Annotated in this window: 94 protein-coding genes and 1 riboswitch (2 of these 95 cut by a window edge); of the genes, 57 read left to right on the forward strand and 37 right to left on the reverse strand. The window is 72.7% G+C overall.

The window, feature by feature from the left end:
- On the reverse strand, positions 1–212 hold the start of the coding sequence (gene pta, locus IE182_RS12595) for a phosphate acetyltransferase (protein ID WP_190109855.1). Its footprint begins 1,885 nt before the window's first position; 212 of the gene's 2,097 nt are visible here — the first part of the coding sequence; its start codon is at positions 210–212; its stop codon lies off the left edge, out of view.
- 221 nt (positions 213–433) lie between these two features.
- On the opposite strand from pta, the gene IE182_RS12600 reads away from it, so the two are divergent.
- Positions 434–1,459, forward strand: coding sequence for an ATP-dependent 6-phosphofructokinase (locus IE182_RS12600; protein ID WP_190109856.1), 1,026 nt, complete (start codon positions 434–436; stop codon positions 1,457–1,459).
- Between the two features lie 129 nt (positions 1,460–1,588).
- On the opposite strand, the gene IE182_RS12605 is transcribed toward IE182_RS12600, so the two are convergent.
- Together IE182_RS12605 and IE182_RS12610 are read right to left on the reverse strand one after the other, a co-directional pair.
- On the reverse strand, positions 1,589–4,129 hold the full coding sequence (locus IE182_RS12605; RefSeq protein WP_190109857.1) for an ABC transporter permease: 2,541 nt from the start codon (positions 4,127–4,129) through the stop codon (positions 1,589–1,591).
- Between the two features lie 50 nt (positions 4,130–4,179).
- Positions 4,180–4,995: an ABC transporter ATP-binding protein gene (locus IE182_RS12610; protein WP_190109858.1), complete on the reverse strand. Its 816-nt coding sequence runs from the start codon at positions 4,993–4,995 to the stop codon at positions 4,180–4,182.
- 242 nt (positions 4,996–5,237) lie between these two features.
- Here IE182_RS12610 and IE182_RS12615 point away from each other — a divergent pair, with 242 nt between their 5' ends.
- Entirely contained in the window at positions 5,238–5,522 is a 285-nt protein-coding gene (locus IE182_RS12615; RefSeq protein WP_190109859.1) for a hypothetical protein, read from the forward strand.
- Positions 5,519–5,914, forward strand: coding sequence for a PIN domain-containing protein (locus IE182_RS12620; RefSeq protein ID WP_190109860.1), 396 nt, complete (start codon positions 5,519–5,521; stop codon positions 5,912–5,914). Before IE182_RS12615 ends, IE182_RS12620 begins: the two co-directional genes overlap by 4 nt.
- Positions 5,915–5,923: 9 nt before the next feature.
- On the opposite strand, the gene IE182_RS12625 is transcribed toward IE182_RS12620, so the two are convergent.
- The 4 genes from IE182_RS12625 to IE182_RS12640 all read right to left on the reverse strand — a co-directional run bounded on the left by IE182_RS12625 (position 5,924) and on the right by IE182_RS12640 (position 8,624).
- On the reverse strand, positions 5,924–6,760 hold the full coding sequence (locus IE182_RS12625; protein WP_190109861.1) for a carbohydrate ABC transporter permease: 837 nt from the start codon (positions 6,758–6,760) through the stop codon (positions 5,924–5,926).
- A gap of 230 nt (positions 6,761–6,990) precedes the next feature.
- Positions 6,991–7,434: a hypothetical protein gene (locus IE182_RS12630; RefSeq protein WP_190109862.1), complete on the reverse strand. Its 444-nt coding sequence runs from the start codon at positions 7,432–7,434 to the stop codon at positions 6,991–6,993.
- Between the two features lie 312 nt (positions 7,435–7,746).
- Complete coding sequence (locus IE182_RS12635; RefSeq protein ID WP_190109863.1) at positions 7,747–8,169, reverse strand: CBS domain-containing protein; 423 nt, start codon at positions 8,167–8,169, stop codon at positions 7,747–7,749.
- A gap of 38 nt (positions 8,170–8,207) precedes the next feature.
- Positions 8,208–8,624, reverse strand: a complete 417-nt coding sequence (locus tag IE182_RS12640; protein WP_190109864.1) for a CBS domain-containing protein — start codon at positions 8,622–8,624, stop codon at positions 8,208–8,210.
- A 202-nt stretch (positions 8,625–8,826) separates the two neighbouring features.
- On the opposite strand from IE182_RS12640, the gene IE182_RS12645 reads away from it, so the two are divergent.
- Positions 8,827–9,633, forward strand: coding sequence for a VOC family protein (locus tag IE182_RS12645; RefSeq protein WP_190109865.1), 807 nt, complete (start codon positions 8,827–8,829; stop codon positions 9,631–9,633).
- Positions 9,634–9,664: 31 nt separating this feature from the next.
- Here the strand turns inward: IE182_RS12645 and IE182_RS12650 are convergent, their stop codons facing one another.
- On the reverse strand, positions 9,665–9,841 hold the full coding sequence (locus IE182_RS12650) for a DUF397 domain-containing protein (RefSeq protein ID WP_190109866.1): 177 nt from the start codon (positions 9,839–9,841) through the stop codon (positions 9,665–9,667).
- Positions 9,842–9,850: 9 nt separating this feature from the next.
- Positions 9,851–10,009, reverse strand: coding sequence for a Scr1 family TA system antitoxin-like transcriptional regulator (locus IE182_RS32765; protein WP_373303552.1), 159 nt, complete (start codon positions 10,007–10,009; stop codon positions 9,851–9,853).
- Positions 10,010–10,050: 41 nt separating this feature from the next.
- Here IE182_RS32765 and IE182_RS12655 point away from each other — a divergent pair, with 41 nt between their 5' ends.
- Positions 10,051–10,281, forward strand: coding sequence for an ATP-binding protein (locus tag IE182_RS12655; protein WP_190109867.1), 231 nt, complete (start codon positions 10,051–10,053; stop codon positions 10,279–10,281).
- Between the two features lie 14 nt (positions 10,282–10,295).
- Here the strand turns inward: IE182_RS12655 and IE182_RS12660 are convergent, their stop codons facing one another.
- A complete protein-coding gene (locus tag IE182_RS12660) occupies positions 10,296–11,348 on the reverse strand; it encodes a carbohydrate ABC transporter permease (RefSeq protein WP_229844761.1) in 1,053 nt (350 codons plus the stop codon).
- Entirely contained in the window at positions 11,345–12,730 is a 1,386-nt protein-coding gene (locus IE182_RS12665; protein ID WP_190109868.1) for an extracellular solute-binding protein, read from the reverse strand. Before IE182_RS12665 ends, IE182_RS12660 begins: the two co-directional genes overlap by 4 nt.
- Before the next feature lie 46 nt (positions 12,731–12,776).
- On the opposite strand from IE182_RS12665, the gene IE182_RS12670 reads away from it, so the two are divergent.
- The gene (locus IE182_RS12670; protein WP_190109869.1) at positions 12,777–12,917 is read left to right on the forward strand and encodes a hypothetical protein; all 141 of its coding nucleotides are present in this window, start codon (positions 12,777–12,779) and stop codon (positions 12,915–12,917) included.
- On the opposite strand, the gene IE182_RS12675 is transcribed toward IE182_RS12670, so the two are convergent.
- Both IE182_RS12675 and IE182_RS12680 read right to left on the reverse strand, forming a co-directional pair.
- The gene (locus IE182_RS12675; RefSeq protein ID WP_190109870.1) at positions 12,904–13,623 is read right to left on the reverse strand and encodes a response regulator; all 720 of its coding nucleotides are present in this window, start codon (positions 13,621–13,623) and stop codon (positions 12,904–12,906) included. The genes IE182_RS12670 and IE182_RS12675 overlap by 14 nt on opposite strands.
- Positions 13,620–15,299, reverse strand: coding sequence for a sensor histidine kinase (locus tag IE182_RS12680; protein WP_190109871.1), 1,680 nt, complete (start codon positions 15,297–15,299; stop codon positions 13,620–13,622). Before IE182_RS12680 ends, IE182_RS12675 begins: the two co-directional genes overlap by 4 nt.
- 165 nt (positions 15,300–15,464) lie before the next feature.
- Between IE182_RS12680 and IE182_RS12685 the strand changes: the two genes are divergently transcribed.
- The 7 genes from IE182_RS12685 (at position 15,465) to IE182_RS12715 (ending at position 30,002) form a co-directional block, all read left to right on the forward strand.
- The gene (locus tag IE182_RS12685) at positions 15,465–16,847 is read left to right on the forward strand and encodes a cation:dicarboxylate symporter family transporter (protein WP_229844762.1); all 1,383 of its coding nucleotides are present in this window, start codon (positions 15,465–15,467) and stop codon (positions 16,845–16,847) included.
- A 513-nt stretch (positions 16,848–17,360) separates the two neighbouring features.
- Positions 17,361–19,661, forward strand: coding sequence for a vWA domain-containing protein (locus IE182_RS12690; protein ID WP_190109872.1), 2,301 nt, complete (start codon positions 17,361–17,363; stop codon positions 19,659–19,661).
- Positions 19,662–19,767: 106 nt separating this feature from the next.
- A complete protein-coding gene (locus IE182_RS12695; protein WP_190109873.1) occupies positions 19,768–23,262 on the forward strand; it encodes a tubulin-like doman-containing protein in 3,495 nt (1,164 codons plus the stop codon).
- Complete coding sequence (locus IE182_RS12700; RefSeq protein WP_190109874.1) at positions 23,259–25,703, forward strand: hypothetical protein; 2,445 nt, start codon at positions 23,259–23,261, stop codon at positions 25,701–25,703. The genes IE182_RS12695 and IE182_RS12700 overlap by 4 nt, the downstream gene beginning before the upstream one ends.
- Before the next feature lie 58 nt (positions 25,704–25,761).
- Positions 25,762–26,847, forward strand: coding sequence for a protein kinase family protein (locus IE182_RS12705; RefSeq protein ID WP_190109875.1), 1,086 nt, complete (start codon positions 25,762–25,764; stop codon positions 26,845–26,847).
- Positions 26,844–27,950, forward strand: coding sequence for a hypothetical protein (locus tag IE182_RS12710; protein ID WP_190109876.1), 1,107 nt, complete (start codon positions 26,844–26,846; stop codon positions 27,948–27,950). Before IE182_RS12705 ends, IE182_RS12710 begins: the two co-directional genes overlap by 4 nt.
- A 6-nt stretch (positions 27,951–27,956) precedes the next feature.
- Positions 27,957–30,002, forward strand: coding sequence for a hypothetical protein (locus IE182_RS12715; RefSeq protein WP_190109877.1), 2,046 nt, complete (start codon positions 27,957–27,959; stop codon positions 30,000–30,002).
- Positions 30,003–30,058: 56 nt separating this feature from the next.
- Here IE182_RS12715 and glgB read toward each other — a convergent pair whose 3' ends face one another.
- The 5 genes from glgB to IE182_RS12740 all read right to left on the reverse strand — a co-directional run bounded on the left by glgB (position 30,059) and on the right by IE182_RS12740 (position 39,507).
- Complete coding sequence (glgB, locus tag IE182_RS12720) at positions 30,059–32,425, reverse strand: 1,4-alpha-glucan branching enzyme (RefSeq protein WP_229844763.1); 2,367 nt, start codon at positions 32,423–32,425, stop codon at positions 30,059–30,061.
- An 82-nt stretch (positions 32,426–32,507) separates the two neighbouring features.
- A complete protein-coding gene (locus IE182_RS12725) occupies positions 32,508–34,040 on the reverse strand; it encodes a maltokinase N-terminal cap-like domain-containing protein (RefSeq protein WP_190109878.1) in 1,533 nt (510 codons plus the stop codon).
- A gap of 330 nt (positions 34,041–34,370) precedes the next feature.
- On the reverse strand, positions 34,371–36,101 hold the full coding sequence (treS, locus tag IE182_RS12730; protein WP_190109879.1) for a maltose alpha-D-glucosyltransferase: 1,731 nt from the start codon (positions 36,099–36,101) through the stop codon (positions 34,371–34,373).
- Entirely contained in the window at positions 36,098–38,092 is a 1,995-nt protein-coding gene (locus tag IE182_RS12735) for an alpha-1,4-glucan--maltose-1-phosphate maltosyltransferase (RefSeq protein WP_190109880.1), read from the reverse strand. Before IE182_RS12735 ends, treS begins: the two co-directional genes overlap by 4 nt.
- A gap of 488 nt (positions 38,093–38,580) precedes the next feature.
- Positions 38,581–39,507 carry a helix-turn-helix domain-containing protein gene (locus IE182_RS12740; protein WP_190109881.1) on the reverse strand — a complete coding sequence of 309 codons (927 nt, stop codon included), beginning with the start codon at positions 39,505–39,507 and terminating at the stop codon, positions 38,581–38,583.
- Between the two features lie 109 nt (positions 39,508–39,616).
- On the opposite strand from IE182_RS12740, the gene glgP reads away from it, so the two are divergent.
- A complete protein-coding gene (glgP, locus tag IE182_RS12745) occupies positions 39,617–42,244 on the forward strand; it encodes an alpha-glucan family phosphorylase (RefSeq protein ID WP_190109882.1) in 2,628 nt (875 codons plus the stop codon).
- 118 nt (positions 42,245–42,362) lie between these two features.
- Here glgP and IE182_RS12750 read toward each other — a convergent pair whose 3' ends face one another.
- Positions 42,363–44,648 (reverse strand): M4 family metallopeptidase, encoded by a 2,286-nt coding sequence (locus tag IE182_RS12750; RefSeq protein WP_190109883.1) that lies wholly within the window; start codon positions 44,646–44,648, stop codon positions 42,363–42,365.
- Between the two features lie 452 nt (positions 44,649–45,100).
- Positions 45,101–47,467 carry a glycogen debranching protein GlgX gene (gene glgX / locus IE182_RS12755; protein ID WP_190109884.1) on the reverse strand — a complete coding sequence of 789 codons (2,367 nt, stop codon included), beginning with the start codon at positions 47,465–47,467 and terminating at the stop codon, positions 45,101–45,103.
- 183 nt (positions 47,468–47,650) lie between these two features.
- Between glgX and IE182_RS12760 the strand changes: the two genes are divergently transcribed.
- The 6 genes from IE182_RS12760 (at position 47,651) to IE182_RS12785 (ending at position 53,054) form a co-directional block, all read left to right on the forward strand.
- Complete coding sequence (locus IE182_RS12760) at positions 47,651–48,862, forward strand: L,D-transpeptidase (RefSeq protein ID WP_190109885.1); 1,212 nt, start codon at positions 47,651–47,653, stop codon at positions 48,860–48,862.
- A gap of 242 nt (positions 48,863–49,104) precedes the next feature.
- Positions 49,105–50,334 carry a L,D-transpeptidase gene (locus tag IE182_RS12765; RefSeq protein ID WP_229844764.1) on the forward strand — a complete coding sequence of 410 codons (1,230 nt, stop codon included), beginning with the start codon at positions 49,105–49,107 and terminating at the stop codon, positions 50,332–50,334.
- Positions 50,335–50,428: 94 nt separating this feature from the next.
- Positions 50,429–51,196, forward strand: coding sequence for an enoyl-CoA hydratase/isomerase family protein (locus tag IE182_RS12770; RefSeq protein WP_190109886.1), 768 nt, complete (start codon positions 50,429–50,431; stop codon positions 51,194–51,196).
- Positions 51,197–51,473: 277 nt separating this feature from the next.
- Positions 51,474–51,977 (forward strand): ATP-binding protein, encoded by a 504-nt coding sequence (locus IE182_RS12775; protein WP_190109887.1) that lies wholly within the window; start codon positions 51,474–51,476, stop codon positions 51,975–51,977.
- 283 nt (positions 51,978–52,260) lie between these two features.
- Complete coding sequence (locus IE182_RS12780; protein WP_229844767.1) at positions 52,261–52,803, forward strand: N-acetylmuramoyl-L-alanine amidase; 543 nt, start codon at positions 52,261–52,263, stop codon at positions 52,801–52,803.
- 38 nt (positions 52,804–52,841) lie between these two features.
- Positions 52,842–53,054, forward strand: coding sequence for an EF-hand domain-containing protein (locus IE182_RS12785; protein ID WP_190109889.1), 213 nt, complete (start codon positions 52,842–52,844; stop codon positions 53,052–53,054).
- 29 nt (positions 53,055–53,083) lie between these two features.
- Here IE182_RS12785 and IE182_RS12790 read toward each other — a convergent pair whose 3' ends face one another.
- From IE182_RS12790 to gcvT, 5 genes are all read right to left on the reverse strand, one after another.
- Positions 53,084–53,395 (reverse strand): hypothetical protein, encoded by a 312-nt coding sequence (locus tag IE182_RS12790; protein ID WP_190109890.1) that lies wholly within the window; start codon positions 53,393–53,395, stop codon positions 53,084–53,086.
- A 90-nt stretch (positions 53,396–53,485) separates the two neighbouring features.
- Entirely contained in the window at positions 53,486–54,868 is a 1,383-nt protein-coding gene (locus tag IE182_RS12795; protein WP_190109891.1) for an L-serine ammonia-lyase, read from the reverse strand.
- A gap of 253 nt (positions 54,869–55,121) precedes the next feature.
- Positions 55,122–56,384 (reverse strand): serine hydroxymethyltransferase, encoded by a 1,263-nt coding sequence (gene glyA, locus IE182_RS12800; protein ID WP_190109892.1) that lies wholly within the window; start codon positions 56,382–56,384, stop codon positions 55,122–55,124.
- Between the two features lie 34 nt (positions 56,385–56,418).
- Complete coding sequence (gene gcvH / locus IE182_RS12805; RefSeq protein WP_190109893.1) at positions 56,419–56,799, reverse strand: glycine cleavage system protein GcvH; 381 nt, start codon at positions 56,797–56,799, stop codon at positions 56,419–56,421.
- Between the two features lie 88 nt (positions 56,800–56,887).
- Entirely contained in the window at positions 56,888–58,003 is a 1,116-nt protein-coding gene (gcvT, locus tag IE182_RS12810; RefSeq protein ID WP_190109894.1) for a glycine cleavage system aminomethyltransferase GcvT, read from the reverse strand.
- A 146-nt stretch (positions 58,004–58,149) separates the two neighbouring features.
- A riboswitch (glycine riboswitch) is annotated at positions 58,150–58,247 on the reverse strand.
- 159 nt (positions 58,248–58,406) lie between these two features.
- On the opposite strand from gcvT, the gene IE182_RS12815 reads away from it, so the two are divergent.
- The 10 genes from IE182_RS12815 to IE182_RS12860 all read left to right on the forward strand — a co-directional run bounded on the left by IE182_RS12815 (position 58,407) and on the right by IE182_RS12860 (position 69,742).
- The gene (locus IE182_RS12815) at positions 58,407–59,045 is read left to right on the forward strand and encodes an AAA family ATPase (RefSeq protein WP_373303548.1); all 639 of its coding nucleotides are present in this window, start codon (positions 58,407–58,409) and stop codon (positions 59,043–59,045) included.
- 139 nt (positions 59,046–59,184) lie between these two features.
- The gene (locus tag IE182_RS12820; protein ID WP_190109896.1) at positions 59,185–59,967 is read left to right on the forward strand and encodes an enhanced serine sensitivity protein SseB; all 783 of its coding nucleotides are present in this window, start codon (positions 59,185–59,187) and stop codon (positions 59,965–59,967) included.
- Positions 59,968–60,039: 72 nt separating this feature from the next.
- Entirely contained in the window at positions 60,040–60,834 is a 795-nt protein-coding gene (locus IE182_RS12825) for an enhanced serine sensitivity protein SseB C-terminal domain-containing protein (protein ID WP_229844768.1), read from the forward strand.
- Between the two features lie 380 nt (positions 60,835–61,214).
- Positions 61,215–62,213: an ABC transporter permease gene (locus IE182_RS12830; protein ID WP_190109897.1), complete on the forward strand. Its 999-nt coding sequence runs from the start codon at positions 61,215–61,217 to the stop codon at positions 62,211–62,213.
- Positions 62,214–62,326: 113 nt separating this feature from the next.
- On the forward strand, positions 62,327–64,105 hold the full coding sequence (locus IE182_RS12835; protein WP_190110047.1) for an ABC transporter substrate-binding protein: 1,779 nt from the start codon (positions 62,327–62,329) through the stop codon (positions 64,103–64,105).
- 122 nt (positions 64,106–64,227) lie between these two features.
- Positions 64,228–65,226 (forward strand): ABC transporter permease, encoded by a 999-nt coding sequence (locus IE182_RS12840; protein WP_190109898.1) that lies wholly within the window; start codon positions 64,228–64,230, stop codon positions 65,224–65,226.
- Positions 65,223–66,305, forward strand: a complete 1,083-nt coding sequence (locus IE182_RS12845) for an ABC transporter ATP-binding protein (protein ID WP_190109899.1) — start codon at positions 65,223–65,225, stop codon at positions 66,303–66,305. The genes IE182_RS12840 and IE182_RS12845 overlap by 4 nt, the downstream gene beginning before the upstream one ends.
- 11 nt (positions 66,306–66,316) lie before the next feature.
- Complete coding sequence (locus IE182_RS12850) at positions 66,317–67,360, forward strand: ABC transporter ATP-binding protein (RefSeq protein WP_190109900.1); 1,044 nt, start codon at positions 66,317–66,319, stop codon at positions 67,358–67,360.
- 126 nt (positions 67,361–67,486) lie between these two features.
- Positions 67,487–69,034 (forward strand): M1 family metallopeptidase, encoded by a 1,548-nt coding sequence (locus IE182_RS12855; protein ID WP_190109901.1) that lies wholly within the window; start codon positions 67,487–67,489, stop codon positions 69,032–69,034.
- Between the two features lie 39 nt (positions 69,035–69,073).
- Positions 69,074–69,742, forward strand: a complete 669-nt coding sequence (locus tag IE182_RS12860) for a trimeric intracellular cation channel family protein (protein WP_190109902.1) — start codon at positions 69,074–69,076, stop codon at positions 69,740–69,742.
- Between the two features lie 67 nt (positions 69,743–69,809).
- Here the strand turns inward: IE182_RS12860 and IE182_RS12865 are convergent, their stop codons facing one another.
- On the reverse strand, positions 69,810–70,391 hold the full coding sequence (locus tag IE182_RS12865; RefSeq protein ID WP_190109903.1) for a TIGR03086 family metal-binding protein: 582 nt from the start codon (positions 70,389–70,391) through the stop codon (positions 69,810–69,812).
- Positions 70,392–70,568: 177 nt separating this feature from the next.
- Here IE182_RS12865 and IE182_RS12870 point away from each other — a divergent pair, with 177 nt between their 5' ends.
- The 3 genes from IE182_RS12870 (at position 70,569) to mnmA (ending at position 74,013) form a co-directional block, all read left to right on the forward strand.
- Positions 70,569–71,537, forward strand: a complete 969-nt coding sequence (locus IE182_RS12870; protein WP_190109904.1) for a helix-turn-helix transcriptional regulator — start codon at positions 70,569–70,571, stop codon at positions 71,535–71,537.
- Between the two features lie 52 nt (positions 71,538–71,589).
- Positions 71,590–72,759 carry a cysteine desulfurase family protein gene (locus IE182_RS12875; protein ID WP_190109905.1) on the forward strand — a complete coding sequence of 390 codons (1,170 nt, stop codon included), beginning with the start codon at positions 71,590–71,592 and terminating at the stop codon, positions 72,757–72,759.
- Between the two features lie 105 nt (positions 72,760–72,864).
- Positions 72,865–74,013: a tRNA 2-thiouridine(34) synthase MnmA gene (mnmA, locus tag IE182_RS12880; RefSeq protein WP_190109906.1), complete on the forward strand. Its 1,149-nt coding sequence runs from the start codon at positions 72,865–72,867 to the stop codon at positions 74,011–74,013.
- Between the two features lie 58 nt (positions 74,014–74,071).
- On the opposite strand, the gene IE182_RS12885 is transcribed toward mnmA, so the two are convergent.
- Together IE182_RS12885 and IE182_RS12890 are read right to left on the reverse strand one after the other, a co-directional pair.
- Positions 74,072–74,692, reverse strand: coding sequence for a hypothetical protein (locus tag IE182_RS12885; RefSeq protein ID WP_190109907.1), 621 nt, complete (start codon positions 74,690–74,692; stop codon positions 74,072–74,074).
- A gap of 212 nt (positions 74,693–74,904) precedes the next feature.
- Positions 74,905–75,360: a hypothetical protein gene (locus IE182_RS12890; protein ID WP_190109908.1), complete on the reverse strand. Its 456-nt coding sequence runs from the start codon at positions 75,358–75,360 to the stop codon at positions 74,905–74,907.
- A 236-nt stretch (positions 75,361–75,596) separates the two neighbouring features.
- Here IE182_RS12890 and IE182_RS12895 point away from each other — a divergent pair, with 236 nt between their 5' ends.
- The 11 genes from IE182_RS12895 to IE182_RS12945 all read left to right on the forward strand — a co-directional run bounded on the left by IE182_RS12895 (position 75,597) and on the right by IE182_RS12945 (position 89,459).
- Entirely contained in the window at positions 75,597–76,136 is a 540-nt protein-coding gene (locus IE182_RS12895; RefSeq protein ID WP_190109909.1) for an LOG family protein, read from the forward strand.
- Between the two features lie 14 nt (positions 76,137–76,150).
- Entirely contained in the window at positions 76,151–76,849 is a 699-nt protein-coding gene (locus IE182_RS12900) for an SDR family oxidoreductase (protein WP_190109910.1), read from the forward strand.
- A 31-nt stretch (positions 76,850–76,880) separates the two neighbouring features.
- A complete protein-coding gene (locus tag IE182_RS12905; protein WP_190109911.1) occupies positions 76,881–77,909 on the forward strand; it encodes a methionine synthase in 1,029 nt (342 codons plus the stop codon).
- 8 nt (positions 77,910–77,917) lie between these two features.
- On the forward strand, positions 77,918–80,173 hold the full coding sequence (gene ligA / locus IE182_RS12910) for an NAD-dependent DNA ligase LigA (protein WP_190109912.1): 2,256 nt from the start codon (positions 77,918–77,920) through the stop codon (positions 80,171–80,173).
- Between the two features lie 173 nt (positions 80,174–80,346).
- Complete coding sequence (locus IE182_RS12915) at positions 80,347–82,452, forward strand: putative bifunctional diguanylate cyclase/phosphodiesterase (protein ID WP_190109913.1); 2,106 nt, start codon at positions 80,347–80,349, stop codon at positions 82,450–82,452.
- Between the two features lie 168 nt (positions 82,453–82,620).
- Positions 82,621–82,917 (forward strand): Asp-tRNA(Asn)/Glu-tRNA(Gln) amidotransferase subunit GatC, encoded by a 297-nt coding sequence (gene gatC, locus IE182_RS12920; protein ID WP_190109914.1) that lies wholly within the window; start codon positions 82,621–82,623, stop codon positions 82,915–82,917.
- 4 nt (positions 82,918–82,921) lie between these two features.
- Positions 82,922–84,415, forward strand: coding sequence for an Asp-tRNA(Asn)/Glu-tRNA(Gln) amidotransferase subunit GatA (gene gatA / locus IE182_RS12925; RefSeq protein ID WP_190109915.1), 1,494 nt, complete (start codon positions 82,922–82,924; stop codon positions 84,413–84,415).
- Positions 84,412–84,666: a hypothetical protein gene (locus IE182_RS12930; protein ID WP_190109916.1), complete on the forward strand. Its 255-nt coding sequence runs from the start codon at positions 84,412–84,414 to the stop codon at positions 84,664–84,666. Before gatA ends, IE182_RS12930 begins: the two co-directional genes overlap by 4 nt.
- Before the next feature lie 25 nt (positions 84,667–84,691).
- Positions 84,692–86,200, forward strand: a complete 1,509-nt coding sequence (gene gatB, locus IE182_RS12935) for an Asp-tRNA(Asn)/Glu-tRNA(Gln) amidotransferase subunit GatB (RefSeq protein ID WP_190109917.1) — start codon at positions 84,692–84,694, stop codon at positions 86,198–86,200.
- A 216-nt stretch (positions 86,201–86,416) separates the two neighbouring features.
- Complete coding sequence (locus tag IE182_RS12940) at positions 86,417–87,007, forward strand: AMIN-like domain-containing (lipo)protein (RefSeq protein ID WP_190109918.1); 591 nt, start codon at positions 86,417–86,419, stop codon at positions 87,005–87,007.
- Between the two features lie 214 nt (positions 87,008–87,221).
- Positions 87,222–89,459 carry an MMPL family transporter gene (locus IE182_RS12945; RefSeq protein WP_190109919.1) on the forward strand — a complete coding sequence of 746 codons (2,238 nt, stop codon included), beginning with the start codon at positions 87,222–87,224 and terminating at the stop codon, positions 89,457–89,459.
- 41 nt (positions 89,460–89,500) lie between these two features.
- Here IE182_RS12945 and IE182_RS12950 read toward each other — a convergent pair whose 3' ends face one another.
- The 3 genes from IE182_RS12950 to IE182_RS12960 form a co-directional block, all read right to left on the reverse strand.
- Positions 89,501–89,665 carry a DUF6191 domain-containing protein gene (locus IE182_RS12950; RefSeq protein ID WP_190109920.1) on the reverse strand — a complete coding sequence of 55 codons (165 nt, stop codon included), beginning with the start codon at positions 89,663–89,665 and terminating at the stop codon, positions 89,501–89,503.
- A 16-nt stretch (positions 89,666–89,681) separates the two neighbouring features.
- Positions 89,682–90,815 (reverse strand): PQQ-dependent sugar dehydrogenase, encoded by a 1,134-nt coding sequence (locus IE182_RS12955; RefSeq protein ID WP_190109921.1) that lies wholly within the window; start codon positions 90,813–90,815, stop codon positions 89,682–89,684.
- Between the two features lie 153 nt (positions 90,816–90,968).
- Positions 90,969–91,979, reverse strand: a complete 1,011-nt coding sequence (locus IE182_RS12960; RefSeq protein WP_190109922.1) for an aldo/keto reductase — start codon at positions 91,977–91,979, stop codon at positions 90,969–90,971.
- A 74-nt stretch (positions 91,980–92,053) separates the two neighbouring features.
- On the opposite strand from IE182_RS12960, the gene IE182_RS12965 reads away from it, so the two are divergent.
- The 6 genes from IE182_RS12965 (at position 92,054) to serA (ending at position 101,861) form a co-directional block, all read left to right on the forward strand.
- Positions 92,054–93,016, forward strand: a complete 963-nt coding sequence (locus IE182_RS12965; RefSeq protein WP_190109923.1) for a 2-hydroxyacid dehydrogenase — start codon at positions 92,054–92,056, stop codon at positions 93,014–93,016.
- Between the two features lie 186 nt (positions 93,017–93,202).
- Positions 93,203–96,196 carry a putative bifunctional diguanylate cyclase/phosphodiesterase gene (locus IE182_RS12970; RefSeq protein ID WP_190109924.1) on the forward strand — a complete coding sequence of 998 codons (2,994 nt, stop codon included), beginning with the start codon at positions 93,203–93,205 and terminating at the stop codon, positions 96,194–96,196.
- Positions 96,197–96,427: 231 nt separating this feature from the next.
- Complete coding sequence (locus tag IE182_RS12975) at positions 96,428–98,296, forward strand: acetolactate synthase large subunit (protein ID WP_190109925.1); 1,869 nt, start codon at positions 96,428–96,430, stop codon at positions 98,294–98,296.
- Positions 98,297–98,336: 40 nt separating this feature from the next.
- Positions 98,337–98,861 carry an acetolactate synthase small subunit gene (ilvN, locus tag IE182_RS12980; protein ID WP_189451234.1) on the forward strand — a complete coding sequence of 175 codons (525 nt, stop codon included), beginning with the start codon at positions 98,337–98,339 and terminating at the stop codon, positions 98,859–98,861.
- 119 nt (positions 98,862–98,980) lie between these two features.
- Positions 98,981–99,982 carry a ketol-acid reductoisomerase gene (gene ilvC / locus IE182_RS12985; protein WP_190109926.1) on the forward strand — a complete coding sequence of 334 codons (1,002 nt, stop codon included), beginning with the start codon at positions 98,981–98,983 and terminating at the stop codon, positions 99,980–99,982.
- A 274-nt stretch (positions 99,983–100,256) separates the two neighbouring features.
- On the forward strand, positions 100,257–101,861 hold the full coding sequence (gene serA / locus IE182_RS12990) for a phosphoglycerate dehydrogenase (protein WP_190109927.1): 1,605 nt from the start codon (positions 100,257–100,259) through the stop codon (positions 101,859–101,861).
- Between the two features lie 63 nt (positions 101,862–101,924).
- Here the strand turns inward: serA and IE182_RS12995 are convergent, their stop codons facing one another.
- Positions 101,925–103,496: an MFS transporter gene (locus tag IE182_RS12995; RefSeq protein ID WP_190109928.1), complete on the reverse strand. Its 1,572-nt coding sequence runs from the start codon at positions 103,494–103,496 to the stop codon at positions 101,925–101,927.
- A gap of 95 nt (positions 103,497–103,591) precedes the next feature.
- On the opposite strand from IE182_RS12995, the gene IE182_RS13000 reads away from it, so the two are divergent.
- From IE182_RS13000 to IE182_RS13010, 3 genes are all read left to right on the forward strand, one after another.
- Positions 103,592–104,188, forward strand: coding sequence for a TetR/AcrR family transcriptional regulator (locus IE182_RS13000; protein WP_190109929.1), 597 nt, complete (start codon positions 103,592–103,594; stop codon positions 104,186–104,188).
- 85 nt (positions 104,189–104,273) lie between these two features.
- Positions 104,274–105,500, forward strand: coding sequence for a cytochrome P450 (locus IE182_RS13005; RefSeq protein ID WP_190109930.1), 1,227 nt, complete (start codon positions 104,274–104,276; stop codon positions 105,498–105,500).
- Between the two features lie 20 nt (positions 105,501–105,520).
- Positions 105,521–105,712, forward strand: coding sequence for a ferredoxin (locus IE182_RS13010; protein ID WP_190109931.1), 192 nt, complete (start codon positions 105,521–105,523; stop codon positions 105,710–105,712).
- 24 nt (positions 105,713–105,736) lie between these two features.
- Here IE182_RS13010 and IE182_RS13015 read toward each other — a convergent pair whose 3' ends face one another.
- A complete protein-coding gene (locus IE182_RS13015) occupies positions 105,737–106,984 on the reverse strand; it encodes a PucR family transcriptional regulator (RefSeq protein ID WP_190109932.1) in 1,248 nt (415 codons plus the stop codon).
- Positions 106,985–107,162: 178 nt separating this feature from the next.
- Between IE182_RS13015 and IE182_RS13020 the strand changes: the two genes are divergently transcribed.
- Complete coding sequence (locus tag IE182_RS13020; RefSeq protein WP_190109933.1) at positions 107,163–108,089, forward strand: proline dehydrogenase family protein; 927 nt, start codon at positions 107,163–107,165, stop codon at positions 108,087–108,089.
- Between the two features lie 44 nt (positions 108,090–108,133).
- Entirely contained in the window at positions 108,134–109,765 is a 1,632-nt protein-coding gene (gene pruA / locus IE182_RS13025; protein ID WP_190109934.1) for an L-glutamate gamma-semialdehyde dehydrogenase, read from the forward strand.
- Positions 109,766–109,880: 115 nt separating this feature from the next.
- Here the strand turns inward: pruA and IE182_RS13030 are convergent, their stop codons facing one another.
- From IE182_RS13030 to IE182_RS13040, 3 genes are all read right to left on the reverse strand, one after another.
- Complete coding sequence (locus tag IE182_RS13030; RefSeq protein ID WP_373303549.1) at positions 109,881–111,062, reverse strand: lysophospholipid acyltransferase family protein; 1,182 nt, start codon at positions 111,060–111,062, stop codon at positions 109,881–109,883.
- A gap of 533 nt (positions 111,063–111,595) precedes the next feature.
- Positions 111,596–112,462, reverse strand: a complete 867-nt coding sequence (locus IE182_RS13035; RefSeq protein WP_190109936.1) for a phosphatidate cytidylyltransferase — start codon at positions 112,460–112,462, stop codon at positions 111,596–111,598.
- Positions 112,459–113,055 (reverse strand): CDP-alcohol phosphatidyltransferase family protein, encoded by a 597-nt coding sequence (locus tag IE182_RS13040; protein ID WP_190109937.1) that lies wholly within the window; start codon positions 113,053–113,055, stop codon positions 112,459–112,461. The genes IE182_RS13035 and IE182_RS13040 overlap by 4 nt, the downstream gene beginning before the upstream one ends.
- Before the next feature lie 353 nt (positions 113,056–113,408).
- On the opposite strand from IE182_RS13040, the gene IE182_RS13045 reads away from it, so the two are divergent.
- Entirely contained in the window at positions 113,409–113,552 is a 144-nt protein-coding gene (locus IE182_RS13045) for a hypothetical protein (protein WP_190109938.1), read from the forward strand.
- On the opposite strand, the gene IE182_RS13050 is transcribed toward IE182_RS13045, so the two are convergent.
- Entirely contained in the window at positions 113,546–115,171 is a 1,626-nt protein-coding gene (locus IE182_RS13050) for a purple acid phosphatase family protein (RefSeq protein ID WP_190109939.1), read from the reverse strand. The two genes, IE182_RS13045 and IE182_RS13050, sit on opposite strands and share 7 nt — an antisense overlap.
- Before the next feature lie 130 nt (positions 115,172–115,301).
- Here IE182_RS13050 and IE182_RS13055 point away from each other — a divergent pair, with 130 nt between their 5' ends.
- On the forward strand, positions 115,302–115,343 hold the 5' portion of the coding sequence (locus IE182_RS13055) for a 3-isopropylmalate dehydrogenase (RefSeq protein ID WP_190109940.1). It continues 1,038 nt past the right edge of the window; the window shows 42 of its 1,080 coding nt (coding positions 1–42); it begins with the start codon at positions 115,302–115,304; the stop codon falls past the right edge of the window.

Raw genomic sequence — 115,343 nt, forward strand, 5'->3', positions numbered from 1 at the left:
TAGGTCAGGCCGACGACGCTCTCCGCGGACTGCACCAGCCGGTAGCGGGAGCGCAGCAGGTCGACGAGGCGGTCGGGTCCGTCGCCGTGGAAGAGGGGGCGGAACACGCCCACCTTCTCCACGTGGCGGGTGAGGAGCTCCATGACTCCCAGCTCGATGACCTGGCGCCCGTCGCCCCGGTCGGTCCCGGTCACGTACACGCTGCGCGTCACGCGTGCTCTCCTTGATGCCCTAGTGCTTCGCCGAGTGTTCTTCGGACGGTTCTTCGGAAGAAATTAGACCCGTTAAGGTGGCCTTGCCCTCTTGACAATACCTGCGACCGTGGATAAGGCGCGCGTCAAGGGGGTGATGGCGGAGTGCCGCACTACCGCCCGGCCCGTGAAAGAATCGGTCCGGCTCACAGGTACCAGTAGCGAGCAGGAGACACAGCACGATGCGCATCGGAGTCCTCACCGCGGGCGGAGACTGCCCTGGCCTGAACGCTGTCATCCGTTCGGTGGTACACCGGGCGCTTGTCGGCCACGGCGACGAGGTCATCGGCTTCGAGGACGGCTTCAAGGGGCTGCTCGAAGGCCGCCACCGCAAGCTCGACCTGGACGCCGTCAGCGGCATCCTGGCCCGCGGCGGCACCATCCTCGGCTCGTCCCGCCTGGAGCGCGCCCGGCTGCGCGAGGCGTGCGAGAGCTCCAAGGAGCTCGCCCGCGACCTCGGCATCGACGTGCTGATCCCGATCGGCGGCGAGGGGACGCTCACCGCGTCCAAGATGCTCTCCGACGCGGGCCTGCCCGTCGTCGGCGTCCCCAAGACCATCGACAACGACATCTCCTCCACGGACCGCACCTTCGGTTTCGACACCGCCGTGGGCGTCGCCACGGAGGCCATCGACCGCCTCAAGACCACCGCCGAGTCCCACCAGCGGGTGATGGTCGTCGAGGTCATGGGCCGCCACGCCGGCTGGATCGCCCTGGAGTCCGGCATGGCCGGCGGTGCCCACGGCATCTGCCTGCCCGAGCGCGCCTTCGACCCGGCCGACCTGGTGAAGATGGTGGAGGAGCGCTTCGCCCGCGGCAAGAAGTTCGCCGTCATCTGCGTCGCCGAGGGTGCGCACCCCGCCGAGGGGACCATGGACTACGCCAAGGGCGCCATAGACCAGTTCGGCCACGAGCGCTTCGCCGGCATCGGCACCAAGCTCGCCGGCGAGCTGGAGCGCCGCCTGGGCAAGGAGGCCCGCCCGGTCATCCTCGGCCACGTGCAGCGCGGCGGCACGCCGACCGCGTACGACCGCGTCCTCGCCACCCGCTTCGGCTGGCACGCGGTCGAGGCCGCCCACCGCGGCGACTTCGGCAAGATGACCGCGCTGAAGGGCACCGACATCACGATGGTGCCGCTGGCCGACGCGGTGACCGAGCTCAAGCGCGTCCCGGAGAACCGGATGAACGAGGCGGAGTCGGTCTTCTAGTCCGCATCTCCTGGGGAGAGCGGCGAAACCCCTCCACGGGAGCGACGAAATCCCTCGCGTCAGTGACGAAAGGGCGGTGGGTCCACGGGACCCACCGCCCTTTCGCGTACGCGCCCCACGGGGCGGGGCTCACTGCGCCCCGATCGCCTCCAGCGTGTCGAGCTTCGCCGCCCGGCGGGCCGGCCAGAGAGCGGCCAGCACGCCGACCGCGAGGGCCAGCAGCAGGAACACCGTGATCCGGCCCCACGGCACGACCATCTGGTACTGCGGGAAGGACGAGCGCAGCAGGTGCCCGCCGGACCAGGCGAGGAAGACACCGGCCCCGACGCCCAGCACCGCGCCGAACATCGCGATCATCACGGACTCCAGCCGGACCATCCGCTTGACCTCGCGCCGGTCCAGGCCGATCGCGCGCAGCATCCCGATCTCCCGGGTCCGCTCGAAGACCGACATGGCCAGGGTGTTGACGACACCGATGACGGCGATGACGACGGCCATGCCCAGCAGCCCGTACATCAGGTAGAGGATGTCGTCGATGTTCCCGGCGTCGGCGCGGCGCAGGTCGTCCTGGCTCTGGACCTTCACGAGCGGGTTGCCGCCGAGCGTCTCCTTGATCTTGGCGGGCAGGTCCTTCGCCCGGCCCGGGGCGGCCTTCAGCAGCACCTGGTCGTCGCGCACCTTGTCCATGTGCGGGTCCACGAGGGCGGGGGCGGTAAGGACCGAGGACAGCACGTCGTTGTCCCGGTAGACGGCGACGACGCGCGGGGCGGCCTTCCTGCCGTCGTAGAAGGACATCGGCAGGGTGGCACCGGCCTTCAGGCCCCGGTCCTTCGCGAACGTCTCGGAGACCGCGACGGCGGAGGTGCCGCGGACGTCGGACAGCGAGCCGCCGACCATGCGGACGTGCGCCACCTCGGCGATGGCCGCGACGTCCGTGGCGAGGGCGAGCGAGGGGTGGCCGTCCGTCTGGAAGCCGGTCGTGCGCAGCCCGACGGCCGCGTCGACGCCGGGCTGCCCGGCGAGCGTCCTGGCGATCTCGGGGGAGAGGCCCCGGTAGCTGGACGAGCTGACCTTGTAGTCGGCGGTCAGGTCCTGCGGGCCCATTTTGTCCATGCCCCGGTCCGCCGAGACGGCGGCCACGGTCAGGCCGGTGATCAGGGTGAGGCCGATCATCAGGGCGGACGCGGTGGCGGCGGTGCGGCGTGGGTTGCGCAGCGCGTTCTGACGGGCGAGCTTGCCGCTGACGCCGGAGAGCCGGATGGCGAGCCGTCCGAAGAGATGGACGAACGGGCGGGAGAGCAGCGGGGCCAGGACGATCACGCCGGCGAGGGTGAGCACCGAGCCCGCCATGGCGTACTGCAGGCCGCTGCTGTTCTTGAACGTCGTGACGTACAGCATGGTCGCCACGCCGAGGCCGGTGAGCGCTGCGCCGAGGGAGTTGCGCAGCACCAGGCCGCGGGGGGCCGGCGCCTGGTCGATCGCGGCCAGCGCCTCGACCGGGGCGATCCGCGCGGCCTTGCGGGAGGGCAGCCACGCGGCGAGCACGGTCACCACGACGCCGACTCCGAGGGCGGTCAGCACGGCCGTCGGCTCGACGACCAGCGGCCCGTCCGGCAGGCTCGCGCCGGTCGCGTTGAGCACCGAGCGCAGGCCGGTGGCCACGCCCAGGCCCAGGACGAAGCCGGCGGCGGAGGCGGCCAGGCCCAGCAGGCCCGCCTCGATCAGCACCGAGCGCACGACCTGGCGGCGCGAGGCGCCCACGGCCCGCAGCAGCGCGATCTCCCGGCTGCGCTGGGCGATGAGCATGGTGAAGGTGTTGGCGATGATGAAGACGCCGACGAAGAGGGAGATGCCGGCGAAGACCAGGAGCGTCTTGCGGATCGAGCTCGTCTGCTCGTCGATCATCCTGGACTCCGTGGCCGCGAGCTGCTTGCCGCTCTGGGCCTCGAAGGACTGCGGCAGCACCCGGCGGACCTCGGCGGTCAGCTTCCGCTGGTCGGTGCCGGGGGTCGCGGAGACGACGAGCTCGCTGAACTCGCCGGGCTTGCCGAAGAGCTTCTGCGCGGTCGCGGTGTCGAACAGGGCGAGGCTGCCGCCCGCGCTGACGCGCGGGTCGTCGGTCCTGGCGATGCCGACGAGCTTCTTGGTCATGACCGGGCCGTCGACGGCGAGCCGGACGGTGCCGCCGACCTCGGCGCCCGTCTTCCCCGCCGTTCCGGCGTCCAGGACGATCTCGCCCTCGGCGGCGGGGCCCCGGCCCTTGACGATCGGGTAGCGGCTGTCCTTGCCGTTCGGGCCGGGCACGTAGTTGGCGCCGGTGCTGCCCCACTCGCTGCCGGCGGGGTTGTTCCGCTTGTCCGCGATCACGGCCGCGCCGCTGACGGACGGGCGGACGGCGGCCACGCCGGGCAGGGCGCGTACGGAGTCGACGACGCGGTCGTCGAGGGGCCGCTCGTCCTTGGCGTCGGTGCCGGGGCGGCCGCCGCCCGCCGTGACGGAGACGGCGACGTCGTCGAGGCTCTTGGACATCCGGTCGCGGAAGGCGCTGCCGACGGAGTCGCTGAAGACGAGGGTGCCGGAGACGAAGGCGGTGCCGAGGAGGACCGCGAGCGCGGTCATCATCAGCCGGGTCTTGTGCGCGAGGAGGTTGCGCAGGGCGGTACGGAACATGTGGGTGGGTCAGTCCTGGGGTTCGAGGCCGGCGGGGATCAGGGCGCTGGTCAGCTCGTACGGCCCTTGGCGTCGAACGCGGGGGTCCGGGGGTTTCCCCCGGGAAGACGCCGCATGCGGTCCAGGACGGCGTCGGCGGTGGGCTCGCGCAGCTCGTCGACGATGCGGCCGTCGGCGAGGAAGACGACGCGGTCGGCGTAGGAGGCGGCGACCGCGTCGTGGGTGACCATGACGACGGTCTGCTGGAGCGCCCGCACGGACTCGTGGAGGAAGCCCAGCAGCTCGGCGCCCGAGCGGGAGTCGAGGTTCCCGGTCGGCTCGTCCGCGAAGATGATCTCGGGCTGGGCGGTGAGCGCACGGGCCACGGCCACGCGCTGCTGCTGGCCGCCGGAGAGCTGGCTGGGCCGGTGGGCGAGGCGGCCGGAGAGGCCGAGCGTGGCGACGACCTGCTGCAGCCACTGCGGGTCGGGCTTGCGTCCCGCGATGTCCATGGGGAGCGTGATGTTCTCCAGGGCGCTGAGCGTCGGCAGCAGGTTGAACGCCTGGAAGACGAAGCCGATCCGGTCCCGGCGCAGTGCGGTGAGCTGTCGGTCGCCGAGCGAGCCCAGTTCGACGTCGCCGATCCGCGTGGAGCCGGAGGAGATGGTGTCGAGGCCGGCCATGCAGTGCATCAGCGTCGACTTGCCGGAGCCGGAGGGCCCCATGATCGCGGTGAACTCGGCCCGGCGGAACTCCACGGAGACCGAGTCCAGCGCGGCCACGCGGGTCTCGCCCTGCCCGTAGACCTTGCTCAGTGCGGTGGCGCGGGCGGCGACGGCGCCGGAGCGGGGGATGTGGGGGACGGCGTGGGGGGCCGGGTACGACACGAGGTCTCCTCCGGGAGGGGAACAGTCTGGAACAGGCGGTCTGGAATAAGCGGTTCCAATTCTTCGGGCGCCGGACCGGCGGGACGTCAGCCGTCAGGCCGGACTTCGGCGTCGCACTCTGAGCCCGTGGTGCCGGTGGCACGTAGTACCGGAGACGGACGGCGTCCTCCTGAAGATGCACGCAGCTCGAAAGGGTGAAGGGGGCGGCGCGCGCCAGGCCGTCGTTGCTCTATGGTGCGGCTATGGACACCACGACGATCCAGGTTCCACGCAAGACCCGTGATCATCTCGCTGAGCTTGCGAAGGATCGCGGCATCACCCTCGGTCAGCTGGTCGAGGTGCTGGCCGCCGAGCAGCCGACCGCCGCGGAACGTGCCGAGCGGCTCGCCGCCGCCCGCGAGCACGTACGCACGGTGATCGGTCTCGACATCAGCGACGAAGAGTTCGATCAGGCGCCGGACATCCTCGGCAACATCTACAAGATCGCAGCAGACAAGGCCAGGGTCGCGCGGAGCGACGCTGCGTGATCATCCTCGACACCTCTGCCACGCTCGCCCTCGTGCAGGGACACAAAACCCTCAATCTCCTCGCGGTCAACATGACGCGCACAGGCGACCGGCTGGTCATCCCCGCGCTGTGTCTCATGCAGGCGGAAGCCGGGGACGTCGGCGCCTCGCGTCGTGCGCTCGGCCTCCCCTGCGTCACTGTCGACAATCTCGGCATGACCGCCGCTGTCAGCGTCGGCGCGATGATCCGCGACGGCTACGGCGGCCCGGATACCTGCCATGCCTTGTACTGCGCCCTGCCACGAGCCGAATTCACCGGCATGTCGATCCTCTTGACCGGCAACGGGGACTCCTACCCGCCCGGCGTGGTCACCGTGGACATCGACTCACCCGGCATGCTGGGCCTCGGCTGATCCGTTCCTTCACCCCTTGACCGCCCCGCCGAGTGTGAAGCCGTCGCCCATCCTGCGGGCGATGAGTGCGTAGAGAAGAACGACCGGCGTGGAATAGAGGATCGAGAAGGCCGCCAACTGCCCGTAGGCAACCTGCCCGTAGTTGCCGAAGAACGTGAAGACGCTGACGGACGCGGGCAGCTGCTCGGGGGAGAGCAACAGCATGAACGGCACGAAGAAATTGCCCCAGAGCAACGCGAACGAGTAGGTCGACACGACAGCCACGCCGGGCCCCATGAGGGGAAGGACGATGCGGGTAAGCGTCTGGATCCATCCAGCACCATCCGTCCAGGCTGCCTCCTCCAAGGACTTCGGTACGCCGTCCATGAAGTTCTTCATCAGCCAGATGGCGAAGGGGAGTTGGGTCGCGGACATGAAGACCGCGGTGCCGTACATCGTGTCGATGAGGTCGATCTGCACGAACAGTCCATAGACCGGCACCATGACGGCGGTGATCGGCAGGCACGCGGCGAAGAGAAGTGTCAGCAGGTACGGGCGGTTGAAACGGGACTGGAAGCGCGACAGGGGATAGGCCGCGAGCGATGCGCATGTGACGGTAAGGACGGTTGCACTACCGCACAGTGCCAAGCTGTTGACCATCGGCGTGAAGGTGATGTCGTCCGTCAGCACTGCCGAGAAGTTTTCGAGCGTCGGGCTTTCGGGGACACCCGCCTTAAGGCCGGCCTTCGAGTCCACGGACGCGAACAGCAGCCACAAGAGTGGTGTGGCAAACGTGGCGACCACGACGAGCAGTGCGGCGTCGGCGGCCAGTCGATTTCGGGTGCGGCGGGCGAGGAGCGGGCGCATGGCACCTCCGGGCGCGACGTGCGCGGACAGCCATGGCGAGCGTAGCGCGCGGCCGAGGCGGGGAGCAGGGGGCCGGAGGCGCGCGCATGCCTGCCGGGCCGGTGGTGGCTTCGGCGGGCTGGGGACCGCGTCCTGCAGCGGGAGTGGGGTGCGGCCCGGAAGGTCGCCGGCCCCGGGTACGCCGACGGCCCGGCAGCGCTCGGCTACCGGACCGTTCTGGGGCACGGGTTTCAGTTCTTCGGGCAGAGGTTCGCCTGCACCGCGATGAGGATCTGCTCGGTTTGCTCGGTGGTGACCTGCGTTGCGCCGGAGAATCGCTTCTGCGTGAGGGACACGACCTTGGCGTGGTCGTTGGGGAACGAGTGGATCGTGCCGCAGGTGTCGCGGCCACGGCTTACCGCTCTGTCTTCCTTGCCGCCGACGAGCGCGGGTGAGATCGCACTCAGGGCGCGGATGTAGGCGGCCTGTGTGGCGGCGTCAGGCTTGGGTGGGACGCCGGCGGGGGTGGCGGCGTTCGTGGGTGTCGTCGGCGCAGGGGGTGCTGTGGTGGCGGTCGTCGGGGCCGGCGGTGGTGTGTTCTCCGAGTCGGTGCTGCCGTCCTTGTCGCTGCCGCATGCGGTGAGGACGGCGGCAGTGAGGGCGACGGCGAGTAAGGCAGTGGTGCGGCGGTTCACGGTGGCTCTCCCCTGGCCAGTGGACATGATCGCCTCATCCTGCGCATGCGAACGTCCCGCCACAAGGGGGGACGGGGCGGGACAGCAGCACGCCCCTCTTGCTGCGCCCTCGGTGGCTGAGGTGAAGGGGCCCGAAGGGCGGCTCAAGCAGCCTCAGGGCCTCGCTGCCGTGACGGGTGCGACGGTCGGGAAGCGGGCGCATGGCACCTCCGTACGCGACCACGCGGACGCAGCCGCTCGGAGGGTGGCGCTTGGCGGCCCCGGGCGGCCCGGCTGCGTGCCGGTGCCGTCGGGCCCCCGGGCCCGGTGCGTTCAGCGGGCCGGGGAGTAGATGTGGCCGGCGAATTCGGCGACCTGGGCGTCGGGGAGGTGACGGGCCAGGTCGGCCTCGCTGATCATGCCCACCAGGCGCTTGTTCTCGATCACCGGCAGGCGGCGGATGCGGTGGCTCTCCATTTCGTGCAGGACGTCCTCGACGTCGGCGTTCGCGTCGATCCAGCGCGGGGTGCCCTCGCACAGGTCACCGGCCGTGCACCGGGACGGGTCGTGGCCCTTCGCGAGGCACTTCACCACGATGTCGCGGTCGGTGATGATGCCGCACAGGCGGCCGTTGTCGTCGCTGACCGGCAGGGCGCCCACATTGAGCATCTGCATCACCTGGGCCGCGCGGGGGAGCGTCTCCTCGCGGGTTATCCACTGGGCGCCCGGGTGCATGATGTCCTTGGCCTTGGTCATGGTCTGCCTCCGGAGGCAGTGCGGTCGGTTCCGCCGGGTCAGCGGGCGTAGACCATTTCCGCGAACTCGGCGATCTGGTCGTCCGTGAGGTGCTGCGCCAGGTCCGCCTCGCTGATCATTCCGACGAGACGCTTGTTCTCGATCACCGGGAGTCGCTTGATCCGGTGGTTCTCCATCTCGTGCAGGACGTCCTCGACGTCGGCATTGGCGTCGATCCAGCGGGGGGTGCCCTCGCACAGGTCGGCGGCCGTGCACCGCGACGGGTCGATCCCCTCGGCAATGCACTTCACGACGATGTCGCGGTCGGTGACGATGCCGCACAACCGCTCGTTCTCGTCGGCGACGGGCAGCGCCCCGACGTTCAGGTCGCGCATCAGCTGGGCCGCGGTGTCCAGCGTCTCCGTCTTGGATATCCACTGGGCGCCGGGGTGCATGATCTCCTTGGCCGTCGTCATGGTCCGTCTCCTGCCTTCCGAGTGCGTGGGGGTGCCGTGCCTCTCTGATGGCACTCTCATCGTCTCCCCTCACCCTGGCCCGCGGCTATCGGAGGCACACTCCGTTCACGGGTGTCGGTCGTGCCGGGCGCGTGTCAGTGGCCGGTGCCAGACTGAATGTCGCCGGGGAAACCCGGCCGGACCGTCGAAGGGGCACATCACCATGCTCACTACAGACTTTGTCGCCGGCTCTCCTTGTTGGCTCGACCTCGGCAGCCCGAACGTGGAGGGCGCCGTCGACTTCTACAGCGACGTCTTCGGCTGGGACCACCAGTCCGCGGGCCCGGAGGCGGGCGGTTACGGGGTCTTCCGCAAGGACGGCAGGGACGTCGCGGCCCTCGGCCCGCTCACGGAAGAGGGCGCGAGCTCGGCCTGGACGGTGTACTTCCGGACCCTCGACGCGGACGCCACGGCCAAGGCGGCCGAGCAGGGCGGTGCCACGGTGCGGGTGGCGCCGTTCGACGTGACGGACGCCGGGCGGATGGCCTGCCTCACCGATCCGTGCGGCGCGGAGTTCGCCGTCTGGCAGCCGGGCACCGTCAAGGGCCTGCAGACGGTCACCGAGCCGGGTTCGCTGTGCTGGACGGAGCTCCACACCTCCGACCCCACGGCGGCCAAGGCGTTCTACCGCGGCATCTTCGGCTGGCGCTCGGAGGACGTCAAGGTCCCCGGCATGACGTACACGGTCCTGTCCACCGCGGCCGGCGAGGACCAGCAGCGGGCCTCCTTCGGCGGCGTCGTCCCCTTCCGCGAGCCTGCCGACAAGCCGCACTGGCTGCCGTACTTCGAGGTCCCCGACGTCGACCAGGTCGTCGCCCTGACGGAGGGCAACGGCGGATCCGTCATCATGCCGGCCGCCGACGCCCCCGACATCGGACGCATGGCCTGGCTGGCGGACCCGTACGGTGCGGCCTTCGCGGTGATCAAGAGCGTGACGCCCCCGGCGGAGCCGGCGCCCTCGGCGGGCTGACGTCCGGGCGCGCCTCTGCCCCCCCCGGGGGCTACGCGTCGGCCTTGACGCTCGCCAGTAGGGCCCGCAGCCGGTGCGGGGTGGTCCGGATGACGGTGCCGGGGGTGTCGCTCTCGCGTATGAGGACGCGCCCCATGGAGTCGGCAAGTTCTACGCACTCGACGGCATCCGTCGAAAACGACGATTTTTGCCAGCGGATTTCCGACATGTCGTGCCTTCACAGTTCTGCGACGATGCTGCAGACGAGGTCGCGCGTGTCGCTCGGGCTGAGGGAAAGCTCTTCGGTGCGGTCAAGGATAGTCCGGTAGTCGGACAAGTGGGCGGGCGCGTCGAGCAGGGCGCTTCCCTGGGCCACATCCAGGTGGACTGTGTCCAGTTGAGGAACTGTGCCGACAGCGTAGAACGTGGACGTTCCGGATGACCGTCCACGGGGACCGGGTCGTCGTAGCCGTACGGGACGACGACCCGGCCCGGCGGCCGTATCACCGTCAGGCCGGTCCCGACGAGGAAAGCGGCAGGGGGCTGATGCTCGTGCGCAATATTTCCTGCGAGTCGGGGGTGACCTTGGTCTGGGACGGGCTCGACTTGACCGGTAAGCGTGTCTGGTTCGTTCTGCGCGAGCAGGAGTCCTGCCTGGCACCGGCATAGCCCGCAGCTGCCCCCTACACCTCCTCCCTCAGCAGGCGCACGTACACCGCCGCGAAGACGGCTCCCACGAGCAACAGCAGCAGGGCCACTGCCGTTCCGTAGCCGATCAGTGCCTTGAGGAATGCCTGGTCGTACATGAACACCGGCAGGGTCTGGCTGCGGTTGCCCGGGCCGCCGCGGGTCATGGCCCAGATGAGGCCGAAGACCGACAGCGTCTGCAGGGTGTTGAGCATGAGGTTGGTGCCGATCGACCGGCGCAGCAGGGGCAGGGTGATGTGGACGAAGCGGCGCAGGCCGCTCGCGCCGTCGACCTCCGCCGCCTCGGTGACGTCGCGGGGGATGTCCGACAGGGCGGCCGAGTACACCAGCATCGAGAAGGCCGTGCCGCGCCAGACGTTGGCGAACGACACGGCCAGGATGGGCAGGGTGAACAGCCAGTCCTGCTGCGGCAGATGCAGCCACTCCAGGACGGCATTGAGCGTGCCGCGCCGGTTGAAGAAGGTGTAGAGCAGGAAGCCCGCCACGATCTCCGGCAGGACCCAGGCGGCGACCACCACCGTGCCCGTCAGGGTGCGGACGCCACGGGACGCGCGCCGCATGAGCGCGGCCAGGGCGAAGCCCAGCGTGTTCTGGCCGACGATCGACGACAGGACCGTGAAGAGCAGCGTCAGCAGCACCGCGTTGCGGAAGTCCGGGTCCGCGAGGGCGCGGCGGAAGTTGGCCAGGCCCACGAAGGAGGCCGAGGACTGACCGGTGAGCTGGGTGTCGGTGAAGGCCAGGTAGACGCAGTACGCGATCGGGCCGGCCAGGAAGAGGAGCAGCAGGACCGTCGCCGGCGCCAGCGGGAGCCAGCGTGCGGCGCCGCCGCGGCTCCCTGGGGCACCGCTACGGGCACCGTGCGCCTTCCGCCCCGTACCGCGACGGGTACCGTGCGCCTTCCGCGCCGTACCGCGACGGGCGCCGTGCGCCTTCCGCGCCGTATCCGTCCGCCCCGCACCCGTCCCCTCCGCACCACCGGACCCGTGCACGGTCCCCGCCGTCCCCGTCGTCCCTTCCGGCTCCCTCATCGCGTCGTCACACCCGACGTGCCCGCGATCGACCGCAGCCGCTCGTCGTAGCGCCGCGCCGCCCGGGCCGCGTCCGCGTCGCCCGTCGTGACCGACTCCATCGCCTCCTGGATCGCGTTCGACACCTGCGGATACACGGGCAGCGCCGGGCGGTAGTGGGTGTTCTCGACCAGGCTCGTGAAGAACTCGATGCCCGGCATCGACTCCCGGTAGCGGGTGGTCGACGCCACGTCGTCCCGCACGGCGATCTGCGCGTCGCGCACCGTCCACTCGGTCGCGTTGGGGAGCGTCTGCAGCGTCTCGATGACCTGCCAGGCGAGGTCGGCCTTGCCGGACTTGGCGCTGATGGCCCACGTCCAGCCGCCGGACAGGCTCACCCGGCCCGGCGCCTTGCCGTCCTGCGTCGGGAAGGCGGCCCGGCCCATGGCGTGTGTCCACTCCGGCCACGGGGAGGGGCCGTCGGCCAGCCAGTTCTTGGCGAGCCACGAGCCGTCGAGTGCGATGGCCAGCTTGCCGTGGGGCAGCCAGTCGGTGGCGACGACGGTGGTGACGTTCGGGTCGAGCGCCTCGGAGGGCTCGGGGCCGAGCTTCTCGGCGTAGACGGTCCGGACGAAGTCCAGGGCGTCCTTGAAGCCCCGGCCACCCGCCACCCACTTCTTCGCCGCGGGGTCGTACAGGGGGTCGGGCCCCGTCCCGTAGAGCAGCATCTCGAAGCCCTGCATGGCCGCCGCCTCGCCCGCGCCCTTGCCGGTGTAGACGTTGAGGGGGATCACGCCGGGGACCTTGCGCTTGATGGTCCGGGCGGCGTCGAGCACGTCCTTCCAGCTGTGCGGCCACCAGTCCTCCGGCAGCCCGGCCTTGGCCAGGAGCGACTTGTTGAACCACAGGCCGCGCGTGTCGGTGCCGTCCGGCACGCCGTACGTCCTGCCGTCCTCCGCCTTCGCCGACGCCTTCGCGGTGGGCTCGAAGTGGTCCCACGCCTTCCACCGCGCCAGCTTGTCGTCCAGCGGTCTCAAGTAGCCGCTCGTGATGTCGGAGTTGATGAGAAACGTATCCTCACGGACCACGTCCGGTGCCGTCTTCGACGACCGCATCATCTGCTGGATCTTGGCGGCGTAGTCGCCGTCGGACGCCTGGATCGGGACGAGCTGGAGCTTCTTCCCCGGGTGCTCCCGCTCGAACTGCTTCTTGATCAGGGCCAGATGGTCGTCCATGATCCGCACGTTGTTGTCCGTGCTGCGCTTGTAGGCGATCTTCACGGTGTCCGGGTCGCCGCCGGAACCGCCGCAGGCCGTCAGGGAAGCGGCCGCGAGCAGGGCCGCGGACCCGAGGGCGAGTGCGGTGAACGCGCGAGGGGTGTGTACGGGGGTGGTGGGGCGCACGGCACGACCTCCTGCACCTTGTGACGTCGAGTCGTACGTTCCCCCGGTGGCCCTGCCGCACGCGTACCGCACGTGTACCGCCCGCCGCCGTCCGGCTCCTCCTCCGGCTCCCGGGGTGTCCCTCGCCGACGCCTGCCCGTCCGCCCTCGCCGACGCCTGCCCGTCCGCCCTCGTCAGCGCCCGCTGAGCCAGCTGTAGCGCAGTTCGGGGCGGCCGACCTGGCCGTACTGCGGGGCTCTGGCGGCCCGGCCGGTGTCGACCAGGTACTCCAGATAGCGCCGGGCGGTGATCCGGGAGATGCCCACGGCGGTCGCGGCCGCGCCCGAGGAGACGCCGTCGGCCCCGGCGGCCCGCAGGGTCTCGGTGATCGACTGCAGGGTGTCCGGGGCCAGCCCCTTCGGCAGCGCCGCGGGCTGCGGCGCCCGCAGCGCCGCCAGCGCCCGGTCGACCTCCTCCTGACCGCTCGCCTCGCCCGCGGCGGCGCGGAACTCCGCGTACCGCGCGAGGCGGTCGCGCAGGGTGGCGAAGGTGAAGGGCTTGAGGACGTACTGCACCACCCCCAGCGAGACCCCTTCGCGGACCACGGCCAGGTCGCGGGCCGAGGTCACGGCGATGACGTCCGCGGTGTGCCCGGCGGCGCGCAGCGAGCGCACGAGCTGCAGGCCGTGGCCGTCGGGGAGGTAGAGGTCCAGCAGGAGCAGGTCGACCGGGGTCCGCTTGAGGATCTGCGATGCGTCGCTCCGGCTGTGTGCCGTGCCGGCGACCGAGAAGCCCGGCACCCGCCCCACGTACAGCGCGTGCGCGTCGGCGGCGACGGGGTCGTCCTCGACGACCAGCACGCGGACGGGCGGTGGGGACGCGGCCACCGGGGGCGTGCTCGGTCTGGTGCTCATGCGGGGGCTCCTTCGGAGGTACGTGTGCACAGGGGCAGCCGGACCGTGAACTCGGCCCCGCCGGCGGGGGAACGGCCCAGGGTGACCGTGCCGCCGTTGCGCCGGGCGGCCTGCTGCACGAGCGCCAGGCCCAGGCCGCGGCCGTGCGGGGCGGCGGCCGGCGACTTGGTGGACCAGCCGCGGCGGAACACCTCGTCCACGGCCTCGGGGGCCACTCCCGGGCCCGAGTCGCCGACCCGCAGCAGCAGCTCGCCACGGCCGTCGCCCTCACCTCCGCCGGGGCCGTCGCCGTCGGGGTCGTCACCGCCACCGGCCCGGACGGTCACGGTGACGCGGGCGGTGCGGCGGGAGCCGGTGGCCGCCTCGACCGCGTTGTCGATCAGGTTGCCGAGGATGGTGACGAGGTCCCGGGCCGGCAGCCCGGACGGCAGCAGGCCGTCGTCGAGGCGCGTGTCGTCGGTCAGGACGAGCTCCACGCCGTGCTCGTTGGCCTGCGCGGCCTTGCCCAGCAGGAGCGCGGCCAGGACGGGCTCGCCGACGGCGGCGACGACGCGGTCGGTGAGGGCCTGGGCGAGTTCGAGTTCGGCGGTGGCGAACTCCACCGCCTCCTCGGCCCGGCCGAGCTCGATGAGGGAGACCACGGCGTGCAGCCGGTTGGCCGCCTCGTGCGCCTGCGAGCGCAGCGCCTCGGTGAAGCCGCGCACGGAGTCCAGCTCCCCGGAGAGCGACAGCAGTTCGGTGTGGTCGCGCAGGGTGACGATCGTGCCGCGCCGCTCCCCGCTGGAGACGGGCGAGGAGTTGACGACGACGATGCGTTCGGCCGTCAGGTGCACCTCGTCGACGCGCGGCCCGGGGGCCATCAGCGCGTCGGTGAGCGAGGCGGGCAGGCCCAGCTGGGTGACGTGGCGGCCGACGGCCTCGCCGTGCAGGCCGAGGAGTTCACGGCCGCCGTCGTTGACGAGCGCCACGCACCGCCGGCCGTCGAGCATCAGCAGCCCCTCGCGCACCGCGTGCAGCGCGGCCTCGTGGTAGTCGTGCATCCGGCTGAGCTCCGTGGCGTTCATGCCGTGGGTGTGGCGGCGCAGCCGCAGGTTGAGCAGGTAGGTGCCCACGCCGCCGAGGGCGAGGGCGCCGGCGGCCATGCCGAGGAGCGCGGCGACCTGGCGGCTGAGCCGGGCGCTGATCACGTCGACCGTGATGCCGGCGCTGACCAGCCCGGTGACGGTGTCGTTCTCCTGCACGGGTGCGACGGCCCGCACGGAGGGGCCCAGCGTGCCGGTGTACGTCTCCGAGAACGTCCGGCCCTCCAGGGCGGGGCCGGTGTGGCCCATGAAGCGTTCGCCGATGCGGGCGGGGTCGGGGTGGGTCCAGCGGATGCCGCCCGGGCTCATGATCGTCACGAAGTCGACCCCGGTGTCGCGCCGGACCTGCTCGGCGTACGGCTGCAGCGCGGCGGCCGGGTCGGCCGTCCGCACGGCCGCCCGCACGGCCGGTGACGCGGCGATGGCGGTGGTCGCGGTGGTCACCTGGCGGCGGGCGGCCTCCTCCGCCTGCCGGCGGTCGGCGAGGTAGGTGAACACCGCGCAACCGGCCACCACGAGCGCGACCAGCACGATCTGCATCGCGAAGAGCTGGCCGGCCAGGCTGCGGGGGCGGCGTATGCGGGGTGTGGGCATGGCCGACAGTGTGCCTTCTGGCGCGTTCGTGAACGTAATGCACGTAAGCGTGACCGCCGTCACAGGGCAGTGCATAGTCTCGCCTGTCCCCGCTGTTGTCCGGGCGGGGTCCGAGGGCGGGGTTCGAAAGCGGGGCGAGAGTCGAGAGACGACGAGGAGACAACCGTGGGAGTGCAGTCATCACCGCCGCAGGAGCGGCGGCAGGCGGGGAGCGGACGCGACCGTACGCACTACCTGTACCTCGCGGTGATCGCGGCGGTGATCGCCGGCATCGCGGTCGGATTCGTCGCGCCGGGTGTGGCGGTGGAGCTCAAGCCGCTGGGCACGGGCTTCGTGAACCTGATCAAGATGATGATCTCGCCGGTCATCTTCTGCACGATCGTGCTGGGCATCGGATCCGTGCGGAAGGCCGCCAAGGTGGGCGCCGTCGGCGGCCTGGCCCTCGGCTACTTCCTGGTCATGTCGACCGTGGCCCTCGCCATCGGGCTCGTCGTCGGCAACCTCCTGGAGCCCGGTAGCGGGCTGCACCTGACCGACTCCCTGCGGCACGCGGGCGAGGCCCAGGCCAAGGGCGCGGCGCACGAGTCGACGGCCGACTTCGTGCTCGGCATCATCCCCACCACCATGGTGTCCGCCTTCACCGGCGGCGAGGTGCTGCAGACCCTGCTGGTGGCGCTCCTGGCGGGCTTCGCCCTGCAGGCGATGGGCCCGGCCGGCGAGCCGGTCCTGCGCGGCATCGGGCATGTCCAGAAGCTGGTCTTCCGGATCCTCGCCATGGTCATGTGGGCGGCGCCGGTGGGTGCGTTCGGCGCGATCGCGGCCGTGGTGGGGGCCACGGGCACGGACGCGCTGAAGTCGCTGGCCGTCATCATGATCGGCTTCTACGTCACCTGTCTGATCTTCGTGATCGTGGTGCTCGGCGCGCTGCTGCGCCTGGTGGCCAACGTCAGCATCTTCGCGCTGCTGTCGTACCTGGGCCGGGAGTTCCTGCTGATCCTGTCGACGTCCTCGTCGGAGTCGGCGCTGCCGCGCCTGATCGCCAAGATGGAGCACCTGGGCGTCAGCAAGCCGGTCGTGGGCATCACGGTGCCGACGGGCTACTCCTTCAACCTCGACGGCACGGCCATCTACCTGACGATGTCCTCGCTGTTCGTGGCGGAGGCCATGGGGCAGCCGCTGTCGCTGGGCCAGCAGGTCTCCCTGCTGTTGTTCATGATCGTGGCGTCGAAGGGCGCGGCGGGGGTGACGGGCGCGGGGCTCGCCACGCTGGCCGGCGGCCTGCAGTCGCACCGCCCGGAACTGGTCGACGGCGTCGGCCTGATCGTGGGCATCGACCGCTTCATGAGCGAGGCGCGGGCGCTCACCAACTTCGCCGGCAACGCGGTGGCCACGGTGCTGGTGGGCACGTGGACGAAGGAGATCGACCGGGAGCGGGTGACGGAGGTGCTGAGCGGGCGCCTGCCGTTCGACGAGCTCACGCTGACGGACGACGGGCACGGGCCGGTACCCGGACCGCGGGACGGACAGAAGGAGGCCGCGACGGCCTGACGTCCCTCACAGACCGCCCCCACGGCGGGCCGTCCCCCACGACGGCTCATACCCGGTACGGCACCGCCGGGCCCCGCCGTGGGGGCTTCCCCTTGCCCCGCCGTGGGGGCTTCCCCTTGCCCCGGCGGAGGGGCGATGCCCGGCTCCGGCGGCGGTGTTGACTTCCGGGGGTACACGCCACGACGCTTTGTCGAAGCCTCGACGCATGGTGTCAATACGTCAGTCGGGGGCTCGTGGTAGCACGCGTCACAGCACACAAGAAGCGCGTACCCCCTTGCCGTGCATCCGCTTTCTCGGCCCGATGCCCACACGACCGCATGCAGGAGCCACGAGAACAGGGATGCTGGCGGGCATCCGTGAAACGGCAGGGGGGCCGGCGGCGTCGACTCCCGCCGGCAGAACGGTCATGGCGAGACCGAACGGGGGCGTGAGGCAATGTGCCGGACATCATTCGGCGGGGCCGCGCGGAGGAGAGGGGCTCTGCGGGGCGGCACCGGAGCCGCACTGGCCGCGATGCTGCTGGTGGCAGCCCTGCCGGCGGCCGGCGGGGCGGCCACCGCCAGGGCCGGCGAAGGCGCCGCCGACGTCAAGCCGATCGAGATGGTGGTCGCCGTCGACGAGTCGAACAGCCTCGGCGACGCCGACGTGGAACGGGAACGGGACGCCGCCCAGCGCATAGCCGCCGGCGAGATATCCGACCGGTCCCGGGTCACCGTCCTCGGCTTCGCCAGCGCCGACGACGCGACCCAGCACCCGGTGGACGAGGTCTGCCCCACCACCACGCTCGACCCCGTCGCCCGCAACCGGCTCGGCGACTGCGTCCGCAAGCTCGCACGGCGCACGGCGGCCCAGGGCACGGGCACCGACTTCCCGGCGGTTATCCAGCAGGCCGTCGACCGGCTGAGCGAAGGCCCGGACGGCACACCGAGGGTCCTGTTCCTGCTGACCGACGGCAAGCTCGACGTCGGCGACAGCGACAGCTACGGGGCCAAGGAGCACCGGCAGAAGAACGGCGAGCGGCTGCTGACCGAGGTGCTGGCCAAGGCCCGGGCGGCCAAGGTGCAGATCCGGCCGCTGGGCTTCGGCGGCCGGATCGACGAGGCCGCGCTGAAGGCCATGGCCGCCGCCGGCTACCAGGAAGCGTGCACCGACCTGCCGCAGGCCCGCCCCCAGGCCAGGGTCGTACCGGACGCCACCACCCTGGCCGGCGCCCTGCGGAAGGACTTCGCGGCCGCCCGCTGCCTCGTCTCCGACGACGAGAAGTACGGCACCCCGCCCGCCGACCTCACCGTACGGATCTCCCCCCTCGCCACGCTCGCCAGCATCGTCGTCTCCAAGGGCGACCCCGCCGTCGGCGTCACCTACGTCGACCCGCTCGGCAAGGAGGTCACGTCCGGCGAGAAACGCGACGGTTCGTCCTTCGAGCGCACCGGCGGCGGGCAGGAAGTGGAGTCTCTGCGCATCACCGACCCCCGCCCGGGCGACTGGAAGGTGCACCTGGACGCGCCCGAGGGGCACCGGGACAAGCTGGCCAGCGTCGGTGTCCAGTGGCGCGGCGCCCTGCGCTCCTTCATCACCATGAGCCCCACCGCGCCGCGCCCCGGTCAGCGCGCCACCGTCCAACTGCAGCTCCAGACCCGCGACCACGAGGCGATCACCGACCCGCGCGACCTGGAGCAGCTGCGCGTGTCGGGCCGGCTGACCGGGGACGGCTTCGACGCGCAGCCGGTCACCCTCGCCGACAACGGGCGGGACGGCGACACCACGGCGGGCGACGGACGGTTCACCGGCAGCGTGACGATCCCCGCCACGGCCGCCGGCGCGCTCCACCTGGTCGGCGTGCTCAGCGCGGTCGGCCTCACCGCCGACCACCGGGCCTTCCACTCCTGGACCGGCGGGGCCGTCCCCGAGGTGCGCGCCGACGTCCAGCTCCCGAAAGGCGTCGCCACCGTGCACCCCGGGGGGACCCTCCCCGTCACGGTCACGGCGGTCAACACCTCGGCCACCACCCGGACCCTCGTCCCCGACCTCGCCGACGCCGCCCCCGGCGACCTGACCCTCTCGATGCCGCGGCTCACCCTCGCCCCGCAGCAGACCGTCGAACAGCACGGCACGCTGCGCGTCGGTGGCGGCGCAAGAACGCGCACGCTCACCGCGAGCATCCAGGTGACCGACACGACCGGGGCCGTCCGGGTGCTGGACGCGAAACCCGTCACCGTGAAGGTGGTGCCCGTCCCGAGCCTGCCGGCCCGGATCTGGCGCGACTGGTGGGCGGCCATCGTCCCCGGTGTGATCGTGCTCGCCTGCCTGCTGGCGTACGCGGTCTGGGCACTGCGCGACCGCGAACGCCGCGCCGACCCGACCGGCCTGGTGCTCCGGGTGCTGGTGCCGGAGGGCTCGGGACACCGCGAGGGCGGCTCACTGACCGTCAACTCGGGCGGGACCGTGCCGTACCGCTTCGACGTGGCCGACGAGACCGGCGACGATCCCCGGCTCGAACCCCGGCCCGACACCGGGCGCTTCCACCTCCGGCGCAGCCGCCGGGACGGCGGCGTGCTGCTGCGGGCACCCGGCCGGGCCGAGGAGACGGTCCGGATCGGCTCGGCCGTACCGCTGCTGGAGAGCGGGGCCCTGCTGCGCATCGAACGCGGCACGTCCGGCCGCGCCCACCCCGTCCGCGGGGCCCTGGGCGGCCTCGGCCGCCTCCTCGGAGGGCACCGCCCCCGCCGGACCCCGCCGCCCGCCACGGCCGCAGGTCCCGGCCGACACCCCGGGACGGAGCCCGCTCCCGGCGAGCTCCACCCCGACCTCTGACGGACGCCGGGGCCACGCGGCGCCCCGGCGCGCCCACCCACTCGACGACAGACCACGAACGGCCGGGGCACCCAGGACGGCACCCCGGCAAAGGGGGACGAGAACGATGAGACTCTTCCAGCCGATGCTCTTCGTCGGCCTGGGCGGCACCGGCGGCCTGGTCGGCGCCGAACTCGAACGCCGCCTGCGCGCCGAACTCTGCGGCCCCGACGGCACCCGGCTCGCAGCCGGCGGCCGCCGGCTGCGCCACCAGCTGCCCGACTGCCTGCAGTTCGTGTACGCCGACTACAGCGAGAACGAACTCGCCCGGCTGCCGCACCTGAGCGCCGACCGCACCCTGCGCCAGGCGTACGCCCGCACCGCCCGGGCCACCCACGACCTGCTGCCCGCCGAATACGACAGCTCCCCGAAGGTGACCCGGATGCTGCGCTCGTCGCTCCGCAGGGAGACGGCCGGCTGGCTGCCGCCCCGCGAGGGCGAGCCCAAGGTCACCCCGCTGCGCCACGGCGCCGGCCAGCTGCCCACCGTCGGCCGGGCCGCGCTGTTCGGCACCCTGCGCAACGGGACCGGACCGGTGGCCGAGCCGCTGCGCCAGGCGATCGACGCGCTCAGCCGCTCCGGCGGCGAACTGGAGGAGCTCGGCGGCGGGCCGTTGAACGGCTGCGACGTCTTCGTCGCCTTCTCCGTGGCCGGCGGCACCGGCGCCGGGATCTTCCTGGACTACCTGCACCTGATCGGCCAGGCGTTCAAGGAGAAGAACCTCACCGGCGCCCGCATCTACCCGCTGGTCGTCATGCCCTCCGCCTTCCTCCCCGAGAGCGGCGGCGGGCGGGCGGCCGAGCTCAACGCCGCCCGTGCCGTGGTGGACCTCTTCCGGCTCGTCGACGAGCAGAACGTGCCGGACGCCGAGGCGGACCTGGGCGAGACGGAGCACCCGGACGCCCTGCGGATCCGCTACCCCGAGACGTACCCGATCCGGCTGGGCGCCGGCATGGTGCCCACCGCCTTCCTGTTCAGCCGCACCGCCGGCATCCGCCCGGACGACCTGCGCCGCTCCATCGTCTCCCTGGTGATGTCGCTCGTCGGCACCGAGCTCGGCGAGGGCCCGGGCCACGGCGACGACGACTACCAGACCTTCGCGGCCAACTTCATCAACCGGGGCGTCACCCGGCGCACCCGGTCGGCCACCGGTATCGGCCACCGGGGCGTCTCCACCAGCCTGGTCGCCTCCATGACCGCCCCGCTCGACGAACTGGCCGAACTGGTCTCCGCCCGCGTACTCGCCCGGGCCGTCCCCCGGCTGCTGGACCGCACCCGGCCCCGCACCACCGAGACCGCGCCCCTGGTGCGCGAGATGTTCGACGAGTGCGGGCTGAGCGAGCTGTGGCGCCGGGAGGCCATCGTGGTGCCGGAGCCCGTCACCGTGCCCCGGGGCGGCCCGGAGATCGAGCAGGCCCTGCGCAACCGTGTCGAGGACATGCTGCGCCTCCTCGACGACCTCGAACGCCGGGTCACCAGGAGGCTGGCCGTCCTCGCCGACGGCTTCGCCCCCCGCTCGGCCGCCGAACGGATGCTGCGCCGGATCGACCTGTTCCAACTGGAGGGGGTCGTCCGGGGCATACCCGACGACTCCGACCCGGTGGCCCGGCTCGGCTTCCTCGGCGTGCTGGACAACCGCCGCCAGGAGCCCGCCCGGCCGCCGGACGTGACCGTCCAGCCGCCGCCCGTGCCGCGCGTGCGGGGGCGGCTCGGCGGCCTGTCCCGGCCCCGCTGGGGGGACGAGGCCGTGGTGGCCGTCCTGGAACAGCAGAACCGCTGGTACCAGTGGCGGGTCCGGGCCGTTTGGCACCGTGCCTGGAACGCCCAGGAGCAGCACTGGCAACCGGCCGCCAACGAACTGCGGGCCGACTTCGGCCAGCTCGTGGAGGCATTCCGTGGCTCCCTCGACGAGGAGCGCGGTGCCTACAACGCGCAGGTCAAGGAGTTGTACGACGAGCGCACCGGGGTGTCGTACCTGCTGCCGCCGCAGGCCAGCCTGGGCGAGTTCTACGAGGACCTGATGGAACGGCTCGTCGAGAGCGAGGGCCTGCGGGACGGTGACGACGAGGGCGCGCTGCTGCTGCGGCTCCTGGAGGCCGACCACTGGCAGTCCGCCTTCGGCCTCGGCCGCCGCAGGCCGGCCGCCGCGGTCGCCACGGTCAAGGGCGTGCTCGGAGCGCGGGTGCAGCGGCTGTTCGCCGAGGGCGGCCGGCTGCACCGCTCCCGGCCGCTGATGCCCGGCCTGGGCACCCTGCTGGCGGCGGCCGCCGGGGACGCGGAGGCGGCGGAGCAGGTCAGCCAGAGTGCGCTGGAGCAGTTCCGGATCAAGCTCGTGGGGCTGCTCCCGGCCGCGTTCACCCCCGAGGGCAACGGCCCCCTCAAGGTGCTCATCACCTACCCCCTGACGACCGGCAGGGAAGCGGTCGAGGACTATCTGAAGCGGACGCTCAACCTGCCGCGCGACGGCCGGCGCACCATCGAGTGCCGGGGCGTGGAGACCGACTCCATCACGGTCGTGCTCTTCCGCAGCGAGATGAGCGTCGCCGAGGTGCCCGAGGCCCGCAACGTGCTGCGCCAGTGGGCCCGCGCCCAGGACGGGCCGCGACCGGACGACATGCTGCCCTGGCGGCAGCGACTCGGCTACCGCGACGACTGGCTGGCCAGCACCGAGGAGGACCGCGAGCACGTCCTGCACCGGCTGCTGTGCGCCATGTGGAACGGCCAGATCGACTACCAGGGCGACCCTGCCTCCCCCCTCAGGGTCCGCGTCCGGCTGCACGACGAAACCGGCCTGGACGCCCCCGCCATCGTGCTGCGCCTGGACGACCGCGGTGACGACGACGGCGACCAGGTGTCCAGCTGGGCCGGTCTGCTGCGCGCCTACGAACGATGGGCCCTGCTCGACGAGGCCGGTGCGGGCGAGCGGACCGTCGAGGACTACAGCCGCGAGCTGATGACGGTGCTGCCGGAGGGGCTGGCGTCCTCCGGCAGCCGGCCCTCGCCCCTGTACCTCAGGTTCGTGGGCGAGATCGCGCCCCGGCAGGTCGAACTGCTGGCCGAGCGCGAGCGCTACTTCGGCGAGAGCGTCGCCGCATGGGTGCGCCCCCTGCGCGAGTTCTGGGCCGGCACGCTCCCCCGCGCCCTCGACCTCCCCTTCCCCGACGGCCGGCGCGCCGTGCGGCCGAACCTGCGGGAGCTGGAGAAGTGGGTCACCCGCGACACCGCTTTGGGCGGCCCGCACGCGGAACCGAAGGGGACGGGAGCTTCGCACGGCGCCCCGCGCGAGCGCGCCCCCGAACCGGCGCCGGACCGCGCCACCGGGCATCCGGCCGGGCCGACCGCCGGCCGGGCCGCCTCCGCTCCGCCGGCGCCGGGGGCCGGGCGACTGCAGTACCCCGCCTTTACGGACGAGCCGCGGGACGACGGCGCGTGGGCCGGTGCGGAGTCGTCCGTCCCCTGGGAGGTCTCGGGCGGCGACGGAGAGGCCGACTGGGACGACGACGGGGCCGGCAAACCGGCGGACGGCACCAGCCGTGGCACCTGGGAAGGGGACACCCGGTGAACGACCCGGACCCCGAGGCGGGAGCCGTCGTGGTGGTCGACTTCCGCTCGGCGGACGAACGGCCCGCCGACCACGCCCGGCTGCGCGAGACGGTCGCCGGCCAACTGCGCCGGGAACGGGACGAGGAGCCGGAACACCTGCGCTTCCTCGTCGTCGACACGCCCGCCGGACTGACCGGCCACGCCACGGCGTACGAACGCGTCATGGGCTACCCGACCCTCGGCTCCGTCCGCGTGGTGTGCCTGGCCGTCGGAGACCTGCCGCAGGGCCGGGAGGACCATCGGCTGCGGCTCGCCTCGGTGCTGCGCTCCGCCGGCGCCGGGGTGCTCTGGGCTGCCGACCCGTGCGGCGGTGACGGCAGGGGCGGGGAGCCCGGCGGCCGCCGCGAGGGTGCCGCCCTCCACGTCCTGACCGACCTGCTGCGCACCCCCGAGGTGTTCGACCGGGTGTTCGCGGGGCTGCGGCGCTGCCCGGCCTCGACGGCCGCCCCGGCCGTCCGCGTCCTGGAACACGATCTGTCCCCGGCGGCCCGCGCCCACGCCTGGGACGCCGCACTGGCCAGGTTCACCGGGGAGGCGGTCGCCGCCGACGCCCCGGACCTCCGGCCGGGGGACCTTCCCGGGCGCCTCGCCGAACTCGCCGACGGCGGGCCCCGGTCGGCGGCGGACCGGTTCCGCGTGCCCGGCGGCGCGGCCGACGCGGCGCACGGCGCCTGCGGGCAGGCGCTGCGGGACGCCGACCGGGCCCGCTCCGCACTGGCCCGGCCGAGCGGCCTGTACGACGGGCGCCCGGCGGCGGGACGGCTGGCCCGCGCCGTCGAGGAGGCCGCCCGGGCGCTCGGGCGCTACCGGGACCTGGTCGCCGGGGTGCTGCGGGACAGCGGCGGGCTCGGCATCCCCGCCGGCCAGGCGGGGCAGGTGCTGGCCGAAGCCGGGATCACGCTGCCGCCCGAGGGCCGGGAGCGGCCGGGGTCCGCCGAGGACGACCTCGGCCGGTACACCCTGAGCATGCTGGGGGAGGGCCTCGACCTGCACGCTGTCGCCGGGCGGCTGACCGCGCTGTCGGAACGGCTCGCCCCGCTGCCGGCCGGCGGCAGGCTGCCGGAGCTGGCGGAGCGCTGCCCGCCCGGCCCGGCCCGTTCGGTGACCACCGGCCACCCGTTCCGGTTCGCCGGCCCCGGGCCCGGCCCGCTCGTGCCCGTGGCCGTCCTCGCTTTCGCCGCCGCCCTGTGGCCCTGGCCCGGCACCCTCCTGTGCCTGCTTCCGCTCACGCTGCTGCTGACCGGCCATCTGCTGGCCGCCCGCGCCCGCCCCAACCGGGCGGCCGGCGGCCCAATGTCGTCGGCCTGGCCCGCCCAGAGCGCCGCCGCCGTCCTCGGCGCCACCGGGGGCCTGGCGCTGGGCGCGGCGGTGGACGTACCGCCCTGGGCGGCGCTCGCCGGGCTGCTGCTCAGCGTGCCCGGCACGCTCGTGCTGCTCTCCAGGCGGTGGGCGCGGGCGGTGGACGCCTGGTGGGCCGCCACCGGTGCCGACCGCATCGCCGCCGGGCTCGACGGCGTCGACGCCCTGCTCGCCGACGCCGTCCGGCAGCAGTGGTGGGCCGTCGAGGAACGCACCCGGTGCGCCGACGGCGCCCGGTCCCTCGCCGGCGCCCTGCGCACGGCCGCCGGCGGCCCGGCAGGGCCGGACGGGCAGGGGGAGGCGGACGACTGGGACGGGGGCGAAGGAGAGGGCGACTGGCTGGACGAACCCGGCTGGACCGCGTCCGCACCCACCGTCGACCCCGCCCCGGGCCCGGCCGGCGAAACCGGCGCGTACGGGGCGGAGTCCGCCCCGGGCTGGCTCGACCCGGGCACCGGTGAAGGGGGCCCGGAGCTCCTGGACACGCTGGTGGCCGATCTGGCGGACGCGACCGCGGACGCGCTGCGCCGCCACTGGGACATGGACGGGCCCCACGGCTTCGCCGGCCCCGCCGACGCCCACGCGGCCACGCCGGAGCAGGCCGTACGGCAGGCCGTCGACGCCGCCCACCGGCACCTGAGCCGCAACGGCGTGGTGGCGGTGCCGCCGTTCGCCCAGCGGGAGAGACGGCGCGGCGATCCGGTGTCGCTGCTCGGCGTCGGGCCGCAGCGGCTGCGGGAGGCACTGGCCCCCGAACTGCTCGCCCGGCGGCTGCAACCGCTCTGCTCCCCGGCACAGTTGGCACTGCTCAGCCGGGATCCGGCCGCCACGTGGCTGATCAGGTTCGCCCCGGAGGCGGTTCGCCCGCCCGTGGCGGACGGCGGCCCCCACGACGGGACGGAGGGCGTGGTGTGGACGGCCTCGGGCCGTTTCGTCGGCGCCGTGCGGCTCACCCCGCTGCGCGCCGGGACGGTGGAGGCCGTGTGGGCCCGGGCCGACGACGATCCGGACGACGACGGCGGGGGCCCGCATGGCGCATGACCGCCGGGACGACCGGCCCGTGACCGCCCACGCACCAGGGGCGGGGAGAGAGGACGAAGTGGAGCGGAACGAACCGAGGGAGGCCGACACCGAGCTGGCGTTCGTCTCCCCCCAAGGCACCGTGCGCCGGTTGCTCGTCGGACTCGGGCCGGACAGGCCGCGCCTGGTGCGCCCGCCCGCCGTGGCCCGGCCGGTCCGGCTGGACGGCGACCGGCGCGGCCTCCAGGTCCGGCTGCCCGCCGCCGAGGCGGGCAACCGGCTGGTCCACGGCCTGCTGGAGGCGGAGACGTCGGCCGCGCTGGCCCTGCACCGCGCCTACGGGGGCACCCGCTTCCGGGGCCTGTTCCCGGTGCCCCTCGGCCACGACATGAACGCGGCCGAGCCGTTCATCCTGTACGCCGCCCCCCGGGGCCGGCCGCTGTCGGCGCTCACCCAGGGCGTGTCCACCAGCGACCAGCGGGCCATCGAACGCGACCTGGTGCTGGCGGTGGGACTCATGGCGGCCGCCGGGCTGGTCCACCGGGGCATCGTGCCGCCCGCCGTCCGCTGGGACGGCCGCCGCCTGCAGCTGTGGGACCTCGGCTCCGTGGCCAGGACCGGCCAGCCCCGCACCCCGTGGGGAGTGGCGCCGTACGCCTCGCCGGAACAGCGGGCCGGGGTGGGCGCCGTCGACCCCCGGGACGCCCTGTGGAGCGTCGGACAGCTGCTCCACGAGCTGGTCACCGGCCGTCCGGGCAACCCCGACGGCCCGGCTCCCGACCTCGCCCGGCACCACACCCTCGCCCACACCCTCGCCCCGGTCTTCGCCCCCCGGGCCGCAGACCGCCCCACCGCCGCCGAACTCCTCGGCCGGCTCATGCCCGACGCGGGCGCCGCCCTGCTCACCACGGGGGTCCCGGACCCCCTGGACCCCTACCGCCGGGAGTTCGACGAGGCGCTGCGCCGCAAGCACGCCTCCCTGCCCCGCCCGCCCCGGCCACCGGGCGAGCCCGTGCCCCCGCCCCTGCCGCCGTACGGCCCGGACGGCGGGCCGGCGACCGGCTTCGAACAGGCCCCCCGGCGCAGGGGACCCCGCACCTGGTTCTACGGAGGCGGCGCCGGCCCGTCCGGCACCTCCGGCCCCGAAGGAGACCGACGCCGATGACGACGATTCCCCCGCCGGGCGGTGCCGGCGCGCCGCAGGAGATGCTCTGCCCGTTCTGCCTGGAGCCGGTCTCCTTCGACGAGCGGCAGCTGTTCGTCCGTGACGACCGGCAGCAGTACGTGACCGTCGACCTCAGCCGTCACACCAGCGCGCTGCGCCGCTTCGACACCCTGCGCTCCGCCTACCAGCGCTGTCGCAACACCGACGGCGTCCCGCCCCACTTCATCCCCGTGCCCTACCTGACCCACGGCAGCCCGCTGACCGTCGCCATGGTCGGCGACTCGGCCACCGGCAAGACGCACCTGCTGACCCAGATGATCGCCGAGATCGCGGAAAGCGGACTGGAGCGGTACGGGATCACCTGGCAGTCCGTCAATCCGCAGGAGCACAGCGCCTTCATGACGGAACGGGTGGACCGGCTGCGGGCGGGGGAGATGCTGGAGCACACCGCCTCCACCTCGTTCGCCTCCTTCGTCGAGGCCGTGCTGCTCACCGGACCCGACGGGGCCACCCGCCCGGTGGCCTTCTTCGACCTCGGCGGTGAGGACCTGCGGCGCACCGACGAGCTGCTGCGCTTCCTGCTCGGTATCGACGCGCTGATCTTCGTCGTGGACCCGCTGCGCGCGCTGCCCCTGCCCCATCTTGACCCGCTGCGCGGCGAGACCAAGCTCAGCCACACCCGGGGCGGCGACCCGGCGTTCCAGACCGTCCTGGACCGGTTGCCCCGCACCGGTCCGTACCACGGCGTCGCCGCGGCCGTCGTCGTCAACAAGTGCGACCTGCTGCGCTTCGAGCCCCCCGTCGACCGCTGGCTCGCCGAACCGCCGCCCGCCCGTGTCTCCGCCGCCCGGTTCCGCGAGGAGAGCCGCGACGCGTACGCCTTCCTGCGCCACCACGCAGGACCGGCGTGGGTCCGGCCGTTCGACACCGTGCTGCGCTGCACCCTGCACTTCGCGTCGGCCACGGGAAGCCACGACCGGCACGGCAGGTTCGTGCACGGGACGAGTCCGCGCCGGGTGCTCGAACCGCTGGTGTCGGTGCTGGCCATGTGCGGCGTCCTCGGCGACGGCGGCACCGACGGCCCGGCCGCCGTGGGGATGTGAGCGCGGATGTCGCCGTACGGACCACCGCGACCGCCGGACCGGGCCCCGGGGGAGCGGGTCGACCAGGTGGTCTTCCGGTGGGCGGGCAACCGTACCGGGCGGGCGGGCATCGCGGCGGTCGCCCAGTCCTGCGACGAGGACCAGGCCCATGCGATGGCCGACCGGCTCGGCGCCATCCTGCGGGTGATGGGCGGGGAACAGCGGCCCAGCACCGTCCGGCTGGGATGGGCCGGAAAGGCGGTGCTGCTGCGCCGGACCCCGGGGGAGGACGCCCACGGCAGGGGCAGCACCGTCTGCCACGCCCTGGTCGCCCCGCCCAAGCTGCTGCAGCCCAGGTTCTGCATCGCCCTCGGCGCCGCACCCTGGGCCGAGGACGGCTGGGCGGACAGCGTGACGGGCCCCCTCGACACGGTCCCGCACGGTCTGCTCGGCACCTGGGCCGACGCGGCGGAGCAGCGGCTGGCACCGGCCGTCGCGCTCGTCGGCCGCCCCCTGGAGTGCCTGGTGGCCCAGCTGCTGCGCACCCCGGCCGACCGCGTCTCGGCACGGACGACGGAACTTCCCGCCCTCCCGGTGCCGGCAGGGGCCGCCGGGCCACCGGACGCAGCACTGCCCGTCCTGCTCGGCCTGTGCGACGTCTTCGGCAGGTGGCTGCGCGGCAGCTGGACCTACGCCACGCACGACACGGTGGACTCCCACGGCCTCCGCGTCGTCTTCGTCCCGCACTGGCGCTTCTCGCACGAGTCGGACCTACGCCTTCGCCGTATCGACCTCACCGACCCCGGCCCCGACACCGCCGCCGGGCTCGCCCGTCGTCTCGTACGCCACTACCTGGCCCACATCGCGGCCACCGGCGGCTCGGGCGACTACCGCCATCCGCTGTACCTGGCCAGGGACCTCGACCCGCGGGCCCTCGGCGACGAGGCACGCTACGAGGCGGTCGCGGCCGCGCTGGACGGCCGCCGGCCCGAGCCGTCGACGGCCCGGCGCCCGCCGGAGTGGCCGTACCACCCGCAGCCGCACCCGCAGCCGGAGCCGGCCGTGCGGCCCACGGAAGCGGAGCCACCGCCGGACCCTGAGCCCGGACCGGAGCCGGAGCGCGAACCGGAGCGGTCGCCGGAGCCCGTGGGTGAAGCCGAGCCCGCGCAGTGGCGCCCGTGGGAGTCGGGGTACGTGCCGACGCGTGAGCCGGAGCCGGAGCCGGGGCCTGAGCCCGAGCCGCAGCCCGCGCCTGGGTCCGAGCCGGAGCGGGAGCCGGATGCCGGAGCGTACGCCCCCGACGGGGCGGGCGATGCGCGCGAGATGTACGTCCGTGAGCAGGTGCCGCCGCTGCCGGCCCGGCCCCCGCTGTTCGCCCCCGCGGACACGGGAGGGTACGCCCAGAGCCATGTGCTGCCCTCCTTCCTCGACCGCCCGCCGTCCCCTCAGCACAGGAAGCGCGGCAGACGGGGCAAGCCCCAGATCCGGACCTCGAAGCCTCCTCGCCAGAACCTGACGGCCACAGAAGTCCGCGACCTGATCGATCGTCTGAAGTACATCGCCCGCAGCGACGTGGCGATCGAGCAGTACCGGCAGCAGACACACGAGAGACTGCTCGGGACGAGCGACGTCGATCTGCTGAACATCCTTACGGTGCACCTGCCCTACAAGGCCCAGAACTTCGTCCTGGAGACGCTGGGCGACATTCCCCGGTCCGAGGAGGAGGTCGCCTGGCTGGCCGTGGGCCTGCACCGGCGGAACTTCCTGCTGCACTCCCCGGCCCCGTCCGGCCGGGAGCAGCGGGAGGAACACCTGCGCAGGGAGGCCAAGGTGGCCTCGTGGCTCCTGGGCTGGCTGCTGGAGCCCTACGCCGCGCGGTACGCCGACGAGGCGGGGGCGTTGCTGCGCGGACTGGCGGCCGCTCCGGAAGGAACCGTGGAGTGCGCGGTGCTGAACGAGCTGCTCGTCGACTGCCCGCCGGACCGGCTGCCCGAACTGCCCCGCGTGGTCTGGCAGGCGGTGATCAGGGGCCTGCACGACCGGGCCGTTGCGGCAAGGGGTCCGCGGGACTGACCCCTTGCGTCACCGGTGACGGCCGCCGGGCCGTCACCGGTGCCCGCCGGGCGGCCTCACACCGGCCGCAGCCAGACCGTGGCCAGGGGCGGGAGGGTCAGGGTCAGGCTGCGGGGGTGGCCGTGGCTGCGGGTGGCTTCCGTCTTCAGCGGGTCCGGGGTGGTGACGCCGCTGCCGCCGTAGCGGAGGTCGTCCGTGTTGAGGGCCTCCTCCCATTCCTCCCCGCACGCCGGCACCCCCAGCCGGTAGCCGTGCCGGACGACCGGGGAGAAATTGCTGACCGCCAGCAGGGGGGAGCCGTCCGCCGCGCAGCGCAGGAACGCGAAGACGTTGTCCTCCGCCGCGTCGCCGGCCACCCACGCGAAGCCGCCCGGCACGGTGTCGCGCTCCCACAGCGCCGGTGTCGTGCGGTAGCGCGCGTTCAGGTCGCGGACGAGGTCCCGTACGCCCCGGTGGTCGGGCTCGGCGGAGTACGAGGGGTCCAGCAGCCACCAGTCGGGGCCGTGTCCCTCCGCCCACTCCGCACCCTGGGCGAACTCCTGCCCCATGAACAGCAGCTGCTTGCCGGGGTGGGCCCACATGAAGCCCAGGAACGCCCGGTGGTTGGCGCGCTGCTGCCACCAGTCGCCGGGCATCTTGGAGACCAGGGACCGCTTGCCGTGCACGACCTCGTCGTGCGAGATCGGCAGGACGTAGTTCTCGCTGTACGCGTACACCATGGCGAAGGTCATGTCGCCGTGGTGGTACTTGCGGTGGACCGGCTCCTTGGTCATGTACTCCAGCGAGTCGTGCATCCAGCCCATGTTCCACTTCAGGCCGAAGCCGAGACCGCCGAAGCCCGAGGCGCCCACGTGGTGGGTGGCGCGGGTGACGCCGTCCCAGGCGGTGGACTCCTCGGCGATCGTCACGACGCCGGGGCAGCGGCGGTAGACCGTGGCGTTCATCTCCTGCAGGAACGCCACCGCGTCGAGGTTCTCCCGGCCCCCGTGCTCGTTCGGCGACCACTGGCCCGCCTCGCGCGAGTAGTCGAGGTAGAGCATCGAGGCGACGGCGTCGACGCGCAGCCCGTCGATGTGGAACTCCTGGCACCAGTACACGGCGTTCGCCACCAGGAAGTTGCGGACCTCCTTGCGGCCGTAGTCGAACTCCAGCGTTCCCCAGTCCGGGTGCGCGGCCCGCAGCGGGTCCTGGTGCTCGTACAACGGCCGGCCGTCGAACTCGGCCAGCGCCCAGTCGTCGCGCGGGAAGTGCGCCGGCACCCAGTCCATGAGCACCCCGATGCCGGCCCGGTGCAGGGCGTCGACCAGGAACTTGAAGTCGTCCGGGGAGCCGAGCCGCGCCGTGGGGGCGTAGAAACCCGTGACCTGGTAGCCCCACGAGCCCCCGAAGGGGTGCTCGGCCACCGGCATCAGCTCCACGTGCGTGAAGCCCAGGTCCTTGACGTACGCGGGCAGCTGCTCGGCCAGCTGCCGGTAGGTCAGCCCCGGGCGCCAGGACGGCAGGTGCAGCTCGTAGACGGAGAACGGCGCCTCGTGCACCGGCCGGTCGCCCCGCTTCGCCATCCACGCGCCGTCGCGCCACAGGTGGTGCGAGGCGTGCACGACCGAGGCGTTGGCCGGCGGCACCTCGGTGTGCCGGGCCATCGGGTCGGCCCGCAGCGTGTGCGTGCCGTCCGGGCGGGTGATCTCGAACTTGTACAGCGCTCCCTCGCCGACGCCCGGCAGGAACACCTCCCACACCCCCGAGCCGCCCAGCGAGCGCATCGGATGGGCCGTGCCGTCCCAGTAGTTGAAGTCGCCGACCACGCGCACGCCCTGCGCGTTCGGGGCCCAGAGGGTGAAGCGGGTGCCGGTGACGCCCGCGTGCGTCATCGGCCGGGCGCCCAGCGCGCGCCACAGCTCCTCGTGGCGGCCCTCGCCGATCAGGTGCAGGTCCAGCTCGCCGAGGGCGGGCAGGAAGCGGTAGGGGTCGTCGATCTCCAGCTCGGCGTCCGCGTAGGCGACCGCCAGCCGGTAACCGGCCGGGACCCCGGTCAGCGGCAGCACCGCGGCGAACAGCCCGTCGCCCTCGTCGTACAGCTCGGCGCGCAGGCCCGGGGCGGTGACCGCCACCGAGCGGGCGTACGGGCGCAGGGCCCGCAGCACGATGCCGCCCCCGGGCGCCGGGTGCGCACCCAGCACTCCGTGCGGGTCGTGGTGCGCGCCCTGCAGCAGCCGCTCGCGCGTGCCGCCGTCGAGAGGCTCGGCACGCCGCACGCCCGCGCCGGGCGGCGCAGGCGCAGCAGCGGGAGCGGGCACGGGGGCGGCCGCCGGCCGCCGCCCGGGAGGCGTCGGGCGGGCGCCGGACCGGGTGGGCAGGAACGTGGCCGGGATCCGTCGGGGCTCGGGAGGCGGGGGCGGGCTGAAGGGCGGTCGTGCGGTCACGGGTGGTCCTCCGGGAGCGTCGTTCCGGTCGGCGTGGATCCGTTCGGCAGGGGCGCGGGGGGTGGTGGCGCGGGCGGTGGTGTCATACCGGCGTCCCGCCCGTCGGGCGGCCGGCCTCCGCCAGGCGGCGGATCGCGGACATCGGGACGGAGAGCCAGTCCGGCCGGTGACGGGCCTCGTAGAGCACCTCGTAGACGGCTTTGTCCGTCTCGTGCGCCCGCAGCAGCCGGGGGTCCTCGCGCGGGTCGTGGTGGACGCTGGCGTAGCCCTCGCAGAAGGCCGCCCGGGCCTGTTCGGCCCAGCCGGTGCCGGCCGCGTGGCCGACCGCCGCCGCATAGTCGAACGAGCGCAGCATGCCCGCGATGTCGCGCGCCACCGGCTGCGGACGGCGGCGCTCGGCCAGCGGGCGCGCGGGCTCGCCCTCGAAGTCGATGAGGGACCAGCGCCCGTCGGCGGCCGTGCGCAGCGTCTGTCCCAGGTGCAGGTCGCCGTGGACGCGCTGGGCGCGCCAGGTGCGCCCGTCACGGCCGAGCGCCGCGAGCTCCTCGTACGCCGCGCCCAGCGCCCGCCGGTACGGGCGCAGGGCGGGCACCGCGGTGACCGCGGCGTCGAGCCGGCGGATCATGCCGGCGGCGAGGTGTTCGAGCTGCGGGCGGCGCAGGACGACGGTGGGCAGGGCCTCGGCCAGCGCCAGGTGGACCTCGGCGGTGGCGTGGCCGAGGGCGCGCGCGGAGGCGGCGAAGCCGGCCTGCGTGGCGAGCGCGCCGAGCGCCAGCTGCCAGCCGTCGGCGGAGCCGGGCAGGAAGGGCTGCAGCACGCCGAGGGTCATGGGCTCTTCGAGGGTGCCGGGCGCCCGCGGCACCTCGGCCTCGAACCAGGCGGCGGGCGCCGGCACGCGCGAGCAGCCCACGGTCGCGAGTGCGCGGGGCAGTTCGAGGTCGGGGTTGGTGCCGGGGCCGACGCGACGGAAGAGCTTGAGGATATACGTTTCGCCGTAGACGGCCGAGGAGTTGGACTGTTCGGCGCCCAGCAACCGGGGCGCAAGACCGGGCGGAATGGTGGTGTCCGGTTCGCGGCTGAAACGCAGGGGCCCGAGCCGTCCCGGCACCCGCAGCCGTTCCAGGAGGAGGGCGGCCAGCCGGGGGTCGGCCAGCCCCTCGTAGAGGGTGCGGCCGCGCAGCGGGCCGCTCGTGGGGCGGCCGATGAGGGCGGGCGCGAGGTGCGGGGGCAGGACGTCCTGGATGCCCAGCAGCAGTTGGTAGCAGTCCTCGGCCGGGGCCGGACGGTGCGCCGGCTCGCCGGCGGCCGCGGGCTGCTGGGCGCGGACGAGGAGGTGGAGCAGGCCGGGCGCGGTGGAGCCGTGGTGGTGGTGCAGGAGTTCGGTGGCCGCGACGAGCGTGAAGCCGGTGAGGGGGCGGCCCTTGCCGGCGAACCAGCGCTGCCGGGGCAGCCACTCGGTGAGCAGCGGGGCCAGCGACGCGAGCAGGCCGTCGCCGGCCACCCCGTCGGTGCGCGGACCCGCGGGCGGGACGGTGGCGGCCGGCGGCGCCGGAGGGTTGGGGGCCACCCCCCGGCGGGGTACGGCCTCCCGGCGGAACGGTGCAGCGTCCGACATGCGTCGCGTCCTTTCCCCGGGGCACACGACAGATTGGGCAAAGTGTCCCGGATTGCGGCTTCGGTCAGTGCGCGGTGCGGGACGTGTCGGGCGAGGATCGTCCGTACGGTCAGCGCCTGCGGCCCCTGTGTGCGGTGTCGTGCGGCTGCTGCAGTCGTTCCTGCAGCCCGTGCGTACGTGCAGCCGTGCCATCCGTGCCGGCCCCTGCGGGCCGAGCGGTGGGGGCGGCCTCTTCGGGTCGTCCGCGTGCAGTAGTACCGGTGCCCAGGGTCCGGCGGGGGAAACCGCCCGTGCGCGGCCGGACCGGGGGCCGCCGCGCACGGTGCCGGTTCAGGGGGTGGCGGCCGGCGGGGTGTTGCGGCGCAGCCGGAACCAGTAGAAGCCGTGGCCGGCGAGCGTCAGCAGGTACGGCAGCTCGCCGATGGCCGGGAAGCGGACGCCGCCGATGAGCTCGACCGGGTGCCGGCCGTTGAAGGACCGCAGGTCCAGCTCGGTCGGCTGTGCGAACCGCGAGAAGTTGTTCACGCACAGGACCAGGTCGTCATCCCCTTCCCCGGTGGGGGCTTCCCGGAGGAAGGCGAGCACCGCCGGGTTGCTCGACTGCAGCTCGGTGTACGAGCCCAGGCCGAACGCGTGGTTCTGCTTACGGATCTCGATCATCCGGCGGGTCCAGTGCAGCAGCGAGGAGGGGCTGCTCATGGCCGCCTCCACGTTGGTGACCTGGTAGCCGTAGACCGGGTCCATGATGGTCGGCAGGTACAGCCGGCCCGGGTCGCAGGAGGAGAAGCCGGCGTTGCGGTCGGGCGTCCACTGCATGGGCGTGCGCACGGCGTCGCGGTCGCCGAGCCAGATGTTGTCGCCCATGCCGATCTCGTCGCCGTAGTAGAGGATCGGCGAGCCGGGGAGCGACAGCAGCAGGGCCGTGAAGAGCTCGATCTGGTTGCGGTCGTTGTCCAGCAGCGGGGCCAGCCTTCGCCGGATGCCGATGTTGGCCCGCATCCGGGGGTCCTTGGCGTACTCCGCCCACATGTAGTCGCGCTCTTCGTCCGTGACCATTTCGAGCGTGAGCTCGTCGTGGTTGCGCAGGAAGATGCCCCACTGGCAGCGGGAGGGGATGGCCGGGGTCTTGGCCAGGATCTCCGAGACGGGGTAGCGCGACTCCCGCCGCACGGCCATGAAGATGCGCGGCATGACGGGGAAGTGGAACGCCATGTGGCATTCGTCGCCGCCGTTGTCGTAGGAGCCGAAGTAGTCGACCACGTCCTCGGGCCACTGGTTGGCCTCGGCCAGCAGCACCGTGTCCGGGTAGTGCGCGTCGATCTCGGCGCGCACCCGCTTGAGGAACTGGTGGCTGCGGGGGAGGTTCTCGCAGTTGGTGCCCTCCTCGGCGAAGAGGTACGGCACCGCGTCCAGCCGGAAGCCGTCGATGCCCAGGTCCAGCCAGAAGCGCAGGGCGGCCAGGATCTCCTCCTGCACGGCCGGGTTCTCGTAGTTGAGGTCCGGCTGGTGCGAGAAGAAGCGGTGCCAGTAGTACTGCTTGCGCACCGGGTCGAAGGTCCAGTTCGAGGTCTCCGTGTCGACGAAGATGATGCGCGCGTCCTGGTACTGCTTGTCGTCGTCCGCCCAGACGTAGTAGTCGCCGTACGGTCCGTCGGGGTCGGTGCGGGACTGCTGGAACCAGTCGTGCTGATCGCTCGTATGGTTCATGACAAAGTCGATGATGACGCGCATGCCGCGCGTGTGCGCGGCGTCCACGAACTCCACGAAGTCGGCGAGGTCACCGAACTCCGGCAGCACCGAGGTGTAGTCGGAGACGTCGTAGCCGCCGTCCCGCAGCGGGGACTGGAAGAACGGCGGCAGCCACAGGCAGTCGACGCCCAGCCACTGCAGGTAGTCCAGCTTGGCCGTCAGTCCCTTGAGGTCTCCGATGCCGTCGCCGTCACTGTCCTGGAAGGACCGTACGAGGACCTCGTAGAAGACGGCGCGCTTGAACCAGTCGGGATCCCGGTCCTTCGCGGGAGTGTCCTCGAAGGTGTCCTGGACGGGCTCGTTGACGATCATGGTGTGGGTGACCCTCCGATCGGTGAGGACGGTCGCAGCGAGAACACGTGCGCGGGCGCGATCGAACGGCCCGGCTCAAGGCGCACATAGTTGTCCCTGCCCCAGTGATAGGTCTCTCCGGTGAGCTCGTCGCGCACCGGGACGGACTCGTGCCAGTCGAGGCCGAGCTCCGGCATGTCCAACGAGACCGTTGCCTCCTGGGTGTGGTGGGGGTCGAGGTTGACGACCGTGAGGACGCAGGAGGAACCGGAGCGCTTGGAGTAGGCGATGACGGCCTCGTTGTCGGCGTCATGGAAGCGCAGGTTCCGCAGCCGGCGCAGGGCGGGCTGACGGCGCCTCAACCTGTTCAGGGTCGTGATCAGCGGGGTGATGGTGCGGCCCTCCCGGTCCGCCGACTCCCAGTCGCGCGGGCGGAGTTGGTACTTCTCCGAGTCCAGGTACTCCTCGCTGCTGCTGTGCACCGGGGTGTTCTCGCACAGTTCGTAGCCGGCGTACACGCCCCAGGTGGGCGAGAGCGTCGCGGCGAGCACGGCCCGCACCTCGAAGGCGGCGCGGCCGCCCTCCTGGAGATAGGCGTGCAGGATGTCGGGCGTGTTCACGAAGAGGTTCGGCCGCATGCAGGCCGCGGACTCCCGCGACAGCTCGGTCAGGTAGTCGGTCAGCTCCCGCTTGGTGGTGCGCCAGGTGAAGTAGGTGTACGACTGCTGGAAGCCGATCGCGCCCAGCGTGCGCATCATCGCGGGCCGGGTGAACGCCTCGGCGAGGAAGAGGACGTCCGGATCCGTGCGGCCCACCTCGGCGATGACCTTCTCCCAGAAGACCACCGGCTTGGTGTGCGGATTGTCGACCCGGAAGATCCGCACCCCGCGCGCCATCCAGAAGCGCAGCACCCGCAGCGTCTCGGCCACCAGCCCGTCGAAGTCCTCGTCGAAGGCGAGGGGATAGATGTCCTGGTACTTCTTCGGCGGGTTCTCGGCGTGGGCGATCGTGCCGTCGGCGCGGTGGTGGAACCACTCGGGGTGCTTGCCGACCCACGGATGGTCGGGGGAGCACTGCAGCGCGAAGTCGAGCGCCACCTCCATCCGCAGCTCCCGGGCCCGCGCCACGAACCGCTCGAAGTCCTCGACCGTGCCGAGGTCGGGGTGGACCGCGTCGTGGCCGCCCTCGGCGGAGCCGATCGCCCAGGGGCTGCCCACGTCGTAAATCCCCGCGCTCAGGGCGTTGTTGGGGCCCTTGCGGTACGACGTGCCGATGGGGTGGACGGGTGGGAGGTAGACGACGTCGAAGCCCATGGCCGCCACCGCCGGCAGCCGCTGGGCGGCCGTGCGGAACGTACCGCTGCGCGGCGGCCGGCCCTCGCGCAGCTGCGCGCCCTCCGAGCGCGGGAAGAGCTCGTACCAGGAACCGAAGAGGGCGCGCTCGCGCTCCACCAGCACGGGCACCGGGCGGGAGGCGGTGACCAGTTCGCGCAGCGGATGGGCGGCCAGCGCCGCCCGCACCCGGGGGGCGAGCGCGGCGGCGAGGCGGTCCGCGCCCGGCCGGCCGGTGTCGCGCAGCGCGTCCACGGCGGCCAGCACGGCCTCCCGGCCGCCGGTCTTCGGCACCCCCGCCGCGGCGCGCTCCAGCAGCCGGGCGCCCTCCTCCAGCACCAGCTCGGTGTCGATCCCCGCCGGAATCTTGATCACCGCGTGCTCCCGCCACGTCGTGACCGGATCGCCCCACGCCTCCACCGCGTACGTCCAGCGGCCCTCGCGGTCGGGGGTGACCTCGGCGCCCCAGCGGTCGGTGCCCGGCGCCAGCTCCGTCATCGGCGTCCACGGGCCGCACCGGCCCGCCGGGCCGCGCAGCACGACGTTGGCGCCGACGGCCTCGTGCCCCTCGCGGAAGACCGTGGCGGTGACCTCGAAGGTCTCTCCCGCCACCGCCTTGACGGGCCTTCGGCCGCAGTCGACGAGCGGGCCGAGGTCCAGGACGGGGATGCGACCGATCATGGGATCACCTGGCGAATCGACGGGACCGTGGGCAGGTCTGGCGAGTTCTGTACTTTCTATCTGTTCCGTCGGCAGTCGGCGGGGTGCGGGCATGACTGCTCCTGTCCGCATTCACTCGGGTGGGCTGAAGAGACGGATCCAAACTCGGGTCGTGCAGGAGTGGTGGAATTCTGGGCAGGACGGCGAAAGGCCGCGGGCGAGGCGGCCGATTCGGGCCCGTGCACACCGGGGGAGCTTTCCCACCGGGCCCGCCCCCGCATGCCGGGACCATATGAACTACTCGTGCGTAGCCCCCGCTGCACCCCACGCGGAGGGCGGCCGTTCCTCCGTCACTCGTAGGGAGTCTGCTTGACCGGCCGATCGCATGCAATGTGACGAAAGGGGGTAATCGGCGGCCGGACCGAGGAAGCGGCGCACGGCACCGTCTTCGAAGGTCGTAGCGACATTTGGCCTTTGACAGTGCTGTTGTACGCGGGTCGTAAATCCGCCTAGTACTTTTCACCGCCCGGCGGTCCGGCGATGGCATCAAGGCGTTCGTCCGCAACCGGACGCCCGCCCGCTCCGTCCGCTCCGCCCGGCGCGGCGAGCAGCCCGAGGGCCGCCTCGGAGGGCGAGCCCGGCTCCGCGGTGAACGCCAGCAGGCCCTGGCCGCCGGTCTCCGGAAGCCGCAGCATCTCGAACGACAGCTCCAGCGCGCCCGCCACGGGATGGCGGAACGCCTTCACGCCCGAGGTGCAGGCCCGCACCCGGTGCCCCGACCACAGCGCCACGAACTCCGCGCTGCGCACGCTCAGCTCACCGATCAGGTCGGCCAGCGGCCCGTCGTCCGGGTGCTCGCCCACCGCCAGCCGCAGCGAGGCGACCGCGCGCTGCGCCTCCTCCTCCCACCGCGGGTACAGCTCCCGCGACCGCGGGCCGAGGAAGAACAGCCGCTGGGTGTTGGGCCGCTCCTCCGGCCGCTCCGGGGCGTTCGCGGGGAGGTGCCCGGCGAGCAGTGCGTGCCCCAGCGGGTTCCAGGCCAGCACGTCGTAGCGGTGGTCCAGGAGGACCGCCGGCACGGCGGACATCGCGGCGACCAGCCGGCGGGCGCCCGGGGAGGCCACCGAGGGGCGGGCGGCCGGGCGGTCCGGCGCGCGCCGGGGGCGGACGAGGTTGCGCAGGTGCGCGTGTTCGTCCGCGCGCAGGCGCAGCGCCCGGGCGATCGCGTCCAGCACCTCGTCGGACGCGCCCGCCGCCTGCCCCTGCTCCAGCCGTGTGTAGTACGCGACGCTCACGCCCGCCAGCTGCGCCAGCTCCTCGCGCCGCAGGCCGGGGACGCGACGCGTCCGGCCGTAGGACACCAGGCCGACGTCCTCGGGGCGCAGCGCGGCCCGGCGACCGCGCAGGAAGGTGCTCAACTCCGCTGCTGTGCTCATGTGCGGGATCAACGCGGGCGGCGGGCCGGAATCTTCCCCCGTCCGGCAGACGGGCGCACTTGGGCGCTTGGCCCGCGGTGGCGGCGGGCGCACCGCTACCGTCGTGACTGTGAAGGCCATTCGTCGATTCAGCGTGCGTCCCGTCCTTCCGGAGCCCCTACGACCGCTCAGTGAACTGGCGCGCAACCTGCGCTGGTCCTGGCACCCCGAGACCCGCGAACTGTTCCAGTCCGTCGACCCCGAGGGGTGGCGGGCCGCCGGCGGCGACCCGCTGCGGCTGCTGGGTTCCGTGTCCGCCACCCGGCTGGCCGCACTCGCCGAGGACCGCCGCTTCCGGCGGCGGCTCGCGGCGGCCTCCGACGATCTGCACGACTATGTGACCGGCCGCCGCTGGTACCAGGAACAGCCCCCCGGGCTGCCGGCGGCCGTCGCCTACTTCTCGCCCGAGTTCGGCATCACCGCCGCCCTGCCGCAGTACAGCGGCGGCCTCGGCATCCTCGCCGGCGACCACCTCAAGTCCGCCAGCGACCTGGGCGTTCCCCTCATCGGCGTCGGACTGCTCTACCGGCACGGCTATTTCCGGCAGTCCCTCTCCCGCGAGGGCTGGCAGCAGGAGCACTACCCCCTGCTCGATCCCAACGAGCTCCCGCTGGCCATGCTCCGCGAGCCCGACGGCACCCCGAGCAGCGTCACCCTCGCCCTGCCCGGCGGCCGCACCCTGCGGGCGTACATCTGGAAGGCCCAGGTCGGCAGGGTGCCGCTGCTGCTCCTCGATTCCGACGTGGAGGACAACGGCCCGGGCGAGCGCGACGTCACCGACCGGCTCTACGGCGGCGGCAGCGAGCACCGCCTGCTGCAGGAGATGCTGCTGGGCATCGGCGGGGTGCGCGCGGTCCGCACGTACTGCCGGCTGACGGGGCACGCCGAGCCCGAGGTCTTCCACACCAACGAGGGCCACGCCGGCTTCCTCGGCCTCGAACGCATCCGCGAACTGGTCGAGGTGGGCGCCGACTTCGACGCCGCCCTGGAGTGCGTGCGCGCCGGCGCGGTCTTCACCACCCACACGCCCGTCCCCGCCGGCATCGACCGCTTCGAGGCGGACCTGGTGGCCCGGCACTTCGGCGAGGACGGCGAGCTGCCAGGCATCGACGCCGGGCGCGTCCTCGCCCTCGGCCGGGAGGACTACCCCGGCGGTGAGGACGGCCTGTTCAACATGGCCGTCATGGGCCTGCGCCTGGCCCAGCGCGCCAACGGCGTCTCCACCCTCCACGGCCAGGTCAGCCGGGAGATGTTCGCCGGCCTGTGGCCGGGCTTCGACGCGGAGGAGGTGCCCATCACCTCCGTCACCAACGGCGTCCACGCCCCCACCTGGGTGGCCCCCGAGGTCCTCCGGCTGGGCGCCCGGCAGATCGGCATCGCCCGGGCCGAGGACGCCCTGACCGTCGGCGGCTCCGAGCGCTGGGACTCCGTCGCCGACATCCCGGACGCCGACATCTGGGAGCTGCGCCGCACCCTGCGCGAGCAGCTGGTGGAGGAGGTGCGCGAGCGGCTGCGCGCCTCCTGGCGGGCGCGCGGCGCCGGCACGGCCGAGCTGGGCTGGATCGACGGGGTGCTCGACCCCGACGTGCTCACCATCGGCTTCGCCCGGCGCGTGCCCTCCTACAAGCGCCTGACGCTGATGCTGCGCGACCGCGAGCGGCTGACGGAGCTGCTGCTCCACCCCGAGCGGCCGATCCAGATCGTGGTGGCAGGCAAGGCCCACCCGGCGGACGACAGCGGCAAGCGGCTGGTCCAGGAGCTCGTCCGCTTCGCCGACGACCCGCGGGTGCGCCACCGCATCGTCTTCCTGCCCGACTACGGCATGGCGATGGCCCAGAAGCTCTACCCCGGCTGCGACGTGTGGCTGAACAACCCGCTGCGGCCGCTGGAGGCGTGCGGCACCTCGGGGATGAAGGCCGCGCTCAACGGCTGTCTGAACCTCTCCGTCCTCGACGGCTGGTGGGACGAGTGGTACGAGCCGGACTTCGGCTGGGCCATCCCCACCGCCGACGGCGCGGCCATGGACGAGGACCGCCGCGACGACCTGGAGGCCACGGCGCTGTACGACCTGCTGGCCCAGCGGGTGGCGCCGCGCTTCTACGACCGGGGCGCGGGCGGGCTGCCGGGCCGCTGGATCGAGATGGTCCGCCGGACGCTGGCCACGCTCGGGCCCAAGGTGCTCGCCGGGCGCATGGTCCGCGAGTACGTCGAGCGGCTGTACGGGCCCGCCGCCGAGGCGCAGCGCGCCCTGGACCCGACGGCGGCCCGGGAGCTGGCCGCGTGGAAGGCGCGGGTGCGGGCGGCCTGGCCGGCCGTGGCCGTGGACCACGTGGAGGCGGTCTCGGACGGGCCGCTGAACGGGACGGCCGAGCTGGGCTCCACGGTGTCGCTGCGGGTGAGCGTGACGCTGGGCGAGCTGGAGCCCTCGGACGTCGAGGTGCAGGCCGTCGCCGGGCGGGTGGACGAGGCGGACCGGCTGACGCGCACGGTCGCCTTCCCGCTCAAGGCGACCGGCGCCCCGGGCCTGGACGGGCGGCGGCTCTACGAGGGCCCGCTCACCCTGGACCGCACGGGCCCCTTCGGCTACACCGTCCGCATCCTGCCCGCGCACCGGCTGCTGGCCGACGGCGCGGAGCCGGGACTGGTGGCGGTGCCCTCGGAGGCGACGGGGGAGGCGGCGGGCGTGCTCATGCGCTGACGCGGACCGGGGCGGCGCGCCCCGCGCCCATGAAGGAGGCGCCGTCCGGGGGAGTCGTACTCACCCCGGACGGCGCCCGGTTCACGCGGTGGTCGTGGTCACGGTGGACCGGACCGGGTCAGAAGCTGAGCTTCCAGCCGTTGACGGTGCCGTCGTCGTTGGCGTAGACGTCCTGGACCTGGAGCTTCCAGGTGCCCGTCGCCGAGACGCCGGAGGCGTCCACGGTGTAGGTCTCCTTGACGTCCTCGGCGGAGTCCCACGCGTCGGAGCCCTTGAGGTTCCACGTCTTGCCGTCGGGGGCGACCAGGTCGATCTTGAGGTCACCGCGGTAGGTGTGCGTGATGTCCACGTCCACCTTCAGCGCCGAGGAACCGTTTCCGCTGCGGGTCACCACGATCGGCGAGGTGACGGCCGAGCCGGCGTCCGGGATGGCCACCGGGGTGGTGTTCTCGAAGACGCTGCCGCCGCCCGTGGTGTTCACGGTCCACTTGAAGGAGGCGGTGCCGGTCTTGCCGCCGGAGTCCTTGACCGTGACCGTCACGTTGCTGGTGCCGGTGGCGGTCGGGGTGCCGGTGATCAGGCCGGTCGAGGCGTTGATGGACAGCCCGGCGGGCAGGCCCGTGGCCGCGTAGGTCAGGGAGCCGGTGGTGGAGCTCGACGCCTTGATCTGCAGGGAGACGGCGGTGTTCACGATCGAGGTCTGGTCGCCGGGGCTGGTGACCGAGACGCCGCTGGACAGGCGGCTGCCGACGTTGATGGCCGCCCAGGCGTTGGCCGTGTTGTTGTACGTCTCGCTGCCCACGCCGAAGAGCTCGCCGGCGGCCCACAGGGTCGCGTCGCGCGCGCCCGCGTAGTTGGTGTTGGACTGCATGCGCTGGGTCAGCGCCTTGAACCAGATCTTGGCGGCGTTGTCCCGCCCGATGCCCGTCACCGGCTGGCCGTCGGAGGTCGGGGAGTCGTACTTGACGTTGTTGATCTCCTTGGCGCCGCTGCCCTCGGAGGCCAGGTAGAACCAGTGGTTGGCCGGGCCCGACGAGTAGTGCACGTCGATGCCGCCGAGGCCGGAGTACCAGGAGTCCTTCGACCGGCTGTCCTTGCTGGGCTTGTCCATGTAGCGCAGCGGGGTGCCGTTGCCGTTGATGTCGATCTTCTCGCCGACCAGGTAGTCGCCGGGGTCGCTGGGGTTGTTGGCCCAGAACTCCACGGCCGCGGCGAAGATGTCGGACGTCGCCTCGTTGAGGCCGCCGGACTCGCCGGAGTAGGTGAGGTTGGCGGTGGCCGAGGTGACGCCGTGGGTCATCTCGTGGGCGGCCACGTCGATCGACGTCAGCGGCTTGGCGTTGCCGGTGCCGTCGCCGTAGGTCATGCAGAAGCACTGGTCGGACCAGAAGGCGTTGACGTAGTTGTTGCCGTAGTGGACCCGGCTGTACGCGCCCTTGCCGTCGCCCTTGATGCCGCTGCGGCCGTGCACGTTCTTGTAGTAGTCCCAGGTGAGCTGGGCGCCGTAGTGCGCGTCGACGCCGGCCGTGGCCGCGTCGCCGGTGGAGCCGTTGCCCCAGACGTCGTCGGCGTCGGTGAAGAGCGTGCCGGTGCCGGAGGAGCCGCGGTTGAGGTTGTAGGTCTTGTGACCGCCGCGGGTGGCGTCGTTGAGCTGGTACGAGCCGCTCGACCCCGAGGTGCCGATGGTGACCTTGCCGCTGTACTGGCTGTTGCCGGTGCCCTGCTTGACGCCCTGGAACTCGAAGAGCTTCGCGCCGGTCCGGGCGTCGGTGATGACGTGCAGCTCGTTGGGCGTGCCGTCGTGCTGCAGGCCGCCGACGACGGTCTCGTAGGCCAGGACGGGTGTGCCGTTCGCGGCCCAGATCACCTTGCGCGGCGCCCGGTCGGCCTTGGTGGCCTTGGAGCCCTTGGCGGCCGCGGCCTTGAGGGCGTCCTTCTCGGCGGTGGCGGCCGCGAACGACGGGGTGGTCGTCGCCACCGCCATCCGCGCCTTGGTCGCCTTGGCGACGCTCTTGAGGCTGCCGCCCTTGGTCGCGTCGACCACGAGGTCGCCGCCGAGCACGGGCAGGCCGTCGTAGGTGCGCTCGTAGCGGGTGTGCACGGTGCCGTTGACGTCCTTGCTGACGTCGCGGACGACCAGCTGTTCCTTGGCGCCGAGGCCGAGCGTCTTCGCGGTGTCCGCCTTGGTGGCGTTCGCCTCGCGTATGAGCTCGGCGCGCTGGGAGGGGGACAGCTTGGCGGGCAGGGCCCCGGGGTCGGCCTTGGCGAGGAGCGGCCGGCCGGCGGCGGTCGTGTCGTCCGGGCGGGCGCTGGCGGTGCCGGACTGCGTGCCGACGGCGAGCATCGCCGTCACGGCGACGAGCGCGCCGGTGGCGACGGCGCGGCGATGGGGGGTGGGTCTCACTCTGACTCCTTCTGCGGTGGCCACCATGAGGTGGGTGTGGCCGGTGGAGACCGGGTGGCGAGCTGGCCGCCCGGGCAGAGCACGGCAGAACATGATGGAGAAAGGGGGGAAACGAGCTGTTCGCCCGGCCTGGGTGAGGGGGAAGGGTGGGGGGCCTCCGAGCCGGTCGAGGTGAGTCGAGGTGAAGAGTCCCACCGCCGTGCCGCAGGTGTCAGGAGCGCGTCAACAAGTTGGCCGGAAACTGTCCGTTGGCCAAAGATCCATGTCCGTATAACGGGCGCCCCGGCCGGCCCGTTGCGCGCGGCCCCCCGCAGGTCAGCCGAGCACGCGGCGGCCGTGACGCACGGGGCCGGAGCGATTGCCTCCACCGCACGGCCGTCGGCCACCGCCGACCGCCCGCCGGGGCTCCGCACGGCCGGCGGCCGGTGCCCCGGGGGGCCGCCGGCCGCCGCTCACCCGGAATCCGGGCCCGGTCCCGGCGGTCCGGCCTCCGGGTCCGCCACGTCCTGCACCACACGCCACAGCAGCACCGAGCGTGCCCGCACCGGGACGCGGCTGCCCGCCGTGCGGCACAGGCCGGGAGCGGTGTGCTGGTCCTCCAGGGCGGTGTCGACGAGGAGTTCGTAGGACCGCGCCCACGGCGGCCCCGGCAGGGTGAAGCGGAGCGGGCGCGGGCCGGCGTGGAGGACGGCGAGGAAGCTGTCGTCGGTCACCGGCGCGCCCTGCCGGCCGCGCTGCGGGATGTCCCGGCCGGAGAGGTACATCCCGAGCGTGGCGGTGGGGGCGTACCAGTCGGCCTCGGTCATCTCCGTGCCGTCCGCGGTGAACCAGGCCAGGTCCCGCAGCCCGTCGGCGCCGCGCGGGCGTCCGGAGAAGAAGGAGCGGCTGCGCAGCACGGGGTGGGCGCGGCGCAGGGCCAGCAGCCGGGAGCACAGCCCGGCCTGCGCCCGCCAGCCCGGGTCCTGCAGCAGGGACCAGTCGATCCAGCCGGTCTCGTTGTCCTGGCAGTAGGCGTTGTTGTTGCCGCCCTGGGTGCGGCCCATCTCGTCGCCCGCCACCAGCATCGGCACCCCGGTGGACAGCAGCAGCGTCGTCAGCAGGTTGCGCAGCTGCCGGCGGCGCAGGGCCGCCACCCGCGCGTCGCCGGTCTCGCCCTCGGCGCCGCAGTTCCACGAGCGGTTGTCGTGGGTGCCGTCGCGGTTGCCCTCGCCGTTGGCCTCGTTGTGCTTGCGCTCGTAGCTCACCAGGTCGCGCAGGGTGAAGCCGTCGTGCGCGGTGACGAAGTTGACGGAGGCGTACGGGCGGCGGCCGCCCCAGGCGTAGAGGTCGCTGGAGCCCGAGAGCCGGTAGCCCAGGTCCCGCACGTCCGGCAGGGCGCCCCGCCAGAAGTCGCGCACGGCATCGCGGTAGCGGTCGTTCCACTCCGTCCACAGGGGCGGGAAGGCGCCGACCTGGTAGCCGCCGGACCCCACGTCCCAGGGCTCGGCTATGAGCTTGACCCGGCGCAGCACCGGGTCCTGGGCGATGACGGCGAGGAAGGGCGAGAGCATGTCCACGTCGTGCATCGACCGGGCCAGGGCGGCTGCCAGGTCGAAGCGGAAACCGTCGACGCCCATCTCGGTGACCCAGTAGCGCAGCGAGTCCGTGATCAGCCGCAGCACATTGGGCTGGACCACGTGGAGGGTGTTGCCGCAGCCGGTGTAGTCGGCGTAGCGGCGGGGGTCGGCCTGCAGCCGGTAGTAGCGGCGGTTGTCGATGCCGCGCAGCGAGAGCATGGGGCCCAGCTCGCCGCTCTCGGCGGTGTGGTTGTAGACCACGTCGAGGATGACCTCGATGCCGGCCGCGTGCAGGGCCCGCACCATCCGCTTGAACTCGCCCACCTGCTCGCCGCGCGTCCCGGAGGCCGCGTAGGCGGCGTGCGGGGCGAAGTAGCCGATGGAGTTGTAGCCCCAGTAGTTGCGCAGGCCGCGCCGCAGCAGGTGGTCCTCGTGGGCGAACTGATGCACCGGCAGCAGCTCGACCGCCGTCACCCCCAGCCGCACCAGGTGGTCGATCGCCGCCGGGTGGGCCAGCCCCGCGTACGTGCCGCGCAGCCGTTCGGGGATGCCGGGGTGACGCATCGTGAAGCCGCGGACGTGCAGCTCGTAGATGACGGAGTCCGGCCACGGCGTCGCCGGGCGCCGGTCGTCGGCCCAGTCGTCGTCATCGGCGACGACCACGCCCTTGGGGACGTGGGGGGCCGAGTCCCGCTCGTCGCGGACGGTGTCGGCGACGTGCTGCTGGGGCCAGTCGCGGACGTGCCCGTACACCTCGGCGGGCAGCGGGGCCGCAGCGGCCCCGGGGCCGGTGAAATCGCCGTCCACCGCGCGCGCGTAAGGGTCCAGCAGCAGCTTCGCCGGGTTCCACCGGGCTCCGGTCCAGGGGTCCCAGCGGCCGTGGACGCGGTAGCCGTAGCGGCGGCCGGGCAGGACGCCCGGCACGAAGCCGTGCCACGTCTCGTGCGTCAACTCCGTCAGCAGGTGACGCGTTTCGCCCCCGCCCGGGGTGTCGTCGAACAGGCACAGCTCCACGGCCTCCGCCCCGCCGGCCCACAGGGCGAAGTTCGTCCCCGGCACGGCCGTGCCGTCCGTACCGTCCTTGAACAGCGCCCCGAGCGGGTCCGGGCTGCCCGGCCACACGGCCGCGGCCGGGGCGGGGGCCGGCGGTGCGGCGCTCCCCGGACGGGCGTTCGCCCCGGCGGGTGCGGTGGGCGCCCGCCGGGGACGCCCGTCCCCGAACTCGGCGCCCTCTCGTGCCTCTTGCTCGGCTGCGCTCGACACGTGTTCGCCTCCGGCGGCTCTCGGGTAGCGCGCCGGGCACCCGGCGTCCCGGGGCCGGGTGTCTGGCGATGATGTCCTTCTCCCCGTTCTTCCCAGATCCAGGCATGCGCTCACACGTGTGATCGGGCGCAGCAAGCGAGTGCAGCCACGTTTCCCGCGGCGGGGCGCGTCGTTGGGCCCGGTGTGACACTTGCCCTCACGCGCGCGGTACGGGGACTGGCCCTGACGGCGTTGCTGGCCGCGCTCGCCGGGTGCGCCACCGTCGCGCCGCGGACCACGCTCACGGACGACGCACGCCCGGTGTCGGCGAGCGAGCTCATCCACGTCAGCCCCCGGGACCGGGCGGGCGGCGTGCCGCCGACGGAACGGCTGGAGGTGCGGGCGCCGCAGGGCCGGCTGGAACGGGTGCGGGTCACCGAGCTCCGCGAGGGCGTGCCGCACACCGTCGAGGGCCGGATCTCCTCCGACGCGCACAGCTGGCGCCCCGCCGCGGCCGGCCCGCTGGACCTCGGCGCGCGCTACGCCGTCGACGTGGTCGCGCGGGACGCCTCCGGCCGCCGGACGGTCCGTCACACCGACTTCGCCACCTACGTCCCCGAGCACCGGGTCATCGGCCACTTCACGCCCGAGCCGCAGACCACCGTGGGCACCGGGATGATCGTTTCCTTCGGCTTCAGCCGTCCGGTCACCGACCGCGCGGCCGTCGAGCGCGCCATCCGCGTGACCGCCCGCCCGGCCACCGAGATCGCGGGCCACTGGTTCGGGCCCATGCGCCTGGACTTCCGCCCGCGCACCTACTGGCGGCCCGGCACCCGGGTCACGATGGAGCTGAGGCTGCGGGACGTGCGGGCCGCCGAGGGGGTGTACGGCGTCCAGCGCAAGACCGTCGGCTTCACCGTGGGCCGCAGCCAGTTCAGCCGGGTGGACGCGGCCGGGCACACCATGGACGTGGTGCGCGACGGCCGGCCGCTGGCCAGCCTGCCCATCACGGCGGGCGGCAACGGCAACGACACGTACAACGGCAAGATGGTGATCAGCGAGAAGCACCCGATGACCCGGATGAACGGGGACACGGTGGGCTTCGGCGGCGAGTACGACATTTCGGACGTGCCGCATGCGATGCGGCTGACCGGCTCGGGAACGTTCCTGCACGGCAACTACTGGGCCGCACCCGACGCCTTCGGCGCCCTGAACACCAGTCACGGCTGCATCGGCCTCCCGGACGAGCGCGGCGGCAGCCCGAAGAGCCCGGCGGGCTGGTTCTACGACCAGTCCCTGGTGGGCGACGTGGTGGAGGTCGTCGGATCCCGGGAGCGGGTGGTTGCGCCGGACAACGGACTGGGCGGCTGGAACCTCTCCTGGCAGCAGTGGCGGGCCGGCTCGGCGCTCGGCTGAGGCACCCCTGCGGACCCGGCGTCAGGTAACGGTTTGACCTGGCTGGAATCTGCCGCTTCACTTCGGTCACCGCCTTCACCACAGGCGCACGGTTCGTATCACCGCTCCCATTTGGGACTGAACGGTGACATTCACGAGAGTCAGCGTTGTCGGTGGCGTGTGGTTATCTATCGACAAGCGCGCCTGTTCGCGCTCAGGGGGCGCCGCGTGGCCGCGGGCCGTGCGAGGGGAGACGATCCGTTGTGAACGTGCAGCCGATACCGAGGAGCCGCGGGCGCCGTGCCGGCCTGTCCGCCGTGGTGCTCGCGGGCGTGCTGACGCTGGTCAGCGCCTGTGACGGCGGTGGCAGCGGCAACAAGAGCGACAAGCCGGCCGACGGCCCCTCGCAGGCGGTCGTGAACATCCTGCCCAAGGACGGCTCGGGCGACGTCGCGACCAGCGGCGCGCTCAAGGTGACGGCGGAGCAGGGCAGCCTGACGTCCGTGAAGGTCGCCGACGCCAAGGGCAACGCGATCGACGGCAAGATAACCAACGGTGGCGCGGCCTGGGAGCCGTCCAGCCACCTCGCGGCCTCCACGAAGTACACCGTGGACGCGATTGCCAAGGACAAGAAGGGGCGTACGTCCGCAAAGCACGCGGCGTTCACCACCCTCACCCCGCAGAACACGTTCGTCGGCTACTTCACGCCGGAGGACGGCAGCACCGTCGGCGTGGGAATGCCCGTTTCGATCAATTTCAGCCGGGGCATCACCGACCCCAAGGCCGTCGAGCGCGCCATCAAGGTGACCGCCGAGCCGGCCGTGGAGGTCAAGGGCCACTGGTTCGGCAACGACCGCATCGACTTCCGCCCCGAGAAGTACTGGGCCGCCGGCACCAAGGTGACGGTCAACCTGAACCTCGACGGCGTCCAGGGCCGCGAGGGCGTCTACGGCTCGCAGACCAAGACCGTGAAGTTCACCGTCGGCCGCTCCCAGGTCAGCACGGTCGACGCCAAGAGCCACCAGATGACGGTCGAGCGGGACGGCAAGCTCCTCAAGACCGTCCCGATATCCGCCGGCCGCCCCGGCAACTCCACGTACAACGGCCAGATGGTCATCAGCGAGAAGCACGACGTGACCCGCATGGACGGCCGCACGGTCGGCTTCGGCGGCGAGTACGACATCAAGGACGTGCCGCACGCGATGCGCCTGTCCACCTCCGGCACCTTCCTGCACGGCAACTACTGGTCCGGCTCCTCGACCTTCGGCTCGGAGAACGCCAGCCACGGCTGCGTCGGCCTGGAGGACGAGCGCGGCGGCGGCGACCCGAACACGCCCGCCGCGTGGTTCTACAACAACTCCCTCATCGGTGACGTCGTGGTCGTCAAGAACTCCGACGACAAAACGATCCAGCCGGAGAACGGCCTCAACGGCTGGAACCTGCCGTGGTCCGAGTGGGGCAAGCCCGGCAAGGATGCCGGCAAGGACAGCTGACGGCCCCCGCTCGTCTCCCGCCTTTCCCGCGGCCCGGTGCACTGTGACCAAGTGCACCGGGCCGCGGGCCGTTAACGGGGGCTAACCTGCAGTCATGACTGTGCATCTTGAGGTAGCCGAAGGCGTCGGCACCGTCCGGCTGGACCGTCCGCCGATGAACGCACTGGACATCGCCACCCAGGACCGGATCCGGGAGCTCGCCGACGAGCTGACCCGCCGCGACGACGTCCGGGCCGTGGTCGTCTGGGGCGGGGAGAAGGTGTTCGCGGCCGGCGCGGACATCAAGGAGATGCGGAACATGGACCACGCCGCCATGGTGGCGCGGTCGCGCGGGCTGCAGGACTCCTTCACCGCCGTCGCGCGCATCCCCAAGCCCGTGGTCGCCGCCGTCACCGGCTACGCCCTGGGCGGCGGCTGCGAGCTGGCGCTCTGCGCGGACTTCCGGATCGCGGCCGCCGACGCCAAGCTCGGCCAGCCCGAGATCCTGCTGGGCCTCATCCCGGGCGCGGGCGGCACCCAGCGGCTGGCCCGCCTCGTCGGCCCGTCCAGGGCCAAGGACCTCATCTTCACGGGCCGTCAGGTCACGGCGGAGGAGGCGCTCGCCATCGGCCTCGTCGACCGGGTGGTCCCGGCGGCGGAGGTGTACGAGCAGGCGCACGCCTGGGCGGCCCGGCTCGCCGCCGGTCCCGCGATCGCGCTGCGCGCGGCCAAGGAGGCGGTGGACACCGGCCTCGAAACCGACATCGACACCGGGCTGGCCATCGAGCGCAACTGGTTCGCGGGGCTGTTCGCCACCGAGGACCGGGAGATCGGTATGCGCAGCTTCGTGGAGGACGGTCCCGGCAAGGCCAAGTTCGTCTGAGCCGCGGGGTATTGCCCCGGAGCGCCCGGAAGGGTTCCCTCCGGGGGTTGCCACGTGTGGGGGAATTCCGCCGGGTGCACGCGACGCCGGGAACGGCCTGTCGCAGGGCACCCGGCGATCTCTCACGGGCCGGAGGTCGCCGCAGGTCAGCCCCCGTTTTCCGGGTGGACTACGGCCACTGGCATATGTCGCGGGAGGGCGCCGGAGCCTCACGCTCCGCTGCATCGAATCCCACCGTTCCCCTCCCTGACGGCTGGATGACGGCCATGATGGGGGCATGGCGGGCCTGGAGGGAACGGAGCAGCCACGGCAGCGGGTCGGCACGGCCCCTGCGCGGTGGACCCCGATGGTTGAGGACGAACTGGCGCTGAAGGCGCTCGAACTGTGCGGCAATCCGGGCCTCGGCGAGGTCCGGCTGCCCTCCCGTCCGCACTCCGCGGTGGCCGCCCGGCGGCTGACCCAGACCGTGGTGCTGCGTCACTGGGGGCTCCCGCCCCAGGTGGCCGAGCACGCGGTGCTGCTGGTCTCCGAGCTCGTGGGCAACGCCGTGCGCCACACCGGCGCCCGTTTCTTCGGGCTGCGGATGCTGCGCCGGCGCGGCTGGCTGCGGATGGAGCTGCGCGACCCCTCGCGGGGCCTGCCGTGCCTGCTGCCGGTGCGGGAGACGGACATCAGCGGACGGGGGCTGTTCCTCGTCGACAAGCTCTCGGACCGGTGGGGCGTCGACCTGCTGGCGCGCGGCAAGACCACCTGGTTCGAGATGCGCGTGGTGGACCGCTGACGGCGCGGCCGTGCGCAGCGGCTGTACGAAGCGGCTGTACGAAGAGGCCCCCATCCGTCGTCGTGACGACGTGGCGGGGGCCTCTTCGTACGGCCGCGGAAGAATGGGGTGTGCTCCGCGGCGGTGATGACGACCTGGCCCGGGTCAATGGGGGTCGCTGCCGTCGACTATGTCACGCGCGGTACGCGAGGGCCAAAGAGAGAGCTCTGTAATCCAAGGTGAGCTGCGCCACTGACCTTGTATTCCATGCATGGGTCCGGGGAAATTCTTATCTTTATGCAAGATGGTCGGTGCCCTTGCGGAGGTGCCGGTAGCGGGTTGTGATGTCCTGGTGACGAGTGCCCCGTACCCGCCCACCCATTGGATACCGGCCAGCACCGGCAACTACACGGCCTCGGGCCGCCCCGGTGCGTACCCGGTCGACCGCGTCGTGATCCATGTGACCGAGGAGACCTTCCCGGACGCGATGAGGATCTTCAAGGACCCGCGCTCCAGGGTCTCCGCGCACTACATGGTCGCCTCCGCCGACGGCTACATCGGCCAGTTCGTCCGCGAGCGGGACATCGCCTGGCACGCGGGCAACTGGCGGTACAACACCGTCAGCATCGGCATCGAGCACGAGGGCTGGATCCACCGTCCCGAGTACTTCACCGACGCCCTCTACCGGGCCTCCGCGCGGCTCACCGCCGCCGTCTGCGCCCGCTACGGCATCCCGCCGACCCGCGAGCACATCGTCGGCCACAGCGAAGTGCCCGGATCCACCCATGCGGACCCCGGTCCGCACTGGGACTGGGACCGTTATCTGCAGCTGGTGACCGGGGGCTAGTCTGTGCCGGTCAACGAAGCACACAAGGGGAGGCCCATATGGCTGACATGGACGCTGCGCGCACTGCTTTCGCCCGTTTCGACGTGGACGGCGACGGCTTCATCACGGCCGCCGAGTACAAGAGCGTGATGGCTCAGCTCGGCGACCACAACGTCACCGAGACGGTGGCCCAGGCCATCATCAACAAGAAGGACGGCAACGGCGACGGCGTGCTGTCCTTCGACGAGTTCTGGGCCTCCCTGAACCACTGACGGGCCGTGTTACGGACCGGGCCGCCGGGTCAGCGCCAGCCCCGCCGCTGTGCGCCGGCCCGCCGCCGCCGGTCGTTGCACAGCAGGCACCGGCCCCAGCCCTGCGGCAGCGGGTCGTCCTTGTCCCCGTACAGGGGATCCACGGGCCCTCGCGGGTGCTCCGCGCAGCCCGTCGCCCCCATCCCCGCGCCCAGCGCGTTCGCGGCCGTCAGTGCCCGGCGCAGGGCGTCCAGCAACTGGTCCGCCTCGTGCGGGGCGGGGGCTGCGGCGTCGAGGGAGAAGGCGATGTCCGAGGCGGTGTTGAGCGCGCTCTGGAGTTCGCGCAGGTCTGCGTAACTCATGCTCGCGAGCGTACGCGGGACCACTGACAACGGAAACGGCCTCCCCACCCGGTGGGTGGGAAGGCCGCTTGAGTGCCGGGTCTCAGGCCCTCAGCACTCGATGACGTTGACGGCCAGGCCGCCGCGCGCCGTCTCCTTGTACTTGACCTTCATGTCGGCGCCCGTCTCCTTCATGGTCTTGATGACCTTGTCGAGGGACACGTGGTGCCGGCCGTCGCCGCGCAGGGCCATGCGGGCGGCGGTGACGGCCTTGGCCGCGGCCATGCCGTTGCGCTCGATGCAGGGGATCTGCACCAGGCCGCCGACGGGGTCACAGGTCAGGCCCAGGTTGTGCTCCATGCCGATCTCGGCGGCGTTCTCGACCTGCTCCGGGGTGCCGCCCATGACCTCGGCGAGGCCGCCGGAGGCCATCGAGCAGGCGGAGCCGACCTCGCCCTGGCAGCCGACCTCGGCGCCGGAGATCGAGGCGTTCTCCTTGAAGAGCATGCCGATGGCGCCCGCGGCGAGCAGGAAGCGCACGACGCCGTCCTCGTCCGCACCGGGCACGAAGTTCATGTAGTAGTGCAGCACGGCCGGGATGATGCCCGCGGCGCCGTTGGTGGGGGCGGTGACGACCCGGCCGCCGGCGGCGTTCTCCTCGTTGACGGCCATGGCGTAGACCGTGATCCACTCCATCGCGCGGGCCTGGGCGTCGCCCTCGGCGCGCAGCTGGCGGGCGGTGCTGGCGGCGCGGCGGCGGACCTTCAGGCCACCGGGCAGGATGCCCTCGCGGGACATGCCGCGGGTCACGCAGCCCTGCATCACGCGCCAGATCTCCAGGAGGCCCTCGCGGATCTCCGTCTCCGTGCGCCACGCCTTCTCGTTCTCCATCATCATCGCGGAGATCGACAGGCCGGACTCGCGGGACATGCGCAGCAGCTCGTCACCGGTGCGGAAGGGGTACTTCAGCACCGTGTCGTCCAGGACGATCCGGTCCGCGCCCACCGCGTCCTCGTCGACGACGAAGCCGCCGCCGACCGAGTAGTAGGTCTTCTCCAGCAGCGGGGCGCCGCTCTCGTCGTAGGCGAAGAGCGTCATGCCGTTCGCGTGATACGGCAGGGACCGGCGGCGGTGCAGGATCAGCTGGGTCGACTCGTCGAAGTCGATCTCGTGGTCGGAGCCGATCTCGGCGCCGAGCAGCCGCAGCCGCTTGGTGGTGCGGATGCGCTCGACCTCGTCGTCGGCGGTCTCCACGTCGACGGTCCGGGGCGAGTGGCCCTCCAGGCCGAGCAGCACGGCCTTGGGCGTGCCGTGGCCGTGGCCGGTGGCGCCGAGGGAGCCGAAGAGCTCCGCCCGCACGGCGGTGGTCTGGGCCAGCAGGCCGTCCTTCTTCAGGCGACCCACGAACATGCGGGCGGCGCGCATGGGGCCGACCGTGTGGGAGCTGGACGGGCCTATGCCGATCGAGAAGAGATCGAATACGGAGATGGCCACGGTGGCAGCTCCTCTGGGTCGGTGGTACAGGGTGGTACAAGGGGTGGTACAGGTCGCACGCGAGGTGGTGCGGGCACCGCGCCCACCTCTCAGTGTGCGCGATGCGGGCCGCTTGCCGCGGTGGCCCATCTCACGCGGGCCCCCACAGCCGGTGCCGCGGCCCCGCGGGACCCCGGTCGCGGTGCGGGGCACCGGCCCACTCCAGGAGTGTGCCCGGTGCCCCGTACCAGCTGGTGAATCCCGCGCTGCGGTCCTACTTCAGACCGGGGTACAGCGGGTGCTTCGCCGCCAGGGCGGTGACGCGGCCGCGCAGCGCCTCGGCGTCGAAGCCCGGCTTGAGGGCCTCGGCGATGACGTCGGCGACCTCACGGAAGTCCTCCGCCTGGAAGCCGCGCGTCGCCAGCGCCGGGGTGCCGATCCGCAGGCCCGAGGTGACCATCGGGGGGCGCGGGTCGTTCGGGATGGCGTTGCGGTTGACCGTGATCCCGACCTCGTGGAGGCGGTCCTCGGCCTGCTGGCCGTCCAGCTCGGAGTTGCGCAGGTCCACCAGGACCAGGTGCACGTCCGTGCCGCCGGACAGGACCGAGACGCCCACCTCGGCGACGTCGGCCTGCACCAGGCGCTCGGCCAGGATCTTCGCGCCCTCCAGCGTACGCTGCTGGCGCTCCTTGAACTCCTCGCTCGCCGCGACCTTGAAGCTGACGGCCTTGGCCGCGATCACGTGTTCCAGCGGGCCACCCTGCTGACCGGGGAAGACCGCGGAGTTGATCTTCTTGGCCAGCTCGGCCGTGGAGAGGATCACACCGCCGCGCGGACCGCCGAGGGTCTTGTGCGTGGTGGTGGTGACGACGTGCGCGTGCGGCACCGGGGAGGGGTGCAGCCCGGCGGCGACGAGGCCCGCGAAGTGGGCCATGTCGACCATCAGGTACGCGCCGACCTCGTCGGCGATCCGGCGGAAGGCAGCGAAGTCCAGCTGGCGCGGGTAGGCGGACCAGCCGGCGACGATCAGCTTCGGACGGTGCTCCTTGGCGAGGCGCTCGACCTCCTCCATGTCGACCAGGTTGGTCTGCTCGTCGACGTGGTAGGCGACCACGTTGTAGAGCTTGCCGGAGAAGTTGATCTTCATGCCGTGGGTCAGGTGCCCGCCGTGGGCGAGGTTCAGACCCAGGATGGTGTCGCCGGGGCTGAGCAGGGCGAACATCGCGGCCGCGTTGGCCTGCGCGCCGGAGTGCGGCTGCACGTTGGCGTGCTCGGCGCCGAAGAGCGCCTTGATGCGGTCGATCGCGATCTGCTCGACGACGTCGACGTGCTCGCAACCGCCGTAGTAGCGGCGGCCCGGGTAGCCCTCGGCGTACTTGTTGGTGAGGACCGAGCCCTGGGCCTCCATGACCGCGACCGGAGCGAAGTTCTCCGACGCGATCATTTCGAGGGTGGACTGCTGGCGGTGGAGTTCGGCGTCGACAGCGGCGGCGACGTCGGGGTCGAGCTCATGGAGGGAGCTGTTGAGAAGCGACATGAGTTCTTCCTGGGCAGGGAGGGGACGGGCGGGGTCAGCCTGCGGAGAAGGCCGTGTACTCGTCGGCGGTCAGCAGGTCCGCCGGCTCGTCCGTGATCTTCACCTTGAACAGCCAGCCGCCCTCGAAGGGGGCGGTATTCACCAGCGAGGGGTCGTCCACGACGTCCTGGTTGGCCTCGACGACCTCGCCCGTGACCGGGGCGTAGAGGTCGCTGACCGACTTGGTCGACTCCAGCTCACCACAGGTGTCGCCCGCGGTGACCGAGTCACCGACGGCCGGGAGCTGGGCGTAGACGACGTCGCCGAGCGCGTTGGCCGCGTACTCGGTGATGCCGACCGTCGCCACGCCGTCCGCGTCGGTGGCCGACAGCCACTCGTGCTCCTTGGAGTAACGCAGCTGCTGGGGGTTGCTCATGGCTAGATTCTCCTGTACGCGCGTGAGTGCTTGTGCAAGGGGTCTTGACAGGTGGGATGAGGGAGTCTCAGGGATCTTCCCGATCCGCTCAGCGGTCCCGCTTGTAGAAGGGCAGGGCGACGACCTCGTACGGCTCGTGGCTGCCGCGGATGTCCACCGATACACCCTCCGTGCCCGGTGCGGCGTGCGCCGCGTCGACGTAGGCGATCGCGATCGGCTTGCCGAGGGTCGGGGAGGGGGCGCCCGAGGTGACCTCGCCGACGACCTCGCCGCCGACGGTGACCGGGTAGCCGGCGCGCGGCACCCGGCGGCCGGTGGCGATCAGGCCGACCAGCTTGCGCGGCGGGGCGGTCTCGGCGCGCTCGGCGGCGGCGGCCAGGGCCTCGCGGCCCACGAAGTCGCCGGCCTTGTCGAACTTCACGACCCGGCCCAGCCCCGCGTCGAACGGCGTCGTCGCGGTCGTCAGCTCGTGCCCGTACAGCGGCATGCCCGCCTCCAGGCGCAGCGTGTCGCGGCAGGAGAGCCCGCAGGGCACCAGGCCGGCGTCCGCGCCCGCCTCGGTCAGCGCCTGCCACAGCTTCTCGGCGTCGCCGGGGGCGACGAACAGCTCGAAGCCGTCCTCGCCGGTGTAGCCGGTGCGGGCGATCAGCGCGGGCACGCCCGCGACGGTGCCCGGCAGGCCCGCGTAGTACTTCAGGCCGTCCAGGTCCGCGTCGGTGACGGACTTCAGGATGGCGGGGGAGGCCGGGCCCTGGACGGCGATCAGCGCGTAGTTCTCGCGGTCGTCGCGGACCTCGGTGTCGAAGCCGGCGGCGCGCTCGGTCAGCGCGTCCAGCACCACCTGCGCGTTGGAGGCGTTGGCGACGACCATGTACTCCTGCTCGCCCAGGCGGTAGACGATCAGGTCGTCGAGGATGCCGCCCCCGGCGTTGCAGATCATGGTGTAGCGGGCGCGGCCGACGGCCAGCGCGGAGAGGTTGCCCACCAGGGCGTGATCCAGGGCCTGCCCGGCCTGCGGGCCCGTAAGGGTGATCTCTCCCATGTGGGAGAGGTCGAAGAGACCGGCACGGGTGCGCACGGCGACGTGCTCGTCGCGCTCGCTCCCGTACCGCAGGGGCATGTCCCAGCCCGCGAAGTCGGTCATGGTCGCGCCCAGCGAGCGGTGCAGGGCGTCGAGTGCGGTATGGCGGGGGGCATCGGTCATGGTCAGGCTCCCGGACACGAGTCGGAGGTCGGCCTCCCCATCTGTCATCGGAACCTGAGAGGTTCACCGGGAGTCCCCGCAGGGGGTCCCGGCTTGCACCTTGGGTGGGGCCGCCGCACGAAACGGTGCCCGCTTTTCAGATCTGCCTCACCCGCGCGGTACGGGGCCTGAGAGATTCAAGGGAGGAACTTGCTCCTTCGGCGCCCGGTGCCGAAGGGCACCAGGACTCTCCCGCGCGGATTCGAGCGGCCGGTATGCAGTTGATAGACATGCCGTTGGCGCGCACATCATTGCACGTACGAGCGTGCGACGGACTGCCCACCGCCCCATGAATTGGATTACCTTTCCTTTGCATTCCGTGGGTAGGGGGCAGTCGACGGGCGGGGGAGGGAAGGCGATCACGGTGCCGACGGACGTCCAGGGGGAAGTGCCGGCGCCCGCCGCGGCCCGGCCGCAAAGCGGTGTGCTGGACCTGAGGGGGGCCGGCCGCACCGAGCTGCGGTATCCGCTCGGCGATCTGCTCGTCGTCTCCGGGCTGCCCGGCAGCGGCAAGTCCACGCTGATCCGGCGGGCCGTGGCCGCGGCCGACGGCAGGGGCGCCACCGTCCACCGCGTGGACTCCCAGGACTCCCGCGACCGCATCGAGCGCCGCACCCCGCCCTGGGTGCCCTACGCGCTCTACCGCCCGCTCGTGCGCCTGGCCCACTACGGCGCCCTGCGGCGCGCGCTGCGCTCGGACGCCAGCGTCGTGGTGCACGACTGCGGCGAGCACGGCTGGGTGCGCGCCTGGCTCGCCCACGACGCCCGGCGCCGCGGCGGCTCGGTCCACGTGCTGCTGCTCGCCGTCGAGCCGCGCACCGCGCTCGCCGGCCAGGCCGCCCGGGGCCGCACCGTCTCCCGCCACGCCTTCGCCCGCCACCGCCGCGCGATGACCCGCCTGCTGGCGGCCGCCGCCGCCGGCCGCGTCCCCTCCGGCGCCGTCTCCACCACCCTCCTCGACCGCCCCGCCGCCGACGCCCTGCGCACCATCGCCTTCGGCTAGGGCGTCTCCGGGGGAGCGCCGGGAGCCCGCGAAGACCCGCCGGAGCGCCCCCGGCCCGCGCCGGGCACCTGCCCCGGACGCGGAGGGGACCCAGCCGTTAAGGTGCGGGTTGCGTGGTGATCAGTCGGCATGGGGACAGGTGAACGTGTCCGAGGAATACGGATGGGGACCGGGCCAGGGCGGTGCGGCCGCGGCGTGGCCCGCCAACGAGCTCGAGGAGGTGCTCGCCTCTTCCGTCGGCGTGCCCGGCTCCGGCGCCCGCATCGTGGAGGTGCTCGGCCGCAGCAGCCTGTGGATCCCGCTGCCGGCCGGCGGCGGCAACGACAGCCCCGACCTCGACCTGCCCACCCTGGAGCTGGACGGCGCCGCCTACGTGCCGGTGTTCAGCTCCCACGAGCAGTTCCTGCGCGTCGCCGGGGACCGGATGCCCTTCGCCGTCGCCCCCGCCGTGGAGTTCGCCCGCGGCCTGCCCCCGCAGGTGGGCATCGCGGTCAATCCGGACGGCGAGGTCGCCGTGCCCCTGCCGCCGCCCGCCGTCGCCGAGCTGTGCCGGGCCGGCCGCCTGGTCCTGGACGGCGACGCCACCGGCGGCCGGGTGCGCCTGTTCGAGCCGGACTGGCAGGAGGACCCGACCGCCTTCCTGGCGGCCGCCGGCCGCCAGTTCGCGGCCACCGGCGTCGTACGGACCGCGCGCCGCACGCTGGCCAGCGTGGAGGGCGGCGCCCCGGCGCTGTTCATCGGCGTCGAGCTGGACCTGCCCGACCCGCCGAGCCGCACCGCGGCCGTGGAGGCCCTCAGCCGGGCGCTCGCCGAGGAGCCCGTGGCCTGGCCCGTCCAGATGGTCTTCCTCGACGTCGCGCACGACCCCGTCGGCGACTGGACGCGCGACCGCGTGCGTCCGTTCTACGACCGTGACCTGTGACAGCTCTCATGCCCGCCGCCGCGGGCTCGTAAGCTGGTGGGAACAGACGGCCAAGAGAAGAGGCGGACCCAGGTGAGCGCGGGCGCGGAGAGCGGCGTGGAGCAGGTGCTGCGCCAGGTGGCGCCCGGCCGGTACGACACGTACGAGGCGCTGTTGGGCGCCCTCGCCGAGGGCCGGGTCTGGATGCTGCTGTGGCACGGTCAGGCCGGCTCGCCCGACGCCCAGTACGGCAACATGGAGGTCGACGGCCTCGGCTACGCCCCCTGCGTGACCTCCGCCCAGGAGCTCGCCGCCAGCGGCTGGAACCGCGCCCACGAGGTGGTCTCCGGCCGGGCCGTCGCCGCCTCGCTCTACCCCGACCGCTGGGGCCTGTGGCTCAACCCGCACGCCCCCGGCGGCGGCGTCGGCATCCCCTGGGCCGACCTGCGCCGCATCACCGCCGGCCTGGACCGGCTGCCCGCCGGGCCGCTGCTGCTCAGCGAACCGGCCGTGGACATCCCGCAGTTCTACGCCCTGCTGGGGCAGAACGCCCACCGCACGCCCGCCGTCCGCGCGCTGCGCCGCGCCTGGGTGCAGCCCGCCCTGGGCACGCCGTACCTGGCCGTCGGGCTCGACCTGTACGACACCTCCGCCGCGGCCGTGGAATCGGTGCGGCTGATGATGCAGCAGTCCGTCGGAGTGGTCCCGGAGGGGCTCCCGGTCTCGACGGTGTCCCTCGCGGACGAGTACGACCCCGTGGCGATGTGGATGCGGGCCAACGCCCGGCCGTTCTTCGACCGCGACGCCTACGGCGGCACGGCCGCCCCCGCGCCGGCCGCCGGCTACGGCTACCCGCCGCAACAGGGGTGGCAGGCGGGGACGTACTGACCCGTACGCCTCGCCGCCGCCCCGCTCGGGGCGCCCGGATGTCCGTATAACGGAAGCCCCCTACGCACATCACGGTTGCGCATCCTTTGCGGATGAGGTCTGGCGGGTGATCGCAGGGGCGTTGAAGACTCCCGCCAACAAGGGCCGAGGCCCCTGCGTACGACTCGCTCCGCCGTGCCGCCGCTCCGCCGTACGACCTGCTCCGCGTGTTCGTCCCGCACCTTCGCACCTGCTCCGCGTGTACATCCCGCACCGTCGCACCTGCTCCGTGTGTACGTCCTGCACCTCCGCACCACTCGCACCTGATGTGAACCAGCCGCGTTCCGCACGCGGCGTGCGTCGGGCCGGCCTCCTGCCGGTCGAGAGGGGTCCACCAGACGATGACGGCACCACTGCACGACACGAACGCGGCCGAGACCGCAGCCGTCGATGTCGCCGCGGGCGTCCCCGCGAAGGCCATCGAGGGCCGTTCCCCCTGGCGTATCGCCTGGATCCGGCTCAAGCGCGACAAGGTGGCCCTGACCGGCGGCATCGTGGTGCTGCTGCTCATCCTCGTCGCGATCTTCGCGCCGGTGATCGTGGGGCTCCTCGGGCATCCGCCGAACGAATTTCATGAAGAAACGATTGATCCGCTGTTCAGCACCCCCAAGGAGGCGTGGGGAGGCATCAGTTCGGACTTCCTCTTCGGCGTCGAACCGGGCAACGGCCGCGACGTGTTCAGCCGCGTGGTCTACGGCGCCCGGGTCTCGCTGCTCGTGGCCTTCCTGGCGGCGGTGGTCGCCGTGGTGATCGGTACGGTGCTGGGCATCGTCGCCGGCTACTTCGGCGGCTGGATCGACGCCGTCGTGAGCCGGGTGATGGACCTGCTGCTGGCCTTCCCCCAGCTGCTGTTCATCATCGCGCTGGTGTCCGTCGTCCCCAACTCGCTGTGGGGGCTGTCGGGTTCGGGCGTCCGCATGGCCGTGCTCATCGCGGTGATCGGCTTCTTCGGCTGGCCCTACGTGGGGCGCATCGTGCGCGGCCAGACCCTCTCGCTCAGGGAGCGCGAGTACGTCGAGGCGGCCCGCAGCCTGGGGGCGGGGCGGCTGTACATCCTCTTCCGGGAGCTGCTGCCCAACCTGGTGGCGCCGATCACCGTCTACGCCACGCTGATGATCCCGACCAACGTGCTCACCGAGGCCGCGCTGAGCTTCCTCGGTGCGGGCGTGAAGCCGCCCACCGCCTCCTGGGGGCAGATGCTCTCCAAGGCCGTCTCGACCTACGAGGCCGACCCGATGTTCATGATCATCCCCGGCCTGGCCATCTTCGTCACCGTGCTGGCCTTCAACCTCTTCGGCGACGGCGTGCGCGACGCGCTGGACCCGAAGGGCTCGCGCTGACGCGCGCCCGCCCCGCACCGCCTGTGCACGCCGCCCCTGTCGATCCGTCAGGAGGGCGTTCCCGACATCCGCCGGCCCGTTTCCCGGGCGGCGACAATCACGGAGGTCGCGACATCTTGACACACCGGAGTTCATCGAGGCGCAGACTGGCCGCCGGGGCGGCCCTCGTGGTCGCGGCCCTGGTCGGCACCGCCGCGTGCGGCGGCGGGGGCAGCAGCAAGAAGGAGGGCAAGGACGGCAAGGCGGCGGGCTTCAACGCCGCCGTCGACAAGCTGGCCGGCGCCTCCGACAAGAAGGGCGGCGAGCTGAAGTTCATCGGCACCCAGGACGCCGACAGCTGGGACCCCCAGCGCGGCTACTACGGGTTCATGTGGGACTTCGCCCGCTACTACACCCGCACCCTGGTGACGCCCAAGCCCGCCCCCGGCGGGGAGAGCTCGACGGTCGTACCGGACATGGCCACCGACACCGGCCGGATCTCCGCCGACAAAAAGACCTACACCTTCACGCTCCGTGACGGGCTGACCTGGGAGGACGGCCAGCCCATCACCGCGCAGCACATCAAGTACGGCATCGAGCGCACCTGGGCCACGGACAAGATCTCCGGCGGCCCGCTGTGGCTGATGCAGGTCCTGGACCCGGACAAGAAGTACAAGGGCCCGTACAAGGACGAGAGCAAGGACAAGCTCGGGCTGCAGGCCATCGAGACGCCCGACGAGAAGACCATCGTCTTCAAACTGCCCAAGCCCAACGGCGACTTCCTGCAGATGCTGGCCCTGCCCGCGGCGTCCCCCGTGCGCCCGGACAAGGACACCGTCGAGAAGTACGGGCAGAAGCCCTTCTCCAGCGGCCCCTACAAGTGGGTCTCCTACGAGCCCAACAAGGGCCTGGAGCTGGTGCGCAACGACAAGTGGAACCGTGACTCCGACCCGGTCCGCAAGGCCCTGCCGGACAAGATCACGGTCAAGCTCACCACCAACGCCGACGACATGGACAACCGTCTGATCGCCGGCGACTACGACCTCGACCTCAACGCCACCGGCATGGGCTCGGCCGGCCGGCAGAAGGCCCTGCAGTCGGCCAAGGCCAACGTCGACAACCCGCAGACCGGCTTCATCCGCTACGCGGCCTTCCCCAAGACCGTCGCGCCCTTCGACAACGAGCACTGCCGCAAGGCCGTCATCCTCGCCGCCGACCACACCTCGCTGCAGACCGCCCGCGGCGGCCCCGAGGCGGGCGGTGACATCGGCACCAGCATGCTGCCGCCGGCCGTCAAGGGCTACGACCCCGGCTACGACCCCTTCCAGCTCAAGCAGGGCAAGCCCGACGAGGCCAAGGCCAAGGAGGAGCTGAGGGCCTGCGGCAAGCCCGAGGGCTTCAAGACCACGATCGCCGTCCGCAACAACAAGCCGCCGGAGATCGCCACCGCCGAATCGCTCCAGGCGTCCTTGAAGAAGGTCGGCATCGAGGCCCAGATCGACCAGTACGACGGCGCCCAGTCCACCGGCATCATCGGCGCCCCCAAGAACGTCAAGGCCAAGAACTACGGCATCATCATCATGGGCTGGGGCGCGGACTTCCCCAGTGGTCAGGGCTTCCTGCAGCCCATCGCGGACGGCCGCTTCATCCAGGAGAGCGGCAACCAGAACTACCCCGAGCTGAACGACCCCGAGGTCAACAAGATCTTCGACCGGGCCATCGCGGAGACCGACCCGGCGAAGGCCGGGAAGATCTACCAGGAAGCCAACAAGAAGATCACCGAAGGCGCCTGGTACCTGCCCTTCACCTACGAGAAGAACATCATCTGGCGCAGCTCCCGGCTCACCAACGTCTACACGGCCGACTCCTACAACGGCCGCTACGACTACGCCTCCCTCGGTGTCGTCAAGTGACAGTCCGTCCGCTCCACCGGCGCACCCGCCGCTAGGCCCGAAGGGCAGGTGAGGGCCGCTGCGCGGCGGCCCGGGGCGGCCCCCCCTCGGGGGAGCCCCGGGCCACCGCCGGGCCGACCGCAGTGTTCGCTTACATCGTCCGACGGCTGATCGCCGTCATCGTGATGCTGCTCGTGGTCACGCTGGTGACCTTCGGCATCTTCTTCGCGATCCCCAAGCTCACCGGGGCCGATCCCGCCGCTCTGTACGTCGGCAAGCAGGCGGACCCGGCGACCATCGAGGGCATCCGGGAGAAGCTGGGCCTCAGCGACCCGATCCTCGTGCAGTTCTGGCACTTCGTCTCCGGCATCCCCGCCGGCCGCGACTACTCCGGCGGCGGCAGCTCCGTGCACTGCGACGCGCCCTGCTTCGGCTACTCCTTCCGCACCGAGCAGGCCATCTGGCCCGTGCTGCAGGACCGGCTGCCGGTGACCCTCTCGCTCGCCGCGGGCGCCTGCGTGCTGTGGCTGGTGGGCGGCGTCATCACCGGCGTCGTCTCCGCGCTCAAGCGCGGCAGCCTGTGGGACCGGGCGGCCATGACCGTCGCCCTCGGCGGCGTCTCCCTGCCGATCTACTTCACCGGCCTGCTCTCCCTCGCCGTCTTCTCCTACGGCCTGGGCTGGCTGGACGGCGAGTACGTCGACTTCGCCGAGGATCCGGGGCAGTGGTTCGCCGGCCTGATCCTGCCCTGGGTCACCCTCGCCTTCCTCTACGCGGCCATGTACGCCCGCCTCACCCGGGCCACCATGCTGGAGATCCTCGGCGAGGACTACATCCGCACCGCCCGTGCCAAGGGGCTGCGGGAGCCGGTCGTCATCGGCAAGCACGCCATGCGCTCCACGATGACCCCCGTCCTCACCATCCTCGGCATGGACCTCGGCGCCCTCGTCGGTGGCGCGATCCTCACCGAGACCACCTTCAACCTGCCCGGCCTCGGCCAGGCGGCGGTCAAGGCGATCGGCGACCGCGACCTGCCGCTGATCCTCGGGGTGACGCTCATCGCCGCGACCGCGGTCGTCGTCGCCAACCTGGTGGTGGACCTCCTGTACGCCGTGATCGACCCCCGAGTGAGGCTCTCATGACGACCGCACCCACCGCGGGAGGGGCGCCCACCTCCTTCCTCGAAGTGCGCGACCTGCGCATCCACTTCCCCACCGACGACGGTCTCGTGAAGTCCGTCGACGGGCTCTCCTTCCGGCTGGAGAAGGGCCGCACCCTCGGCATCGTCGGCGAGTCCGGCTCCGGCAAGTCGGTGACCTCGCTGGGCATCATGGGCCTGCACACCGTCGGGCAGTACGGGCGGCGCAAGGCCCGCATCTCCGGCGAGATCTGGCTCGACGGCAAGGAGCTGATGAGCGCCGACCCCGACGAGGTGCGCCGGCTGCGCGGCCGCGAAATGGCGATGATCTTCCAGGATCCGCTGTCGGCCATGCACCCCTACTTCACCGTCGGCGCCCAGATCGTCGAGGCGTACCGGGTCCACCACGACGTCGACAAGAAGACCGCCCGCACCCGTGCCGTCGAACTGCTGGACAGGGTCGGCATCCCGCAGCCCGACCGGCGCGTCGACGACTACCCGCACCAGTTCTCCGGCGGCATGCGCCAGCGCGCGATGATCGCCATGGCGCTGGTCAACAACCCCGAGCTGCTCATCGCCGACGAGCCGACCACGGCCCTGGACGTGACCGTGCAGGCGCAGATCCTCGACCTGATCCGCGACCTGCAGAAGGAGTTCGGCTCCGCCGTCATCGTCATCACCCACGACCTGGGCGTCGTCGCCGAACTGGCCGACGACATCCTGGTGATGTACGGCGGCCGCTGCGTCGAGCGCGGCCCCGCCGAGCAGGTCTTCCACGCGCCCCAGCACCCCTACACCTGGGGCCTGCTCGGCTCCATGCCGCGCATCGACCGCGAGCAGACCGAACGCCTCATCCCGGTCAAGGGCTCCCCGCCCAGTTTGATCAACGTGCCCGACGGCTGTGCCTTCAACCCGCGCTGCCCCTACGCCGACCTCCCCAAGGGGGGCATCACCCGCACCGAGCGCCCCGAGCTGCGCCCGGTGCCGGACGCGGGGGACGGCCGGCCGCACCTGACCGCCTGCCACCTGCCGCAACAGGACCGCACGCGGATCTGGAACGAAGAGATCGCGCCCAAGCTGTGAAGGAACCGGAGATGAGCATCCCGAAGCAGCCGGCGCCCGCGGCGGCCGAGCCCCTCCTCAAGGTCGAGGGCCTCGTCAAGCACTTCCCCATCACCAAGGGGCTGCTGCGCCGTCAGGCGGGCGCGGTGCAGGCCGTGGACGGCCTGGACTTCGAGGTCCGCGCGGGCGAGACCCTGGGCGTGGTGGGGGAGTCCGGCTGCGGCAAGTCGACCATGGGCCGGCTGATCACCCGGCTGCTGGAACCCACCGCCGGCACCATCGCGTTCGACGGGCGGGACATCAGCCACCTGGGGGTGGCCGGCATGCGGCCGATGCGCCGCGACATCCAGATGATCTTCCAGGACCCGTACTCCTCGCTGAACCCCCGGCACACGGTCGGCACGATCGTCGGCGCCCCGTTCCGGCTCCAGGGCATCACGCCCGAGGGCGGGGTGAAGAAGGAGGTCCAGCGGCTGCTGGAGCTCGTCGGCCTCAACCCCGAGCACTACAACCGCTATCCGCACGAGTTCTCCGGCGGCCAGCGGCAGCGCATCGGCATCGCCCGGGCCCTCGCCCTCAAGCCCAGGCTCGTGGTCGCCGACGAGCCCGTCTCCGCGCTCGACGTCTCCATCCAGGCCCAGGTCGTCAACCTGCTCGACGACCTGCAGGACGAACTCGGGCTCACGTACGTGATCATCGCGCACGACCTGTCCGTCATCCGGCACGTCTCGGACCGCATCGCCGTGATGTACCTCGGCAAGATCGTGGAGCTCACCGACCGCAGCTCCCTCTACGCCGCGCCCCTGCATCCGTACACCAAGGCCCTGCTGTCCGCCGTGCCCGTGCCGGACCCCCGGCGGCGCGCCCGGCGCGAGCGCATCCTGCTCACCGGCGACGTGCCCTCGCCGATCTCCCCGCCGCCGGGCTGCCGCTTCCACACCCGGTGCTGGAAGGCGACCGAGGTCTGCAAGCAGCAGGAGCCGCCCCTGACGGCACTGCTCCCCGGGCACCGGGTGGCGTGCCACCACCCGGAGGAGGCTCCCACCGAAGCAGTAAGGGAAGGTGCGCCCGCATAGGGGCCGTGCCAAGCTGACTTCCGATGCCCGTGACAGCAATCCGGCACACGTGAGCACCGCGAGAGGGGAGGGTGCAGAGTCGGCGCGTCCGCTGGCAGAGGGCTCGCGCGTGCGAAGGGACGGCTCATGGCACTCTCCCGCCCGACCCGGCACCACTCCATACGCAGGACCCGGCAGCGCGTCGTGCGCCGGGCCCGGCAGCACCTGATACGCCCGGCGCGGCGCCGCCTCCTCCACCCGGCCCGGTGCCGGCCGGGGCGCTGGTTCCTCGCCCTGGCCACCGCGGCGGCGTCCGTCTTCGTGCTGGTCTCCAGCCCCGTCACCGCCCCGGCCGCCACCCTCCCCGCCCCCGGCGCGGCGGGCATAGGCGACCCGTACTTCCCCGGCCTCGGCAACGGCGGCTTCGACGTCCGCCACTACGACCTGGACGTCGGCTACGCCCCCGACACCGGCCGGCTCGACGGCCGGGCGACGCTCACCGCGCGGACCACACGGAGCCTGTCCGCCTTCAACCTGGACCTGCAGCAGCTCAAGGTCACCTCGGTCGAGGTGAACGGCCTGCCCGCCGCCTTCACCCGCGAGGGCGGCGAACTGAGGATCCACCCGGTGATCCCGCTGCCCCAGGGCCGCACCTTCACCACCACCGTCGTCTACGGCGGCGTACCCCGCCCGCTCAGCGGCCCCATCGTCTTCGGCTCCAAGTACGGCTGGATGAAGACCAAGGACGGCGTCTTCGTCGGCTGCGAGCCCAACGGCGCCTCCACCTGGTTCCCGGCCAGCGACCACCCCACCGACAAGGCGACCTTCGACATCCGCATCAGGGCCCCCAGGGGACTGACCGCGGTCTCCAACGGCCGGCTGCTCGCCACCCACGAGCGGGGCCGGACCACCGTCGCCCACTGGCGGGAGTCCAAGCCCATGGCGCCCTACCTGGCCACCGCCACCATCGGGAAGTTCGACGTCAAGAAGGGCACCACCCCCGGCGGCATCCCCGTCTACGTCGCCACCGACCCCGCCCTGGCCGGCGGCCTCGACTTCTACGGCATCACGGCCGAGGCCACCGACCACTGGTCGAAGGTCTTCGGCCCGTACCCCTTCGAGGAGACCGGCGCCGTCGTCGACGACATGCCGGAGGCGGAGTTCTCGCTGGAGACCCAGACCAAGCCCGTCTTCTCGGCCGTGCGCGACGAGTCGACCGTCGTCCACGAGCTGGCGCACCAGTGGTTCGGCGATTCCGTCTCGGTGCGGCAGTGGAAGGACATCTGGCTCAACGAGGGCTTCGCCACCTACGCCGAGTGGCTGTGGGACGAGCACAAGGGGCGCAGGACCACCCACCAGTCCTTCCTGGCGGCGTACCAGGAGCACAAGCCCGACGACCCCTTCTGGAAGATCAACATTGCCGATCCGCAGCGCGACACCATGTTCTCCCGGGCCGTCTACTTCCGCGGCGCGATGACCCTGCAGGTGCTGCGCGAGCGGATCGGCGACCGGGCGTTCTTCCGGCTGCTGCCGCTGTGGACCAAGCTGCACCGGCACGGCAACGTCCGCACCTCCCAGTTCACCGGGCTCGCCGAGGCGGTCTCCCGCAAGGACCTCGGCGATCTCTTCGCCACCTGGCTCTCGCGCCCCGGGCGGCCGCCGCTGCCCGCGCCCGGCGGCGGCGCCCGCAGGTAGCTTGTCAGGGACACCGTCCGCGGCGAGTAAGAATGTCGCGTGCTCACCGATCTGTTCAGTCCCTCCGTCCAGCACTCGCTCGACCTCGCCGGGATCTTCGTCTTCGCCATCTCCGGCGCGCTGCTCGCCGTCCGCAAGAACTTCGACGTCTTCGGCATGGCGGTCCTGGCAGAGGTCACCGCGCTGGGCGGCGGGCTGTTCCGGGATCTGATCATCGGTGCCGTGCCGCCCGCGGCCTTCACGGACCTGGGCTACTTCCTCACCCCCCTGGTGGCCACGCTGATCGTCTTCTTCCTCCACCCGGAGGTGGAGCGGATCACCAAGGCGGTGAACGTCTTCGACGCCGCCGGCCTCGGGCTCTTCTGCGTCGCCGGCACCGTCAAGGCGTACGGGCACGGGCTCGGCCTCACCTTCGCGGCGACCCTCGGGCTGGCCACGGCCGTCGGCGGCGGCGTGCTGCGCGACGTGCTCGCCCACGAGGTGCCCTCGCTGCTGCGCTGGGACCGCGACCTGTACGCTGTGCCGGCCATGGTCGGCTCCACCATGGCCGCGCTGCTGATCCACTACGGCGCCCTCAACGTCACCACCAGCATGCTCTCGGCCGCCACGGCGTTCGTGCTGCGCCTGCTGGCCATGCACTACAACTGGCGGGCCCCGCGCGCCTGGCACCGGCGCAGCGCGGCGACCGAGGATCCTACTGCCGGGTAATCAACGGGCGTAACGTTTCCGCGCCCTCGGCGCCCCACGCCGCCGTGGCCCCGGCGGGCGCGCGCGGCTAGACCGTACGGCCCAGCCAGGCCGCCAGCCGCGCGTACGCGTCCGCCCCCTCGGGCGCCGGCTGCACCGGCCCGAACGGCACGCCCTCCCCGCGCCGCCCGGCCGGTACGAACTCCCGCGCCCAGCCCAGGGCGAGCTCCGCGAGCTCCTGGTCGAGGGGGAGCGGGTGCCCCACGGCCTGCGCGAGGTCCCCTGTGTGGGCCACCGTCTCCAGCACCATGCCCGACGTCAGGAAGACCCGGCCCGGGAACGTCCCCCACGGCAGCTCCAGCACCCGCTCCAGCGCCGCGTCGTCCGCCCACGCGGCGGCGAGGCGGGCCCGGGCCTCGTCGTAGGCGCGTCCCCAGCCGTTGTCCGGCACGCCGGCCGGCGGCTCGCCCCACGCGACCTCGCCCGTCTCGCCGATCACCGCCCCGTCCTGCACGCCGGAGACGAGGTGCGCGAGCAGATCGCGCACGTCGAATGCGGCGCACGGCGTCGGGTCGCCGAGCCGGGCGGCCGGCACGGCGGCGACGAGCGCCGCCAGCTGGGCGGTGGCGCGGTCGACGAGGGGACGGGGGTCGAAGGCGGTGGTGGTCATGACGGCTCCTTGTCCGGCGGCCCGGCTGCCCGGGGTGATCGGTTCGGGAACAGCTTCCGTGCATAACCTGACACCTGCCGTCATGTTTTCCGGCGAGACCGACACGACGGCGCGCCCCGCCGGAGGACCTGCCCCGGCGCCCCCGACGGACCGCACCCGAAAGGCACGGCGACCCCCGTGAAGTCCGACCGCCTGCTGTCGATACTCCTGCTGCTCCAGACCCGCGGGCGGGTGCCCGCCGCCGAACTCGCCCAGCGCCTCGACGTGTCGGTGCGCACCATCTACCGCGACGTCGAAGCGCTCTCCGCGGCCGGCGTCCCCGTCTACACCGAACGCGGCCGCCACGGCGGCATCGCGCTGCTCCCCGGCTACCGCACGGACGTCACCGGGCTGACCGCCGACGAGGCCCGCGCCCTGTTCGTCCTCGCCGCCGAGGGCACGCACTCCGCCCTCGGCCTCGAAGGCGCCCTCGGCTCCGCGCTCCGCAAGGTCATGGCCGCCCTGCCCGCCCCGCACCGCCCCGCCGCCGAGGCCACCAGCCGGCGCGTCCTCGTCGACCCCGTCCGCTGGATGAGGACCCCGGCACCCGCCCCCGCCGTGGACGTCGAGGACCTTCACACGGCGGTCTTCACCGACCGCCGGCTGCGGCTGCACTACCGGCACGGCGGCAGCAGCGAGCCGCGCGCCTACACCGTCGACCCCTACGGGCTCGTCGCCAAGGCCGGCGTCTGGTACCTCGTCGCGGACCGCGACGGCGAGCCGCGGCTCTTCCGCGCGGACCGCGTGGGCGCGGCCGCCGTCACCGACGCACCCGTCCGCCGCCGTGCGGGCGTGGAGCTGGCGGACGTCTGGGACGCGCTGCGCCGGGACGTCGAACAACGGCCGGCGGACGTGCTGGTCACCGCCCGGATCCGGCGCTCCCGCCTCGACATGTTCCTCCGCCTGCACGGCCCCCTGCTCACCGGCCCGCCCTCCGGCGGCGACCCGGCCACCGTGGAGCTCGCCCTGCCCGAGGTCCGTTCCGCCCGGGCACTGCTGTCCTTCGGACCGGACCTGGAGGTGCTGTCCCCGGAGGCGGTGCGCGAGGACCTGGCGCAGCTGGCGGCGGCGGTCGTGGCGCAGTACGCGCCCGCCCCCCGCCCGTGACCTGGAACGCTCGCTACCGCCCCGGGGGCCACCTCGTAGAATCGTGCCCACCATGGCCTACCTCGACCACGCCGCCACCACCCCGATGCTTCCGGAGGCGGTGCAGGCGATGACCGCCCAGCTCGCCCTCGCCGGAAACGCCTCCTCGCTGCACGCCGCCGGGCGGCGGGCGCGCCGCACCGTCGAGGAGGCGCGCGAATCGCTCGCGGCCTCGCTCGGCGCGCGCCCCAGCGAAGTGGTGTTCACCGCGGGCGGCACCGAAGCCGACAACCTCGCCGTCAAGGGCCTGTTCTGGGCGCGCCGCGCCGCCGACCCGGCCCGTACGCGCGTGCTGGCCAGCCCCGTGGAGCACCATGCCGTGCTCGACGCCGTCGACTGGCTCGCCACCCACGAGGGCGCGAACGTCGAATACCTGCCGGTCGACGCCTGCGGACGCGTGCACCCCCAGGCGCTGCGCGAGGCGATCGCCCGGAACCCCGCCGACGTGGCCCTGGCCACCGTCATGTGGGCCAACAACGAGATCGGCACCGTCATGGCGGTGCGCGAACTGGCCGAGGCGGCCGCCGAGTTCGACGTCCCGCTGCACTCCGACGCCGTGCAGGCGTACGGCCAGCTGGACGTCGGCTTCGCCGCCTCCGGGCTGGCCGCGATGACCGTCACCGCCCACAAGGTCGGAGGCCCGTACGGGGTCGGCGCCCTGCTGCTGGGCCGCCAGTACGCCCCCGTGCCGCTGCTGCACGGCGGCGGGCAGGAGCGGCACGTGCGCTCCGGGACGCTGGACGTGCCGGCCATCGCCGCGTTCGCCGTCGCGGGCACGCTGGCCGCCGAGCGGCGCCCGGACTTCGCGCGCGAGGTGGGGGCGCTGCGGGACGAGCTGATCGCCGGCGTCCGGGCGGCCGTGCCGGAGGCGGTCCTCGGCGGCGACCCGGACCCGGCGGGCCGGCTGCCCGCCAACGCCCACTTCTCCTTCCCCGGCTGCGAGGGCGACTCGCTCCTGCTGCTCCTGGACGCCCAGGGCATCGAGTGCTCCACGGGCTCGGCCTGCACGGCCGGCGTCGCCCAGCCCAGCCACGTCGTCCTGGCGACGGGGACGGATCCCGAGCTGGCGCGGGGGACGCTGCGCTTCTCTTTGGGGCACACGTCGACGCGCGACGACGTCGCGGCGGTCGTCGAGGCCATCGGCCCGGTGGTGGAGCGGGCCCGGAGCGCGGGGCTGAGCTAGCGGGCCGATTTCAGCCCGTCCGGCGTTTGAGGACCGGGGTCCGGGGCGGAGCCCCGGAAAACGGTGGGACCGGGCCCCTCACCCGCCCCGTACCCTGGTAGGGCTATGACTGACTTCCCGGGTGCACCCGATCCCCAGGCCCCCCGCAAGGGACTCCGCGTTCTGGCCGCCATGTCCGGCGGCGTCGACTCCGCCGTCGCCGCGGCCCGCGCCGTCGAGGCCGGCCACGACGTGACCGGCGTGCACCTCGCGCTGTCCGCGAACCCCCAGTCCTTCCGGACGGGCGCCCGCGGCTGCTGCACCATCGAGGACTCCCGCGACGCCCGTCGCGCCGCCGACGTCATCGGCATCCCCTTCTACTGCTGGGACCTCGCCGAGCGTTTCCGCGAGGACGTCGTCGAGGACTTCGTCGCCGAGTACGAGGCCGGGCGCACCCCGAACCCCTGCCTGCGCTGCAACGAGAAGATCAAGTTCGCGGCGCTGCTCGACAAGGCGCTCGCGCTGGGCTTCGACGCGGTGTGCACCGGTCACTACGCCACGGTCGTCGTCAACGAGGACGGCACCCGCGAGCTGCACCGGGCCAGCGACATGGCCAAGGACCAGTCGTACGTGCTGGGCGTCCTGGACGACAGGCAGCTGGCCCACGCGATGTTCCCGCTGGGCGACACGCTCACCACCAAGGACGAGATCCGCGCCGAGGCCGAGCGGCGCGGCCTGGCCGTGGCGAAGAAGCCCGACAGCCACGACATCTGCTTCATCGCCGACGGCGACACCCAGGGCTTCCTGGCCAAGCGCCTGGGCAAGGCCGAGGGCGACATCGTCGACGAGTCCGGCACCAAGATCGGCACCCACGAGGGGGCCTACGGCTTCACCATCGGCCAGCGCAAGGGCCTGCGCATCGGCCACCCCGCCCCGGACGGCAAGCCGCGCTACGTCCTGGACATCTCCCCGGTGAACAACACGGTGACGGTCGGCCCGGCGGCGTCCCTGGACGTCTCGGCGCTGACGGCGATCAAGCCGCGCTGGTGCGGGGCCGCCCCGCAGGGCCCGGGCACGTACACCGCCCAGCTGCGGGCGCACGGCGGCGAGACCGAGGTGACGGCGGAGCTGGTCGGCGACGAGCTCCGGGTGACCTTCACCGAGCCGGTCCGCGGCGTGGCCCCGGGCCAGGCGATCGTGCTCTACGACGACACGCGCGTGGTCGGCTCGGCGACGATCGCGGCGACGGAGCGGGTGCGGGCGCAGAGCGCCTGAGGCGTCCCGGACGCCGGAGGCGGGGGTCGCTCACGAGCCCCCGCCTCCGGTTTCGGGATCAGTGCTCGATCGTCCGCAGGACGTTGGTGACCTCGCACTTGCCGCCGCTGTTCGGGGAGCCCGGCTTGGGGACGTACGGGGTGGAGACGTCGAGCGTGCTCGTCTTGCCCGGCATCACGTAGGGCATCGACGGGTTGCGGGTGGTGACGGTGCCGTCGGGGGCGGTGAACTTCACCGTCAGGCGGTAGGTGTACTTGAGCGTGGCGCTGCTGTTGGTGGCGCTGAGCTTGGCCGTGATGCCCAGGCGGTCGGTGTAGGCGCAGTCGTTGATCTTGACGTCGCGCATGGCGTCGTTGCGGCTGCCGCCGGAGCCGCCGATGGTGGTCGACGAGCCGCCCGTCGTGGAGTCGCCCGAGGTGCCGGACGTGGTGGTGCCGCCGGTGGTCGTGCCACCGCTGGTCGTACCGCCGCTCGTGGTGCTGCCGAACGTGCCGCCGGAGGAGTCGCCGCCGGTGGTGCCGCTGCTGGTGCCGCCGCTGGTCGACGAGCCGCCCGAGGAGGAGCTGCTGCTGTGGCTGGATCCGCCACCGCAGCTGCCGCCGTGGTGACCGCGTGCGCCCGTCAGGGCGACGACGACGAGTGCGCTGACGGCGACCGCGCGGGCATGACGAAGCTTCACGCTGAGAACTCCCCCGTTGGAGTGGCTTGTTTTCGAAGTGGCTTGTTTCCCTGCTCGATTGACGAGCGCACGTCACGCTAACAACGCCTTTACAGGCCGCCAAATCCAGGAGCGTTCTGTGACGCGGTCGCGACGGAACGGGTTCCGAACCAGAACGCGAGCTGGCCGAAAACAGGCCATAGGGGCCCTGCCGGGGCAAGGCCCCCGCGGGCTCAGCCGATGCTGCGGACCACGTCGGTGATCTCGCACTTGGCGCCGGTGGTGGAAGCCCCCGGCTTGGGGGTGTACGGGGTCGCGACGTCGGCCGTGTCGGTGCGGCCGGGGCGGACGTAGGGGAGGGAGGGGGTCTGGGTGGCCAGGGGAGTGCCGTCCGGGGCCGTGAACTTCACGGTGACCTTGTACGTGTAGGACGCCGTCGCACTGCCGTTGGTGGCGCTCAGCTGGGCCGTGATGCCCTTCTTGTCGGCATATGCGCAATTGGAGATCTCGACGTCCCTGCGGGCGTCGCCGGCATCGTCCTCGCCGGTCGCGGTGCCGGCGGTGGGCGTGGCGTCCGAGCCAGAGCCCTGCTCGCCCGAATCGCTGCTGCATCCGCTCCCGCTCGCCCCGGTGAGGGCGATGACGGCGAATCCGGACACGGCGGCGGCGCGGAGGTAACGAAGCTTCACTATGGCTGCTCTCAGTAAATTGCTTGGATTTGCGCCCGTTGTGGGGGATGGGGGAGGGCGTGTCGGCGGGGTCGCCGACGGGCCCCGTCACGTTAGACAGCCCGTCGGCCCATGGCCATACCGGCGGTAACACCGTGATGGGTTTGCGATACAACAGATTCCGAACCCTGACCGGGGGCCGGTTTAAACCCGTGCATAGCCACCGACCCGCGTCTATGCGGCGTACCGTGGCGCTTATGAACATCACCGTCTTCTGCTCCGCCGCCGACCTCGACGACCGCTACACCGCACCGGCCCGCGAGTTCGCGGCCCTCATCGGCAAGGGCGGGCACACGCTGGTGTGGGGCGGGTCGGAGTCGGGGCTGATGAAGGTGATGGCCGACGGCGTGCAGGACCACGGCGGGCGCCTGGTGGGGGTCACGGTGGAGTTCCTCGCCGCGAAGGCCCGCAAGAACGCCGACGAGATGCTGGTGACCGAGGACCTCGCCGCCCGCAAGGCGCAGTTGCTGGCGCGCGGCGACGCCGTCGTCGTCATGGTGGGCGGCACCGGCACCCTGGACGAGGCCACGGAGATCCTGGAGCTGAAGAAGCACGGACTGCACGACAAGCCCGTGGTGCTGCTGAACGCGGCCGGCTTCTACGACGGTCTCAAGCAGCAGTTCCAGCGGATGGAGGCGGAGGGCTTCCTGCCGCTCCCCCTCACCGACCTGGTCTTCTTCGCCGAGGACGGCGTGGGGGCGATGACCTACCTGGAGGAGTCCGCAAGGGTGCGCTAGGGCAAGCTGGGGACATGGCAACACATCTGATCACCGGTGCAGGCTCGGGAATCGGCGAGGCGGTCGCCCAGCGCCTGCACGAGCGCGGCGACGAACTGTGGCTCGTGGCGCGGGACGCGGGCCGGGCCAAGGACCTGGCCGCACGGTTCCCCGGCGCCCACACGCTCGTGGCCGACCTCGACACCCCCGACCGGCTCTCCTGGGCCCTCAGCCACCAGACCCTGCCCGACCGGCTCGACTCCCTCCTGCACATCGCCGGCATCTCGGACCTCGGCGCGGTCGGCGAGCTGAGCACGAAGCGGTGGAACCGCACGCTCGCCGTCAACCTGGTCGCGCCGGCCGAGCTGACCCGCCTGCTCCTGCCGCAGCTGCGCATCTCCCGCGGCCACGTCGTCTTCCTCAACTCCGGTGCCGGGGTGACCGCGCGCCCCGAGTGGGGCGCGTACGCCGCGAGCAAGCACGGCCTGAAGGCGCTGGCCGACTCCCTGCGCGGCGAGGAGCACACCAACGGCGTGCGCGTCACGAGCGTCTACCCCGGCCGCGTGGCCACGCCCATGCAGGCCGGCGTGCAGCAGCAGGAGGGCAACGCCTACACGCCGGACAAGTGGATCGCCCCCTCGTCGGTCGCGGCGACCGTGCTGCTGGCCCTCGACCTGCCGCGCGACGCGGAGATCCACGACCTCTCCGTCCGCCCCGGGTACTCGGGAAGCTGAGCCGGAGGTCGCGGTCTCGTACCCTTCCTGGGTGAGCGAGAAGAACAGCAACCGCCCCCTGTGGGGCGCCGGGACCGCGACCGGCGTCGGCTCGATGCCCGGCGGCGACGCACGCGAGACCGCCAAGACCGTCACCGGGTCGCTGGAGACCCTTCCGCACCTGCCGGAGCTGCCCGCGCGCGGCCCCGGCGCCGACATGATCGGCCGGACCGCCGGCCTGCTGGTCGAGGTCTTCGCGCACGTCGAGCCCAGCGGCTGGCGGATCAGCGACCGGCCCGGCCGCGACACGCGCCGCGCCCGGTCCTGGCTGGGCGAGGACCTCGACGCCCTGGAGGAGTTCACCCAGGAGTACGAGGGAGTGCTGAAGGTCTCGGCCGTCGGGCCGTGGACGCTCGCCGCCGCGCTGGAGCTGCGCGGCGGCGAGGCCGCGCTGAGCGATGCCGGGGCCTGCCGGGACCTCACCGCCTCCCTCGCCGAGGGCCTGCGGGCGCACCTCGCGGAGGTGCGCCGCCGGATCCCGGGCGCCCGCGTCGTGCTGCAGCTGGACGAGCCGTCGCTGCCCGCCGTGCTGCGCGGGCAGGTCCGCACCGCCAGCGGCTACCGCACCCACCGTGCCGTCGACCGGGCCGTGGTGGAGGGCGCGCTGCGGGAACTGGCGGCCGTGGCGCAGGAGAGCCCCGGCGGAGCGCTCGTCGTGCACTCGTGTGCTCCCGGCGTCCCCTTCGCGCTGCTGCGCCGGGCCGGCGCCACGGGCGTCTCGTTCGATTTCTCGCTCCTCACCGAGCGTGAGGACGAGGCGATCGGTGAGGCCGTCGAGGCGGGCACGACCCTCTTCGCGGGCGTGGTGCCCGGCGTGGACAGCCCATTGTCAGACCCTGCCGGTAGCGTCATGGGTGTCAGGACGCTGTGGCGCAGGCTGGGGCTGTCGCCGGGGACTCTCGCCGAGTCCGTGGTGGTCACCCCCTCGTGCGGGCTCGCGGGCGCTTCGCCCGCATATGCCCGCGCGGCCCTCGCGCACTGCGTCCGGGCGGCGAAATCACTCGCAGACAACCCTGAGTGACGGCGCTCATGGATCAACGGGAGGACGAGACGGTGGCTGTCGAACAGCAAGGCGAAGAGCTCGAAGCGCTCGCGGCGCAGGCCGCGGTGCCCGCGAAGGCGCGGGAGAAGCACGCACTGCTGGCCGAGCAGGTCGAGGAGCACCGCTTCCGCTATTACGTCAAGGACGCCCCCGTCGTCAGCGACGCCGAGTTCGACACCCTCCTGCGCGAACTGGAGGCGCTGGAGGAGGAGTACGCGCCGCTGCGCACCCCCGACTCGCCCACCCAGAAGGTGGCGGGGGCGTACCAGACGGAGTTCACCTCCGTCGAGCACCGCGAGCGCATGCTCTCCCTCGACAACGCCTTCGACGACGAGGAGCTGGGCGCCTGGGCCGACCGCATCGCCAAGGACATCGGCGAGGGCACCCGCTACCACTACCTGTGCGAGCTGAAGGTCGACGGCCTCGCCGTCAACCTGACGTACGAGAACGGCCGGCTCACCCGCGCCGCCACGCGCGGCGACGGCCGCACCGGCGAGGACATCACGCCGAACATCCGCACCATCGAAGAGATCCCCGACCGGCTCCAGGGCGACCGCATCCCCGCGCTCGTCGAGGTGCGCGGCGAGGTCTACTTCCCGATGGAGAAGTTCGAGGAGCTCAACGCCCGTCTGGTGGAGGCGGGCAAGGCCCCCTTCGCCAACCCGCGCAACGCGGCGGCCGGTTCGCTGCGCCAGAAGGACCCGCGCGTGACCGCCACCCGGCCCCTGCACATGGTGGTGCACGGCGTCGGCGCGCGCGAGGGCTTCGCCATCGACCGCCAGTCGCAGGCGTACGACCTGCTGCGCGCATGGGGCCTGCCGACCGCCGCGCACGCCCAGGTGCTCGACTCCCTGGACGACGTGCGGAAGTTCATCGCGCACTACGGCCAGCCGAAGGTCCGGCACTCCATGGAGCACGAGATCGACGGCGTCGTCGTCAAGCTCGACGAGATCCCCCTCCAGGGGCGCCTCGGCTCCACCGCGCGCGCCCCGCGCTGGGCCATCGCCTGGAAGTACCCGCCCGAGGAGGTCAACACCAAGCTCCTCGACATCCGCGTCGGCGTCGGCCGCACGGGCCGGGTGACCCCGCAGGCGGTCTTCGAGCCCGTCACCGTCGCCGGATCCGAGGTCGAGTTCGCCACCCTGCACAACCAGGAGGTCGTCAAGGCCAAGGGCGTCCTCATCGGCGACACCGTCGTCATCCGCAAGGCGGGCGACGTGATCCCCGAGGTCCTCGGCCCCGTGGTGGACCTGCGCGACGGCACCGAGCGGGAGTTCGTGATGCCCGCCGAGTGCCCGGAGTGCGGCACAGGGCTGCGCCCGATGAAGGAAGGGGACATCGACCTGCGGTGCCCCAACGCCCGCTCCTGCCCGGCCCAGACCCGTGAGCGGCTCTACTACCTGGTGGGCCGCGAGTGCCTCGACATCGAGAACTTCGGCTACGTGGCGGCCACCGCCCTCACCCAGCCGCTGGAGCCCGCCACCCCGCCCATGGCGAACGAGGGCGACCTCTTCGGTCTGACGATCGAGGAGCTGCTGCCCATCAAGTCGTACGTGGTGGACCCGGACAGCGGCCTGCCCAAGCGCGACCCCAAGACGGGCGAGGCGAAGGTCGTCACCTTCTTCGCCAACCAGAAGGGTGAACCGAAGAAGAACGCCCTGGCCATGCTGGAGAACATCCAGGCCGCCAGGCAGCGCCCGCTCGCCCGCGTCATCAACGGCCTGTCCATCCGTCACGTGGGCCCCGTCGCCGCGGCCGCGCTGGCCCGTGAGTTCCGCTCGATCGACCGCATCGCCGCGGCGAGCGAGGAGGAGCTCGCCGCCGTGGAGGGCGTCTCCGACACCATCGCCACCGCGGTCAAGGAGTGGTTCGCCGAGGACTGGCACCGCGAGATCATCGAGAAGTGGCGGGCCGCCGGCGTCCGGATGGAGGAGGAGGCCGCCACGGACGAGGGACCGCGTCCGCTGGCCGGACTCACCGTCGTCGTCACCGGCACCCTCTCGGGCTACACCCGCGACGGCGCGAAGGAGGCGCTGCAGCAGCAGGGCGCGAAGGTGACCGGGTCGGTGTCGAAGAAGACGGACTTCGTGGTCGTCGGTGACAACCCCGGTTCGAAGTTCGACAAGGCGATGCAGCTGAAGGTCCCCGTGCTGGAGGAGGACGGCTTCGTCGTACTCCTGAACGAAGGGCCCGAGGCGGCGCGCGAGGCCGCCGTGCCCCAGGAGGTCACCCCCACGGAGTAATGCCCGCATAGTCAGTGGGCATTACCCCTACAGCGCATACCAGATGGCTGCAGAAGGCCGGATCCCATTCGGGCAACCGCTGCCGATCGCTGCCCGCCGTAGCCTTCTGCGCCCTACTGTTGAGATGTGCGCCTGCCGTGGCGCGGGCACCGCCGGCTGTGAGAGGGACGGGCATGAAACCCACCGACAGCGCCGAACCGGCATCGCGGCCGCGCCGGCTATCCCCGCCCGCGCTGCCCACGGTCTGCGTGGCCCTGGCCGCGCTGGCGTTCACCGTCGGGACGTTCCGCGCGCTCGTCACGGACCGGGCCCTCTTCCCCGGGGGCACCGTCGGCTGGTCGCTGGCGGCGCTCACCGGGCTCATCGTCGCCCATCTCGTCGCCCTCGGGCGCGACCGCTGGTGGGGCGGCACCGGATCCGGTGCCGCCCTGACCCTGGCCGTCCTGCTGCTCTACGGCTGGGTCCCCTCCGCCCTCACCAGCATCGCGGTCGTCACCCTGGTGGCCACCGCCCGGCGCCACCGATGGCGGCAGGCGTTACTGCACGGCGCGGTCGACATCCTCGGCATCGCCGCCGCCGGACTCGCCCTCGCCGCCTGCGGCGTCACCGCCGCCGTCGAGGACCCCTGGCTGCCCGACACCTGGCGGGTCTCCGCCGCCCCCAGGGTCGCCCTCGCCGCGTTCCTCTACCTCGCCGTCACCCGCGCCCTGCTCTGGTACTCCATGGCCCCGCGCGCCGCGCTGACCAGCATCGCCCGCACGGCCCTCATGCGGCAGGCCCTGGTCGGCGGTGCTCTCCTCGGCATCGCCCCGCTCATCGCCGTCGTCGCCGACCACGCGCCCCTGCTGCTGCCGCTCTTCGCGGTGCCCCTCATCGCCCTGGACTCCACCCTCTGGATCGCCCGCGCCCGCGCCGAGGAGCAGCTGCGCGACCCCCTCACCGGCCTGCCCAACCGCCAGTGGCTGCTGGAGCGCACCTGGACCGCCCTGGACGAGGCCGAGCGCGCCGGGGACCGCGCCGCGCTCGTCCTGATCGACCTCGACCGCTTCCGGTCCGTCAACGACACCCTCGGGCACCTCGCCGGTGACCGGCTGCTCCTCCAGATAGCCGAACGGCTGCGCCTCGCCCTCCCGCGCGACGCCGAGGCCGCCCGCCTCGGCGGCGACGAGTTCGCCGTGCTGCTGCCCACCGCCGACTCCCTCACCAGCGCCCAGCGGGTGGCCCGTGCGCTCGTCGCCGACCTGGGCTCGCCCCTCGACCTCGACGGACTCACCCTCGTCCTGGAGGCCAGCGCGGGCGTGGCCGTCTACCCCGACCACGCGCTCGACGCGGAAGGGCTCCTGCGCCGCGCCGACGTGGCGATGTACCAGGCCAAGCGCGACCGCAGCGGCGTCGAGGTCTACGAGGCCCGCCGCGACGGCAACACCCCCGACCGGCTCGGCCTGTTGGGCGACCTCCGGCGCGCCCTGGACGCCGGCGACGTCGAGCTGCACTACCAGCCCAAGGTCGGCTTCGACGGCCATGTGGAGGGGCTGGAGGCGCTCGTGCGGTGGGTCCACCCCGAGCGGGGCCGGGTCTCGCCGGACGAGTTCATCGCCATCGCGGAGTCCTCCGGGCTCATGCCCCGGCTGACCGAGTACGTCCTGGAGACCGCCCTGTGCCAGGTCGCCAAGTGGCGGGCCATGGGCCTGGAGGTCCCGGTCGCCGTCAACGTCTCGCCGCGCGACGTCCACACCCCCGGCTTCGCCGGCTCGGTCGCCGCCCGGCTCGCCCGGCACGGCGTCCCCGCCGGGGCGCTGCAGCTGGAGATAACCGAGCACGTCCTGCTGGAGGACCCCCAGCGGGCCGCGGACACCCTGGCCGGCCTCACCGGCCACGGCGTGAAGATGTCCCTCGACGACTTCGGGACGGGCTACTCCTCGCTCGTCCACCTGCGCCGGCTGCCGGTGAGCGAGCTCAAGATCGACCGTTCGTTCGTCGCCCGGCTCGCCATCGACAACGAGGACGCCGAGATCGTCCGGTGCACCCTCGACCTCGCCCATTCGCTCGGGCTGCTGGTCGTCGCGGAGGGCGTGGAGGACGACGAGACCTGGGAGCGGCTGCGCGACCTGGGGTGCGACGCGGTGCAGGGCTGGCTGGTGGCCGCCGCGATGCCGCCGGACGAGACGACGGCCTGGCTGCGGCTGCGCCACGAGTCCGGGTGGCGCCGGGAGCACGAGCCGCTGGCGGCCGCGGCGGCCGAAGCGGCCGAGGAGGACGCCGACCAGCCGGTGACGTAGCGGCGGGCGGCGCGGCCGGTTTTCCGGCCGGGCAGGGCGAAGATCCACGTGCCGTCGGGCGAAGATCCACCTGCCGCCGCGAAACCGTTTCGCAGGCACGGGCGGCGGCGCCATAGGATTGGGGCGAAAGCCGTACGCCCACCACCACCCACCCTTGAGGATCGCTGCATGCCTGGCATCACGCGCGAGGAGGTCGCCCACCTCGCCCGGCTGTCGCGTCTGGAGCTGAAGGCCGAAGAGCTCGACCACTTCGCCGAACAGCTCGACGTGATCATCGGCGCGGTCGCCCGCGTTTCCGATGTGGCCGACGAGGACGTCCCCCCGACCTCCCACCCGCTGCCCCTGACCAACGTCATGCGGCCGGACGAGGTCCGCCCGTCGCTGACCCCCGAGGAGGCGCTCTCCGGCGCCCCCGCCCAGGAGCAGCAGCGTTTCAAGGTGCCGCAGATCCTGGGGGAGGACTGACCACATGACGGAGATCATCAAGCTCACCGCCGCGGAGATCGCCGCGAAGGTGGCCTCCGGCGAGCTCACGGCCGTCGAGGTCGCCGAGGCCCACCTGGCCCGCATCGAGGCCGTCGACGAGAAGGTCCACGCCTTCCTGCACGTCGACCGCGAGGGCGCGCTCGCCCAGGCGCGCGAGGTCGACGCCAAGCGCGAGCGCGGCGAGAAGCTCGGCCCGCTGGCCGGCGTCCCGCTCGCCCTGAAGGACATCTTCACCACCAAGGGCGTCCCGACCACCGTCGGCTCCAAGATCCTCGAAGGCTGGATCCCGCCGTACGACGCGACGCTCACCAAGCGTCTGAAGGACGCCGACGTCGTCATCCTCGGCAAGACCAACATGGACGAGTTCGCCATGGGGTCCTCCACCGAGAACAGCGCCTACGGCCCCACCGGCAACCCCTGGGACCTCACCAAGATCCCCGGCGGCTCCGGCGGCGGTTCCTCCGCGGCGCTCGCCGCCTACGAGGCCCCCCTGGCCATCGGCACGGACACCGGCGGCTCCATCCGCCAGCCCGCCGCCGTCACCGGCACGGTCGGCGTCAAGCCCACCTACGGCGCGGTCTCCCGCTACGGCATGGTGGCCTTCTCGTCCTCCCTCGACCAGGGCGGTCCCTGTGCCCGCACGGTCCTGGACGCGGCCCTGCTGCACGAGGTCATCGCCGGCCACGACCCGCTGGACTCCACCTCCATCGACGCCCCGGTCCCGCCGGTCGTCGAGGCCGCCCGCAACGGCTCCGTCGCCGGCATGCGCGTCGGCGTCGTCAAGCAGTTCCGCGGCGAGGGCTACCAGGCCGGTGTCATCCAGCGCTTCGACGAGTCCGTGGAGCTCCTCAAGGAGCTCGGCGCCGAGATCGTCGAGCTGGACTGCCCGTCCTTCGACCTGGCGCTGGCCGCGTACTACCTCATCGCGCCGTCCGAGTGCTCCTCGAACCTGGCCCGCTTCGACGCCATGCGCTACGGCCTGCGCGTCGGCGACGACGGCACCCGTTCGGCCGAGGACGTCACCGCCCTGACCCGCGAGGCCGGCTTCGGTCCCGAGGTCAAGCGCCGCGTCATGCTCGGCACCTACGCGCTGAGCTCCGGCTACTACGACGCGTACTACGGCTCCGCGCAGAAGGTCCGCACGCTCATCTCGCGCGACTTCGACACCGCTTTCGAGCAGGTCGACGTGATCGTCTCCCCGACCACGCCGACCACCGCCTTCGCGATCGGCGAGCGCGCGGACGACCCGATGGCGATGTACCTCGCGGACCTGTGCACCATCCCGACCAACCTGGCGGGCAACTCCGCCATGTCGCTGCCCTGTGGCCTCGCGCCCGAGGACGGGCTGCCGGTCGGTCTGCAGATCATCGCTCCCGCCATGAAGGACGACCGGCTCTACAAGGTCGGTGCCGCGGTCGAGGCCGCGTTCACCGAGCGCTGGGGCCACCCGATTCTCGAGGAGGCACCGTCGCTGTGAGCACCGACAAGAAGAGCGCGCTGACCAAGGCCAAGGGCTTCAAGAAGTCCAAGGCCGGCACGTACCTGTCCATCGGCACCACGCTGTTCGGTGCGATCAGCGTGGCCAAGCAGGCGAAGAAGGCGCGCGGCGAGCAGGACACCCTCCAGCTCGTGGACGCGGTCGTCTCCGCGGCCGCCATCGCCACCGGCGTCGCCCTGCTCGTCCGCGAGCTGCGCCGCATGAACAGCGACGACGTCCTCGCGGGCTGAGCCGGGACTGAGAGGTTAGTTTTCCGTGACCGTCACTGAACTGGTGTCGTACGAGGAGGCGCTTGCCACCTACGAGCCCGTCATGGGGCTCGAGGTGCACGTCGAGCTCGGCACCAAGACCAAGATGTTCTGCGGGTGCTCCACCGAGCTGGGCGCCGAGCCCAACTCGCAGACCTGCCCCACCTGCCTCGGCATGCCCGGCTCCCTGCCGGTCGTCAACGCCGTCGGCGTCGAGTCGGCCGTGAAGATCGGTCTCGCGCTGCACTGCGAGATCGCCGAGTGGTGCCGCTTCGCCCGGAAGAATTACTTCTATCCGGACATGCCGAAGAACTTCCAGACCTCCCAGTACGACGAGCCCATCGCCTTCAACGGCTACCTGGACGTCCAGCTGGAGGACGGCGAGGTCTTCCGCGTGGAGATCGAGCGCGCCCACATGGAGGAGGACACCGGCAAGTCCACGCACGTGGGCGGTGCCACCGGCCGCATCCACGGCGCGTCCCACTCCCTGCTGGACTACAACCGCGCCGGCATCCCCCTCATCGAGATCGTCACCAAGCCGATCACCGGTGCGGGCGAGCGCGCCCCCGAGGTCGCCAAGGCGTACGTCGCCGAGCTGCGCGAGCTCATCAAGGCGCTCGGCGTCTCCGAGGCCCGCATGGAGATGGGCCAGATGCGCTGCGACGTCAACCTCTCGCTGATGCCGAAGGGCGCCGAGAAGTTCGGCACCCGCAGCGAGACGAAGAACGTCAACTCGCTGCGTTCGGTCGAGCGCGCCGCGCGCTTCGAGATCCAGCGGCACGCCGCGGTGCTGTCCTCGGGCGGCACGATCCTGCAGGAGACCCGTCACTTCCACGAGGAGGACGGCTCCACCACCTCCGGCCGCATCAAGGAGGAGGCGGAGGACTACCGCTACTTCCCCGAGCCGGACCTGGTGCCGGTGGCCCCCTCCCGCGAGTGGGTCGAGGAGCTGCGGGCCACCCTGCCCGAGCTGCCGCGCGTGCGCCGCAACCGGCTGCGCGAGGAGTGGGGCGTCTCCGAGCACGACATGCAGTCGATCCTCAACGCCGGCGCGGTCGACCTGATCGTCGCCACGATCGAGGCCGGTGCCGACGCCGCCTCCGCCCGCAAGTGGTGGATGGGTGAGCTGGCGCGCCGGGCGAACGAGGCCGGTACCGACCTCGCCGCCCTGGAGATCACCCCCGGGCAGGTCGCCCGGGTGTGCGCGCTGGTCGCCGAGGGCTCCCTCAACGACAAGCTGGCCCGCCAGGTCATCGAGGGCGTGCTCGCGGGCGAGGGCGACCCGGACGAGGTCGTCGACAAGCGCGGCCTGAAGGTCGTCTCCGACGAGGGCGCGCTGGGCACGGCCGTGGACGAGGCCATCGCGGCCAACGCGGCCGTCGCCGACAAGATCCGTGCCGGCAAGGTCGCGGCGGCGGGTGCGCTCGTCGGCGCGGTCATGAAGGCCACCCGGGGCCAGGCGGACGCGGCGCGCGTGCGCGAGCTGATCCTGGAGAAGCTGGGCGTCGAGGGCTGATTCCGGCCCCTCGGCATCCCGCCGTCAACGGCGCACGATGGCCGTCCCTCTTCGGAGGGGCGGCCATCGGCCGTTCCCGGAGCGGTGGGAATCGGCCTGGGTCCGCCCGGGGCGGTCCGAATTCGGCCATAGGTGTCCCAGACGCCGAAACGGTCCGGCATGATCGCGACAGCGGGCCGGTCCGCGTGCCCGCATGCGAATGCTGGGGGTAGGGACATGCGACGGGTGACAACGGGACTGGCGGCGCTCCTGCTGGCGGGCGCCGGGCTGGCGGCGACGCTGCCGGCGGGCGCGGCGGTGGCGGCCGGGGCCCCGGCGACGGCTCCCGCGGCCTGCGCGGCCGACTGGGGGAGCTCGCCCAAGGTGAGCACGGCCACCGAGTACAAGCCGCTCAGGGACATCAGGACCGGCCGGCACGACTGTTACGACCGCATGGTCTTCGACATCCTGGGCCCGGACACCGGGGCGCCGGTCGGCTACCGCGTGCAGTACGTCGACAAGCTGCACCAGGACGGCTCCGGGGACGTCATCCCGGTCGGCGGCGGCGCCGTCCTGGAGGTCCGGGTGGCCGCCCCGAGCTACGACCCGACCACGGGCAAGCCGGTCTACGACGGCAAGGCGGGCCGCCCGCTGCCCGGCGTGGACGTCAGCGGCTACCGGACGTTCCAGGACACCCGCTTCGCGGGCAGCTTCGAGGGCGACACACAGGTGGGCCTCGGAGTGCGGGGACGGCTGCCGTTCAGGGTGTTCCAGCAGGACAACCACATCGTCGTGGACGTCGCCCACACCTGGCGCGGCTTCCGCTGAGCGACGTCACCGATCGTCGGTCCGTCACTACCGTATGACATAAACCCGGGTGCACTGTGGTATAACCCACAAAACAGACAAAGGATCTTTCCGCGCTGCCACAGTGGGCGGCAGAGGGCCCCTGGGGCCCTCTGTCCCATGCTCAACCTTCCTCAGCGGTCGTCACCACGGGGCCAGTCCCGGCGAGATCGACGCGTTACCCGGGAAGCAGGTTATGACCTCACTTGCCCGGTGGTGCCTGCGCCGCCGTCTCGCCGTCATCGCCCTGTGGCTCGTGGTGCTGGCCGGCACGACCCTAGCGGCCACCCTCGCCGGCTCCGCCTACTCCGACGACTACCGCGTCCCCGGTACCGAGTCCTCCCGCGCGACGGCCCTGCTGGAGAAGGCGTTCCCCGGCCGCGGCGGCGACGACACCATCGTCTGGCACACCGACCGGGGGACCGTGCGCTCCGCCGAGGTCGAGCAGCGCATGACCGCCGCCCTCCGCAAGGTCGCCGCGCTGCCCGGCGTGGCCTCGGTGGACAGCCCGTACACCGGCGGGCGCGGCAGTGCGCAGATCAGCCCCGACCGGCACACCGCCTACGCCTCCCTCACCTTCGACGGCGCCACCGGCGACCCGGAGCCGGCGCAGGTCGAGAAGGTCGTCGAGACCGCCCGTGCGGCGGCGGACGGCAACCTCCACGTCGCGCTGGGCGGCAGCGGCATCGCCTCGTCCCAGGAGTCCAGCGGACACCTGAGCGAGATCATCGGCATCGCCGTGGCGGCGGTGGTCCTGCTGGTCGTCTTCGGCTCGCCCGCCGCGAGCGCGCTGCCGATCGCCACCGCGGTCGTCGGCGTGGGCACCGCCTCCATGGGCACCGTCCTGCTGAGCCACCTCATGAAGGTGGCCGATTTCGCCCCCATGCTGGGCACCCTGATCGGCCTCGGCGTGGGCATCGACTACGCCCTGTTCATCGTCACCCGGCACCGGCGCGGCCTCAAACAGGGGCTGCCGGTCGCGCTCGCGGCCGAACGGGCCGTCGCCACCACCGGCCGGGCCGTCGTCTTCGCCGGCGGCACCGTCTGCGTGGCGCTGCTCGGCATGCTGATCCTGCGGCTGAGCTTCCTCAACGGCGTCGCCCTCGCGGCCTCGCTGACGGTCGTGCTGACCGTGGCCGCCTCCGTCACGCTCCTGCCCGCGCTGCTCGGCGTCATCGGCGAGCGCGCCCTCAGCCGGCGCGAGCGCCGCCACCTGGCCGAGCACGGCCCCCGGCCGGACACCCCCACCGGCCTGGCCGCCCGCTGGTCGGCGCTGGTCGAGCGGCACCCCAAGCTGCTGGGCACGCTCGCGGCGGCCGTCATGCTCGTCCTGGCCCTGCCGACGCTCTCGCTCCACCTGGGCACCTCCGACCAGGGCAACCAGCCCGCCTCCAGCACCACCCGCCAGGCGTACGACATGCTGGCCCGCGGCTTCGGGCCCGGCGTGAACGGGCCCCTGACGCTCGTGGCGCCGCTGGGCAGCGCCGCCGACAGCCTGGCCTTCAACAAGCTGCCCGACACCCTGCGGCACACCCCGGGCGTCGCCTCCGTCACCCCCTCGGTCCTCAACGGCAGCGGCGACACCGGCGTCATCACCGTCGTTCCCACCACCTCGCCCCAGTCCCGTGCGACCAGCGAGCTCGTGGACCGGCTGCGGACGGAGGTCCTGCCGAAGGCCACCGGCGGCAGCGGCCCCGCGGTGCGCGTGGGCGGCATGACCGCCGGCTACGACGACTTCGCCGGCGTGATACTGGGCAAGCTCCCGGTGTTCGTGGGCACCGTCGTGGGCCTGGGCTGCCTGCTGCTCCTGCTGGCCTTCCGCAGCATCGGCATACCGCTGAAGGCCGCGGCGATGAACATCGCCGCCGTGGCGTCGTCCTTCGGCCTCATCGTGGCGGTCTTCCAGTGGGGCTGGGGCAGCGAGCTGCTCGGCCTGGGCGGCGCCGGACCCATCGAGCCCTTCCTGCCCGTGGTCATGGTCTCGGTGCTCTTCGGGCTGTCGATGGACTACCAGGTCTTCCTGGTCAGCCGGATGTACGAGGAGTGGCTGGCCACCCGCGACAACACGCGGGCCGTCCGCGTGGGCCTCGCCGAGACCAGCCGGGTGATCAACTCCGCGGCGGTCATCATGATCTCCGTCTTCCTGGCGTTCGTGCTCAGCGGCGACCGGGTGATCGCGATGTTCGGCATCGGCCTGGCCTCGGCCGTGGCCCTGGACGCGTTCGTCCTGCGGACGCTGCTGGTCCCGGCGCTGATGCACATGCTCGGCGGCGCCAACTGGTGGCTGCCGACCTGGCTGGAGCGGCTGCTGCCGCGCATCAGCATCGAGCCGCCGGAGGAGCACGAGCCCGTGGTGCCGCTGCCCACCGCGCCCGTGGTGCACCGGGCCGACCGGACGGACGAACCGGCCGGGGCGGTGGCGCTCGGCCGCTGAGCGGCACAGGCCGGGGTGCCGCTCAGCCGGTGCCGGGGCCGTCAGCCGCGGCGTGGCCGGATGACCACCTGTCCGGAGTCGAGGTCGATGGGGCCCTTGCCCGGGTCCCCGTCGCCGACGTCGTCCCGGGTGAGCTCCAGCCGGTTGAACTCCTCCTCCGTGTGCTCCCTGCCCGGCGCGAACAGCTCCTCGAACACGTTGAACACGGCACCACCCCTTCCGTCAGGTCACCTTCAGCCGCAGCAGCCGGTCGTCACCGGCGGCCGGGCTGCCCCTGCCGTCGGTGTTGCTCGTCGTCAACCACAGACCGTCGTCCCCCACGGGAACAACAGTCCGCAGCCGCCCGTAGTTCCCGTGCAGGAAGGCCCGGGGTCCGGCCGCGGCCGCGGAACCCCGCAGCGGGATGCGCCACAGCCGCTCGCCCCGCAGCCCGGCCATCCACAGCGAGCCGGCCGCGTAGGCCAGCCCGCTCGGTGAGGCGTCGGTCGTCCGCCACTGCACCACCGGGTCCTTCAGGCCCGCCCGGTGCGCCGTGCCCTCGGCCTGCGGCCAGCCGTAGTTCCCGCCGGGCTCCACCAGGTTGAGCTCGTCCCACGTGTCCTGGCCGAACTCCGACGCCCACAGCCGCCGCTCCGCGTCCCACGCCAGGCCCTGCACGTTGCGGTGCCCGTAGCTGTAGACCACCGAGCCGGGGTCGGGATTGCCGGGCGCGGGCCGGCCCTCGGGGGTCAGGCGCAGGATCTTGCCGCCCAGGGACGCCCGGTCCTGGGCCAGGTCGCGCCGGCCGCTCTCGCCCGTACCGGCGTAGAGCATCCCGTCGGGGCCGAAGGCGATGCGGCCGCCGTTGTGCACCGTCCCCTTCGGGATGCCGCGCAGGACCACCTCCGGCGTGCCCAGCCGCCGGCCCTCCGGCGCCCCCTCGTCGACCGGCATGCGGACGATGCGGTTGTCGGAGCCGGTGGTGACGTAGGCGTACAGCAGGTGGTCCGTGGCGTAGCGGGGCGACGCGGCGAGGCCCAGCAGGCCGCCCTCGCCCGCCGCGGCGACGTCCGGCACCGTGCCCAGCGGCGTGCGCCGGCCGCCGACCGCCGCGACGCGCACGACCGTGCCCGTGTCGCGCGAGCCGACCAGCAGGTCCCCGCCGGGCAGCGGGGCCACGCCCCAGGGCGACGTGAGCCCGGTGGCGAGCGTGGCGACGACCTCCGCCGAGCCCCGGGCGGAGCCCGCCGGGGCGGTGGGTGCGCCGGCGCGCGAGGAGGAGGGGGCCGGGCCTTCGGAGGGCGAACCGCCGGAACAGCCCGTGACGATCAGCAGCGCGGACACGGCCAGTGCTGCGTCGGCGGTCGGGCGTCGCACGAGGGTCTCCTCTCGCGGGAGCGGATCACCCCTCCTTGATACACCCCGCCACCGACACCGCCGCGGTCCCACGACCCGTTCCCACGACCCGTTCCCACGACCCGTTCCCACGACTCGTTCCCACGACCCGTTCCCACGGCCCGGTCCCGCGACTCAGTCCCACGATCCCATCGCGCCGGGCAGCGCCGTGATCTCGGCCAAGTCCTGCGCCGTCAGCCGCAGTCCGGCGGCCCCGGCGTTCTGCACGGCCCAGCGCGCCTTCTTCGTCCCCGGCACCGGCACCACGTGCCGCCCCTGGGCCAGCACCCAGGCCAGGGCGACCTGGGCGGCCGTGGCGCCGTGGCGGTCGGCGACGCGCCGCAGCCCGGCCACTATCGGCTGGTTGGCGGCCATCATGTCCGCGGTGAAGCGGGGGTGGCGCGCCCGGACGTCCTCCGGCTCGAACCCCTGCCCCGGGGTGAGCGTGCCGCTGAGGAATCCGTTCCCCAGGGGCATCGCGGCCAGCAGCCCCACCCCGCGGGAGGCGCACCACGGCACCAGCCGGTCCAGCGCCTCCCGCGACCAGACCGACAGCTCGGCCTGGACACAGCTGACGGGGAAGACCTGCTGCACCCTCTCCAGCTGGCGGATCGTGGCGTCGTACATCCCCGCTCCCGTCCCGGCCGCCGCGCCGTACCGGCGCCGGGCCCGGGCACCGATCGCACACCAGCCCAGCGCCCGGACCTTGCCCGCGGAGACCAGCTCGGCCATCGCCCCCCAGGTCTCTTCGACGGGCACCTCCGGGTCGGGGCGGTGCAGTTGGTACAGGTCGATGACGTCGGTCTGCAGGCGCCGCAGCGAGGCGTCGCAGGCGCGCTTCACATAGCCGGGCCGGCCGTTGGCGACGATGTGCTGCTCGCCCACCAGCAGCCCGCACTTGGTCGATATGAACGCCTCCGAGCGCCGCTCCCGCAACACCCGCCCCACCAGCAACTCATTGGTGAACGGGCCGTACATGTCGGCGGTGTCCAGCAGCGTGGCCCCGGCGTCCAGGGCCGCGTGGACGGTGCGCAGCGCGGTCTCGCCGCTCTGCTGGGAGGCGCTGTACGCCCAGTGCATCGGCATGCACCCGAGGCCGATCGCACCCACTTCGAGCGCCGTCGCACCGATTGTCCTGCGCTCCACCGGCCGTACCCCTCCCGTTCCTCGGCCCCAAAACTAACCTCTGCCACTGAAGTCACTTCGCATAGCCTCCAGACATGAGCGCAGATCACAGCGGTTCCCAGCGACCCCTCGCCTGGCTGCCGATCCGTCCCGAGGAGATCGACGGCCTTCCCGAGGGCCTGGAGTACGCCTACTGGGACGGCGGTCCCGACTTCCCCACCGATCCGGCGCGCTGCGCCTTCTACGGCATCCCCTACATGAAGGGCGCCGCCGTGGAGACGCGCCCGCTGCCCGCGATGACGGGCGTGCGCGTCGTCCAGGCCCTGACCGCCGGTGTGGACGACCTCCTGCCCGAGGTGGGGCGGCTGCCCTCCGGCGCACGGCTGTGCAACGCCCGCGGCCTGCACGACGCGAGCACCGCCGAGCTGGCCCTGACGCTCGTCCTCGCCTCCCTCCGTGACGTCCCCGGCTTCGTCCGCGCCCAGGACGCGGGGGAGTGGAGGCCGTCCTTCCGGCCGGCGCTCGCCGACAAGTCGGTGCTCGTCGTCGGCTACGGCTCGATCGGCGCCGCCATCGAGGACCGGCTCGTTCCCTTTGAATGCGCGCGGGTTGTGCGCGTCGCGCGCTCCCCGCGCACGGCAGCACGCGGCCCGGTCCATCCCGTGACGGCCCTGCCGGAACTGCTGCCCGACGCCGACGTGGTGATCCTCGCGACGCCGCTCACCCCGGAGACCACGGGCCTCGTGGACACCGCCTTCCTCGCCCGTATGAAGGACGGCGCGCTCCTGGTGAACGTCGCCCGCGGCAAGGTCGTGGACACCGAGGCGCTCCTGGCCGAGCTGGAGAGCGGCCGGCTGCTGGCCGCCCTGGACGTGACGGACCCCGAGCCGCTGCCCGCCGGTCACCCGCTGTGGAAGGCCCCGGGAGTCCTCGTCACGCCCCATGTGGGCGGCCCCTCCTCGGCGTTCCTGCCCCGCGCCAAGGCCCTCCTGCGAGATCAACTGACCAGATTCGCACGGGACGAGCCTCTGCGGAATGTCGTAGCCACCGCCGTCTGATACCACGTAGAGGCACCGTTTGGCTGCGCTGTGTATCCGTAATCCGGTAGCTAGTTACGCTATGTATATGAGCTATGTCCCTGAGTGACGACTCTGGTGTATCGTCCCGACGGGGGCTGCTCCGCGCACCGTACGGGCGCAGCGAAGTACCGGAACTCAAGGGGGGCGACGGGCGATGCACGGCCAATGGACGATCTACCCGACGCGGCTCAAGCACCGACCGCGACCGCACGGCGCGGCGACCCCGGCCCGACGGCTCCCGAGGACCGGCGGCCCGTTCAGGGCGGCGGCGCGGTGAGCGCGCCCGGAGCGGCCCTGACCGGCCGGCCGGCCCAGGCCGGCCGCCCGGGCGTGTTCCCCCAGCTGTTCCTCGCCGTCGTCTGCGGCGGCTACGCCACCGGCGCCGTCTTCGGCTGGGGCTCGGCCGAGCTGGCCACCACCATGGGCGACTTCGGCCTCAGCGGCGCCGCCGGGCTCGCCGCCGCCTCCTGCTTCTGGTACGGACGCACCCGCAGCACCCGCTTCCGGCCCGCCTGGCTGCTGTTCGCCGCCTCCTCCGCGATGGCCGGCTTCGGCAACTTCGTCTGGGGCTGGTACGAGGTCGTCCTGGGCCGGCACGTGCCGAGCCCCTCGCCGGCCGACTTCTGCTTCCTGCTGTTCGCACCGCCCGCCATCATCGGCCTGCTGGTGCTCGCCCGCCGCCCGGTCACCCGCGCCGGCTGGGTCTGCCTGGCGCTGGACTCCTGGCTGATCGGCGGCTCGCTGCTGACGCTCTCCTGGAGCCTGGCCCTCGCCCACACCGCGCACTTCGCGGGCGAGACCGTCGCCCACGCCGCGCTCTCCCTCGCTTACCCGCTGCTGGACATCGTGCTGGTGTCCATGGTGCTGGCGCTGCACTTCAAGCGCTCGTCCGCCAACCGCTCCGCCATCAACACCGCCATCGCGGCCCTGGCCCTGACGGTCCTGTGCGACGCGCTGTTCACCTCGCCGCTGCTGCGCGAACACTACCGCTCGGGGCAGATCCTCGACGCGGGCTGGTTCGCCGGCTACATGCTCATGGCGTACGCGCCCTGGGTGGCACGGGAGGAGGGCGAGGAGACCCTCGCCCGGCGCGGCCGGGCCGTGCCGCCCGCCGGCCGGCCCATCGCCGGCTCCCTCGCCGCCCTCACCCCGTACCTGGCCGCCGCCGTCTGCACCCTGGGCATCCTGTACAACGTCCTGGACGGCCACCACGTCGACCGCGTCGTGCTGTTCACGGGCTGCACGGTCGTCCTGGCACTCGTCGTCCGCCAGGGCATCATGCTGCTGGACAACATCTCCCTCACCCAGGAGCTGGCCCAGAAGGAGAACCACTTCCGCTCCCTGGTGCAGGGCTCCAGCGACGTCATCATGATCGCCGCACCCACCGGCATACTGCGCTACGTCAGCCCGGCCGCCGCCGGGGTCTACGGCCGCGACGCCGAGGAGCTCGTCGGCTCCGAACTGGCCACCCTCATCCACCCCGAGGACCTGGGCCGCGTCGTCCACGAGGTGCGCCGCTTCCTCGCGGCACCGCCCGCGGAGGAACCCACCACGCGCATCGAGTGCCGCTTCCGCTCCGGCAGCGGCGAGTGGCTCAACGTCGAATCCACCGTCAACCGCCACCACGGCGGTCTGATCTTCAACAGCCGCGACGTCACCGAACGCGTCCGGCTGCAGGCCCAGTTGCAGCACACCGCCGAGCACGACCCGCTCACCGACCTGCCCAACCGCGCCCTGTTCACCCGGCGCGTCCAGCAGGCCCTCGCCGGCCGCAGAGTCACCGACGCCGGCACCGCCGTGCTCTTCATCGACCTCGACGGCTTCAAGGCCGTCAACGACACCGTCGGCCACCAGGCCGGCGACGAACTCCTGGTCCAGGCCGCCCGCCGCCTCCAGGACTCGGTGCGCGCCGGCGACTCCACCGCCCGCTTCGGCGGCGACGAGTTCGCCGCGCTCATCATCGGCGACGGAACCCGCGACGCCGCCGCCCGGGAGTACCGCATCCTGGAGATCGCCGACCGGCTGCGCGTCACCCTCTCCCAGCCCTACCTGGTCGAGGGCGGCACCGAGGTCCGCGTCGCCGCCAGCATCGGCGTGGCCTTCGCCGAGCCGGACATCACCCCCGGCACCCTCATGCGCAACGCCGACCTGGCCATGTACCGCGCCAAGCAGGCCGGCAAGGGCCGCGTCGAGCTGTACGCACCGCAGATGCAGGCCGACGTCGTGCGCCGCACCGAGCTCGCCACCCGGCTGCGCACCGCCCTGCACGACGGCGAGTTCGCCCTGCTGCACCAGCCCGTCGTCGAGCTGGCCACCGGCCGCATCACCGCCGTCTGTGCGCAGGCCCGCTGGCGCTCCGCCCAGGGCATCCTCTTCACCCCCGACGAGTTCCTGCGGGTGGCCGAGATGGACCGCGGCGACGAGAGCGCCCGCACCGCCGAGCTCGGCCGCTGGACGCTGGAGAGGGCCGTCGAGCAGGCCGACCGGCGCCGCCGTGCGGGCCACGCCGTGCCCGTCCACGTCCGCCTGTCCGCCGCCCGCCTCCTGGACAAGTCGCTGCCGCCCAAGAACATCGAGGCGATCGTGCTCCGCCACGGCCTGCCCGCGGGCTCCCTGGTCCTGGAGCTCTCCGGCAGCGACCCGCGCATCCCCCTCGACGAGCTCGAACGCCGGCTGGCCTCGCTGCGCCGCTTCGGGGTGCGCATCGCGCTCGACGGCTTCGGCAGCGGATACGCCGCCATGAGCGCCCTGCGCCGGCTCCCCATCGACGTCCTCAAGCTCGACCGGGGCCTGGTCGAAGGGGTCGCCGACTCCGCCCGGCTGCACAAGATCACCGCAGGGCTGCTGCGGATCGCCGGCGACCTCGGCATGCTCTCCGTCGCCGACGGCGTCGACGAGCCCGAGCAGGCCCGCGCCCTGCTCGCCATGGGCTGCACCCACGGCCAGGGCGCCGCCTTCGCCGGAGCGCTCGACGAGGCCCGGCTGCAGCACGCCCTCGACAGCGGCCCCTACACCCTCCCGAGTGAATCCGCCGGGGGCGGCCGTGAGGTGCTCGTCGGAGGCGCACTGCCCGTACGCTCCGGAGCAGTGGGCGGTGCGGGAGCCCTCGCACATGCTCCATTGCGCTCAAATAATGAGACGCCCGTCCCACCCACTTGACACTTCAGGTGCCCCAGAGGGAGGGTCGTTTTCATGCGCACCCGAATTCTCGTACTTGGAAAGCGCGTCGGCTGAAGCAGGCCCATGAAGTCCTGCTGACCACACCGGCGCGCTCCCCTCGCTTGCCTCACGGCACGAGGGGTTTTTTGTTGCACTGACACCCATCGAAGTCGCACTGACACCCCTCGAACACCCGTCGAAACCGTCGAAACCGAAGCCTTCGAGAAGAGAATGTCGATGACAGAGCAGGCCACCGGGGCCCATCATCATCCGCAGCCGCGGCCCCGAAGCGGCGGGGCGCAGCAGCCCGCCATCGTCGAGCAGCACCTCACCGGTGCGCAGTCCCTCATCCGCTCCCTGGAAGAGGTAGGGGCCGACACCGTCTTCGGCATCCCCGGCGGCGCGATCCTCCCCGCCTACGACCCGATGATGGACTCCTCGAAGGTCCGCCACGTCCTCGTCCGCCACGAGCAGGGCGCCGGCCACGCGGCCACCGGCTACGCGCAGGCCACCGGCAGGGTCGGCGTCTGCATGGCCACCTCGGGCCCGGGCGCGACGAACCTCGTCACCCCCATCGCCGACGCCCACATGGACTCGGTGCCGCTGGTCGCGATCACCGGGCAGGTGTCGTCCAAGTCGATCGGCACGGACGCCTTCCAGGAGGCGGACATCTGCGGCATCACCATGCCGATCACCAAGCACAACTGGCTGGTCACCGACCCCGCCGAGATCCCGCGCACCATCGCCGAGGCGTTCCACGTCGCCTCCACCGGCCGCCCCGGCCCGGTGCTGGTCGACATCGCCAAGGACGCCCTCCAGGCCCGTACGACCTTCGTCTGGCCGCCCCAGACCGACCTGCCCGGCTACCGCCCGGTGACCAAGCCGCACGCCAAGCAGATCCGCGAGGCGGCCAAGCTGCTCACCCAGGCCCGGCGCCCGGTGCTGTACGTCGGCGGCGGCGTGCTCAAGGCCAGGGCCACCGCCGAGCTCAAGGTCTTCGCCGAGCTGACCGGCGCCCCCGTCACCACCACCCTGATGGCCCTGGGCGCCTTCCCCGACAGCCACCCGCTGCACGTGGGCATGCCCGGCATGCACGGCTCGGTCGCCGCGGTCACCGCGCTGCAGAAGGCCGACCTGATCATCGCCCTCGGCGCCCGCTTCGACGACCGCGTCACCGGCAAGCTGGACTCCTTCGCCCCGTACGCCAAGATCGTCCATGCGGACATCGACCCGGCGGAGATCGGCAAGAACCGCACCGCCGACGTGCCGATCGTGGGCGACGCCCGCGAGGTCCTGGCCGACCTGATCGTCGCCGTCCAGGCCGAGCACGCGGACGGCCACACCGGCGACTACACCGAGTGGTGGACGGACCTCAGCCGCTGGCGGGACACCTACCCGCTGGGCTACGACCAGCCCGAGGACGGCAGCCTCTCCCCGCAGCAGGTCATCCAGCGCATCGGGGAGCTCGCGCCCGAGAACACCATCTACACCGCCGGCGTCGGCCAGCACCAGATGTGGGCCGCGCACTTCATCCGCTACGAGCAGCCGCAGACCTGGCTCAACTCCGGCGGCGCCGGGACCATGGGCTACGCCGTGCCCGCCGCCATGGGCGCCAAGGCCGGCCGGCCGGACCGCACCGTGTGGGCCGTCGACGGCGACGGCTGCTTCCAGATGACCAATCAGGAACTGGTCACCTGCGCGCTGAACAACATCCCCATCAAGGTCGCCATCATCAACAACGGCGCCCTGGGCATGGTCCGGCAGTGGCAGACGCTCTTCTACAACCAGCGCTACTCCAACACCGTCCTGCACTCCGGCCCGGAGTCGGACGGCAAGGAGGCCGCCGCCGGCACCCGCGTCCCCGACTTCGTCAAACTCTCCGAGGCCATGGGCTGCGTCGGGCTGCGCTGCGAGGACCCCGCCGACCTGGACAAGGTCATCGCCGAGGCCAACGCCATCAACGACCGTCCCGTCGTGGTCGACTTCATCGTCCACCAGGACGCCATGGTCTGGCCGATGGTCGCCGCCGGCACCTCCAACGACGAGATCCTCGCGGCTCGTGGCGTGCGCCCGGACTTCGACGGCATCGACGACGACTGACCGCCACCGACTTCGAGACGAGAGGCTCCCAGGCCATCCCATGACCAAGCACACGCTCTCCGTCCTGGTGGAGAACACCCCCGGCATCCTCGCCCGGGTCGCCGCGCTGTTCTCCCGCCGCGGTTTCAACATCGACTCCCTCGCCGTCGGGGTCACCGAGCACCCCGACATCTCCCGCATCACGATCGTCGTCAACGTCGAGTCGCTGCCGCTGGAGCAGGTCACCAAGCAGCTCAACAAGCTCGTCAACGTGCTGAAGATCGTCGAGCTGGAGGACAGCGCGGCCATCCAGCGCGAACTCGTCCTGGTGAAGGTCCGCGCCGACAACGAGACCCGCTCCCAGATCGTCGAGATCGTCCAGCTCTTCCGCGCCAAGACCGTCGACGTCTCCCCGGAGGCCGTCACCATCGAGGCGACCGGCGGCAGCGACAAGCTCGGCGCCATGCTCAAGATGCTGGAGCCGTTCGGCATCAAGGAGCTGGTGCAGTCCGGGACGATCGCCATAGGGCGCGGCGCGCGGTCCATCACCGACCGCAGCCTGCGCGCCCTCGACCGCTCGGCCTGACCCGCGTGCGCGCCGCCGCCCGCGGCCGCGCGCGGCGGCACCCCTCACCCTTCCCGCACCCCGCCCGTCATACGGTGGGACGTAACACCGGACACACCGGAAACAAGGAGATATCCCCAGTGGCTGCCGAGCTCTTCTACGACAACGACGCCGACCTCTCCATCATCCAGGGCCGCAAGGTCGCGGTCCTCGGCTACGGCAGCCAGGGCCACGCCCACGCGCTGTCGCTGCGCGACTCGGGCGTCGACGTCCGCGTGGGCCTCCACGAGGGCTCCAAGTCCCGCCAGAAGGCCGAGGAGCAGGGCCTGCGCGTCGTCACGCCGGCCGAGGCCGCGGCCGAGGCCGACGTCATCATGGTCCTCGTGCCGGACCCGATCCAGGCCAAGGTCTACGAGGAGTCCGTCAAGGACAACCTCAAGGACGGCGACGCCCTCTTCTTCGGCCACGGCTTCAACATCCGCTTCGGCTTCATCAAGCCCCCGGCCGGCGTCGACGTCTGCATGGTCGCCCCCAAGGGCCCGGGCCACCTGGTGCGCCGTCAGTACGAGGAGGGCCGCGGCGTCCCCTGCATCGCCGCCGTCGAGCAGGACGCCTCCGGCAACGCCTTCGCGCTGGCCCTCTCCTACGCCAAGGCCATCGGCGGCACCCGCGCCGGCGTCATCAAGACCACCTTCACCGAGGAGACCGAGACCGACCTCTTCGGCGAGCAGGCCGTCCTGTGCGGCGGTGCCTCGGCGCTGGTCAAGGCCGGCTTCGAGACCCTGGTCGAGGCCGGGTACCAGCCCGAGATCGCCTACTTCGAGTGCCTCCACGAGCTGAAGCTCATCGTCGACCTCATGTACGAGGGCGGCCTGGAGAAGATGCGCTGGTCCGTCTCCGAGACCGCCGAGTGGGGCGACTACGTCACCGGCCCGCGCATCGTCACCGACGCGACCAAGGCCGAGATGAAGAAGGTCCTCGGCGAGATCCAGGACGGCACCTTCGCCAAGAACTGGATGAAGGAGTACCAGGAGGGTCTGCCGAAGTACAACGAGTACAAGAAGGCGGACGAGGACCACCTGCTGGAGACCACCGGCAAGAAGCTGCGCAAGCTGATGAGCTGGGTCGACGACAAGGAGTAGTCCGCCGGCCGGGCCCCGGGGCACCCCCCGGGGCCCGGATCCGTCCCGCGGTGTCCGTGGTGTCCAGACCCCGGCGGGTGACGTTTCCGCAACGGCCCGGAGCCCGGCCGGGACGCCCCGATACACTGCGGGCACAACGCGTCAGGCTCACAGCGTCGTGCGTCTTCCACGCGGCTGCCCCCTTCACCGCCTCGGCCGTCGGGACGGCCGTCCTCCCCCGTGGCCTTGACGGCACGGGAGGGACCCCCACTGGACTAGTGAGGACTGAGACCCCGTGAGCCCTGCTTCGTCTCGCAAACCCGTCGTACTCATCGCCGAAGAGCTGTCGCCCGCCACCGTCGACGCCCTGGGTCCCGACTTCGAGATCCGGCACTGCAACGGCGCCGACCGCTCCGCGCTGCTGCCCGCGGTCGCCGACGTCGACGCCATCCTCGTGCGCTCCGCCACCAGGATCGACGCCGAGGTGGTGGCGGCCGCCCGGAAGCTGCGCGTCGTCGCCCGGGCCGGCGTCGGCCTCGACAACGTCGACGTCTCCGCCGCCACCAAGGCCGGCGTCATGGTCGTCAACGCGCCCACCTCCAACATCGTCACCGCCGCCGAGCTGGCCTGCGGCCTGCTGATCGCCACGGCCCGCAACATCCCGCAGGCCAACTCCGCGCTGAAGAACGGCGAGTGGAAGCGGTCGAAGTACACCGGCGTCGAGCTGAGCGAGAAGGTCCTCGGCGTCGTCGGCCTGGGCCGCATCGGCGTCCTCGTCGCCCAGCGGATGTCCGCCTTCGGGATGAAGGTCGTCGCCTACGACCCGTACGTGCAGCCGGCGCGCGCCGCCCAGATGGGCGTCAAGCTGCTGTCGCTCGACGAGCTGCTCCAGGCCGCCGACTTCATCACCGTGCACCTGCCCAAGACGCCCGAGACGATCGGGCTCATCGGCGACGACGCGCTGCACAAGGTCAAGCCGTCCGTGCGCATCGTCAACGCCGCGCGCGGCGGCATCGTCGACGAGGCCGCCCTGGCCACCGCCCTGAAGGAGGGCCGGGTCGCCGCCGCCGGTCTCGACGTCTACGCGTCCGAGCCGTGCACCGACTCCCCGCTGTTCGAGTTCGACAACGTCGTGGCCACCCCGCACCTGGGCGCGTCCACGGGCGAGGCCCAGGAGAAGGCCGGCATCGCCGTCGCCAAGTCCGTGCGGCTCGCGCTGGCCGGCGAGCTGGTGCCGGACGCGGTCAACGTCCAGGGCGGCGTCATCGCCGAGGACGTCAAGCCGGGGCTGCCGCTGGCCGAGAAGCTCGGCCGGATCTTCACCGCCCTGGCGGGCGAGGTGGCGGTGCGCCTCGACGTCGAGGTCTACGGCGAGATCACGCAGCACGACGTGAAGGTCCTCGAACTCTCCGCGCTGAAGGGCGTGTTCGAGGACGTCGTCGACGAGACCGTCTCGTACGTGAACGCCCCGCTGTTCGCGCAGGAGCGCGGCGTCGAGGTGCGGCTGACGACGGGCTCGGAGTCGCCCGACCACCGCAACGTCGTCACCGTGCGCGGCACGCTGTCCGGCGGCGGCGAGGTCTCCATCTCCGGCACGCTGGCCGGTCCGAAGAACCTGCAGAAGATCGTCGCGGTCGGCGACCACGACGTGGACCTCGCCCTGGCCGAGCACATGGCCTTCCTGCGCTACGAGGACCGTCCGGGCGTCGTCGGCACGCTGGGCCGGATCCTGGGCGAGGCCGGCATCAACATCGCCGGCATGCAGGTCTCGCGGGCGGCGGAGGGCGGCGAGGCCCTGGTGGCCCTGACCGTCGACGAGTCGGTGCCGCCGGCCGTCCTCACGGAGATCGCCGCGGAGATCGGCGCCACGTCGGTCCGGGCCGTCAACCTGACGGACTGAGCTTCCGGGCTCCGACAGCCACGAGCCCCCGGACCCTGACGGGCTCCGGGGGCTCGCTGTTTTTCAGGACCGGGCCGGGGCCGGCTCCGGGACGACGGACCCGTCGGCGTCCGCGGTCGTGTTCCCGGTCCGTACGCCCCGCAGGGTGGTCACCGCGAGGAGCGCGGCCAGGGCCAGGAGGGCGGCGCCCCCGACGGAGGCGACGGCCATGCCGTGGGTGAACGCCTCCCGCGCCGCGCCGAGCACCGCCCCGCCGGTACGGCCCGGCAGGTGTGCAGCGACCCCGATGGCTCCGCCGAGCGTCTCGCGCACCGTCTCCAGCGTGCCCTGCGGCAGGTCCGACGGCATCGTGTCCGTCACGTCGCGGCGGTAGACCGCGGTGCCGACGGAGCCGAAGACCGCCATGCCGAGGGCGTTGCCGAACTCCTGGCCGGTCTCCAGCAGTGCGGCGGCCGAACCGGCCTTCTCCGGCGGGGCGGTGGCCAGGGCCATGTCCGAGGCGGGGGCCATGACGGTGACGATGCCGCAGCAGATGAGGGCGGCACCGGTCAGGGCCAGGGCGAGGGAGTCGGTGTCCGACAGGGCGAGCACGCCGTAGCCGGCGGCGCCGACGAGGAAGCCGGCGGCGATGACGAGGGCCTTGTCCGCCTTCTGGGCGGCGGCGGTCGCCAGCGGGGCGACGGCGGCCACCGCCAGCGACGGCAGCAGGCCCCACAGGGCGGCGTCCAGGGGGCTCTTGCCGAGCACGCTCTGGAGGTACTGCGTCGTGAAGTAGGCCGAGCCCATCATGCCGACCGAGGCGACGGTGTTGACGGTGACGCCGATGCCGAAGCCGCGCCGCCGGAAGAGGTCACGGCTGATCATGGCGTCGCGCCGGGTGCGCTGGCGGCGTACGAAGAACCAGCCGACGACCGTGCCCGCGGTCACGCACGCGGTGGACGGCAGGGTGAACCCGTCGGCCGCCGTCTGCTTCAGCCCGTAGACCACGGGCAGGACGGCCCCCATCGACAGCGGGACGCTCAGCAGGTCGAAGGCGCCCGGAGCGGGGTCCTTGGACTCGGGGACGAGGGCGGGCACGAGGACGAGCAGCAGCACCATGGCCGGCACGTTGATCAGGAAGACCGAGCCCCACCAGAAGTGCTCCAGCAGCACGCCGCCCACCACGGACCCCAGGGCGATGCCGCCCGCCATGGCGCCGGACCAGATGCCGACGGCCTTACTGCGCTGCTTGTCGTTCCGGAACATGGTGCGCACCAGCGCCATGGTCGAGGGCATCAGCGTCGCGCCGCCGACGCCGAGCACCGCGCGGGCCGCGATGAGCGTCTCGGCGTCCCGCGCGTACGCGGCCGCCACGGACGCCGCCCCGAAGGCCGCCGCGCCGAACAGCAGCAGCTTCCGGCGGCCGATCCGGTCGCCGAGCGAACCCATCGTGATCAGCAGCCCGGCGAGGGCGAAGGCGTAGACGTCGAAGATCCACAACTGCTGGGCGCCGGTGACCTGGAGGTCCTCGCTGATCACGGGCACGGCGTAGAAGAGGACCGAGACGTCCATCGAGACCAGGAGGAGGGGCAGCAGGAGGACGACGAAGGCCGTCCACTCCCTGCGCCCGGCGAGGGGTGCGCTGGGGTTCGTCATGCCGAGGAATATACGCACGTCTTAAACGCCTGTCTAGAACGCTTGTATAAGACGATCGTCTGGAACGTACGTATAGAGCGCGCTAGGGTGCGGGTATGGGACACCGGGAAGATCTGCTCGACGGCGCCAAGCGCTGCCTGCTGGACAAGGGCTGGGTGCGCACCACCGCGCGCGACATCGTGGCGGCCTCGGGCGCCAACCTCGCCTCGATCGGCTATCACTACGGCTCGAAGGACGCGCTGATGATGGAGGCGTTCCTGAAGCTGACCGAGGACTGGGGGGAGCAGATCACCCGGGCCCTGGCCCGCGCCGCCGAGGCCGGCGTCCCCCGTGACGAGCGGCTCGCCGCCGTCGTCGACGGCATCGTCGACAGCTTCGAGGGCGATCGCCGCTTCTGGGCCGCCCAGTTGGAGGTCATCGGACAGCTGGGCAACCATCCCGAACTCCGCGAGCGGTTCGCTGCGGTGATGCCGCAAGGGCGCGAGGGGCTGGTGGCCGTTTTCGAAGGGGTGGAGGACAGCGAGGTGCCGGCCGGGGCGGCGCGGACCACCGGCTTCCTGTACTACGCGCTGTTCACGGGGCTGTGGGTGCAGTGGCTCATCGACCCGAAGCAGGTGCCCAAGGGCCGGGACGTCGTCGAGGGCATGCGCCGCGCGGTGGCGGGGACGGTGCTGGAGGCTCCGGAGAAATAGCGTTGCGCGGGGGCGGGTTGATGGGGCGTACTGGACGTAACCGGGAGGTATTCGCTGTACTGGTTGCCCGAGTACACCAGTAGGAATGTCCGGGAGGTTGCTCGTGACCGATGCCCGTTCCCCTGCCCCCTACGCCCCCTCCTTCCCGCAGGACCGCACCTGTCCGTACCACCCGCCCGCCGCCTATCCAGAGTTGGCCGAGCGCGGGCCGGTGGGCCGCATGACCCTCTACGACGGCCGGCAGGTGTGGGCCGTCACCGGCCACGCCGAGGCCCGCGCCCTGCTGGCCGACCCACGGCTCTCCGCCGACCGGAAGAATCCTTCCTTCCCCGTCGTGTTGGAACGTTTCGCGAACCAGGCCGAGCTCGACATCCCGCTCCTGGGGGTCGACGACCCCGAGCACGCCCGCCAGCGGCGGATGCTGATCCCGAGCTTCGGCCTCAAACGCATCGCCGGCATGCGCCCGGCGATCCAGGCCATCGTGGACGACGTCATCGACGCCATGCTCGAAGGCGGCCAGGAGGCCGAGCTCCACTCCGCGTTCGCCCTGCCCGTGCCGTCGATGGTCATCTGCCGGCTCCTCGGGGTCCCCTACGCCGACCACGAGTTCTTCGAGGGCCGCTCCCGCGCGCTGCTCACCGCACCCACCGCCGAGGAGTCCGGCGCGGCGCGGGAGGAGCTGAAGGACTACCTCCACCGCCTCGTGGCGGCCAAGGAGGCGCACCCCGGCGACGGGCTCCTCGACGACCTCATCGCCGACCGCCTCCGCACGGGCGAGCTCGACCGCGAGGAGCTCGCCCTCCTGGCCATGATCCTGCTCGTCGCCGGCCACGAGACCACGTCCAACATGATCACCCTCGGGACGTACACCCTCCTCGAACACCCTGGGCAGCTGGCGGCGCTGCGTGCCGACCCCGCCCTGATGCCGGGTGCCGTCGAGGAGTTGATGCGCTACCTGTCCATCGCCGACGGCATGGTGCGCGTCGCCACGCAGGACATCGAGATCGGCGGGCACACCATCCGCGCCGGCGACGGCGTCCTGCTGCCCACCTCCACCATCAACCGGGACCCCGGCGTCTACGCGGACCCCGGCGCCCTCGACGTGCGCCGGGTCGCCCGCCACCATGTGGCCTTCGGCTACGGCGTCCACCAGTGCCTGGGCCAGAACCTGGCGCGCGCCGAGATGGAAATAGCCCTCAGCACCCTTTTCGCCCGTATCCCCACCCTGCGTCTGGCCGTTGCTCCTGACGAGGTGCCCATCAAGCCCGGCGACACCCTGCAAGGTCTCTACGCACTCCCGGTCACCTGGTGACCGAAGAACGGAGCACCGGAATGCGCATCAGTATCGACTCCGACGTCTGCATCGGCTCGGGCATGTGCGCCCTGACCGCTCCCGACGTCTTCACCCAGGACGAGGACGGCTTCGGCACGGTCATCCCGGGCAAGGAGGACGGCGCGGGCAACCCGCTCGTCAAGGAAGCGGTGCGCGGCTGTCCCGTGCAGGCCGTCACGGCCGGCGAATAGCCGGCCGAGCGCCCGCGGGGGCCGTCACGGCCGCTGCAGCCGGGAGCCCTTGAGGGTCATGTGCAGCAGCAGCCGGTCCTCGCCGTCGTCCAGATCGAGGCCCGTCAGCTGCTCCACCCGGCCCAGACGGTAGTAGAGGGTCTGCCGGTGGATGCCCAGGGCCGCCGCCGCACGGCCCGCCTGGCCCGCGCAGTCGAGGTACACCTCGGCCGTGCGGGCCAGCTTGGTGTACGCGGGCGCCAGCAGCGGCAGCACCGCCGGGTCCGCCGTGTGCTCGGCCGCGAGCCCGGTCAGCACCCGGTACGGGCCGATCCCCGCCCACTGGGCCACCGGCCCCAGCCGCCGCTCCGCCACCGCGGCCCGCGCGGCCCCCAGCGCCTCCGTCCAGGCCGCGGGCAGCTCCGCCAGCCCCTTGCGGGGCGTCGCGATCCCGGCCGCGGCCTGCGCCGGCGCCGGCTCCCCGGCCCCCGCCCGCGGTGAACGCAGCAGCCGGTCGGCGGCCGCCAGCGCCGGGGCGGGGGAGGAGGTGGCGCGCAGCCGGATCAGGGCGGCCAGCGCCGCCCCGCCGTCCGGCAGCGCCTCCGGCACCGCACACATCGCGGCCACCCCCGACTGCGCCGCCAGCGCCGAGCCCGCACCGTCCGGGGCCCCCGGCTGATCCGCTTCGCCGTCCTCGGCCGCTGTGCGCCAGGGCGCCACCGCCACCAGCGCCAGCGGCCCGTCCGCCGCCGTGCCGAGCGCCTCCCGCAGCGCGCCGCGCGCCGCCTCCTGCCCGGCCGGCCGGGCCGTCAGCAGTTCCCGCAGCAGCTCCCCGAGCTCCGCCCCGGCCCGGGCCTCCGCCGCCAGCAGGGCGCCGATGCGGGCCGCGCTCTCCATCGCCTGCGCGAGGCGCGGATCGGCGAAGGGCACGCTGAGGTCCAGCCCGGCCAGGTGTTCGTCGTCCAGCAGCCACACATAGCCGTGCACCACGCCCCGGTGGCGCACGGGCAGGCAGATCCGGCCCTTGAACACCCCCGCCGCCGGGTCCGGCGGGATGCGCAGCGGCGCCTGCGCCCGGGCGATGCCGAACGCCTCGAACCACGCCCGTACCGCCGCCGTCGACCGCCGCTGCAGGATCGACCGCGTGCGGACCGGGTCCATCATCAGGTCGAGGTCGTCGTCGCTCCCGTGGGCGCCGAACGCGATCAGACCGAAGTCCCGGTCCTCCAGTGTCGCGGGAGCGCCGAGCGCCGCCGAGATGTCGTCCACGAGCTGCTGGTACTCGCCACGCATGCGCGCCGTGCTCCCTTCTGTATCCGTCGGACCCCATTGTCATACATCTGTCTGAGATCCCGGCCACCGATGCGTGACAGCTGTCGATGGGCAGCGCGGTGGCGTGAACCCTACGTTTCACGTTGAGTTACTTATGCCGTCATCCCAGGTGGAGCGGCCGTCATCGTGGAGGTGCCCCGTGCTGGGTCCCGTGATCCTCGCTGCGTCGCGCAGCGACAAAATGCGGCGTTTCGTGTCGGCTGCCCCGGGCACCAAGCAGGTCGTCGCCCGCTTCATCGCGGGCGAGACCGTCGACCAGGTCATCCCGATCGTCGAGGACGCCTCGGCCAAGGGCCTTGAGGTCACCCTGGACGTCGTGGGCGAGGACATCACCACGGTCGAGCAGTCGTACGCCGCGCGCGACGCCTACCTGGAGCTGATCGACCGCCTCAAGGAGCTGGGCCTGGGCGCCCGCGCCGAGATGTCGGTCAAGCTGTCCATGTTCGGCCAGGCCCTGGAGGGGGGCCACGAGCTGGCGCTCGCCAACGTCCGCCCGGTCGTCGAGGCCGCCGCCGCCATCGGCACCACGGTCACCCTGGACGCCGAGGACCACACCACCCTCGACTCGATGTTCGCCATCCACGAGGAGCTGCGGAAGGACTTCCCGCAGACCGGCTGCGTCATCCAGGCGTACCTCTTCCGCACCGAGGACGACGCCCACAGGCTCGCCGCGGCCGGCAGCCGTGTGCGTATCGTGAAGGGTGCGTACAAGGAGCCTGCCTCCGTCGCGTACCAGGACAAGGCCGAGATCGACAGGGCGTTCGTCCGCATCATCAAGATCCTGATGGCGGGCGAGGGCTACCCGATGATCGGATCGCACGACCCGCGTCTGATCGCCATCACACAGGAGCTGGCCCGGCAGGCGGGCCGCAAGCTGGACGAGTACGAGTTCCAGATGCTGTACGGCATCCGCAGTGACGAGCACGTCCGCCTGGCCGCCGAGGGCCACCGGATGCGCGTCTACACGGCGTTCGGCACCGACTGGTACGGCTACTTCATGCGCCGCCTGGCCGAGAAGCCGGCGAACCTGCTGTTCTTCGCCCGCTCCATCCTCACCACGGGCTGAGCCCCCCGAACCCCCCTCGAAGCCCCGAAGGAGACACGGAACCCATGGACGCTGTGACCCAGGTCCCCGCGCCGGTCAACGAGCCGGTGCACACCTACGCCCCCGGCTCGCCCGAGCGTGCCCGCCTTGAGGCCAAGCTCAAGGAGCTGGCGGCCAACCCCATCGACCTGCCGATGACCATCAACGGCGAGAAGCGGATGGGTGGCGGCGAGCCCTTCAAGGTCGTCCAGCCGCACAACCACGCCGCCGTCCTCGGCACCTTCCACCACGCCACGCAGGCCGACGCCCAGGACGCGATCGACGCCGCCCTCGCCGCCGCCCCGGCCTGGCGCGCGATGTCCTTCGACGACCGCGCCGCGATCATCCTGCGCGCCGCCGAGCTGCTGGCCGGCCCCTGGCGCGAGACGCTGGCCGCCTCCACCATGCTCGGCCAGTCCAAGACCGCCCAGCAGGCCGAGATCGACACCCCCTGCGAGCTCGTCGACTTCTGGCGCTTCAACGTGCACTTCGCGCGCCAGATCCTCGCCGAGCAGCCGGTCGCCAACTCCGCCGGCGTGTGGAACCGCAGCGACCACCGCCCGCTGGAGGGCTTCGTCTACGCGATCACGCCGTTCAACTTCACGGCCATCGCCGGCAACCTGCCGACCGCCCCCGCCCTCATGGGCAACGTGGTCGTCTGGAAGCCGTCCCCGACGCAGACCCACTCCGCCGTGCTGCTCATGCAGCTGCTGGAGGAGGCCGGCCTGCCCAAGGGCGTCATCAACCTGGTGACCGGCGACGGCATCGCCGTCTCCGAGGTGGCCCTGAACCACCCCGAGCTGGCCGGCATCCACTTCACCGGCTCGACCAAGACCTTCCAGTACCTGTGGAAGACGGTCGGCAACAACATCGAGAAGTACAGGTCCTACCCGCGCCTGGTCGGCGAGACCGGCGGCAAGGACTTCGTCGTCGCCCACCCCAGCGCCGACCGCGCCGTCCTGAAGACCGCGCTGACCCGCGGCTCCTTCGAGTTCCAGGGCCAGAAGTGCTCGGCCTCCTCCCGCGCCTACGTCCCCCGCTCCATCTGGGAGGACGGCTTCAAGGAGGAGTTCGCGGCCGAGGTCGACGGCATCACCATGGGTGACGTCACCGACCTGTCGCACTTCATCGGCGCCGTCATCGACGACCGTTCGTTCGCCAAGAACAAGGCCGCGATCGACCGTGCCAAGTCCGACCCGACCTGCACGATCGTCGCGGGCGGCACGTACGACGACTCGGTGGGCTACTTCGTCCGCCCGACCGTCATCGAGTGCAGCGACCCGGAGAACGAGGTCTTCACGACCGAGTACTTCGGCCCGATCCTCGCCGTCCACGTCTACGAGGACGCCGACTTCGACACGATGCTGGCCCAGATGGAGTCCGTCTCGGCGTACGCCCTGACCGGCTCGATCATCGCCGGCGACCGTTACGCGGCCGCCGACGCGATGGAGAAGCTCCGCTTCGCCGCGGGCAACTTCTACATCAACGACAAGTCGACCGGTGCCGTCGTCGGCCAGCAGCCCTTCGGTGGCGGCCGCGCCTCGGGCACCAACGACAAGGCGGGTGCCGCGAGCAACCTGCAGCGCTGGGTGTCGACCCGGTCGATCAAGGAGACCCTGGTCCCGCCGACCGACTACACCTACCCGCACATGGGCTGACCTGCGCCCACCCCGTGACCTCCGCCCCCGGACGGCCCCCCGGCCGACCGGGGGCGGAGGCGTGTGCACGGACGGGGCCGGCGCCCGGGCCGCACCCGCCGCCGGGCCGCTTCCCTCAGCGCCACCCCGCGACGATCAGGCCCAGCCCCAGGGCGAAACCGGTACCCAGCAGCGCCAGGTACAGCGGGTACAGGCGGCGCAGCCGCCGTCCCGCCGCGCCGAGCGCCGCGAACGCGAGCCCCACGCCCACCGTGCGCACGGAGCGGGCGGCCGCCGCCGACGCGGCGAACTCACCGGCCGGCACCCCGGCCCTGCCCGCCCCGGCCGCGTACACCTTGAAGGGCACGCCGTTCCACGGCTGGCGCCGCACCGCGTCCGCCCCCTCCACCGTGAGCTGACGCGCGGCCTCCGCATGCATCCGCCCCGTGGTGAGCGGGGCCGGCAGGTGGGCGCCGGAGGCGGCCAGGTGCAGGGCGAGGAGCCCGCCCGCGAGCGTGCCCGCCAGGGCGGAGAGCGAGAGCCGCAGCACCGACCGCGGGGCCGCCGCGCAGGCCACGGCCAGGAACAGCTCCGGCATCAGCGGCCAGCTCAGCGCCTCCGCCGCCGCCCAGGCGAAGGCGACCGGGATGCCCCACCGCCCCGCGACGACCCGCGCGATGCGGCGCCGCAGCGCCGAGTCCCGCTCGGGGAGGGCCGCCGCTTCGGCCGCCAGCTCCGCGACGGCCGTACGGGCCCGCCCGGGGGAGACCGGGCCGTACAGCGGCTGCCCGATCCGCACGCGGACGAGGGCGGGCCGCAGCCGGCCGTTCTTCGGCAGCAGCCGGTCCGTACCGGCGAGCCCGACCGGCACCACGGGGACGCCGGCCCGCTCGGCGAGCAGCAGCGCGCCCCGGTGGAACTCCCCGAGCCCGCCGTCCCGTCCGCGCGTGCCCTCGGGGAAGAGCACCACGGCCCGCCCGGCCCGTACGGCGTCGGCCTGCAGGAGCAGGTCGCCGAGTCCACCGCCGGTGCGCCGGACGGGGAACCCGGCCGCGAGCCGACGGCAGATGCGCCGCCGCCAGGGCGTGGCGAACCAGTAGTCGGCGGCGGCGCCGATCAGCGGTGCGTGGCGCGCGTCGAGCGCGGCGAGCAGGGCGGCGGTGTCGGCGTGCGAGGAGTGGTTGGCGACGACGACGCAGCCCCCGCGCGGCAGCCGCCCCTTCCGGGAGATTCCGCCGGAAGAGCTCAGCACCACCACCCAGAGCACCCGCCGCAGCCACGCACCGACGACGGCCGGGAGCGGGCGCCCGCCCGTCACGCCGGCGCCACCCGGAGCGCCTGCGCCCATGGGCCGGGCCGCCGGCGCGTGGACGCCGCCCGCCCCGGCCCCGGGGACCCGCGCCGTGTCGGCGTACGCCCCCGCGGCGCGGCCGGCGCCCGTGGGCCGTGCCGTCGCGGAGCCCGTACGGCCGGTCGGTCGTGCACTGCGGCCGCCGGGGCGCGCGGCGCCGGCGCCCGGCCCCGCCGCCGACGGCGCGGCCCCCGGTGTGCCAGGGGTTCGCCGGGCGGGGCGGAAGCGGCGGCGGGGACCGGTGTTCGGGGTGGGGGCCGGGCCCGTCGGTGGGCAGGGGGCCCAGGCGGACCGTGCCGGTCGTCGCCACGCGGTGGCGCCCGTCAGGCGCGAGCGCAGCAGGGCCGGCCGGATGCCCCGGCGGAGGCCCGGCCGCGCGTACGCGCCGGGCGCCGGGCGCCGTCGCGTCCTGCGTACGACGGCCCGCAGACCGCGCCGTACCCTCGGCGCCGAGCCCGCCGGGCGGCCGGCCGGTGCCGTGTGCCGGGAACGTCGTGTCGTCACAGTGCCACCGCCATCGCCAGCAGCAACGCCAGCAGCAGGGAATCGATGCGGTCGAGGAGGCCGCCGAAGCCCGGCAGCCAGGTGCCGGCGTCCTTGACGCCCGCCTCTCGTTTGATCATGGATTCGAGCAGGTCGCCCAGGACGCAGCCGGCCAGGACCGCGGCCCACAGGGTGACCGTGAAGCCGCCCACCGCCCCCAGGCCCGCGGCCACCCCGATGCCGGCGCCGATGACGCCCGCCCAGGTCTTGTTGGGGGAGAGGGGCGAGAGCGGGCGGGCGAGCGTGGGGGAGACGTGCCGCAGGGCCTTGCCTCCGCACCACGCGGCCACGTCGCCGAACGCGACGGCCACCCCGACCGCGACCGCCAGCCCGTTCAGCGCCACCAGGCCCGTCAGCGCGACCGGAATCCACACCAGCCCGAACACCGTGCGCGCCGCCCGTTCGGCGCCGCGCGAGGTGTCCCCCGACAGCACCGCGGGCAGCACCGCGAGAAAGGTGAGCAGCGCCAGGGTCCGCAGCCCGAAGGCGTGCGGGGTGAGGACGAGGAGGAAGGGCAGGACGACCACGGTCCCGCCCAGCACCCAGCGCTCGCCCCCGCCCAGCCGGACCAGCCGGGCGTACTCGGCGACCGCGATCAGCCCCAGGAGCACGGCCAGCAGCCAGCCGCCCAGCGGGCCGAGGTGCAGGGCGCCGACGAAGACCGGCCCGGCCACCGCCCAGGTGAGCCAGCGCCGCCGCAGCTCACGGCGCATCGTCACCCGCGCGGGCAGCACCGCCACGGCGAGACCGCCGACGGCGAGGGCGCCCGCGACCACGGCCACGGCGCGGTCGAGCGCCGCCTGGGGCTCCACCATCAGGCTCATCGGCCCGCACCCCCCGCAGGCTCCGCCAGCTCGCGCCGCAGCCACCCCAGCCGCAGCCCGGCCGTCAGCACCGAACCCACCGCCACCACGGCCAGGACCGGCACGGCCCAGCCCGTCGCCGCCGCCACGGCCGCCAGCAGGCAGCGCTCGGTCTTGCCCACGGGACCGCCGTTGCGCCGGGGCGCCCCGGCGGCCGTGCCCGCGAGCGAGACCCAGGACGGCAGCGTCGCGGCGAGCGCCGCCACGGCCACCAGCCACAGCGGCGCGTGCGGCAGGAAGCCGGCGATGACGAGCAGGTCGGCGGCGCGGTCGCCGAGTTCGTTGAGGACGACGCCGCGGCGGGTGGTGCGCCCGGTGTCGCGGGCGAGGGCGCCGTCGAGGTTGGCGAAGGCGAGCCGGGCCGCGAGGAGCGGGACGACGGGGACGGCGGCCAGCGGGGCGGGCAGCAGCGCGAGCGCCGCCCCCGCGCCGGCCGCGCAGAGCACGCCGGCGGCGGTGAGGGAGTCGGGGGACACCCCGCGCCGGGCGAGCGTGGCGCGCAGCCCGCCGAGGCGGGCCGCGTACCAGGGCTTGAGTGCGTACAGGCCGTTCATGGCCGCTACTTTCGCCCACGCCCTCCGGCGGCGGATCGGCGCGGGTACTCAGGCACGTACTCAGACGGCCCCGGACGGCCCTGAGCGATTCACCCGGCTGCCACGGCCACCGTCTCAGATAGTAGGAAGACCAAGTAATTGTGCAGACAGCTCGGCCTCCCTGGCCTAGCGTTGAAGCAGCCGAACCACCCGCTCCATCGAGCGACGGCGGCCGCGGCCCGGTGCGCCGGTGCAGGTGATCCCTGCCGCACCCAGGCCCCCGCCCCCTTCCTCCGGCTTCTCGTCCCACCTTCCCGGGGATTTGCATCGGAACTGATCGCACTGATCGAACTGTTCAAGAGGAGACGTGACCCATGGCCGAAACCGCTGTTCGCAGGATCCGCCGTGTCGCCCGTACGTCCGACAGCGCGGAGCGCAAGGCCGACCGGGCGAACGCCGCCGCCGCCCTCCAGCGCGCGCTCGACCGCCGCGACAACGGCGGCGTCACCGGTCACTGACCTCCGTCGCCCGCGCCGCCGCGTGCCTCCGCCGCCCGCGGAGCGCTCCGCACCACGTCGAAGCGGTCGATGCGCGAGCCGCCCTCCGCCAGGGCCGTCACCCTCAGCCGGGGGTGACGGCCGGGCTCGACCTCGACCGCGAGGAACGAATGGCCGGTGTAGCGCACCCGTGACCACTCCACCGCCTCCGTGCTCTTCACCCGGCCCTTGCGCCACTGGTAGCTGGGCACGCTGTCGAGGTTCCTCACCCGGCCCTCATGGCTGTCCGTCACCCCGAAGTCGTACAGCGCCTTTCCGGCGCCCCCGGCGGTGACGTACACGATGCCGTCCCGCACGGAGTCCACGGTCTCGCCGATCGGCACCCGCCGGGCCACCCGCCGTCCCCGCAGCGCGTCGGTGCGCTCGTAGACGTGGTTGTGGCCGTTGATGACGAGGTCCACCCGGTGCTTGTCGAACAGCGGTACCCACGCGTCGCGCACCCCGCCGTCCGAGGCGTGGGCCCGCGTGGTGGAGTAGGCGCAGTGGTGGAAGAAGACCACGAGGAAGTCGATGCCGGGCGCCTCGCGCAGCTCCCGGAGCCGCCGGTCGAGCCAGGCGGTCTGCCGTCCGCCGCTGTAGCCGGTGTTCGCGGCGATCTCGTACGAGACGTCGTTGGCGTCCAGGGCGACGACGGCGGTGTTGCCGTAGACGAAGGAGTAGGCGCCCGGCGCCTGCACGGGGTCGAAGCCGTTGTCCGGCAGCGCCCAGCGGGCGCTCTGGCCGCCGTAGCCGTTGGGGGAGTACCACGCCTCCATGTCGTGGTTGCCGGTCGTCACCATCCACGGCACCCGCGCGGCCACCGTCTCGGTCTGGGCCAGGAACTGGTCCCACACGCGCGCGTCGTAGACGTCGCCGGGCTTTCCGGCGCCGCTGTCGTCGGCGTAGCAGATGTCGCCCGCGTGCAGGTGGAAGGACGGGTTCTGACCGAGGATCAACTGGTCGTTGGCGAGGGCGTGATAGCTGACGCCCTGGTCGCCGAAGGCGGTGAAGACGAACGGCTCCGGCTGCGCGGGCGCCGTGGTGAACGTCCCCGTCGCGGTGAAGCGGCGGGGGTCGGCGGGCTCGTAGCCGTCGTGGCCGACGCCGTAGAAGTAGGTCTGCCCGGGGGCGAGGTTGTCCAGCGCCGCGTGCAGGTAGAACTGGTCGACCTGCGGGAGCTTCTTGGTCAGGGCGGGGGTGTGCAGCGCGCGCACCTCGGCCGGGATCTGCAGGCTGAGGTCCCACGGCTGCAGCCCCACCCGCACGAACGGGCGCCGGACGGCGAAGGGCACCTGCCAGGAGATCCGCATCTGCGTCCGCGGGTCGGCCCCGAACGCCAGGTGCCGGCCGAACGGCGCCACGAGCGAACCGTCGACCCTCGCCGTGGCGGGGGTGGTGAGCAGGGTGGTCGACAGCGCCCCGGCGTGCGCGCCGGCCGTGCGCGGGCCCAGCAGGCCCGTGCCCGCGACGGCCCCCGCCGTGGCCGCGCCCGCGCGCAGCACACCGCGCCGGGTGAACTTGCTGCGCAGGTACTCGTGCTGTTCCGGCATCGTCATCCGGCCCGCCAGGCGGCCGGGAATCCCTACCCGTGGTGTGTCCATGCCGGGAAACGTGCCAGGGGCCGGTGGCCGGGACACATGGTTCGCGGGAATGTGGCCTGTCCGGGGGGCATTCCGTCCATATGATGGACGCGGCGTGTCATACAGCGGGACGGAGGAGTACGGTCCCGGTATGTCTCGCAGCATTCGCCTCGCAGTGATCCCCGGGGACGGC

Source organism: Streptomyces cinnamoneus (genome assembly GCF_014650495.1).
Classification (GTDB): domain Bacteria; phylum Actinomycetota; class Actinomycetes; order Streptomycetales; family Streptomycetaceae; genus Streptomyces; species Streptomyces cinnamoneus.

Bases quoted from the DNA above. Each gene is read 5' to 3' on its own strand.
- IE182_RS12850 (WP_190109900.1), top strand. From the start codon at position 66,317: ATGAGCATCCCGAAGCAGCCGGCGCCCGCGGCGGCCGAGCCCCTCCTC.
- IE182_RS12635 (WP_190109863.1), bottom strand. From the start codon at position 8,169: ATGACCAAGGCCAAGGACATCATGCACCCGGGCGCCCAGTGGATAACC.
- IE182_RS12650 (WP_190109866.1), bottom strand. From the start codon at position 9,841: ATGTCGGAAATCCGCTGGCAAAAATCGTCGTTTTCGACGGATGCCGTC.
- IE182_RS13050 (WP_190109939.1), bottom strand. From the start codon at position 115,171: ATGGACACACCACGGGTAGGGATTCCCGGCCGCCTGGCGGGCCGGATG.
- gatA (WP_190109915.1), top strand. From the start codon at position 82,922: ATGACGGAGATCATCAAGCTCACCGCCGCGGAGATCGCCGCGAAGGTG.
- IE182_RS13000 (WP_190109929.1), top strand. From the start codon at position 103,592: ATGGGACACCGGGAAGATCTGCTCGACGGCGCCAAGCGCTGCCTGCTG.
- gcvT (WP_190109894.1), bottom strand. From the start codon at position 58,003: ATGACCGATGCCCCCCGCCATACCGCACTCGACGCCCTGCACCGCTCG.
- IE182_RS12895 (WP_190109909.1), top strand. From the start codon at position 75,597: ATGAACATCACCGTCTTCTGCTCCGCCGCCGACCTCGACGACCGCTAC.
- IE182_RS13005 (WP_190109930.1), top strand. From the start codon at position 104,274: ATGTCCGGGAGGTTGCTCGTGACCGATGCCCGTTCCCCTGCCCCCTAC.
- IE182_RS12695 (WP_190109873.1), top strand. From the start codon at position 19,768: ATGAGACTCTTCCAGCCGATGCTCTTCGTCGGCCTGGGCGGCACCGGC.
- IE182_RS12735 (WP_190109880.1), bottom strand. From the start codon at position 38,092: ATGATCGGTCGCATCCCCGTCCTGGACCTCGGCCCGCTCGTCGACTGC.
- IE182_RS13035 (WP_190109936.1), bottom strand. From the start codon at position 112,462: ATGAGCCTGATGGTGGAGCCCCAGGCGGCGCTCGACCGCGCCGTGGCC.
- ilvN (WP_189451234.1), top strand. From the start codon at position 98,337: ATGACCAAGCACACGCTCTCCGTCCTGGTGGAGAACACCCCCGGCATC.
- IE182_RS12715 (WP_190109877.1), top strand. From the start codon at position 27,957: ATGTCGCCGTACGGACCACCGCGACCGCCGGACCGGGCCCCGGGGGAG.
- IE182_RS12775 (WP_190109887.1), top strand. From the start codon at position 51,474: ATGGCGGGCCTGGAGGGAACGGAGCAGCCACGGCAGCGGGTCGGCACG.
- IE182_RS12725 (WP_190109878.1), bottom strand. From the start codon at position 34,040: ATGTCGGACGCTGCACCGTTCCGCCGGGAGGCCGTACCCCGCCGGGGG.
- IE182_RS12615 (WP_190109859.1), top strand. From the start codon at position 5,238: ATGGACACCACGACGATCCAGGTTCCACGCAAGACCCGTGATCATCTC.
- IE182_RS12605 (WP_190109857.1), bottom strand. From the start codon at position 4,129: ATGTTCCGTACCGCCCTGCGCAACCTCCTCGCGCACAAGACCCGGCTG.
- IE182_RS12845 (WP_190109899.1), top strand. From the start codon at position 65,223: ATGACGACCGCACCCACCGCGGGAGGGGCGCCCACCTCCTTCCTCGAA.
- IE182_RS12660 (WP_229844761.1), bottom strand. From the start codon at position 11,348: ATGAGGGAGCCGGAAGGGACGACGGGGACGGCGGGGACCGTGCACGGG.
- IE182_RS12875 (WP_190109905.1), top strand. From the start codon at position 71,590: ATGGCCTACCTCGACCACGCCGCCACCACCCCGATGCTTCCGGAGGCG.
- IE182_RS12680 (WP_190109871.1), bottom strand. From the start codon at position 15,299: ATGCCCACACCCCGCATACGCCGCCCCCGCAGCCTGGCCGGCCAGCTC.
- IE182_RS13015 (WP_190109932.1), bottom strand. From the start codon at position 106,984: ATGCGTGGCGAGTACCAGCAGCTCGTGGACGACATCTCGGCGGCGCTC.
- IE182_RS13040 (WP_190109937.1), bottom strand. From the start codon at position 113,055: ATGAACGGCCTGTACGCACTCAAGCCCTGGTACGCGGCCCGCCTCGGC.
- IE182_RS13010 (WP_190109931.1), top strand. From the start codon at position 105,521: ATGCGCATCAGTATCGACTCCGACGTCTGCATCGGCTCGGGCATGTGC.
- IE182_RS12970 (WP_190109924.1), top strand. From the start codon at position 93,203: ATGGACGATCTACCCGACGCGGCTCAAGCACCGACCGCGACCGCACGG.
- IE182_RS12655 (WP_190109867.1), top strand. From the start codon at position 10,051: ATGACCGTCCACGGGGACCGGGTCGTCGTAGCCGTACGGGACGACGAC.
- IE182_RS12865 (WP_190109903.1), bottom strand. From the start codon at position 70,391: ATGACCACCACCGCCTTCGACCCCCGTCCCCTCGTCGACCGCGCCACC.
- IE182_RS12785 (WP_190109889.1), top strand. From the start codon at position 52,842: ATGGCTGACATGGACGCTGCGCGCACTGCTTTCGCCCGTTTCGACGTG.
- IE182_RS12900 (WP_190109910.1), top strand. From the start codon at position 76,151: ATGGCAACACATCTGATCACCGGTGCAGGCTCGGGAATCGGCGAGGCG.
- IE182_RS12710 (WP_190109876.1), top strand. From the start codon at position 26,844: ATGACGACGATTCCCCCGCCGGGCGGTGCCGGCGCGCCGCAGGAGATG.
- IE182_RS12645 (WP_190109865.1), top strand. From the start codon at position 8,827: ATGCTCACTACAGACTTTGTCGCCGGCTCTCCTTGTTGGCTCGACCTC.
- IE182_RS12690 (WP_190109872.1), top strand. From the start codon at position 17,361: ATGCTGCTGGTGGCAGCCCTGCCGGCGGCCGGCGGGGCGGCCACCGCC.
- IE182_RS12740 (WP_190109881.1), bottom strand. From the start codon at position 39,507: ATGAGCACAGCAGCGGAGTTGAGCACCTTCCTGCGCGGTCGCCGGGCC.
- IE182_RS12940 (WP_190109918.1), top strand. From the start codon at position 86,417: ATGCGACGGGTGACAACGGGACTGGCGGCGCTCCTGCTGGCGGGCGCC.
- IE182_RS12780 (WP_229844767.1), top strand. From the start codon at position 52,261: ATGGTCGGTGCCCTTGCGGAGGTGCCGGTAGCGGGTTGTGATGTCCTG.
- IE182_RS12770 (WP_190109886.1), top strand. From the start codon at position 50,429: ATGACTGTGCATCTTGAGGTAGCCGAAGGCGTCGGCACCGTCCGGCTG.
- IE182_RS12975 (WP_190109925.1), top strand. From the start codon at position 96,428: ATGTCGATGACAGAGCAGGCCACCGGGGCCCATCATCATCCGCAGCCG.
- IE182_RS12945 (WP_190109919.1), top strand. From the start codon at position 87,222: ATGACCTCACTTGCCCGGTGGTGCCTGCGCCGCCGTCTCGCCGTCATC.
- gatC (WP_190109914.1), top strand. From the start codon at position 82,621: ATGCCTGGCATCACGCGCGAGGAGGTCGCCCACCTCGCCCGGCTGTCG.
- IE182_RS13045 (WP_190109938.1), top strand. From the start codon at position 113,409: ATGGCCGAAACCGCTGTTCGCAGGATCCGCCGTGTCGCCCGTACGTCC.
- IE182_RS12830 (WP_190109897.1), top strand. From the start codon at position 61,215: ATGACGGCACCACTGCACGACACGAACGCGGCCGAGACCGCAGCCGTC.
- IE182_RS12915 (WP_190109913.1), top strand. From the start codon at position 80,347: ATGAAACCCACCGACAGCGCCGAACCGGCATCGCGGCCGCGCCGGCTA.
- IE182_RS12640 (WP_190109864.1), bottom strand. From the start codon at position 8,624: ATGACGACGGCCAAGGAGATCATGCACCCCGGCGCCCAGTGGATATCC.
- glyA (WP_190109892.1), bottom strand. From the start codon at position 56,384: ATGTCGCTTCTCAACAGCTCCCTCCATGAGCTCGACCCCGACGTCGCC.
- IE182_RS12600 (WP_190109856.1), top strand. From the start codon at position 434: ATGCGCATCGGAGTCCTCACCGCGGGCGGAGACTGCCCTGGCCTGAAC.
- treS (WP_190109879.1), bottom strand. From the start codon at position 36,101: ATGATCGTCAACGAGCCCGTCCAGGACACCTTCGAGGACACTCCCGCG.
- ligA (WP_190109912.1), top strand. From the start codon at position 77,918: ATGGATCAACGGGAGGACGAGACGGTGGCTGTCGAACAGCAAGGCGAA.
- IE182_RS12965 (WP_190109923.1), top strand. From the start codon at position 92,054: ATGAGCGCAGATCACAGCGGTTCCCAGCGACCCCTCGCCTGGCTGCCG.
- IE182_RS12995 (WP_190109928.1), bottom strand. From the start codon at position 103,496: ATGACGAACCCCAGCGCACCCCTCGCCGGGCGCAGGGAGTGGACGGCC.
- IE182_RS12790 (WP_190109890.1), bottom strand. From the start codon at position 53,395: ATGAGTTACGCAGACCTGCGCGAACTCCAGAGCGCGCTCAACACCGCC.
- IE182_RS12625 (WP_190109861.1), bottom strand. From the start codon at position 6,760: ATGCGCCCGCTCCTCGCCCGCCGCACCCGAAATCGACTGGCCGCCGAC.
- mnmA (WP_190109906.1), top strand. From the start codon at position 72,865: ATGACTGACTTCCCGGGTGCACCCGATCCCCAGGCCCCCCGCAAGGGA.
- pruA (WP_190109934.1), top strand. From the start codon at position 108,134: ATGGACGCTGTGACCCAGGTCCCCGCGCCGGTCAACGAGCCGGTGCAC.
- IE182_RS12855 (WP_190109901.1), top strand. From the start codon at position 67,487: ATGGCACTCTCCCGCCCGACCCGGCACCACTCCATACGCAGGACCCGG.
- IE182_RS12675 (WP_190109870.1), bottom strand. From the start codon at position 13,623: ATGAGCACCAGACCGAGCACGCCCCCGGTGGCCGCGTCCCCACCGCCC.
- gcvH (WP_190109893.1), bottom strand. From the start codon at position 56,799: ATGAGCAACCCCCAGCAGCTGCGTTACTCCAAGGAGCACGAGTGGCTG.